This window comes from Klebsiella sp. CN_Kp106, assembly GCF_040064575.1.
Taxonomy (GTDB): domain Bacteria; phylum Pseudomonadota; class Gammaproteobacteria; order Enterobacterales; family Enterobacteriaceae; genus Klebsiella; species Klebsiella michiganensis.
In genome coordinates this window covers 1-115343 of sequence record NZ_JBEAIG010000015.1, presented here as the reverse complement: position 1 = coordinate 115343, position 115343 = coordinate 1, and the positions used below count along the sequence as shown (strand labels likewise).

103 protein-coding genes (1 of these 103 running past the window's edge) are annotated in these 115343 nt (G+C 56.8%); 49 read left to right on the top strand and 54 right to left on the bottom strand.

What is annotated here, in order from left to right:
- The 3 genes in view from ybtX to ybtP are tightly spaced (each overlapping or abutting the next) and all read right to left on the bottom strand, a layout consistent with a single transcriptional unit that may run on beyond the window.
- On the bottom strand, positions 1-1085 hold the 5' portion of the coding sequence (gene ybtX / locus ABLU96_RS09425) for a yersiniabactin-associated zinc MFS transporter YbtX (protein ID WP_064404962.1). Its footprint begins 196 nt before the window's first position; only the first 1085 of its 1281 coding nucleotides appear in the window; it begins with the start codon at positions 1083-1085; its stop codon lies beyond the left edge, outside the window.
- Positions 1078-2880 (bottom strand): yersiniabactin ABC transporter ATP-binding/permease protein YbtQ, encoded by a 1803-nt coding sequence (gene ybtQ / locus ABLU96_RS09420; protein WP_064404965.1) that lies wholly within the window; start codon positions 2878-2880, stop codon positions 1078-1080. Before ybtQ ends, ybtX begins: the two co-directional genes overlap by 8 nt.
- Positions 2867-4579 (bottom strand): yersiniabactin ABC transporter ATP-binding/permease protein YbtP, encoded by a 1713-nt coding sequence (gene ybtP / locus ABLU96_RS09415; protein WP_046877587.1) that lies wholly within the window; start codon positions 4577-4579, stop codon positions 2867-2869. The genes ybtQ and ybtP overlap by 14 nt, the downstream gene beginning before the upstream one ends.
- Before the next feature lie 256 nt (positions 4580-4835).
- On the opposite strand from ybtP, the gene ybtA reads away from it, so the two are divergent.
- The 7 genes from ybtA to fyuA all read left to right on the top strand — a co-directional run bounded on the left by ybtA (position 4836) and on the right by fyuA (position 27266).
- Positions 4836-5795, top strand: coding sequence for a yersiniabactin transcriptional regulator YbtA (gene ybtA, locus ABLU96_RS09410; protein ID WP_025106339.1), 960 nt, complete (start codon positions 4836-4838; stop codon positions 5793-5795).
- A gap of 183 nt (positions 5796-5978) precedes the next feature.
- Positions 5979-12077 carry a non-ribosomal peptide synthetase gene (locus ABLU96_RS09405; protein ID WP_064404967.1) on the top strand — a complete coding sequence of 2033 codons (6099 nt, stop codon included), beginning with the start codon at positions 5979-5981 and terminating at the stop codon, positions 12075-12077.
- Positions 12078-12163: 86 nt separating this feature from the next.
- Positions 12164-21640 carry a yersiniabactin polyketide synthase HMWP1 gene (gene irp1 / locus ABLU96_RS09400; RefSeq protein WP_064407245.1) on the top strand — a complete coding sequence of 3159 codons (9477 nt, stop codon included), beginning with the start codon at positions 12164-12166 and terminating at the stop codon, positions 21638-21640.
- Entirely contained in the window at positions 21637-22734 is a 1098-nt protein-coding gene (locus ABLU96_RS09395; RefSeq protein ID WP_049079753.1) for a Gfo/Idh/MocA family oxidoreductase, read from the top strand. The genes irp1 and ABLU96_RS09395 overlap by 4 nt, the downstream gene beginning before the upstream one ends.
- Entirely contained in the window at positions 22731-23534 is an 804-nt protein-coding gene (locus ABLU96_RS09390; RefSeq protein WP_048262810.1) for an alpha/beta fold hydrolase, read from the top strand. Before ABLU96_RS09395 ends, ABLU96_RS09390 begins: the two co-directional genes overlap by 4 nt.
- A gap of 3 nt (positions 23535-23537) precedes the next feature.
- Positions 23538-25115 (top strand): yersiniabactin biosynthesis salycil-AMP ligase YbtE, encoded by a 1578-nt coding sequence (ybtE, locus tag ABLU96_RS09385; RefSeq protein ID WP_064404972.1) that lies wholly within the window; start codon positions 23538-23540, stop codon positions 25113-25115.
- Between the two features lie 129 nt (positions 25116-25244).
- A complete protein-coding gene (fyuA, locus tag ABLU96_RS09380) occupies positions 25245-27266 on the top strand; it encodes a siderophore yersiniabactin receptor FyuA (RefSeq protein ID WP_064404974.1) in 2022 nt (673 codons plus the stop codon).
- Between the two features lie 168 nt (positions 27267-27434).
- Here fyuA and lysM read toward each other — a convergent pair whose 3' ends face one another.
- From lysM to ABLU96_RS09360, 4 genes are all read right to left on the bottom strand, one after another.
- A complete protein-coding gene (gene lysM / locus ABLU96_RS09375) occupies positions 27435-27884 on the bottom strand; it encodes a peptidoglycan-binding protein LysM (RefSeq protein WP_025106332.1) in 450 nt (149 codons plus the stop codon).
- Positions 27885-28129: 245 nt separating this feature from the next.
- Positions 28130-28690, bottom strand: coding sequence for a nucleotidyltransferase family protein (locus ABLU96_RS09370; RefSeq protein ID WP_064404977.1), 561 nt, complete (start codon positions 28688-28690; stop codon positions 28130-28132).
- 97 nt (positions 28691-28787) lie between these two features.
- Complete coding sequence (locus tag ABLU96_RS09365) at positions 28788-29432, bottom strand: TenA family protein (RefSeq protein WP_025106330.1); 645 nt, start codon at positions 29430-29432, stop codon at positions 28788-28790.
- Complete coding sequence (locus ABLU96_RS09360; protein WP_047723922.1) at positions 29432-30277, bottom strand: BtpA/SgcQ family protein; 846 nt, start codon at positions 30275-30277, stop codon at positions 29432-29434. The genes ABLU96_RS09365 and ABLU96_RS09360 overlap by 1 nt, the downstream gene beginning before the upstream one ends.
- Positions 30278-30303: 26 nt before the next feature.
- On the opposite strand from ABLU96_RS09360, the gene ABLU96_RS09355 reads away from it, so the two are divergent.
- The gene (locus ABLU96_RS09355) at positions 30304-31176 is read left to right on the top strand and encodes a ribokinase (protein WP_233932936.1); all 873 of its coding nucleotides are present in this window, start codon (positions 30304-30306) and stop codon (positions 31174-31176) included.
- Between the two features lies 1 nt (position 31177).
- Here ABLU96_RS09355 and ABLU96_RS09350 read toward each other — a convergent pair whose 3' ends face one another.
- Positions 31178-32131, bottom strand: coding sequence for a substrate-binding domain-containing protein (locus ABLU96_RS09350; protein ID WP_048262825.1), 954 nt, complete (start codon positions 32129-32131; stop codon positions 31178-31180).
- A gap of 344 nt (positions 32132-32475) precedes the next feature.
- On the opposite strand from ABLU96_RS09350, the gene ABLU96_RS09345 reads away from it, so the two are divergent.
- The 7 genes from ABLU96_RS09345 (at position 32476) to tolA (ending at position 39182) form a co-directional block, all read left to right on the top strand.
- Positions 32476-33498: a LacI family DNA-binding transcriptional regulator gene (locus tag ABLU96_RS09345; RefSeq protein ID WP_038424520.1), complete on the top strand. Its 1023-nt coding sequence runs from the start codon at positions 32476-32478 to the stop codon at positions 33496-33498.
- A 380-nt stretch (positions 33499-33878) separates the two neighbouring features.
- Complete coding sequence (locus ABLU96_RS09340; protein ID WP_162557591.1) at positions 33879-34625, top strand: ATP-binding cassette domain-containing protein; 747 nt, start codon at positions 33879-33881, stop codon at positions 34623-34625.
- A gap of 18 nt (positions 34626-34643) precedes the next feature.
- Positions 34644-35645 (top strand): ABC transporter permease, encoded by a 1002-nt coding sequence (locus ABLU96_RS09335; protein ID WP_014229399.1) that lies wholly within the window; start codon positions 34644-34646, stop codon positions 35643-35645.
- A 3-nt stretch (positions 35646-35648) separates the two neighbouring features.
- Positions 35649-36728, top strand: coding sequence for a phosphotriesterase-related protein (locus ABLU96_RS09330; RefSeq protein WP_064404982.1), 1080 nt, complete (start codon positions 35649-35651; stop codon positions 36726-36728).
- A 13-nt stretch (positions 36729-36741) separates the two neighbouring features.
- Positions 36742-37497: a glutamine amidotransferase gene (locus ABLU96_RS09325; RefSeq protein ID WP_014838512.1), complete on the top strand. Its 756-nt coding sequence runs from the start codon at positions 36742-36744 to the stop codon at positions 37495-37497.
- Complete coding sequence (locus ABLU96_RS09320) at positions 37497-38609, top strand: M20 family metallopeptidase (protein WP_048252245.1); 1113 nt, start codon at positions 37497-37499, stop codon at positions 38607-38609. The genes ABLU96_RS09325 and ABLU96_RS09320 overlap by 1 nt, the downstream gene beginning before the upstream one ends.
- 144 nt (positions 38610-38753) lie before the next feature.
- Complete coding sequence (gene tolA / locus ABLU96_RS09315; RefSeq protein ID WP_014838514.1) at positions 38754-39182, top strand: cell envelope integrity protein TolA; 429 nt, start codon at positions 38754-38756, stop codon at positions 39180-39182.
- 50 nt (positions 39183-39232) lie between these two features.
- Here tolA and ABLU96_RS09310 read toward each other — a convergent pair whose 3' ends face one another.
- The 4 genes from ABLU96_RS09310 to ttrS all read right to left on the bottom strand — a co-directional run bounded on the left by ABLU96_RS09310 (position 39233) and on the right by ttrS (position 44803).
- The gene (locus ABLU96_RS09310; RefSeq protein ID WP_086073937.1) at positions 39233-41230 is read right to left on the bottom strand and encodes a TonB-dependent receptor; all 1998 of its coding nucleotides are present in this window, start codon (positions 41228-41230) and stop codon (positions 39233-39235) included.
- Positions 41231-41239: 9 nt separating this feature from the next.
- Entirely contained in the window at positions 41240-42298 is a 1059-nt protein-coding gene (locus ABLU96_RS09305) for a YncE family protein (RefSeq protein ID WP_046877946.1), read from the bottom strand.
- Between the two features lie 170 nt (positions 42299-42468).
- Positions 42469-43056: a tetrathionate respiration response regulator TtrR gene (gene ttrR / locus ABLU96_RS09300; protein ID WP_014229406.1), complete on the bottom strand. Its 588-nt coding sequence runs from the start codon at positions 43054-43056 to the stop codon at positions 42469-42471.
- On the bottom strand, positions 43031-44803 hold the full coding sequence (ttrS, locus tag ABLU96_RS09295) for a tetrathionate respiration histidine kinase TtrS (protein ID WP_086073938.1): 1773 nt from the start codon (positions 44801-44803) through the stop codon (positions 43031-43033). The genes ttrR and ttrS overlap by 26 nt, the downstream gene beginning before the upstream one ends.
- A 177-nt stretch (positions 44804-44980) precedes the next feature.
- On the opposite strand from ttrS, the gene ttrB reads away from it, so the two are divergent.
- From ttrB to ttrA, 3 genes are read left to right on the top strand one after another with little or no spacing between them, the layout of a single operon-like run.
- Positions 44981-45709: a tetrathionate reductase subunit TtrB gene (ttrB, locus tag ABLU96_RS09290; protein ID WP_025106318.1), complete on the top strand. Its 729-nt coding sequence runs from the start codon at positions 44981-44983 to the stop codon at positions 45707-45709.
- Entirely contained in the window at positions 45710-46732 is a 1023-nt protein-coding gene (gene ttrC, locus ABLU96_RS09285) for a tetrathionate reductase subunit TtrC (protein WP_025106317.1), read from the top strand.
- Positions 46725-49790: a tetrathionate reductase subunit TtrA gene (ttrA, locus tag ABLU96_RS09280; RefSeq protein WP_064404988.1), complete on the top strand. Its 3066-nt coding sequence runs from the start codon at positions 46725-46727 to the stop codon at positions 49788-49790. The genes ttrC and ttrA overlap by 8 nt, the downstream gene beginning before the upstream one ends.
- A gap of 59 nt (positions 49791-49849) precedes the next feature.
- On the opposite strand, the gene ABLU96_RS09275 is transcribed toward ttrA, so the two are convergent.
- The 14 genes from ABLU96_RS09275 to ABLU96_RS09210 all read right to left on the bottom strand — a co-directional run bounded on the left by ABLU96_RS09275 (position 49850) and on the right by ABLU96_RS09210 (position 61952).
- The gene (locus ABLU96_RS09275) at positions 49850-50704 is read right to left on the bottom strand and encodes a hypothetical protein (protein ID WP_048262843.1); all 855 of its coding nucleotides are present in this window, start codon (positions 50702-50704) and stop codon (positions 49850-49852) included.
- Between the two features lie 27 nt (positions 50705-50731).
- Positions 50732-51232, bottom strand: a complete 501-nt coding sequence (locus tag ABLU96_RS09270; protein WP_025106314.1) for a fimbrial protein — start codon at positions 51230-51232, stop codon at positions 50732-50734.
- A gap of 18 nt (positions 51233-51250) precedes the next feature.
- The gene (locus ABLU96_RS09265; protein WP_025106313.1) at positions 51251-51736 is read right to left on the bottom strand and encodes a fimbrial protein; all 486 of its coding nucleotides are present in this window, start codon (positions 51734-51736) and stop codon (positions 51251-51253) included.
- A 20-nt stretch (positions 51737-51756) separates the two neighbouring features.
- The gene (locus tag ABLU96_RS09260; protein ID WP_348862464.1) at positions 51757-52284 is read right to left on the bottom strand and encodes a fimbrial protein; all 528 of its coding nucleotides are present in this window, start codon (positions 52282-52284) and stop codon (positions 51757-51759) included.
- A 1-nt stretch (position 52285) separates the two neighbouring features.
- Complete coding sequence (locus ABLU96_RS09255; protein ID WP_046877952.1) at positions 52286-53041, bottom strand: fimbria/pilus periplasmic chaperone; 756 nt, start codon at positions 53039-53041, stop codon at positions 52286-52288.
- Between the two features lie 209 nt (positions 53042-53250).
- Positions 53251-54225, bottom strand: a complete 975-nt coding sequence (locus tag ABLU96_RS09250) for a LuxR C-terminal-related transcriptional regulator (RefSeq protein ID WP_064404990.1) — start codon at positions 54223-54225, stop codon at positions 53251-53253.
- Between the two features lie 136 nt (positions 54226-54361).
- Positions 54362-55684 (bottom strand): FKBP-type peptidyl-prolyl cis-trans isomerase N-terminal domain-containing protein, encoded by a 1323-nt coding sequence (locus tag ABLU96_RS09245; protein ID WP_224243708.1) that lies wholly within the window; start codon positions 55682-55684, stop codon positions 54362-54364.
- A gap of 32 nt (positions 55685-55716) precedes the next feature.
- Positions 55717-56106 (bottom strand): hypothetical protein, encoded by a 390-nt coding sequence (locus ABLU96_RS09240; protein WP_025106308.1) that lies wholly within the window; start codon positions 56104-56106, stop codon positions 55717-55719.
- 184 nt (positions 56107-56290) lie between these two features.
- Positions 56291-56818: a fimbrial protein gene (locus ABLU96_RS09235; RefSeq protein WP_064404993.1), complete on the bottom strand. Its 528-nt coding sequence runs from the start codon at positions 56816-56818 to the stop codon at positions 56291-56293.
- Positions 56818-57411 (bottom strand): hypothetical protein, encoded by a 594-nt coding sequence (locus ABLU96_RS09230; RefSeq protein WP_064404995.1) that lies wholly within the window; start codon positions 57409-57411, stop codon positions 56818-56820. The genes ABLU96_RS09235 and ABLU96_RS09230 overlap by 1 nt, the downstream gene beginning before the upstream one ends.
- 32 nt (positions 57412-57443) lie before the next feature.
- Entirely contained in the window at positions 57444-58178 is a 735-nt protein-coding gene (locus ABLU96_RS09225; RefSeq protein WP_025106305.1) for a fimbria/pilus periplasmic chaperone, read from the bottom strand.
- 19 nt (positions 58179-58197) lie between these two features.
- Positions 58198-60699 carry a fimbria/pilus outer membrane usher protein gene (locus ABLU96_RS09220; RefSeq protein ID WP_348862462.1) on the bottom strand — a complete coding sequence of 834 codons (2502 nt, stop codon included), beginning with the start codon at positions 60697-60699 and terminating at the stop codon, positions 58198-58200.
- Between the two features lie 106 nt (positions 60700-60805).
- Complete coding sequence (locus tag ABLU96_RS09215; RefSeq protein ID WP_025106303.1) at positions 60806-61339, bottom strand: fimbrial protein; 534 nt, start codon at positions 61337-61339, stop codon at positions 60806-60808.
- 67 nt (positions 61340-61406) lie between these two features.
- A complete protein-coding gene (locus tag ABLU96_RS09210) occupies positions 61407-61952 on the bottom strand; it encodes a fimbrial protein (protein ID WP_025106302.1) in 546 nt (181 codons plus the stop codon).
- An 892-nt stretch (positions 61953-62844) separates the two neighbouring features.
- Between ABLU96_RS09210 and ABLU96_RS09205 the strand changes: the two genes are divergently transcribed.
- Positions 62845-64167, top strand: coding sequence for an FAD-binding oxidoreductase (locus ABLU96_RS09205; protein ID WP_047723801.1), 1323 nt, complete (start codon positions 62845-62847; stop codon positions 64165-64167).
- A 49-nt stretch (positions 64168-64216) separates the two neighbouring features.
- On the opposite strand, the gene map is transcribed toward ABLU96_RS09205, so the two are convergent.
- From map to ABLU96_RS09190, 3 genes are all read right to left on the bottom strand, one after another.
- Positions 64217-64996: a type I methionyl aminopeptidase gene (map, locus tag ABLU96_RS09200; protein WP_048262855.1), complete on the bottom strand. Its 780-nt coding sequence runs from the start codon at positions 64994-64996 to the stop codon at positions 64217-64219.
- A complete protein-coding gene (locus ABLU96_RS09195) occupies positions 64977-65195 on the bottom strand; it encodes a ParD-like family protein (protein WP_014838522.1) in 219 nt (72 codons plus the stop codon). Before ABLU96_RS09195 ends, map begins: the two co-directional genes overlap by 20 nt.
- A gap of 113 nt (positions 65196-65308) precedes the next feature.
- Positions 65309-65776 (bottom strand): helix-turn-helix domain-containing protein, encoded by a 468-nt coding sequence (locus ABLU96_RS09190; protein ID WP_014229412.1) that lies wholly within the window; start codon positions 65774-65776, stop codon positions 65309-65311.
- Between the two features lie 61 nt (positions 65777-65837).
- Between ABLU96_RS09190 and ABLU96_RS09185 the strand changes: the two genes are divergently transcribed.
- Positions 65838-66068, top strand: a complete 231-nt coding sequence (locus ABLU96_RS09185) for a tautomerase family protein (protein WP_014229413.1) — start codon at positions 65838-65840, stop codon at positions 66066-66068.
- Between the two features lie 72 nt (positions 66069-66140).
- Here the strand turns inward: ABLU96_RS09185 and ABLU96_RS09180 are convergent, their stop codons facing one another.
- Complete coding sequence (locus ABLU96_RS09180) at positions 66141-67019, bottom strand: LysR family transcriptional regulator (RefSeq protein WP_025106299.1); 879 nt, start codon at positions 67017-67019, stop codon at positions 66141-66143.
- Between the two features lie 108 nt (positions 67020-67127).
- Here ABLU96_RS09180 and ABLU96_RS09175 point away from each other — a divergent pair, with 108 nt between their 5' ends.
- Positions 67128-68435: a serine hydrolase gene (locus ABLU96_RS09175; protein WP_048252258.1), complete on the top strand. Its 1308-nt coding sequence runs from the start codon at positions 67128-67130 to the stop codon at positions 68433-68435.
- 131 nt (positions 68436-68566) lie between these two features.
- Here the strand turns inward: ABLU96_RS09175 and ABLU96_RS09170 are convergent, their stop codons facing one another.
- Positions 68567-69235: a class I SAM-dependent methyltransferase gene (locus ABLU96_RS09170; protein ID WP_014229414.1), complete on the bottom strand. Its 669-nt coding sequence runs from the start codon at positions 69233-69235 to the stop codon at positions 68567-68569.
- Between the two features lie 71 nt (positions 69236-69306).
- Positions 69307-70194 (bottom strand): LysR family transcriptional regulator, encoded by an 888-nt coding sequence (locus ABLU96_RS09165; RefSeq protein WP_064404999.1) that lies wholly within the window; start codon positions 70192-70194, stop codon positions 69307-69309.
- A 97-nt stretch (positions 70195-70291) separates the two neighbouring features.
- Between ABLU96_RS09165 and ABLU96_RS09160 the strand changes: the two genes are divergently transcribed.
- The 5 genes from ABLU96_RS09160 to ABLU96_RS09140 all read left to right on the top strand — a co-directional run bounded on the left by ABLU96_RS09160 (position 70292) and on the right by ABLU96_RS09140 (position 73955).
- Complete coding sequence (locus ABLU96_RS09160) at positions 70292-71347, top strand: SDR family oxidoreductase (RefSeq protein WP_064378194.1); 1056 nt, start codon at positions 70292-70294, stop codon at positions 71345-71347.
- Positions 71348-71740: 393 nt separating this feature from the next.
- Positions 71741-72844: a serine hydrolase domain-containing protein gene (locus ABLU96_RS09155; protein ID WP_064378193.1), complete on the top strand. Its 1104-nt coding sequence runs from the start codon at positions 71741-71743 to the stop codon at positions 72842-72844.
- On the top strand, positions 72841-73185 hold the full coding sequence (locus tag ABLU96_RS09150; RefSeq protein ID WP_025106293.1) for a hypothetical protein: 345 nt from the start codon (positions 72841-72843) through the stop codon (positions 73183-73185). Before ABLU96_RS09155 ends, ABLU96_RS09150 begins: the two co-directional genes overlap by 4 nt.
- Positions 73186-73212: 27 nt before the next feature.
- Positions 73213-73746 (top strand): DUF2975 domain-containing protein, encoded by a 534-nt coding sequence (locus tag ABLU96_RS09145; RefSeq protein ID WP_025106292.1) that lies wholly within the window; start codon positions 73213-73215, stop codon positions 73744-73746.
- Between the two features lie 2 nt (positions 73747-73748).
- Positions 73749-73955, top strand: a complete 207-nt coding sequence (locus ABLU96_RS09140; protein WP_004120193.1) for a helix-turn-helix transcriptional regulator — start codon at positions 73749-73751, stop codon at positions 73953-73955.
- On the opposite strand, the gene ABLU96_RS09135 is transcribed toward ABLU96_RS09140, so the two are convergent.
- Genes ABLU96_RS09135 through ABLU96_RS09105 form a run of 7 tightly spaced genes read right to left on the bottom strand, consistent with a single transcriptional unit; the run spans position 73952 to position 79256 of the window.
- Positions 73952-74707 carry a GntR family transcriptional regulator gene (locus ABLU96_RS09135; RefSeq protein ID WP_004851009.1) on the bottom strand — a complete coding sequence of 252 codons (756 nt, stop codon included), beginning with the start codon at positions 74705-74707 and terminating at the stop codon, positions 73952-73954. The genes ABLU96_RS09140 and ABLU96_RS09135 overlap by 4 nt on opposite strands.
- Positions 74708-74721: 14 nt before the next feature.
- Complete coding sequence (locus ABLU96_RS09130; protein WP_025106291.1) at positions 74722-75462, bottom strand: SIS domain-containing protein; 741 nt, start codon at positions 75460-75462, stop codon at positions 74722-74724.
- 16 nt (positions 75463-75478) lie between these two features.
- Positions 75479-76789 carry a PTS ascorbate transporter subunit IIC gene (locus ABLU96_RS09125; protein WP_004851013.1) on the bottom strand — a complete coding sequence of 437 codons (1311 nt, stop codon included), beginning with the start codon at positions 76787-76789 and terminating at the stop codon, positions 75479-75481.
- Positions 76786-77073: a PTS sugar transporter subunit IIB gene (locus ABLU96_RS09120; protein ID WP_004851015.1), complete on the bottom strand. Its 288-nt coding sequence runs from the start codon at positions 77071-77073 to the stop codon at positions 76786-76788. Before ABLU96_RS09120 ends, ABLU96_RS09125 begins: the two co-directional genes overlap by 4 nt.
- Before the next feature lie 25 nt (positions 77074-77098).
- Positions 77099-77542 carry a PTS sugar transporter subunit IIA gene (locus ABLU96_RS09115; protein ID WP_046877970.1) on the bottom strand — a complete coding sequence of 148 codons (444 nt, stop codon included), beginning with the start codon at positions 77540-77542 and terminating at the stop codon, positions 77099-77101.
- Positions 77535-78275: a creatininase family protein gene (locus ABLU96_RS09110; RefSeq protein ID WP_064405003.1), complete on the bottom strand. Its 741-nt coding sequence runs from the start codon at positions 78273-78275 to the stop codon at positions 77535-77537. Before ABLU96_RS09110 ends, ABLU96_RS09115 begins: the two co-directional genes overlap by 8 nt.
- 9 nt (positions 78276-78284) lie before the next feature.
- Entirely contained in the window at positions 78285-79256 is a 972-nt protein-coding gene (locus ABLU96_RS09105) for a phosphotriesterase (protein WP_004851020.1), read from the bottom strand.
- A gap of 360 nt (positions 79257-79616) precedes the next feature.
- Here ABLU96_RS09105 and ABLU96_RS09100 point away from each other — a divergent pair, with 360 nt between their 5' ends.
- A complete protein-coding gene (locus tag ABLU96_RS09100; protein ID WP_004120166.1) occupies positions 79617-79865 on the top strand; it encodes a hypothetical protein in 249 nt (82 codons plus the stop codon).
- Positions 79866-79901: 36 nt separating this feature from the next.
- Here ABLU96_RS09100 and ABLU96_RS09095 read toward each other — a convergent pair whose 3' ends face one another.
- Positions 79902-80795, bottom strand: a complete 894-nt coding sequence (locus ABLU96_RS09095) for an oxidoreductase (protein ID WP_049079772.1) — start codon at positions 80793-80795, stop codon at positions 79902-79904.
- Positions 80796-80941: 146 nt separating this feature from the next.
- Between ABLU96_RS09095 and ABLU96_RS09090 the strand changes: the two genes are divergently transcribed.
- On the top strand, positions 80942-81160 hold the full coding sequence (locus tag ABLU96_RS09090; RefSeq protein ID WP_004102179.1) for a YdcH family protein: 219 nt from the start codon (positions 80942-80944) through the stop codon (positions 81158-81160).
- Positions 81161-81201: 41 nt separating this feature from the next.
- Here ABLU96_RS09090 and ABLU96_RS09085 read toward each other — a convergent pair whose 3' ends face one another.
- The 5 genes from ABLU96_RS09085 to ABLU96_RS09065 form a co-directional block, all read right to left on the bottom strand.
- On the bottom strand, positions 81202-82038 hold the full coding sequence (locus ABLU96_RS09085; protein WP_014838530.1) for an alpha/beta hydrolase: 837 nt from the start codon (positions 82036-82038) through the stop codon (positions 81202-81204).
- Between the two features lie 234 nt (positions 82039-82272).
- Complete coding sequence (locus ABLU96_RS09080) at positions 82273-82701, bottom strand: cyclophilin-like fold protein (protein ID WP_064405005.1); 429 nt, start codon at positions 82699-82701, stop codon at positions 82273-82275.
- 4 nt (positions 82702-82705) lie between these two features.
- Positions 82706-83506 carry a carboxymuconolactone decarboxylase family protein gene (locus tag ABLU96_RS09075; protein ID WP_064405007.1) on the bottom strand — a complete coding sequence of 267 codons (801 nt, stop codon included), beginning with the start codon at positions 83504-83506 and terminating at the stop codon, positions 82706-82708.
- A 21-nt stretch (positions 83507-83527) separates the two neighbouring features.
- Entirely contained in the window at positions 83528-84124 is a 597-nt protein-coding gene (locus ABLU96_RS09070) for an NAD(P)H-dependent oxidoreductase (RefSeq protein ID WP_064405009.1), read from the bottom strand.
- 98 nt (positions 84125-84222) lie between these two features.
- Positions 84223-85131, bottom strand: a complete 909-nt coding sequence (locus tag ABLU96_RS09065) for a LysR family transcriptional regulator (protein WP_046877979.1) — start codon at positions 85129-85131, stop codon at positions 84223-84225.
- 208 nt (positions 85132-85339) lie between these two features.
- Between ABLU96_RS09065 and ABLU96_RS09060 the strand changes: the two genes are divergently transcribed.
- From ABLU96_RS09060 to ABLU96_RS09050, 3 genes are all read left to right on the top strand, one after another.
- Positions 85340-85939 carry a dienelactone hydrolase family protein gene (locus ABLU96_RS09060; RefSeq protein ID WP_064405011.1) on the top strand — a complete coding sequence of 200 codons (600 nt, stop codon included), beginning with the start codon at positions 85340-85342 and terminating at the stop codon, positions 85937-85939.
- Positions 85939-86511 (top strand): DUF1349 domain-containing protein, encoded by a 573-nt coding sequence (locus ABLU96_RS09055; RefSeq protein WP_004851043.1) that lies wholly within the window; start codon positions 85939-85941, stop codon positions 86509-86511. The genes ABLU96_RS09060 and ABLU96_RS09055 overlap by 1 nt, the downstream gene beginning before the upstream one ends.
- Before the next feature lie 137 nt (positions 86512-86648).
- Positions 86649-87041, top strand: coding sequence for a VOC family protein (locus ABLU96_RS09050; RefSeq protein ID WP_064405012.1), 393 nt, complete (start codon positions 86649-86651; stop codon positions 87039-87041).
- A gap of 145 nt (positions 87042-87186) precedes the next feature.
- Here ABLU96_RS09050 and ABLU96_RS09045 read toward each other — a convergent pair whose 3' ends face one another.
- Both ABLU96_RS09045 and ABLU96_RS09040 read right to left on the bottom strand, forming a co-directional pair.
- Positions 87187-87795, bottom strand: coding sequence for a DJ-1/PfpI family protein (locus tag ABLU96_RS09045; protein WP_014838537.1), 609 nt, complete (start codon positions 87793-87795; stop codon positions 87187-87189).
- 189 nt (positions 87796-87984) lie between these two features.
- A complete protein-coding gene (locus tag ABLU96_RS09040; RefSeq protein ID WP_014229435.1) occupies positions 87985-88611 on the bottom strand; it encodes a DUF1062 domain-containing protein in 627 nt (208 codons plus the stop codon).
- Between the two features lie 366 nt (positions 88612-88977).
- Between ABLU96_RS09040 and ABLU96_RS09035 the strand changes: the two genes are divergently transcribed.
- The 13 genes from ABLU96_RS09035 to ABLU96_RS08975 all read left to right on the top strand — a co-directional run bounded on the left by ABLU96_RS09035 (position 88978) and on the right by ABLU96_RS08975 (position 102965).
- A complete protein-coding gene (locus ABLU96_RS09035; protein WP_046877982.1) occupies positions 88978-89997 on the top strand; it encodes a LacI family DNA-binding transcriptional regulator in 1020 nt (339 codons plus the stop codon).
- Positions 89998-90294: 297 nt separating this feature from the next.
- Entirely contained in the window at positions 90295-91248 is a 954-nt protein-coding gene (locus ABLU96_RS09030) for an ABC transporter substrate-binding protein (RefSeq protein WP_064405015.1), read from the top strand.
- A gap of 65 nt (positions 91249-91313) precedes the next feature.
- The gene (locus ABLU96_RS09025; RefSeq protein WP_064407241.1) at positions 91314-92846 is read left to right on the top strand and encodes a sugar ABC transporter ATP-binding protein; all 1533 of its coding nucleotides are present in this window, start codon (positions 91314-91316) and stop codon (positions 92844-92846) included.
- Positions 92833-93852 carry a ribose ABC transporter permease gene (locus ABLU96_RS09020; RefSeq protein WP_004851056.1) on the top strand — a complete coding sequence of 340 codons (1020 nt, stop codon included), beginning with the start codon at positions 92833-92835 and terminating at the stop codon, positions 93850-93852. The genes ABLU96_RS09025 and ABLU96_RS09020 overlap by 14 nt, the downstream gene beginning before the upstream one ends.
- 77 nt (positions 93853-93929) lie before the next feature.
- Complete coding sequence (locus tag ABLU96_RS09015) at positions 93930-95300, top strand: hypothetical protein (RefSeq protein WP_048252270.1); 1371 nt, start codon at positions 93930-93932, stop codon at positions 95298-95300.
- The gene (locus ABLU96_RS09010) at positions 95297-96217 is read left to right on the top strand and encodes a carbohydrate kinase (RefSeq protein WP_048262881.1); all 921 of its coding nucleotides are present in this window, start codon (positions 95297-95299) and stop codon (positions 96215-96217) included. The genes ABLU96_RS09015 and ABLU96_RS09010 overlap by 4 nt, the downstream gene beginning before the upstream one ends.
- Positions 96218-96456: 239 nt before the next feature.
- Positions 96457-96597, top strand: a complete 141-nt coding sequence (locus tag ABLU96_RS09005) for a hypothetical protein (protein ID WP_004851064.1) — start codon at positions 96457-96459, stop codon at positions 96595-96597.
- A 314-nt stretch (positions 96598-96911) separates the two neighbouring features.
- Positions 96912-97703: a phospho-2-dehydro-3-deoxyheptonate aldolase gene (locus ABLU96_RS09000; protein WP_004851066.1), complete on the top strand. Its 792-nt coding sequence runs from the start codon at positions 96912-96914 to the stop codon at positions 97701-97703.
- A 14-nt stretch (positions 97704-97717) separates the two neighbouring features.
- Positions 97718-98269, top strand: coding sequence for a glycerol-3-phosphate responsive antiterminator (locus ABLU96_RS08995; RefSeq protein ID WP_064405019.1), 552 nt, complete (start codon positions 97718-97720; stop codon positions 98267-98269).
- A 20-nt stretch (positions 98270-98289) separates the two neighbouring features.
- On the top strand, positions 98290-99828 hold the full coding sequence (locus ABLU96_RS08990) for an FGGY-family carbohydrate kinase (RefSeq protein WP_064405022.1): 1539 nt from the start codon (positions 98290-98292) through the stop codon (positions 99826-99828).
- Between the two features lie 11 nt (positions 99829-99839).
- Positions 99840-100601 carry an SDR family oxidoreductase gene (locus ABLU96_RS08985; protein ID WP_047723785.1) on the top strand — a complete coding sequence of 254 codons (762 nt, stop codon included), beginning with the start codon at positions 99840-99842 and terminating at the stop codon, positions 100599-100601.
- A gap of 16 nt (positions 100602-100617) precedes the next feature.
- A complete protein-coding gene (locus ABLU96_RS08980) occupies positions 100618-101613 on the top strand; it encodes a 2-hydroxyacid dehydrogenase (protein ID WP_014838545.1) in 996 nt (331 codons plus the stop codon).
- An 89-nt stretch (positions 101614-101702) separates the two neighbouring features.
- A complete protein-coding gene (locus ABLU96_RS08975; RefSeq protein WP_004851075.1) occupies positions 101703-102965 on the top strand; it encodes a PTS transporter subunit IIC in 1263 nt (420 codons plus the stop codon).
- 131 nt (positions 102966-103096) lie between these two features.
- Here the strand turns inward: ABLU96_RS08975 and ompC are convergent, their stop codons facing one another.
- The 6 genes from ompC to ABLU96_RS08945 all read right to left on the bottom strand — a co-directional run bounded on the left by ompC (position 103097) and on the right by ABLU96_RS08945 (position 109410).
- On the bottom strand, positions 103097-104182 hold the full coding sequence (ompC, locus tag ABLU96_RS08970; protein ID WP_025106268.1) for a porin OmpC: 1086 nt from the start codon (positions 104180-104182) through the stop codon (positions 103097-103099).
- 698 nt (positions 104183-104880) lie between these two features.
- Positions 104881-105357, bottom strand: a complete 477-nt coding sequence (locus ABLU96_RS08965; RefSeq protein ID WP_004851079.1) for a WbuC family cupin fold metalloprotein — start codon at positions 105355-105357, stop codon at positions 104881-104883.
- Between the two features lie 330 nt (positions 105358-105687).
- Positions 105688-106194, bottom strand: a complete 507-nt coding sequence (locus tag ABLU96_RS08960; protein ID WP_014229447.1) for a hypothetical protein — start codon at positions 106192-106194, stop codon at positions 105688-105690.
- A gap of 430 nt (positions 106195-106624) precedes the next feature.
- Positions 106625-107623: an iron ABC transporter permease gene (locus ABLU96_RS08955; RefSeq protein WP_348862456.1), complete on the bottom strand. Its 999-nt coding sequence runs from the start codon at positions 107621-107623 to the stop codon at positions 106625-106627.
- Positions 107620-108576 carry an ABC transporter substrate-binding protein gene (locus ABLU96_RS08950; protein WP_064405026.1) on the bottom strand — a complete coding sequence of 319 codons (957 nt, stop codon included), beginning with the start codon at positions 108574-108576 and terminating at the stop codon, positions 107620-107622. The genes ABLU96_RS08955 and ABLU96_RS08950 overlap by 4 nt, the downstream gene beginning before the upstream one ends.
- A gap of 24 nt (positions 108577-108600) precedes the next feature.
- Positions 108601-109410 (bottom strand): ABC transporter ATP-binding protein, encoded by an 810-nt coding sequence (locus tag ABLU96_RS08945; RefSeq protein WP_064405027.1) that lies wholly within the window; start codon positions 109408-109410, stop codon positions 108601-108603.
- A gap of 289 nt (positions 109411-109699) precedes the next feature.
- On the opposite strand from ABLU96_RS08945, the gene ABLU96_RS08940 reads away from it, so the two are divergent.
- Positions 109700-110029, top strand: coding sequence for an NIPSNAP family protein (locus tag ABLU96_RS08940; protein ID WP_025106264.1), 330 nt, complete (start codon positions 109700-109702; stop codon positions 110027-110029).
- A 111-nt stretch (positions 110030-110140) separates the two neighbouring features.
- Here ABLU96_RS08940 and ABLU96_RS08935 read toward each other — a convergent pair whose 3' ends face one another.
- Entirely contained in the window at positions 110141-110962 is an 822-nt protein-coding gene (locus ABLU96_RS08935; protein ID WP_038424545.1) for a homeodomain-like domain protein, read from the bottom strand.
- Positions 110963-111115: 153 nt separating this feature from the next.
- On the opposite strand from ABLU96_RS08935, the gene celB reads away from it, so the two are divergent.
- The 4 genes from celB to ABLU96_RS08915 all read left to right on the top strand — a co-directional run.
- Positions 111116-112435 carry a PTS cellobiose transporter subunit IIC gene (gene celB, locus ABLU96_RS08930; protein ID WP_004851095.1) on the top strand — a complete coding sequence of 440 codons (1320 nt, stop codon included), beginning with the start codon at positions 111116-111118 and terminating at the stop codon, positions 112433-112435.
- Positions 112436-112439: 4 nt separating this feature from the next.
- Entirely contained in the window at positions 112440-113393 is a 954-nt protein-coding gene (locus ABLU96_RS08925) for a N(4)-(beta-N-acetylglucosaminyl)-L-asparaginase (RefSeq protein ID WP_009652191.1), read from the top strand.
- A gap of 3 nt (positions 113394-113396) precedes the next feature.
- Positions 113397-114854, top strand: a complete 1458-nt coding sequence (locus ABLU96_RS08920; protein WP_064405030.1) for a leucyl aminopeptidase family protein — start codon at positions 113397-113399, stop codon at positions 114852-114854.
- Positions 114855-115087: 233 nt separating this feature from the next.
- Positions 115088-115343, top strand: a 256-nt coding sequence (locus ABLU96_RS08915; protein ID WP_348862454.1) for a transposase, incomplete at its 3' end; no start/stop codon positions are given.

Genomic DNA, 115343 nt, shown 5'->3' with positions numbered 1-115343 from the left:
CCGGCCTGCAAAGGCGAAGAAAGCGCCATCAGCGTGGCGTAAAGACAGACCAACGCGCAGGCCAGCGAAACAGATTGAACAACGATCAACCCCTGGAGAATCGGCAGCAGTAGAGGACCCGGCGCTATCAGCAGCGTCATCACTACCGCCAGCAGCGCGATGCCCTGCACGCCATAAGCCGTAAACAGCGCTCTGCCGGGTGAGAGGTATTTCATCAGCAATCCACCCGCCAGCGTTCCGGCTATGCCCGCCGCAATATTACCGCCGCTGAACAGCGCGCCGAGCGCTGACATGCTCAGACCATGATCCAACAGCAGCGGCGCCAGAAGAGGCAGCACAAACCGCATGCCGGAATTCAGCATCAATACCAGCATTAAGCCTAGACGAGCCTGTCGCCTTCTAAGCGCATAACCCAGTGCCGGAACATGCGGAACAGATGCTGCGCGCGTTGGTTCGGCAATGCGCCACAGGGGTACGGATAAGACCAGGATCAGCGCCGCCATCATCAGCATGGCCGCAGGCCAGCCGACGGTCGCCGACAGCATCAGAAACACCCCGCCGCCGCACATCATTCCCAGATAGCTGCCGCCGACCTGCACGCTGTTTCCCCAACCGTACCCTGCGCGGGTCAGCTGATCGACGCAAAAACCGTCGCTGGCGATATCAATAGTGGAGGCGACCGTACCTGCCACCATAAACAGCGCAAATAGCGCGACGACTAGCGTTTCGGGCAATCCGCCTTCTCGCCCTGTCCCGCCAATCGCGGCGGCAATCGCCAGGATCGCCGCGAGCGCAGCCTGCCCGCGCAGGATCAGCATGCGGGAACGGCGCTGCGGGCTGCCAGGAGGTAGCCGCCAGCGCTCGACCCACGGCGCCCAAATAAACTTCAGCGCCCAGGGCAGCATGAACAGGGTTGTCGCCCCGGCAAGCGCAAGCGATCCGCCAGCAGCGCGCACCAGCGCGGGCAAGGACTGCATCGAGAGCGCCGATACCAGACTCTGTGTCACATAGATGCCGGCAATGGCGAAAATCACCCGCCCGGTGGTTAACGTCAGCGGTTTCACATTCGACGGAACGTCACTCATGCGCCACCTCCTCTGATGTGGAACCCCCTTCGGCGCGCCAGACGCGGGCGGCCATTTGCGCGTGCCACAGCGCCTGGTAGCGCCCATGAAGAGAGAGCAGCTGCGCATGGGTGCCCTGTTCAACCACTTTGCCCTCCTCCATCACCAGGATGTTTCCGGCCCCGACGATGGTAGACAGGCGATGGGCGATAATAATCACCGTCCGGTTGTGAACCAGGTTATCGATAGCTTTCTGTACCGCCAGCTCGCTATCGATATCCAGCGCGGCGGTCGGCTCATCAAGAATGACGATTGGCGCATCTTTCAATAAGGCCCTGGCAATGGAAATCCGCTGGCGTTCGCCGCCCGATAGCTGTCCGCCCATCTCGCCCATTGGCGTCAGCCAGCCTTGAGGAAGGCGGGTAATGAATTCAAGACACTGCGCCGCGCGGGCGGCCTCTTCCACTTCCTGCTGGGTCGCCTGCGGGCGCGCAATCAGGATATTCGCCAGCAATGTGTCATCAAACAGCCAGACATCCTGGAAAACGACGGAAATCAGGCTGTTGAGCTGCTCCGCCGTCAGGCGACGAATATCGACGCCGCCGATAGAAATCCGCCCTTGCTGCGGATCGGCATAGCGCATTAACAGTTTGCTGACCGTGGTTTTACCTGCGCCGGAAGCGCCCACCAGCGCGCTCATACTGGCCGCCGGAAAGGTCAAAGAGAGGTCATTGAGCGCGGGATCGCCGCTGTCGTCATAGCGGTAATGAATATTGTCAAAGCGGATATCGTAACGTTCCGGCATCTCCCCGCGTTCGGCAACGGGAAGCGGCGCGATCGCCATAAATTGCTCAATACGCTGTAAGGCGCTGGCAATCAGTTCCACCACCGAGGTGTAGCTGATAAACATGGCCATCGGTTCAGCGAAACGCATAATCATCGCGGCGGCGGCAATCAGAAAGGCGAGGTTCAATGTGCCCGTGACCACCCAGATAATTCCGCACAACACCACCACCTGTAGTCCCAGCTCCACAACGCCGGCGATCAGCATCGTCGCGCCCGCGCTCTGGCGGTGAGTGCGGGTCTGTAAGTTTTCCAGAGCATTAAAATGATCCCGCAGCGCCCGGCTTTTATCGGCATCGCTACCGCAGGCACGCAATACCATCATCCCCTGCGCAAATTCAACAATATCCCCGCTCAGCCGCTGGTGCGCTTCGCCCAGGGTCTGCATTTGTCGCCGCATCGCCGGGCGGCGCCAGTAATAAAACGGCGCCAGCAAAGGGAAGATCAGCAGCATCACCAGCCCCAGCCGCCAGTCGATCCACAATGTCGCCAGCGACGCCGTCAGCGGCGTGACGATGGTCAGCAGTAAAATATTGGCTATCGCAATCACATAATTGAGGTTTTCATCCACGGAGCCCAGCAACAAGGCGTTCGTTTCGCCCGCTCTGCCGCGCTGGAGCCTCTCCAGCGGCACGCGGCGTAATTGTTCGCCCAGGCGCAGGCGCAGCTCATGGGTGGCCTGCGCCAGATGCCCGCGGTATTCAAAGCCCAGCCCATACCAGCGGAGCGCCAGCGTCACCAACGCCGCAATGCTGAAGGCCAAAGCCCAGTGAAGAAGCCGCGATGCTTCATTCCGTAGCAGCGCATCAACGATCGGATAGAGACAGGCGAAGGCGATCCCCTGCATCAATGCCGCCAGCAGCAGAGCAACCAGACTGCGCCGCAGCGTTCCCGCCTGACTGCCCACGCTGGAGATAAGCTGGCGCCAGATCGCGCGCCAGGCCAGATTATCCACCGGGTTAGTGTCTTTCATTTTGCACCGCCTCTTCCTGCGTTCCACCCGGCGCCCACTGCTGCGCCTGCTGATAGCGTTGCCATAGCCGTTGATACAGGCCACCCTGCGCCAACAGCTGCCCGTGGCTCCCGCTTTCCCGGAGCTGACCGTCGGAAAACAGCAATATCACATCGGCCTGAGTCACCATGGAGAGACGATGCGCGACCATGATGACCGTCCGGCCGCGCATGGCCGCCGCGAGGGCTTTGATAAGCGCCGCTTCACCTTCCGGATCGGCAAACGCCGTCGCTTCATCAAGCACCAGAATGGGACGATCCTGCAAAAGCGCCCGGGCGATGGTGATGCGCTGCCGCTGCCCGCCGGAGAGAAATACCCCTCGTTCCCCGACCCGCGTGCTGTAACCCTCCGGCAACGCGCTTATAAACTCATGCGCCTGCGCCACTCTGGCCGCCGCTATCACCGATTCCAGCGGCGTATCCGGCGCGCCCAGACGGATGTTATTGGCGATCGTGTCGGCAAAAAGAAAGTTGTCCTGAAACACAAACGAGATTTGCTTCATCAGGGTCTCTATCCGCATATCGCGCAGATCCACGCCGCCAATACGAATATGGCCTTTGTCGGGATCGGCGTAACGCAGTAGCAGCCGCGCCACGGTGCTTTTCCCGGCGCCGCTTGGCCCTACCAGCGCCACAATTTGCCCGACAGGCACGTGAAAGCTCACCTCCTGCAACGCGGCGCCAGTCCGCGCTTGCGGATAATGAAAGCTTACCTGCTCAAAGGTGATACTCGCCTCTTCCGGCTGTCGATCGGCTCGCGGGCGCGAGAGTTCCGGCATCGCGAGAACCTGATAGATACGCTGAACGCTTAAACGCGTTTGCGCGACCAGGTTATTAAGCATCATCATCGGCATTACCGCTTCGGCCATTCCGCTGGCTATCAGTAAAACGGCTACCCAGGCGATAAAATCGAGACTGCCAGCGTGCAGCAGGCCGTATCCGCACCATATAAGAACGAATATGGTCGGCAGCGGGTTCAGAATTGAGAATGAAAAGCGCGCTGAAAATCCGGCCTGCCGATACCAGCTTTTGAGCACATCGACCCACTCTTCGAGGGCATGTTGATAGCGCAAAAAGCTGGTACTGCCGCTATCAAAGGTCCTCACCACCGGCATGGCCTGTACGAACTCAATCACCGCGGCGCTGACCCGTTCACGCGCCTGATGATAGCGCTGAGCCATGTTTTCCGAGCGCTGACGGGCGAGTACCAGCACCACCGAACCAAACGCCAGTACCCCCAGCGTCGCGATGGCGAGTCGCCAGTCCAGCCAGAATACGAGAACAACAGTCGCCAGCGGCATGATTATGGCGCGGGCATAGAGCGGCGTGCTGTCAGCAACAAAAATATGTAACGACTTCACATCATCCAGCATTACTTTCGCCACCGATCCGCTGCCCATTTGCTGTAACGCGCCCGGCGCAAGCTGTAGGGTCTTGCGGGCTAATCTGCTGCGCAGAATATTCTCCAGATGGAAAGCCGCATAATGAGAGGTATTGAACGCCTGCAGGCGCAGGATAAAGGTCGCTATCACGCAGCCGACTACGCCGCTCAGCGGCCAGACGGGGATGATGTCAGGCGCCCCGCGCAGATCGCGCAGGCACCATGCCAGAAAAAGCAGCGCCCCCAGGCTGGTGAAGGCCGCCAGCCCCGCCAGCGCCATAGCCAGGAGCACCTTCCGGCGAACCGGGGTAATCACCTGCCAAAGAGGAAATCGGGACAGCGATTCAGTGTTGGATGAGTGAGATGACATGGGAGTGGCTGATTTTCCTGATGAATTTTTATGGACGCCAAAAACACTATTTCAAGGTGGCGTTCCGGGAATTAATGTGAATAATAACCATTATCAATTACTCATCTACCCCATTCGGTTCTATTTATACCCGCATTGGTCTAAGCCACAGGGAGATAACCCGGTCATGACGGAGTCACCACAAACGCAATCTGCAATCTCTATTCACCAGCTAGTGGTTGGAAAACCCGCGAACGATGGCGCTATTCCTGCCCAGTGTGAGCTGCTGCGCTGCTCTTTGCAGGAAGGTATGGATATTTTGCTCTGGCGGGGCCACTTTGCTCAGCCCGAGACGTTGCAGCTGCACGACGACCTGGGCAGGATTAACTTCTCTTGCATTCTGGAAGGCACATCGCGCTTTGCGATCCAGGGGCTCAGCCGCCACACCGACTGGGAACTCGCGCGCGATCGTCATTACATTACCCATACGCCAGACTGCCGCGGCAGCGCCTCCTACTGCGGCCGGTTCGAGAGCATTACGCTCTCTTTCAGCCCTGAAGCCCTCGCGCTGTGGGTGCCGGATATTAGCTCGGTCATTAAAAATAAGATCGACTCCCACTGCTGTTGCCAGCAGCAGCGTTGTAATGCTGAAACCCACCTAACGGCTCAGGCCCTGCGTCACGCGCTGATGCGGATGCACGGCGGCTTCAGTCATGAACAAAAACCGTCGACGTTATGGCTACAGGGACAAAGTCTGGTGATGCTCAGCCTGGTGCTTGATGAACATCGCGAGGACGCCAGCTGTTCCTCCTGCCACTTCAATCCGATGGAACGCCAGAAACTGCTGCGGGCAAAGGATCTGCTGCTGGCCGATTTGACGCAGGCGCCGGGGGTCACCGAACTCGCCAGAGAGTCCGGTTTAAGCGTGCTTAAAATTAAGCGGGGATTTCGCGTTCTGTTCAACAACAGCGTCTATGGTCTTTTTCAGGCTGAACGCATGCAGGAGGCAAGAAGACGGCTGGCCAATGGCAATACTTCCGTTATGACGGTGGCGGCGGATCTAGGCTATGCCAACGCCAGCCATTTCTCCGCCGCATTTCAGAAGCAGTTTGGCGTCACCCCGTCGACCTTCAAACGTCTGATCTAACCAGGGCTTACCCCAGAAACTCCTCCGTTAACAAGGCCCGGATTCGCCATCCGGGCCTTGTTTTTTGCCGACCGTAAACCGAAACGGGCACAAATAAACCCGATTCGGGTAGCGCTCAATTGTTAATAATAATTATTCTCATATAAGCAATGCTTTTGGTATGACGTGCCATCAGGAGGAAGAATGATTTCTGGCGCCCCCTCTCAGGATCCGCTGTTATCGGACAACGGCGAAGCGGCCGATTATCAACAATTACGCGAACTGTTAATACAGGAACTGAATGTAGCGCCGCAGCAGTTACAGGAAGAGAGCAATCTGATCCAGGCGGGCCTGGACTCCATAAGATTAATGAGATGGTTACACTGGTTTCGTAAAAAGGGCTACCGCCTCACCCTTCGCGAGCTGTATGCCGCCCCCACGTTGGCAGCATGGCGCCAGCTGATGCGCAGCCGTTCGGGTGAAAAACCGGATGATGCAAGCTCCCCGGCGGACGCGGCGTGGCCAGTCATGAGCGAGGGTACCCCCTTCCCGCTGACGCCGGTACAGCATGCCTATCTGACAGGCCGAATGCCCGGACAGACGCTGGGCGGCGTCGGTTGCCATCTGTATCAGGAGTTTGCCGGCCATTATCTGACGGCGCCAAAGCTGGAGCAGGCCATCACGATCTTACTGCAACGCCACCCGATGCTGCATATCGCCTTTCGCGCCGACGGGCAGCAGGTCTGGCTACCGCAGCCATACTGGAACGGCGTCACCGTTCATGATTTACGCCAGACCGACGAGGCAAGCCGCCAGGCCTATCTGGAAACATTGCGCCAGCGCCTGAGCCACCGTCTTTTACGCGTGGAAATGGGCGAAACCTTTGATTTCCAGTTGACGCTCTTGCCGGACAATCGCCACCGCCTCCATGTCAATATCGACCTGCTGATTATGGATGCTTCCAGCTTTACGCTGTTTTTCGATGAACTTAACGCCCTGCTGGCCGGAGAGTCGCTGCCGCCCGGCGACCCCCGCTATGATTTCCGCGCTTATCTGCTGCACCAGCAGAAGATCAATCAGCCGCTGCTCGACAAAGCGCGCGCGTACTGGCTGGCGAAAGCATCGTTGCTGCCACCCGCGCCGGTTTTACCGCTAGCCTGCGAACCCGCCACGCTGCGTGAAGTCCGTAATACCCGACGCCGCATGATTGTCCCGACAACACGCTGGAACGCCTTTAGCCAACGGGCCGGTGAGAATGGCGTGACGCCGACAATGGCGCTGGCGACCTGTTTTGCTGCCGTTCTGGGGCGCTGGGGCGGCCTGACGCGGCTGCTGCTCAATATCACGTTATTTGACCGCCAGCCGCTGCACCCGGCGGTTGACGAAATGCTTGCCGACTTCACCAATATTCTTCTGCTGGATACCGCCTGCGATGGCGATACCGTCAGCAACCTGGCGCGTAAAAACCAGCTCACGTTTACTGAGGACTGGGAGCATCGCCACTGGTCCGGCGTCGAGCTCCTTCGTGAACTCAAACGCCAGCAAAGCCATCCCCACGGCGCCCCGGTGGTATTTACCAGCAATCTGGGGCGCTCCCTGTACAGCAGCCGCGCCGAGTCGCCGCTGGGCGAACCGGAATGGGGCATCTCGCAGACGCCGCAGGTCTGGATAGATCATCTGGCGTTCGAGCATCGGGGCGAGGTCTGGCTACAATGGGATAGCAATGACGCGTTGTTCCCACCGGCGCTGGTCGAGACGTTGTTCAACGCCTACTGCCAGCTGATTAACCAACTCTGCGATGATGAAAGCGCCTGGAAGAAGCCGTTCGCGGACAGGATGCCCCAAAGCCAGCGAGAGATACGTCAACGGGTTAACGCAACCGACGCACCCGTTCCTCAGGGCTTGCTGCATGAAGGCATTTTCCGCATCGCCCTCCGGCAACCGCAGGCGCTGGCGGTAACAGACGCGCATTATCAGTGGAATTATCGTGAGCTGACCGAGAACGCGCGCCGCTGCGCTGGCAGGTTAATCGCGTGCGGGGTTCAGCCCGGCGACAATGTCGCTATTACAATGTCGAAAGGCGCGGGACAGCTGGTTGCGGTCCTCGCCGTTCTGCTGTCCGGGGCGGTGTACGTTCCGGTTTCGCTCGACCAGCCCGCCGCGCGGCGCGGGAAAATCTACGCCGACGCCAACGTCCGGCTGGTGCTCACCTGCCAGCACGACGCCAGCGCCTGGTCAGACGATATTTCCCACCTGACCTGGCAGCAGGCCATCGAGGCGGAGCCGCTAGCCGACCAGACGGCGCGCGCGCCGACGCAGCCGGCCTACATTATCTATACCTCCGGGTCGACCGGCACGCCGAAAGGCGTGGTCATTTCTCACCGTGCAGCGCTGAATACCTGCTGCGATATCAATACCCGTTACCAGGTGGGTCCCGGAGACAGAGTGCTGGCCCTCTCCGCCCTGCATTTTGATTTATCGGTTTACGACATTTTTGGCGTTCTGAGCGCCGGCGGCGCGCTGGTTATCGTTATGGAAAATCAACGGCGCGATCCCCGCGCATGGTGCGAATTGATCCAGCGTCATCAGGTTACGCTCTGGAACAGCGTCCCGGCGCTGTTCGATATGCTGTTGACCTGGTGTGAAGGTTTCGCCGACGCCGCGCCGGAGAAACTGCGGGCGGTCATGCTTTCCGGCGACTGGATCGGCCTCGATCTCCCTGCCCGCTATCACGCCTTCCGCCCCCAGGGACAGTTTATCGCCATGGGCGGCGCCACCGAGGCGTCTATCTGGTCTAACGCCTGTGAAATTAACCGGGTCCCTGACCACTGGCGCGCCATCCCTTATGGCTTTCCGCTGGCCAACCAACGTTACCGGGTGGTGGATGAACTGGGCCGGGAGTGCCCGGACTGGGTACCGGGCGAATTGTGGATTGGCGGTATCGGGGTCGCGGAAGGCTACTTTAACGATCCTGTACGCAGCGAGCAGCAGTTTGTAACGCAATCGAACGCGCGCTGGTATCGCACCGGCGATCTCGGGTGCTACTGGCCAGACGGTACGTTAGAGTTCCTCGGTCGTCGCGATAAGCAGGTCAAAGTCGGGGGATATCGCATCGAGCTGGGTGAAATCGAAAGCGCGCTCAGCCAGCTGGCGGGAGTGAAACAGTCAACCGTTGTGGCGATCGGCGAAAAAGAAAAGACCCTGGCGGCCTGGGTTGTGCCTCAGGGTTCGGCTTTCTGCGTTACCCATCATCGGGACCTGGCGCTGCCCCAGGAGTGGCGCGGGCTTGCCGGAACGCTGCCCTGCTGTGTCTGCCCCCCGGAAATCTCCGCCGGCCAGGTCGCTGATTTTCTTCAGCATCGCCTGTTAAAACTGAAACCGGGTCAAACTCCTGGCGCCGATCCTCTTCCCCTGATGAATGCTCTCGCTATCCAGCCTCGCTGGCGGGCCGTGGTGGAACGCTGGTTAGCCTTTCTCGTGACCCAACAGCGACTGCAGCCCGCCGCTGAGGGTTATCAGGTTTGTGCGGGGGAAGCGCCGGAGAATGACCCTCCTTCTTTCAGCGGGCATGACCTCACCTTAACGCAGATCCTTCGCGGCGCTCGCCACGAACTGTCATTACTGAACGATGCGCGGTGGTCGCCGGAAAGTCTGGCTTTCGACCATCCGGCCAGCGCCCTGTATATCGAGGAACTGGCGACAATCTGTCAACAGCTTTCCCGGCGTTTACAGCGCCCGGTACGCCTGCTAGAGGTGGGTGTCCGCACCGCCCGCGCCGCAGAGTGCCTGCTAACCCGGCTCAGCGCTGACGAGATTGAGTATGTCGGGCTTGAGCACAGCCAGGAGCTGCTGCTGAGCGCCCGACAGCGGCTTGCACCGTGGTCTGACGCCCGTCTGGCCCTCTGGAGTGCAGACACGCTGGCGGCGCATGCTCATTCGGCGGACATTATCTGGCTGAATAACGCCCTGCATCGTCTGCTGCCGGAAGAGCCCGGGCTCCTCGCGGCATTACAGCAGCTGGCCGTTCCAGGCGCGCTGCTCTATGTGTTGGAGTTTCGTCAGTTAACGCCCTCCGCCCTGCTCAGCACGCTTCTGTTAACCGATGGTCAGCCCGAAGCCTTACTTCACAATAGCGCTGACTGGGGGGCGATATTTACCGCCGCCGCTTTCAACTGCCAGCACGGCGATGAAGTCGAGGGATTGCAGCGCTTTCTCGTACAATGCCCCGTTAGCCAGGTACGCCGCGATCCTCGTCAGCTGCAGTCCGCTCTCGCCGAACGTCTGCCGGGGTGGATGGTACCGAAACGGATCTTCTTACTTGACGCCTTACCGCTGACGGCGAACGGCAAAATTGACTATCAGACGCTAAAGCGCTGTCATACCCCGGAAGCTGAAAACCGGACTGAAGCGGATTTACCCCTGGGCGATATTGAGAAGCAGGTTGCCGTCATCTGGCAGCCGCTCTTGTCAATGGGCGCCGTCAGCAGAGAAACCGACTTCTTCCAGCATGGCGGTGATAGCCTGCTAGCCACCAGGCTGATCGGACAGCTCCACCAGGCGGGTTATGAAGCACGATTAAGCGACCTGTTTAATCACCCCCGGCTGGCTGATTTTGCCGCCACGCTGCGTAAAACCGACCTCCCTGTTGAACAACCCTTTGTCCACTCCCCTGAAGAACGCTACCGGCCTTTCGCGCTGACTGATGTGCAGCAGGCTTACCTGGTCGGGCGTCAGCCGGGCTTTGCCCTTGGCGGCGTAGGCTCACACTTCTTTGTTGAATTTGAAATTGCCGATCTGGATATTCACCGGCTGGAGAAGGTCTGGAACCGGTTAATCGCCCGCCACGATATGCTGCGCGCCGTAGTGCGGGATGGACAACAGCGGGTTCTCGAACAGACTCCCCCGTGGGTGATACCCGCGCACATCCTGCACAGCCCCGAAGAGGCGCTGCAGGTACGCGACAGACTGGCGCATCAGGTTCTCAACCCTGAAGTCTGGCCGGTATTCGATCTCCAGGTCGGGTTCGTCGACGGGATGCCCGCCCGCCTGTGGCTGTGTCTGGATAACCTGTTGCTTGACGGGTTGAGCATGCAGATCCTGTTGTCAGAGCTGGAACACGGCTATCGCTATCCGCAGCAGCTGCCGCCGCCGCTTCCCGTTACCTTCAGGGATTATCTGCAGCAACCCGCGCTGCGGACGCCCAATCCCGACTCTCTGGCATGGTGGCAAACGCAGCTTGATGATATTCCTCCGGCACCTGCGTTACCGCTACGCTGCTTGCCTCAGGACGTTGAGACGCCGCGCTTCGCACGGCTCAATGGGGCAATGGACAGCGCGAGCTGGCGTCGCCTGAAACAGCGGGCGGCTGACGCTCATCTCACCCCGTCGGCCGTACTGTTATCCGTGTGGTCAACGGTTCTTGCTGCATGGAGCGCACAGCCCGATTTCACGCTTAACCTTACGCTTTTCGACAGACGACCGCTGCACCCGCAAATCAACCAGATCCTGGGCGACTTTACTTCGCTGATGCTGCTGAGCTGGCATCCCGGCGAGAGCTGGCTGCAAAGCGCGCGGTTATTACAGCAGCGACTAAGCGAGAGCCTCAACCACCGCGATGTGTCGGCAATACGCGTGATGCGGCAACTGGCGCGGCGGCAAAACGTACCGGCTGTCCCAATGCCCGTCGTCTTTACCAGCGCGCTGGGCTTTGAGCAGGACAACTTCCTTGCCCGGCGCAATCTGCTCAAACCGGTGTGGGGTATATCCCAGACGCCGCAGGTCTGGCTCGATCACCAGGTTTATGAATCCGAAGGGGAACTGCGCTTTAACTGGGATTTTGTCGCCGCCCTGTTTCCTGACGGGCAGGTGGAGCGCCAGTTTGTACAGTATTGCGCGTTGCTTAACCGAATGGCGGAGGATGACAGCAGCTGGCAGCTGCCGCTCGCCGACCTGATTCCCCCGCTTAAGGTCACGGAGCGACGCGCCCGCCGGCTGCGCCCTGAGCGCGCTCAGCCGCGGATCGCGGCGAACGAGAGCAGCGTCAGCCTGATTTGCGACGCCTTTCGCGAGGTGGTTGGCGAGCCTGTCGCACCCGCAGAGAACTTTTTTGAGGCGGGCGCCACGTCGCTGAATCTGGTACAGCTGCACGTCTTGTTACAACGTCACGAATTCGCCGCCCTGACGCTGCTTGACCTGTTCACTCACCCTTCTCCTGTCGCGCTGGCCAATTATCTGGCTGGCGTAGCCCTGGAGGAGAAAACCAAACGCGTGCGGCCGGTTCGCCGGCGTCAGCGGCGCATTTGACGCGAAACAAACTGACTTTTCCCGGACGCCATCGCCAACGCATGGCGCGCCACTGACTTTGTCAATTTTAGGAAACGGGACCGATTATGGATAACTTGCGCTTCTCTTCTGCGCCAACAGCAGATTCCATTGATGCATCGATCGCTCAACGCTACCCGGACTGCGAACCTGTCGCAGTCATCGGCTACGCCTGCCATTTTCCTGAAGCGCCGGATGGCGAAACCTTCTGGCGAAATCTGCTGGAAGGCCGCGAATGCAGCCGACGCTTTACGCGCGAAGCGCTTCTGGCCGCCGGGCTGGATACCGCCATTATTGACGATCCTTGTTACGTCAATATTGGAACGGTTTTAGACAACGCTGACTGCTTCGATGCCACCCTGTTTGGCTATTCGCGGCAGGAAGCGGAGTCGATAGATCCCCAGCAGCGCCTGTTTTTACAGGCGGTCTGGCATGCGCTGGAGCATGCAGGTTACGCCCCGGGCGCCGTCCCCCATAAGACCGGCGTTTTCGCCTCTTCGCGGATGAGCACCTATCCCGGCCGCGAAGCCCTGAACGTGACAGAGGTCGCACAGGTCAAGGGCCTGCAGTCTCTGATGGGCAATGACAAGGACTATATAGCCACCCGCGCGGCCTACAAACTCAATCTGCACGGCCCGGCGTTATCGGTACAGACCGCCTGCTCCAGTTCGCTGGTTGCGGTCCATCTGGCCTGCGAAAGCCTGCGCGCAGGCGAATCCGATATGGCGGTAGCCGGCGGAGTGGCGCTTTCCTTCCCCCAGCAGGCGGGTTACCGTTACCAGCCCGGGATGATTTTCTCTCCCGACGGCCACTGTCGCCCTTTTGACGCCTCGGCAGAGGGCACCTGGGCCGGCAACGGTCTCGGCTGCGTGGTGCTGCGTCGCCTGAAGGACGCGCTGCTGTCAGGCGATCCGATTATCGCGGTGATCCTCTCCAGCGCGGTCAACAACGACGGAAACAGAAAAGTGGGTTATACCGCGCCGTCGGTGGCAGGACAGCAAGCGGTCATCGAAGAGGCGTTAATGCTGGCGGCCATCGACGACAGGCAGATCGGCTACATTGAAACCCACGGTACCGGCACGCCGCTGGGAGACGCGATTGAAATAGAAGCCCTGCGCAACGTCTACGCTCCCCGCCCGCCGCAACAGCGCTGCGCGCTGGGTTCCGTGAAGAGCAACGTTGGTCACCTGGATACCGCGGCGGGCATTGCCGGACTGCTGAAAACCGTTCTGGCGGTCAGTCGCGGAAAAATTCCGCCAATGCTGAATTTTCACACGCCAAACCCGGCGCTTAAGCTCGAGGAAAGCCCCTTTACCGTGCCGGTGACGGCGCAGGAGTGGCAGGACGAAGTGCGCTACGCGGGCGTCTCCTCCTTCGGTATTGGCGGCACCAACTGCCATATGATCGTCGCTTCGCTGCCCGACGAACTCAACATAAGCTACCCCGCCGCGGATGACGGCAGCAAGAGTTCCGCGCTGTTGCTCAGCGCCGCCAGCGACACCGCGTTGCGGCAGCTGGCAGCGGACTATGCCGCGGCGCTTAGGGAGAACGCGGATGCCAACAATCTGGCCTTCACGGCGTTACGCGCGCGCCGTCTCGATCTTCCCTTCCGCCTGGCGGCGCCATTAAATCATGACACCGCCGCCGCGCTCAGCGCCTGGGCTGGCGCGAAATCGACTTCGCCGGTCTATAGCGGCCACGGCGCCAGCGGCAAACAGGTGTGGCTGTTTACCGGGCAGGGTTCGCACTGGCGCACTATGGGCCAGTCTCTGTACCAGCACTCAACGGCGTTTGCCGATACGCTGGAGCGCTGTTTTGCCGCCTGTCGCGACATGCTCACGCCTTCGCTACGGGAAGCGATGTTTAATCCCGATTCAGCGCAGCTTGACAATATGGCCTGGGCCCAGCCGGCGATTGTCGCGTTCGAAATCGCGATGGCGGCCCACTGGCGCGCTGAAGGACTGAAGGCCGACTTCGCCATGGGTCACTCCGTCGGCGAATTTGCCGCTGCCGTTGTCTGCGGACACTATACCATTGAGCAGGTCATGCCGCTGGTATGTCGGCGCGGCGCGCTGATGCAGCTGTGCGCAAGCGGCGCGATGGTGGCGGTATTTGCGCAAGAAGAGGCGCTGATGCCGTTGGCCCGTCAGTTCGAGCTGGATCTCGCCGCCAACAATGGCACCCGGCATACGGTCTTTTCCGGGCCGGAAGCCCGTATCGCGGAGTTTTGCGCCGCGCTTTCGCAACACGAGATCGACTATCGTCGCCTGAGCGTAACCGGCGCGGCGCACTCCGCTTTACTTGAACCAATACTCGATCGCTTCCAGGAGGCCTGCGCGGGTCTGCTCGCCGAGCCGGGGCAAATACCGCTGATTTCCACGCTTACCGCCGAACTCATTGACGAGGCGACGCTCAACCAGGCGGATTACTGGCGCCGCCATATGCGCCAGCCGGTACGTTTTATTCAGAGTATTCAGGCGGCGCGCAAGCTCGGTGCCCGCGTTTTTGTTGAAATGGGGCCCGACGCCCAGCTGATTGCCTCCGGACAGCGCGAATACCGCGATGACGCTTACTGGATAGCCAGCGCCCGGCGTAAACAGGAGGCGAGCGCTGTCCTGAATCAGGCGCTTCTCCAGCTATACGCGGCCGGCGTCACCTTACCGTGGGCCGATCTTCTGGCAGGCGATGGGCAACGTATCTCCGCGCCATGCTATCCGTTTGCGACCGAGCGTTACTGGAAAGAACGCGCCACCTCCGCCTGCGAGCCTGCCGATGCTGTGCTTGCCGCTGGATTAGAGGTGGCCAACAGCGCCGCGACAGCGCTCGAACTCCCCCGTCTGGAGGCGCTTAAACAGTGCGCCACGCGACTGCACGCCATCTATGTCGATCGGCTGGTACAACGCTGTACGGGCGATGCGATAGATAACGGCGTGGATGCCATCACCATTATGCGCCATGGACGACTGATGCCCCGCTACCAGCAGCTGCTTCAGCGCCTGCTAAATAACTGCGTGGTCGACGGCGACTACCGCTGTGCTGAGGGGCGCTACTACCGCGCCCGCCCCATTGAACATCAGCAGCGGGAAATTCTGCTGACGGAACTCGCCGATTATTGTGAAGGTTATCAGGCTATCCCCGATACCATCGCCCGTGCCGGCGATCGGTTATACGACATGATGAGCGGCGCGGAAGAGCCGGTGGCGATTATCTTCCCGCAAGGCGCTTCCGACGGCGTAGAGGTGCTATATCAGGAATTCAGCTTTGGCCGCTATTTCAACCAGATTGCCGCCGGGGTACTACGGGGTATCGTCCAGGCGCGTCAGCCCCATCAGCCGCTGCGCATTCTTGAAGTCGGAGGCGGAACCGGCGGCACCACCGCATGGCTGCTGCCTGAACTCAAAGACGTACCGGCGCTGGAGTACCACTTCACCGATATCTCCGCACTGTTCACCCGCCGCGCGCAGCAGAAATTCGCCGACTATGACTTTGTGCATTACGACGAGCTGGATCTCGAACAAGAGGCGCAGTCTCAGGGCTTTGCGGCGCAGTCTTACGATCTTATCGTCGCGGCTAACGTGATCCATGCCACGCGCCATATCGGTCAAACCCTCGATAATCTGCGTCCCTTGCTCAAGCCGGGTGGGCGCCTGCTGATGCGCGAAATCACCCAGCCAATGCGTCTGTTTGATTTCGTTTTCGGCCCGCTGGTCCTCCCGCTACAGGATATCGACGCCCGCGAAGGCGAGCTCTTCCTCACCCCCCATCAGTGGCAGCAGCAGTGCCGCCGCGCCGGATTCTGCAAAATAGCGTGGCTACCGCAGGACGACAGCCCGACCGCCGGTATGAGCGAACATATCATTCTCGCCACCCTGCCCGGCCAGGAGATGTCCACGTCATCAGAATCCGCGCTGGAACAGACGTTGCCGGATAACCCTGATTATCTCGCCGACTGGTCCGATTGCGCAGGTCAGCCGGAACGGTTTACCGCCCGCTGGCAGGAGGCCTGGCGGCGCCTCTCCGCGCGGCACGGCGACGATTCCCCCGTGAAACCGCCCCTCGTTACCGCCCCGCAATGGCTGGGGGAGGTGCGCTTAAGCTGGCGAAACGCAGCCTTTTCCCGCGGCGAGATGCGCGTGGAAGCCCGTCATCCAGACGGCAAGTGGCTGCCGCTGGCGCCCGACGCGCCTCTTCCTGCGCCGCAGACGCATTATCATTGGCGCTGGAGGCCCCTCAGCATCGACAGTAATAGCCGCCCGCTGGTATTCCGCCTCAGCGCCGGTACCCTTGCCTACGAAGAGGCGCTGGCGCAATACGGCATTCTTCACGATCCGCAGGCCCCTTCTGTCCTGATGATTGTCGACGAGAGCGAGGAGACGCTGGCGTTAGCGACACAGGTGAAAGAGGCGCTCACCGCCAGCCCAGGCGGCTTGATTGTCGTCACCCGCCGCGCGTGGCGAATCGAGGAAAACGAGGCGCTATCAGCGGCCCATCACGCGCTGTGGGCTATGCTTCGCGTCGCGGCCAACGAACAGCCGGAACGGTTAATCGCCGCTATCGATATGGCTGAAAACGCCTCGTGGGAAACGCTGCGTCAAGGATTAAGCGCTGTTTCATTGTCACAACGCTGGCTTGCAGCCCGGGATAATGGCTTCTGGCTCCCTTCGCTGGCGCCCAATGCGGGATGCGCCGCCGAATTACCGGCGAAGGTGTTTGCCGGCGATAACCGCTGGCATCTGGTGACCGGGGCGTTTGGCGGACTGGGCCGCCTTGCCGTGAACTGGCTCAGAGAAAAAGGGGCGCGCCGCATCGCGCTACTGGCGCCGCGCGTGGATGCGTCATGGCCAGGCGACACAGCGGACGTGGAGATTCGCGTCTGCCGTTGTGATGTGGGTGATGCCGGAGAGCTGGCCCGTGTTCTTGATGAACTGGTGACCAGCGGCGGCATTGCCGGAGCGATTCATACCGCTGGCGTATTGGCTGATGGGCCCTTGCAGGAACTCGATGACCACCAGCTGGCCGCCGTTTTCGCGGTCAAAGCGCAGGCGGCAAGCCAGCTATTACAAACGCTGGGCAACCACGACGCCCGTTATCTGATTCTCTATTCGTCCGCTGCCGCCGCCCTCGGCGCGCCAGGCCAGAGCGCCCATGCGCTGGCCTGCGGTTATCTTGACGGGCTCGCCCGGCAGTTCTCCTCCCTTGATACGCCGAAAGTGCTCTCCATCGCCTGGGGCGCATGGGGAGAAAGCGGCCGGGCGGCTACGACAGAGATGCTGACGACCCTTGCCGATCGTGGCATGGGCGCGTTAAGCGATGCCGAGGGGCGCTGGCACCTTGAACAAGCGGTGATGCGCGGCGCCGCCTGGCGACTGGCCATGCGCGTTTTCACCGACAAAATGCCCCCGCTGCAGCAGGCTCTGTTTAACGCCGCAGCAACAGAACACGCCGCGATTCCGGCCGCGACTCCCGCTGATAACCATGCTTTTCACGGTAGCATCAGCGATAAAGCGGCGGTGATGACATGGCTGAAAAATCGCATTGCGGTGCAGCTAAGACTGAACGATCCTGCTTCGCTGAACGCAGATCAGGATCTGTTACAGCTGGGAATGGACTCGCTGCTCTTTCTTGAACTCAGCAGCGATATTCAACATGACCTGGGTGTACGCATCAACGCGGAACGGGCGTGGCAGGATCTCTCGCCGCACGGGCTCACACAGCTTATCTGTTCTCAGGCAGAGACGGCGCCTGCCGTATCGCCGCCGGAAGCGTTGCAGCACGATGCCGCTGAGCGTTACGCGCCCTTCCCGTTGACGCCGATTCAGCATGCCTACTGGTTGGGCAGAACCCATCTTATTGGCTATGGCGGCGTTGCCTGTCACGTGCTGTTTGAATGGGATAAACGCCACGATGAGTTCGATCTCGCCGTACTGGAGAAAGCATGGAACCAGCTCATTGCCCGCCACGATATGCTGCGGATGGTGGTGGATGCAGATGGACAACAGCGCGTTCTGGCGACAACCCCGACGTATCGTATCCCGCGCGACGATCTGCGCGCGCTTTCCCCGCAAGAGCAGTGCCAGGCGCTGGAAAAACGGCGCCATGAACTGAGCTATCGCGTTTTACCTGCCGACCAGTGGCCGCTCTTTGAGCTGGTGGTCAGCGAAATCGACGATTGCCGCTACCGCCTGCACATGAACCTCGATCTTCTGCAGTTCGATGTGCAGAGCTTTAAAGTCATGATGGACGATTTGGCCCAGGTATGGCGCGGAGAAACGCTGCCGCCGCTCGATATCACCTTCCGCGATTACGTGATGGCTGAACAGGCGCGCCGACAAACAACAGCATGGCACGATGCCTGGGATTACTGGCAGGAAAAACTGCCGCAACTGCCTTCAGCTCCGGAACTGCCGGTGGTGGAGACTCCGCCGGAAACCCCGCACTTCACCACGTTCACTTCGACGCTTGATAGACAAGAGTGGCAGGCGGCGAAACAACGCTGGCAGCAGCAGGGCGTCACCCCCTCCGCCGCGCTGCTCACGCTGTTTGCCGCCACCCTTGAGCGCTGGAGCCGTACCACGGCATTTACGCTGAACCTGACGTTCTTCAATCGCCAGCCGATCCACCCGCAAATCAATCAGTTGATCGGGGATTTTACCTCCGTCACGCTGGTTGATTTTAACTTCTCAACGCCGCTAACGCTGCAGGAGCAGATGCAACGGACCCAGCAGCGTCTCTGGCAAAACATGGCGCACAGCGAAGTGAACGGCGTTGAGGCGATCCGCGAGCTGGGGCGCCAGCGCGGATCCCAGCGTCAACCGCTGATGCCGGTGGTGTTTACCAGCATGCTGGGGATGACGCTGGAAGGAATGGCTATCGACCGGGCAATGAGTCATCTGTTCGGCGAACCCTGCTATGTCTTTACGCAAACGCCGCAGGTCTGGCTGGATCATCAGGTGATGGAGAGCGATGGCGCGTTGACGTTTAGCTGGTACTGCATGGATAACGTGCTGGAACCGGGCGCGGCTGAAGCGATGTTTAATGACTACTGCGCCATCCTGCAGGCCGCCATTGCCACCCCTGAAGTCCTGGAGACCATGGACAGCGGGATTGCCGAACACATTCCCCGCCGCCGCTGGCCGCTGAACGCGCAGACAGACTACGATCTGCGGGATATTGAGCAAGCGGCGCAGGAATACCCCTGCATCCAACAGGCCAGAGCGGAATTAAGCGAAAATGGCGCGTTAACCCTGGATATCGTTATGACCGAGGATCCACCGCCCTCAGCGCCGTTACATGATGAGCACGATCTCGCCTCACTGGCGCTGCCGTTGCCTGAACAGACGCAACTTGACGAGCTGGAAGCGACCTGGCGCTGGCTGGAGGCGCGTGCGCTGCAGGGGATTGCCGCAACGCTATATCGCCACCGTCTGTTCACCACCCCGGAGGTTGCCCACCCATTTGGCAAAATAGTACAGGCGTTGGGCGCGCAAGCGTCACACCGGCGCCTGCTACGCCAGTGGCTGCAGTGTCTGGCGGAAAGAGAATGGTTAGTGCGCGAGGGGGATAGCTGGCGCTGCCGCATTCCGCTCAGCGAAATTCCCGAACCTCACGAAGCTTGCCCGCAAACCCACTGGAGCCAGGCGCTGGCGCAGTATCTTGACGCCTGCATCGCCCGGCACGACGACCTCTTCTCCGGGCAGTGTTCGCCGCTGGAACTGCTGTTCAACGAGTCGTTGCGCGTAACCGACGCGCTGTATCGCGAAAACCCCGCCAGCGCTTGTCTGAATCGCTATACCGCGCAGATTGCCGCCCTTTGCGGCGCAGAACGGATCCTCGAGGTGGGCGCCGGAACCGCAGCCACCGCGGAACCGGTGCTGAAGGCCACGCGAAACACGCGGCTGTCATACCACTTCACGGATGTCTCCGCGCAGTTCCTCAACGACGCCCGAACCCGTTTCCACGATGAATCGCGGGTGTCTTACGCCTTATTCGATATCAACCAGCCGCTGGATTTTACCGCCCACCCCGAGGCGGGTTACGACCTGATTATTGCCGTCAACGTGCTTCACGACGCCAGCCATGTCGTACAGTCGTTGCGCCGATTAAAGCGGTTGCTGAAAGCCGGCGGACGTCTGCTGATCGTTGAAGCGACGGAACGAAACAGCGTATTCCAGCTGGCGAGCGTCGGCTTTATCGAAGGGTTAAGCGGATACCGCGATTTCCGCCGCCGGGATGAAAAACCTATGCTCACCCGTTCGGCATGGCAGGAAGTGCTTGTGCAGGCCGGTTTTGCCAACGAACTGGCCTGGCCGCCGCAGGAATCGTCGCCGCTGCGCCAGCATCTGCTGGTCGCACGTTCGCCTGGGGTGAATCGCCCGGATAAAGCAGCCATGAGCCGCTATCTGCAGCAGCGTTTTGGCGCCACCCTGCCCGCGTTGCAGATCCGGCAGCGAGAAACGTTATTTACTCCGCTATCGGCCCCGCCTGACGCACAGATTGCGCCAGCCGAATCGACACCGAGCTCCGGGGGAGATCCGGCGCTGGAAAAACAGGTCGCTGAACTCTGGCAAACGCTGCTGTCTCGCCCCGTGTCCAGACATCACGACTTTTTCGCGCTGGGCGGCGACAGCCTGATGGCGACAAGGATGGTCGCGCAGCTGAACCGCAGAGGAATTGCCAGCGCCAGCCTTCAGGATCTGTTCACCCATTCAACGCTCAGCGACTTCTGCGCCCATCTGCAGGCCTGTTCGTCGGCAGAGGAGAATCCTGTGCCCATTTGCCAGGGCGGTGGCGGCGAAACGTTGTTTGTTTTCCATGCTTCAGACGGCGATATCAGCGCCTGGCTGCCGCTCGCCAGCGCGCTGAATATGCCCGTTTTCGGCCTGCAGGCAAAATCGCCGCAGCGTTTTGCCACGCTTGATCGGATGATCGATGAGTATGTCGCGAGTATCCGCCGCCAGCAGCCGCACGGCCCTTATGTTCTGGCGGGTTGGTCGTATGGCGCTTTTCTTGCGGCGGGCGCCGCGCAGCGCCTGGATGCCAAAGGCGAGCAGGTACGGCTGGCGTTAATCGATCCCGTGTGTCGACAGGATTTTCGTTGCGCAAACCGGACGGCCCTGCTGCGGCTGTTAGCCGAAGGAGATACGCCGCTGGCGCTGCCGGAACATTTCGATCGGCTGACGCCCGACCGCCAGCTTGCCTATTTTATCGACCTTGCCAGAACGGCGGGAATGATGGCGCAAAACCTGACGCTACAGGCGGCGGAAGCGTGGATCGACAACATCGCGCATCTGCTGCGCTTACTGACCGAGCATACGCCGGACGAAACCGTTCCGCTCCCCTGTCTCATCGTGCATGCCGCGATGAGACCCGCGCGCTGGACGCCAGCGGAAACCGAATGGCAACCCTGGATAGACCGCGCCGACAGCTATGCGATTAAAGCCAGCCATTGGCAAATCATGCTGGAGCCCCCCCACGTTCAGACCTGTGCGCAGCATATAAAGCGCTGGCTCGGCGCAACCTCAACGCAACCGGAGAACACGTTATGATGCCGTCCGCCGCCCCTAAGCAACGCGTACTGATTGTGGGCGCTAAATTTGGCGAAATGTACCTCAACGCCTTTATGCAGCCCCAGGAGGGGCTGGAACTGGTTGGTCTTCTGTCCCAGGGAAGCGCGCGATCGAGAGAGCTGGCCTATGCGTTTGGAATCCCGCTGTATACCTCGCCGGAACAGATCGCCGAGATGCCGGATATCGCCTGTATCGTCGTGCGCTCAACCGTCGCCGGCGGGAGCGGAACCCAGCTTGCCCGGCACTTTTTGACCCGCGGCGTGCACGTGATTCAGGAACATCCCCTCCACCCGGATGACGTCCGTTCTTTACAAGCGCTGGCGCAGGAACGGGGCCGCTGCTATTGGGTCAACACGTTTTATCCGCACGCGCGTGCGGGTCGCGCCTGGCTCGGGGATGCGCAGCGGTTACGTCGCAGCCTGGATCAGGCGCCGTCGGTTGCTCACGCAACCACCAGCCGACAGTTGCTCTACTCCACGCTGGATTTGTTGTTGCTGGCGCTAGAGGTTGATGCCGCCAGCGTGGCGTGCGAAGTGGTCGGTAGCTTTAGCGACTTTCACTGTCTGAGACTTTTCTGGCCGGCGGGAGAAGCCTGTCTGCTACTTCAGCGCTATCTCGATCCTGACGATCCTGATATGCACAGCCTGATTATGCACCGTTTGCTGCTGGGCTGGCCGGAAGGTCATCTTTCGCTGGAGGCAAGCTACGGCCCCGTGGTCTGGTCATCCAGCCTGTTTGTCGCAGAACATCAGGCAAATGTTCGTAGTCTCTACCGCAGGCCGGAGATCCTGCGCGACCCGCCGGGCCAGACGCGCAGCGCGGCTCCCCTGAGCTGGCGTGATTGCTGTGAAACCGCCGGACCGGAGGGGGTCGGTAGGTTGCTACAGCAGCTGCGCTGCCATCTGGCGGGTGGAAATCTGCCGGCGGCCTGCCACTCCGCTCATCAGCTCGCGTTATCACAGTTATGGCAGCAGATTTTACGTAAGACCGGCCATGCGGAGATCCGACATCTGACGCCGCCGCGTCACGACCGGTTACCGGCTTTCTACCGCCACGATGAGGAGTCCCGGTGATGCAATCTGCCATGTGTATACCGTTATGGCCCGCCCGCAACGCCAGTACGGCGCATCTGGTGATGTGCCCCTTCGCGGGCGGCAGCAGTAGCGCGTTTCGCCGCTGGCGAGACCACCCCATGGCGGAGATCGCGCTTTCCCTGGTGACCTGGCCGGGGCGCGATCGCCTGCGCCATCTGGCGCCGCTCAGCAGCATTACGCAACTGGCGTCGCTGCTGGCGGACGAACTGGAAGAGAGCGTATCGCCTGACGCCCCGCTTTTACTTGCCGGGCACAGCATGGGCGCGCAGGTGGCGTTTGAAACCTGCCGGCTTCTGGAACAACGGGGGCTTCCCCCACAAGGGCTGATTATTTCCGGCTGCCATGCCCCTCATCTGCATTCCCGGCGCAGGCTCAGCGACCGCGATGATGCCGACTTTATCGCTGAACTGATCGATATCGGCGGATGTTCGCCTGAACTACAGGAAAACAAGGAGCTACTGTCGCTATTTCTTCCTCTTCTGCGCGCTGATTTTTACGCTACTGAGCACTATCACTACGACTCGCTCGACGATTTTCCGCCGCTGCGCACGCCTGCGCTGCTCGTGTGCGGCAGCCGCGATCGTGAAGCCTCCCGGCCGGAGATGGAGGCCTGGCGTCCGTGGCTGAACCATATCGCAGGCGAGGTGGTGATTGACGGCGACCATTTTTATCTGCTGCAACAATCCAGGGCCTTTTTTACGCAGATTATTCACCATTTTCCCCACGTATTTTCTGCGACGACCGCTTTGCAAAATCGGTCCTGCACTTCAGAAAGGTGACGCATGCACTCTTCCTTTGATTCTCTGATAAAACAGTATCCCTTCCCCATTGCTGAACAGCTGCGCCACTGGGCGGCTCGCTATCCCTCGCGAATTGCTGTCGTTGATGCCAAAGGCTCGCTGACCTACAGCGCGCTCGATCTTCGGGTCGATGAGCTTGCTGCAGGGTTAGACTCGCTGGGTTTGCGTCCGGGAGAACATGTGCTTATCCAGCTCCCCAACGGCAACGCATTTGTGATCCTGCTGTTCGCGCTGTTAAGACTGGGCGCTATCCCTGTTCTGGCGATGCCCTCGCAGCGGGCGCTGGATATTGACGCGCTGATGGCGCTGGCGCAACCGGCCGCTTATGTGATTCACGGAGAAAGCCACGCGGACCTGGCCCGCCAGATGGCGCGCAAACACGCCTGCCTGCGGCAAGTTCTGGTCGCAGGTGAGACCGAAGGCGACGATTTTACGCCGCTCTTCTCGCTGCGCGGCGAACGGCAGGCGTGGCCGCAGCCCGATGCTGCCGGCACCGCGCTGCTGCTGCTCTCAGGCGGCACCACCGGGACGCCAAAGCTTATCCCGCGACGGCACGCTGACTATAGCTATAACTTCAGCGCCTCCGCCGAACTGTGCGGCCTTAAGCCACAGAGCGTGTATCTCGCCGTCCTCCCCGTGGCGCATAACTTTCCGCTGGCCTGCCCCGGTATTCTGGGAACCCTTGCCTGCGGCGGAAAAGTGGTATTGACCGACAGCGCCAGCTGCGATGAGGTGATGCCTTTAATCGCTGAACAAGGCGTGACCCACGTCGCCCTGGTACCGGCGCTGGCGCAGCTCTGGGTGCAGGCCAGAGAGTGGGAAGACAGCGATCTCTCTTCGCTACGCGTCATTCAGGTGGGCGGCGCCCGGCTTGACCCAACGCTTGCTGAGCAGGTTATCTCGACGTTTGATTGTCCCCTGCAACAGGTATTCGGTATGGCGGAAGGCTTGCTCTGCTTTACCCGGCTGGACGATCCTCTGGCCACCGTTCTCCACAGCCAGGGGCGCCCTATGTCTCCCCTGGATGAAATTCACGTCGTTGACGAAGAGGAGAACGACGTTGTGCCCGGCGAAACGGGACAGTTATTAACGCGCGGTCCTTATACTATTACGGGCTATTATCGCGCTCCCGAGCACAATGCGCGGGCCTTTACCGCGCAAGGATTTTACCGTACGGGCGACAATGTCAGGCTCGATGAGGCGGGAAATCTGTACGTTGAGGGGCGTATAAAAGAGCAGATCAACCGCGCCGGAGAGAAAATAGCCGCTGCGGAAGTGGAATCGGTGCTGATGCGTCTGGAAGACGTAAAGGATTGCGCCGTGGTCGCCGCGCCGGACAAGCTGCTTGGCGAGCGGATATGCGCGTTTATCATCGCGCAACGCACTCCCTCTGACTATCAACAGCTGCGTCAAAAGCTGGTCCGAATGGGGATCAGCGCGTGGAAGATTCCCGATCAAATTGAGTTTCTGACCCACTGGCCGCTCACCGCCGTCGGCAAGGTAGATAAAAAGCGCCTGACGGCGCTCGCCATTGAGCGTTATCGCCATTCAGCCCAATAAGCGCCCCGCTACCCGAAACAGGTGGAAATAAACCCGTTTCGGGTAGCAGTGCAATTAGAAATAGTTATCATTTTCAATTCACCATTATCGGTATTTTGGCGTCTCGCCGTTTTTCAGGGATTCATAACAATGAAAATGACACGGTTTTATCCTCTGGTTCTGGGGGGATTTTTACTCCCGGCCGCTGCTCATAGCCAAACCTCACAGCAAGACGAAAGCACGTTGGTGGTCACCGCCAGCAAACAGTCTTCCCGCTCGGCATCAGCCAATAATGTCTCTTCTACCGTTATCAGCGCGACGGAGTTAAGCGACGCGGGCGTTACCGCCAGTGACAAACTCCCCAGAGTGTTGCCTGGGCTGAATATTGAAAATAGCGGCAACATGCTTTTTTCAACGATCTCCCTACGCGGCATCTCTTCGGCCCAGGACTTTTATAACCCCGCCGTTACCCTGTATGTCGATGGCGTCCCGCAGCTTTCGACCAACACCATCCAGGCGCTGACCGATGTGCAAAGCGTGGAGCTGCTGCGAGGACCGCAGGGCACCTTGTATGGCAAAAGCGCCCAGGGCGGGATCATTAACATCGTCACCCAGCAGCCGGACAGCACGCCGCGCGGCTATATTGAAGGCGGCGTCAGCAGTCGTGACAGTTATCGAAGCAAACTCAACCTGAGCGGCCCGATTCAGGATGGCCTGTTATACGGCAGCGTGACCCTTTTACGCCAGGTTGATGACGGCGAGATGATTAACCCCTCGACCGGTAGCGATGATTTAGGCGGTACCCGCGCCAGTATCGGGAATGTGAAACTGCGTCTGGCGCCGGACGACCAGCCCTGGGAAATGGGGTTTTCCGCCTCGCGCGAATGCACTCGCGCTACACAGGATGCCTACGTGGCATGGAATGATCTCAAGAGCCGTACGCTATCTCTCGGCGAGGGTTCACCGGACCCGTACCTACGGCGCTGTACTGACAGCCAGACGCTAAGCGGTAAATACACTACCGATGACTGGGTGTTCAATCTGATCGGCGCCTGGCAGCAGCAGAATTATTCCCGGACCTTCCCTTCCGGCTCGTTGATCGTCAATATGCCCCAGCGCTGGAACCAGGATGTACAGGAGCTACGCGCCGCCACCCTCGGCGATACGCGTACCGTGGATATGGTATTTGGGTTGTACCGGCAGAACACCCGCGAAAAGCTAAATTCCGCCTACGATATGCCGACGATGCCCTATTTAAGCAGCACCGGCTATACCACCGCTGAAACCCTTGCCGCCTACAGCGATCTGACCTGGCATTTAACCGAACGTTTTGACATCGGCGGCGGTGTGCGTTTCTCGCATGATAAAGCCAGCACGCAGTATCACGGCAGCATGCTGGGAAACCCATTTGGCGACCAGGGTAAAAGCAATGACGACCGGGTGCTCGGACAGCTCTCCGCAGGCTATCTGCTGACCGACGACTGGCGAGTATATACCCGCGTCGCCCAGGGATATAAACCTTCCGGATATAATATCGTGCCTACCGCAGGTCTTGATGCCAAACCGTTCAACGCGGAAAAATCCATCAACTATGAAATTGGCACCCGTTACGACACCGCCGATGTCACGCTGCAAGCCGCCACCTTTTATACCCACACCAAAGATATGCAGCTCTACTCTGGCCCGGTCGGAATGCAGACCTTAAGCAATGCGGGGAGAGCCGACGCCACCGGCGTTGAGCTGGAAGCGAAATGGCGGTTTGCCCCCGGCTGGTCATGGGATATCAATGGCAACATGATCCGTTCCGAATTCACCAACGACAGCGAGCTGTACCACGGCAACCGGGTGCCGTTCGTACCGCGTTACGGCGCGGGAAGCAGCGTGAATGGCGTGATTGATACGCGCTATGGCGCACTGATGCCGCGGCTGGCGGTTAATCTGGTGGGGCCGCACTATTTCGATGGCGACAACCAGCTGCGGCAAGGCGCCTACGCCACCCTGGACAGCAGCATTGGCTGGCAGGCGACGGAACGGATGAATATTTCCGTCTATGTCGATAACCTGTTCGACCGTCGTTACCGTACCTATGGATATATGAACGGCAGCAGCGCCGTCGCGCAGGTTAATATGGGCCGCACCGTCGGTATCAATACGCGAATTGATTTCTTCTGATCCAACGATACAGGGATGCAATAATCGCATCCCTGTCATCACCGAATTTAACTCGTTGACGTCAGGAAAACGCCTGGGACAACCCCAGCCAGCAACAAAACCTATATTGTCACTGGCCGGCCTTGAAGATAATTCCATCGGCCTGCTGCTGCCGAAGGAATTCAGCGCTTACTTCGCCGGAATAATCAGCACCTGACCCGGATAGATTTTATCGGGGTGCGTCAGCATCGGTTTGTTGGCTTCAAAAATACGTTGGTAGTCATTAGCAGAGCCATACATCGCTTTAGAGATGGCGCTCAGGGTGTCGCCGGATTTCACCGTATAATAGCGACTTTCCGCCCCGCTTTGCGTCACCTTCACGCTGTCATTAACCTGACCAACGCCGGTGACGTTACCTACCGCCACCAGAATTTTTTCCTTATCTTCTTGCGAACCGACATCGCCGGTAACCGTCGCGGTGCCGTCGTCCGCAACATCAATATTGACCTTTTCGGCACCGGGCAGATTAAGACCATCAATATGTTTTTTCAGCTTGTCGGCCTTATCTTCCTTGCTGCCGCCGGAGACGGCGTCCCATATTTTCTCGCCCGCTTCTTTGACAAAATTTAATAATCCCATCGTTCCATACCTCCATTACTGTTTCACGATCAAATATTCATCAGACCGGTTAAGCCCATTTCCAGGATGTCGGTTCTGCCACCCCAGAGCGGCAACCGCCTGAAGCAGCACAACCTGCCATCAAAGTATAATCAATAAGCGTCAACGTGCAGGATATTTGCCCGGATACGGCAGGAAAATCGGTACTCTGCCCAGTGGGCATGACATAAAATCAGGCGTTAACCCGCAGTGATGGCGAAAACGGCTCAGGTCGGGACAATCAGCTGCAGGCCTGGATAGCGCTGCAGCCAGCGTTTTTCCGCGACGCGCTGGCTGAAAATAGCCAGCTTATGCTGCGCAAATACCGGCGTGGGCCGCAGACGGAGTGCAAACAGATCGTCCAGCCCGTAGGGCGCGATAACCTCAATAAGCCCTGAACGTCCCATTCTGACCGCGATAGCCGTCGCCGTTTCAGGCCAGTACAGCAACGCATTCTCCGTGGAGTGATAAGGTTTATTACCGTTACGTTGATGCATTCTGGCCTGATTCTTCACCGACCAGTTAAAGGCGGATGATTGCTGGCTCAGCCTCTCTTCCAGTGCCCTATCGTCGGCGGCGCTGCCGCTTTTCGCGTCGAACCATACAACATCCACGTCACCCGAAACTGGCCTTTGCCCGTAGCCGTGCAGATGATCCCAGACCGCATCTCTGACAAAGCCGGCGCCAATCCAGCCATCGCTGAGTTCCAGCGCCTGAACGGCGTACAGCGCGTTCATTCTTATCGGGTCGTTTAACAATAATCTCTGCAATTCATCCTGATAGTTCATGATTTCCCTGAAACGGTGATTAACCTGAGTATGCGTCCAATCATAGTATCAACGTTCAGGGGGCGCCGCTTCGGCGCCCCCTTTGTTTAGCGCACGACTACTCCTCGTACGCAGCGTGATGGAAATCAATTTCCCACTGCAGCACATCACCGTAAAGCGCCGACAGCGCCTGCTTTTCGCTTTCACTTAGCGCCATGGCGCAGCGGTCGAGTTCGTTCTTCAGCCAGAGCGCCTGCTGATAAAATTCGTCCTCCGCGTGCATCTCCACCCAGCGGCGCACGTCAGCATCGCTCTGGCGATGTTCGCTCGCCCGTCGGCACCAGAAATAATACATCCACTCCGCACCGAACATCAGGGTAACGATCTGCTCATAGCTTCCCTGCCGGGCCGTCCGCAGCATGCCGTCGCGAAAGCGCTGCACGCCGGGCAGATCGTCCGGATAATCAGCGGGAGTTATCCGCCGTTCTGATAACACCTGTTCAAACCATGCAATCTGCGTGTCAACCAGGGCATTCAGGACGCCAATAAGCCAGCGCTGCTGATGAATACCCGGCGCCTTGCTAACCCCGAGAGCAAAAATCGCGATTGCCGTCGCGACAAAGTTGCCCTCAAACACCAGATAGCGGTTAAAGACGGCTGTCGGCAGACGATCCTGTTCGATATCAGTCACAAAACGGTGCTGCTGCATCGCCTGCCACGCCGGTTGATGTTCACGCAGCAGGCGTTCGCTAAACGCTTCCATTACGCATCCTCCAGCGCGGCCTGAGCGACCGACATAAAATGCTTCACCCGGGCCAGCTCAACATCGTTCCACCAGACGCCATCGACCTTCATCGTACTGGCCACAATGACCCCCTGGGTCCGCCCGAGGATCTGACTCACGTTGGCGGGCGTCACCCCGGAGCCCACCAGCAGCGGTAGCTCCGTCGCCGCGCGGATCTCGTCAATTTCCTCCATCGTTGCGCTATCGCCCGTGCGCTGGCCGGTCGCAATTACCGCGTCGGCCTCGAAGAAATCCACGTCGCGCGTGAGCTCCTGAATCGAACGATCGGCAACGATGGCGTGGCTACCGTGCTTGACGTGGCTATCGGCAAAGACGCGAATATGTTCAGCGCGCAGCATGCTGCGGTAGCGCAGCGCCTTAGCGGCCGCTCCTTCAATAAATCCTTCGTTGGCGATATAGGCGTTGGCCCACTGGTTTACGCGGACGAAATCGGCCCCGCCCGCCAGGGCGATCGCCATCGCCGGGATCGCCGCGTTCGCCAGGACATTAATGCCCAGCGGCACACCAAAACGCTCGCGAACTTTCTCGGTAATCACCGCCATCAGCGCAGAGGTTTCATGACCGATATCCTCAGGTTTGGAAAAAGGAATATCACCATGGTTTTCAATAATCAGGCCGTGAACGCCGCCCGAAATATAATTTTCGGCATCGCGAAGCGCACGTTCAACAATACCGGAGACTGATTTCCCTCGATATTTCGGCGTGCCGGGAAAAGGATCGCAATGAATAACACCAATAACAACTTTATTACGTGAAAAAATAGCTTGTATTGCATTCGTTTTTTCTGCTGAGATAGAAACCATCTTATCCATCCTGTTAAGGGAACACTATGCGTGTTTACGTTACTGGTAATATTACCGTAGATGAAACCTGGTCCATTCCGGATATACCGAAAAAAGGCGCGTCCATTCACGGCATTAAAGTTTCGCAGGATATCGGCGGTAAAGGCGCGAATCAGGCGATTATATTATCCCGCTGCGGAATCGACACGCGATTAATTGCCGCCACGGGAAATGACAGCAACGGCGAGTGGATCCGTCAGCAGATAAAAAATGAACCACTGACGCTACTACCCGACGGCCATTTCAATCAACATAGCGACACCTCGATTATTTTAAATAGCGCTGATGGCGACAATGCCATCATTACCACGACGGCTGCAGCCGATACGTTCAGCCTTGATGATATTATTCCGCATATGGCGGAGGCCGCCGCGGGCGATATTCTGCTACAGCAGGGCAATTTCTCCCTGGATAAAACCCGGGCGCTGTTCCAGTTCGCCAAAGCCCGCGGTATGACAACGGTATTCAACCCCTCGCCTGTCAATCCTGACTTTTGCCATCTGTGGCCGCTCATCGACATCGCGGTGGTCAATGAATCCGAGGCCGAGCAGCTTAAGCCTTACGGCGCGAAAACCTTAGTGGTAACCCAGGGCGCGGCAGGCGCCTGGCTGGTTCAGGCGGGTCAGCGCCAGTTTTGCCCCGCCGTCCCCGCCGAGACGCTTGACACCACCGGCGCTGGCGACACGTTCCTCGCGGTGATGCTGGCGTCCTCGATCCTGCGCGGCGTCGCGCCGGATAGGCTGTCGCTGGCGCACGCCAGCCGCGCTGCCGCCATTACCGTTAGCCGTCGGGGGACGCTCAGCGCGTTTCCCGACGGCCACGAACTCACCGCTCTGTTAGCCGTGAACGGCGCGCGCTGACCTACTTGAACAGCGAACGATAGGTATCGACGTTCGCTTTGGTTACCACCGTGGCCGGAACCAGAATGGTTTTCGGCACGGTTTTACCTGAGGTGATAGCGTTCAGCGCATTCAGGGCTTCGGCCCCCATCTTTTCCGGGTCCTGCTGCAGAACGGCGGTGACGTAGCCGCCGTCAATACCGGAAATCGCCTTCGCCGTCAGATCCCAGCCAAAGACTTTAATATCTTTCTGGCGCCCCTGGTTTTCCACGGCGGCGATAGCACCCAGCAGAGCGGGTTCGCCAGTGGCATAGATCGCCGTCAGATCGGGGTTGCCGGTAATCAGGTTCTCCGCTGCGGTCATTGCTTTATCCTGTACGTTCTGGCCGTCGACGACGTTAGCGATGGTAATTTTCGGATTGCTTTTCAGCGTCTCTTCAAACCCTTTCTGCCGCTGGTTCTGAATGGCCGAGTTCAGCGCGCCGACAATACCCAGCCGCGCCTGGCCGCCCATCTCTTTCTGCACGTAGTCCACGAAGTATTGACCAATAATTCTGCCACCTTCGATATTATCAACGCCAACCTGAGCCGCCTGCGGCCCGGCCGGTAATACGGCATCAATCGCAATCACTGGAATGTTAGCGGCGGCCGCTTCTTTTACCGCGGGCATAATTCCGTTAACGTCGATAGCGGCAACCAGAATGCCTTTAACGCCTTGCTGAATATAGTTTTCTATCGCGTCGTTTTGCGCCACGGGATTATCGTTAGAGTTAAAAATAACTAGATCCTTGCCGCTGGCTTTGGCCGCATCCTGCGCGCCTTTATTCATCAGATTAAAGAACAGGGCCTGCTGATTGATTTGTACCAGCGCATAAGTCGGACCGGCGGCGCCGGCGGCAGAAATAAAACTCATTGATGCCAGCATCGTGGTGGCAACAGCAAGTAAACGCAGTTTTCCGGTGTGAAATAACATCATCAGTATCCTCGTCGGGAATAGTTGATAGCCAGCAGAGTTCCGCGCCGCATGCGAACGCAGAAGGATTATTTTTTGGCGGGCAAATATCGTCTATATGGCCAGAACAATCATCGACCGTTCGGCGGATACCTGCTTAATTTCATTCCGGCAACCGGTCCGTGTCGGTGCGCGACTGGAATGAGTTAAACGGGTTTGGGAATGACTTCCCGGATGATGCGGTAAACTGCCTATACAATTCTCCGCAGATTAAATTTTGTCAAGCATTTATTTCCGGTTATTGTTAGCAGAGAAATTGCTGTATCCACCGCGCTTAACTATGTTACAGATAGCCGATTCTGGCAGAAATGGCGCAGGAAATGAGTATAAAACGCGTATTGTTATCCGATGTGGCAAAGCTGGCGGGGCTGTCGAAGGCAACCCTGTCGCGCTATATGAACAACAGTATTGTGCTACCGCAGGACACCATCGATCGCATCGAAACCGCCATTCGCGAACTGGACTATCGCGGCAATAGCCTGGCACGCCGTCTTAGCAAAGGCGGCAGCGAAACGCTCGGCCTGGTGCTCCCCGATATTACCAACCCCTTCTTTGCCGAACTGGCCGATGCCGCCGAAGAGGCCGCTTCTGCCAGCGGTTACAGCCTGGTGCTGTGTATCACCCGCAACAACCCGGAAAAAGAGTGCCAGTTTATCCGCTGGCTGGATACCTGCCAGGTCGACGGCCTGCTGTTCACCACCAACCGCCCCGATAACGGCCTGCTGCGCAAAGAAGTCCAGCGTCACGAACGCATTGTCCTGCTGGATGAAGATATTCCCGGCAGTAAGGTGCCGAAAGTGTTTGCCGATAACGTCCAGGGCGGGCGGATCGCCACCGAAAAGCTGATCGCCGCCGGGCATCGCCATATCGCTTTCGTCGGCGGCCCGGACAAGCTGATGAGCGTACGCGAGCGCTATCAGGGCTTCTGCACCGCGATGGAGCAGGCCGGCCTGAGCTGGCCGCCCGAATGGGTGATGTACGGTGACTACCAGCGCGAGTTTGGCCAGCAAGCGCTGCGGACCCTGTTCAGCCAGCCGGTTCGCCCGACCGCCGTCTTCGCCGCCAGCGACTATCTGGTGCTCGGCCTGCTCGACGGTCTGCGCGCCAGCGGGCTCCAGGCGCCGGAGGCGCTATCGTTAGTCGGCTTCGATGACGCCAACTATGCCGATTTTACCCAGCCGCGGATTTCCACTATCCGCCAGCCCGCCCGGGAACTGGGCCGCACCGCGGTGAACATCATGATGCGTCTGCTGAACGACGATCGGGACATCCCGGCGGAAACCCGCCTGCCGGTAGAGTGGATTGGCCGCGACTCGATCAAGATCTGTTAAGCACATCCCAAAATGGCGCAAATGTGCCCACTCTTGGCGCAAAAAACGATCAATTAACATTTTATTCACTATAATCAGTAAACCGGTTTACCGGAGCGTAATGAATAAACTCTATTTATTACATAAGGTTAAATCACAGGGCTGCTGTGTTGTTCCTGCCCTGGCACGGATGCTGCAATGTTCTTACTGGCGAACAAATATCTTACATAGCGTTTGTCCTGACTGTGCTGGCGAGTGCTCTATTCCGCAGGTAAACCGGTTTACTAGCATGTAAACCGTGTCGGATAGCATCTCTCCCGCAGGATGGCGAACATTTTCCCAGCAACAGCGATGGGAGTTATCAGATGCAGCAGCCACAAACTACCCCGCCAAGGGTGGAGATGATCAATATCACCAAGACCTACGGGTCGATACGTTCATTGCGCGGAGTCAACCTTGAGCTGGCTCCGGGCGAGGTGCTGGGCTTAGTGGGCGATAACGGCGCGGGGAAATCGACCCTGACCAAAGTGCTCTCTGGCGCGGTGATCCCCTCCAGCGGCACGATTCGTATCGACGGTGAACAGCAGCAGTTTACTAATCCGGCCGATTCGCGCCGCTGCCATATCGAGATGGTGTATCAGGATCTGTCGCTCTGCGACACGGTCGACGTCGCGGGCAATCTGTTTATGGGCCGCGAGCCGATGAAATCACTCCTCGGTATCCCCTTCCTCGATGAGGCAAGAATGCACGCCGATGCCAGGGAGATGCTAAAAGGGCTCGGGATCTCCATTCCCGATACCCGGCTGCTGGTGCGAAATCTCTCCGGCGGCCAGCGCCAGGCCATTGCCATCGCCCGCGCGGCGGCCTTTGACCCGAAGGTGCTGATTATGGATGAACCCACCGCCGCGCTGGCCGTCGCGGAAGTCGAAGCGGTGCTGGAGCTTATTCGCCGCGTTTCCGCTCGCGGGGTGAGCGTGATTCTGATTACCCACCGCCTGCAGGACCTGTTCCTGGTCTGTGACCGGATCATGGTGATGTATGAAGGTACCAACGTCGCCGACAGACGGGTGGCCGACACCAGCCTGAGCGATATCGTTAACCTGATTGTGGGCGAAAAATTCACCGCCCGCTCTGCGGCTGCACATTGAGGTAACAGGATGAGTATCATGAACTTAAGCAGCTCCCGCATGATCCAGCATTCGCTGCCGCGCCGCCTGCTGCATAACCACTCCGGCGTGGTCAGCATCGCGCTATTTTTCGTCTTCTGCTGCGTGGTGTTTTCGCTGATCACCAGCAACTTTCTCACCGGCACCAACTGGCTCAACATCATCCGTCAGAGCGCCCCGCTGCTGATTGTCGCGACGGCGATGACCCTGGTCATTACCACCGGCGGTATCGATCTGTCGGTGGGCTCCACCCTCGCGCTGGTCGGCGCGCTTTCCGCTATCGCCCTGAATAACTGGGGGCTGCCGTGGCCGGTGGTACTGCTCGGCGGCCTGCTGCTCGGCGGATTGGTGGGCGCCATCAACGGCTTCTTTATCGCCTATGAAGGTATTCCGGCGTTTATCGTCACGCTCGCCACCCTGGCCGTGGTTCGCGGCATCGCGCTGCTGGTCACCCAGGGCTACTCGATTCCGGTTCCGGCTGACAGCCTGTTTACCTTTATAGGACGCGCGTGGGTAGTCGGTATCCCCATGCCCGCGCTGATCGGCATTATGATTCTGGTTATCGGGCATATTGTTCTCAATCATATGCGCTTTGGCCGCTACGTGACCGCTATCGGCGCTAACGCCGAAGGCGCGCGACGCAGCGGCATTAATACCAAAGCGGTCACCATGAAGGTCTATATCATCAGCGGGATGGCCGCCGCGCTGGCGGGGATGATCATTACCGCGCGCCTCGGCAGCGGCTCCTCCAACCAGGGCGAAGGCTTTGAACTGCAGGTTATTGCTGCCGTTGTGCTTGGCAGTACCAGCCTGTTTGGCGGCTTCGGTACCATTATCGGTACGCTGCTGGGCGCGCTGTCGATTGCGGTCATTCAGAACGGGCTGATCCTGTCGCATATTTCGCCGTTTTACACCCAGATAGCCACCGGCACCATTATCCTGCTGGCGATCTGGCTGAACACCCGCATTCTCAACCCCACGCGCTCCGCGGCAAAAGGATAGCTGATGAAAGGATCAATTTTTCGCCACCCCACCCCGCTGCCGCTTGGCGTCAGCAGCGGTTACGTGATGACGGTGCTTGGCCCGCTGCCGATTAGCGAAATGGGGGTTACCCTGATGCATGAGCATATACTGCTGGATGCCTCCGGCAAATGGGTACCGCCCTGCTGCTGTAGCGATCGCCATCTTGCCGAAATGCCGGTGAAAATGGAAAACCTCGGCGAACTGTCGCTGAATCCGCTGATGAGCCGCGATAACTGCCAGCTGTTTGACGTCGACGTCGCGATTGAAGAGCTGACGAAATATCGCGCCCTTGGCGGAGAAACGGTGGTCGACCCGACCAATATCGGTATCGGCCGCGATCCCAACGCGCTGGCGCGCATCGCGCGCCTGACCGGTCTGAACGTTATTATGGGCACCGGCCTCTATCTGGAACCTTCGCACCCCGAGTGGGTAAGAACCAGCAGCATCGAACAGCTGACCGAACGGCTGATTTACGATCTGGGCGGCGCGGAGGAGAAACCGGAGGTGCTCGCCGGGCTCATCGGCGAAATCGGGATCTCGAGCCGCTTTACCCCGGATGAGGAGAAATCGCTGCGCGCTGCGGGCCGGGCCAGCGCCGCGACCGGCGTGCCGATCGAGGTCCATCTGCCCGGCTGGGAGCGGCTGGGCCATCGGGTGCTGGATATTCTCGAACAGGAAGGCGCCGATTTACGCCATACCGTCCTGTGCCATATGAATCCCAGCTTTGCCGATAAGCGCTACCAGCGGGAGCTGGCGCAGCGCGGGGCGTTTCTCGAATACGACATGATCGGCATGAGCTATTACTACGCCGACGAGTCGGCGCAGTCGCCCTCCGACGAGGAGAACGCCCGCGCGATTCGCGAGCTGATTGACGACGGCTATATCCAGCAAATACTGCTGTCGCAGGACATCTTCCTGAAAACCATGCTCACCCGCTACGGCGGCCACGGTTACGGCTACATACTCAAGCATTTTGTTCCCCGCCTGCGGCGCCACGGCGTCAGCGGCGAACAGCTTGAAACCTTGATGATTGGAAATCCCCAACGGGTCTTTGGCGGATAAAAGGAAAGTCATAATGCAGAAAAAAATCTTACTGGTCGGTGAATCCTGGACCAGCACCTCAACGCACGTTAAAGGCTTCGACCAGTTTGCCACCGCCACCTGGCACACCGGCGCAACGGATTTTCTGGCCGCGCTCGCGGACAGTGCCTACGCCATTACCTATATGCCCGCCCACGCGGCGGCGACAGACTTTCCGCTGACGCTGGAAGCGCTGCAGCAGTGGGATGCGATTATTCTTTCGGATATTGGCGCCAATACGCTGCTGCTGCATCCGGACACCTGGCTGAAAAGCCGCCGAACCGCCAACCGTCTGACGCTACTGCATGACTACGTGGCCGGCGGCGGCTCGCTGATGATGATTGGCGGCTATTACAGCTTCCAGGGGATTAACGGCGGCGCGCGCTATCGCCATACCGCGGTGGAGAAAGTTCTGCCGGTCCGCTGTCTGGCGTGGGACGATCGCATTGAAACCCCGGAGGGTTGCTATGCCGAAGTGACGGAATCCCACGCCCTGTTCAACGATATTCCGGGCGAATGGCCGTGGCTGCTGGGCTATAACGAAGTAGAAATGCATCCGGAAGGCAAACTGCTGGCGACGGTCGCCGGTACCGGTCATCCGCTGCTGGCCATTCGCGAGTATCAGCAGGGTCGCTCGCTGGTGTGGACCAGCGATATGTCGGCACACTGGCTGCCGGAAGAGTTTGCTCAATGGCCCGGCTATCGCCAGCTGTGGATTAACTGCCTTGACTGGCTGACGGAACGTCGCTGATGGCTGCCACCCTTGAGCTCGCCCGGCAGCTGCTGGGCTTTAACACCATCAACCCGCCGGGCAGCGAAGCAGACTGCATGCGGTTCTTCGCCGACTGGCTTAACGATCGCGGTTTTGCGGTTTCGCTGTCGTCGTTCGGCGAGGGACGCTGCAATCTTATCGCCAGGCTGCCCGGGGCGAAGACCGGTAAACCGCTGGCCTTTACCGGTCATCTGGATACCGTGCCGCTGGGAAATGCCCGGTGGCAGTACGATCCTTTCGGCTCGCAGATAGAAGACGGGCGTCTTTATGGCCGCGGGTCCAGCGATATGAAAGCGGCGATAGCGGCGTTTGCCGTCGCCTGCGTTCATCAGCGGGAAACGATCCTCTCCGGACGCGGCGCGGTATTGCTGATTACCGGCGGAGAAGAGACCGGCTGCGACGGCGCACGGGCGCTGATCGCCTCCGCGACGTTGCCGGACGTGGGCGCGCTGATCGTCGGTGAGCCCACCGCCAACTATCCGGCGATCGGCCATAAAGGCGCGCTCTGGCTACGCTGCGAAACGCGGGGAAAAACCGCCCACGGCGCGATGCCGGAGCTGGGGATAAATGCTATCTATCTTGCGGCGGATGCGCTGGGTAAGATTCAGCATTTTTCCCCTGGCGCGGCGCACCCGCTGATGAAGCAGCCCACCCTCAACGTCGGACGCATCGAAGGCGGACTCAATATTAATTCCGTGCCGGACCGCACGCGTTTTGATGTCGATATCCGCAGCGCGCCCAATTTACAGCACGCCACTATCCGGCAGCGCTTGACCACGCTGCTTGGCGAAAGCGTCACGGTATCCACGCTGGTCGACCTGCCCGCCGTACTGAGCCGGGAGGATCATGCGTGGATTAAGCAGGTTTATCAGCGCTGCCAGCCGCTGCACGCTAAGCCGATTGAACCGCGCGTGGTGCCCTACTTTACCGACGCCTCGCTGCTGCTGCCTGCATTGGCCGATCCACCCTGTATTATTCTCGGTCCCGGCGAGCCGTCTATGGCCCATCAGACCGACGAGTACTGCCTGCTCAGCCGGCTGGAGGAGGCTGAGCAGCTATACGGAGACATTATCCGCGACTGGATGGCGTAGCCGCCCGCGGCGAAGGCAAAGAATGAGTGACAGTGTCACTTTAAAGCGCATACCAGGCGATCGGCGTTTGAATAATATCGCGGAATAACAGAGGATAACCGTCTCGCGTCAGAAACGCATCATCACCAGCAAGGAGGCATTACCATGTCCGTGAAAATCCGCCCGGTGCTCATTTGCACTCTCTCTTTACTTCTTTCCGCCTGCTCGGGTAGTGCTTCTGCGCCGGATAGCGCCGAAGACGCGAAAGTATCGGCAGAAGTGGATAAGATGTTTCGCGATTATCAAACGGGTTCAGATCAATCACCGCAGGCCAACGTCTCACGCTATCTGACGCAGGTTCAGAGGGCTATCTTCGCGAAAATAGACCAGCCGGCGTCCTGGCAGGGGCAAAAATGCTCGGTGCGCTTAACGCTACAGCGTGACGGGACGGTGCATAATCCAGCGGTCGAGAGCGGCGATCCGGCGTTATGCGCGGCGGTAATGTCCGCGCTGAAAGAAGCCAAAATTCCGCCCGCGCCAGATGAAAAAACCTATCAGACATTCAGTCATGTGGTTCTGGACTTCAGGCCCTGAGAGCTTTTTTTGCATGTTATCGCAGGGGCTATTAGGCCCCTGCACGATTTTCAGAACTCCACGCGGCCGCCGAAATTATAGCGTCGCCCTTCCAGCATCGCCTTCTGCCGGTAAGCGGTAGTGTAAACCGGGTTCACATCAAATAGATTGTAGATACCGCTCATCAGCGTGACGTGCTTACTCAGGCGATAACGCACGCCTAGATCTACCAGCGCATAGGCATCCGTTGAGCTGGACTTGCCGATATCCGGCGATCTGCTGCGCCAGCTCGCCTTGGTCCACAGTTCAAGATCGGAAGCGGTGTTCCACGTCAGCGAAACGTTGGCCATACTGCTGGGGAAATCGCTTAGCGCATAACCCTTATACTCACCGCTTTTTTGTTCACTGTGGGTATAGGTATAGTTGGCGTTCGCTTTCAGCGCTGCGGTCACCTGCCAGTCGCCGTTCAGCTCCAGTCCGTAGATCTCCGCATCCCCGACGTTAATGTATTGCGACACGCTATCCGCGGTATAGCCGTTGTATTGGCATTGCCGGGTAGCCGAGGCGGTACAGATGGTATGGTCGCTGATTTTGTCTTTAAATTTGGTATGAAAAAGCGTGGCGTCGAGCGCCAGCGCATCCTGCTGCCAGTACACGCCCAGCTCGGTGTTGATGCTCTGCTCCGGTTTGAGATCGTCGTTGCCGATACCAATCTCAGAATAGGGATAAGCGCCGTAGACGCTGGTAAAGCCGGCGTTGTTCTGGCGCAGGTCCGGTTTTTTATAGCCGGCGGATACGCCACCTTTCAGCGCCCAGCTTTCGTCAATGGTCCAGTTGCCGTAGAGCTTAGGCGTAACGTGATAGCCAAAATAGCTGTCATGATCCAGGCGCGCAGAAGTGGTCAACGTGAAGTCCGGTACAATCATCCACGCGTCTTCAGCAAAAACCGCCCAGCCGTGACGGGTGATTTTACTCACCGGGGTGACGCCGGGCGCCTGCTTGTCCGCAATACCAAAGGTGTCATTCAGCTCATTGCGCGTGAAGTTTACGCCTAGCGTCAACTTGTGATCGGCGAGCGTAAAGGTGTTTGCGCTATTGGCCTCAAAATTATTCTGCTTGATAAACTGCGAGTCCATGCCGGGCACGCGGTACTCCGTACGGGCCTTTTCGTAGCTGATAAAGTTCTTCACCTCCACCAGGTCATCACCGTACCAGGCATGCTGTGACAGCGAGACCGCATCGCGGTCAAAGCCCCAGTACCACGCTTTATCGTTATGGGTTTTCTCCTGATTGCCTTTGGAGGCGTTCAGATCCCAGAGCTGGGTATCGGTTGGCGAAAGAGAAATTGTGGCGTCCAGATTCCCCGCCTGATGCTTAACAAAACGTTCTTGGGTCGGGCTGTCATCATCGCGACGGTCAAGATAGTCAGCCCCCACGCTGACGCCGAGTTTGCCCGGTACGACGGGCCCCATAAAGAAGGCGTTTGTCTGGTTAGTATTGCCGTATTCGCTTTTCTCCTGCAGGAAGTAATTATCCTCCAGCACCCCCGTCCATTTTTCGAGGTTATACGCCTTTTTGGTGATGACGTTGACCACACCGCCGATAGAGTCAGAGCCGTACAGCGATGACATAGGCCCGCGAATCACCTCCACCCGCTCAATGGCGGCCAGCGGCGGCATAAAAGCGGCTTCAGACCCAATGTGATGCCCATAAGGTCGCGATTCGCGGGTAGACTGCTTGATACCGTTCACCATAAACGAGGTATAGGTCGAATCCATACCGCGCATCTGTACATCGCCGGTCGCCAGGCTGCCGTGGCCGTTGCCCACCAGCACGCCCGGCATCTCGCGCAACGCTTCCGTGACGTTCTGATTGGAACGGGTATTCAGCGCCTTCTCATCGAGCACCGAGATCGTCGCCGGCGCCTCGCGCCTCTCCTGGCTGAATCCCGTGGCGGTCACTACCATCTGTTCTTCATTTATCCCTGCGCCATCAGCGGCGTAGGCTGCCGCGGGCAGATTGACGAAGGCGAGCGCCATCGCCACGTCTATGCGTGTCTTCATCGCCACAAAAAGTCCTTAGAATTGAGTGAGATCGATCTTGAGAACGTAGTCAGGCCGATCGCTTTTTTCGTCCTGTTTGACGCTGGCGTAAAGCGTTCCGCCATCCGCAGAAAGGACCAGGCTGTTGGGCATAGCCGCCGTTTTGAGGGTGTGCTTGAGACGATGGGTTCGCGCATCGATGACGCTAATCGAGCGATCGTTGCGATGGGTCACGTAGATTTCATCGCGCATGGCGTTATAAAGCACAGCGACCGAGTTTGGCGAAGCGATACGATCGACCAGCTTGCCGGAGTCCAGCCGCACCACCAGCACATCGCGGGTGTTGGTATCGGCGATATATCCGACTCCGGCGGCGCTGTTCAGGGCGATATTGAGGAAATAGTGCTCAGCGTCAGCCGGATCGACCTTCACGCGGGAAATTAACGTCGACGTTTTGCCGTCAAGGGTAGCCAACTCCCCGTTGCCGGTGACCGCATAGACTTTTTCGCCCGATGCATCAACGGCAAACCCTACGGGGTCGATGTTGTTCAGCGTGTCAATCAGCTGCTGCTTGCGGGTATCGACCACCCAGAGCAGGCCCTGGCCTTTGCGCCCGATCCCTGACACATACAAACGCTGGTTTAGCTTATCCAGCACCACTTCGCGGACGTGGGCCTGTTTCGCAGGATCTGAATCATCGCTGAGCTGAATAGTGTTAATCACCTTATTGGTCAGCGTATCCAGAAGCGTTAGCGAGCCATCCAGCGCGTTACCCAAATACAGGATGTGATTTTCTTCATCCAGGGAGAGCGCGAAGGCGCGGCGTTCGGTAACGATTTTCTCATCAATCCGCAGAGAATCCGCCGCCAGTCGAAAGACCAGTCCCGCGGTTTTATCTTTATCAAACGAGGGCGCGGAGGCAGCGTAGAGCGTCTTCTGGCCGTTATCATAGGCCAGCTCGTAAACGCCGTGGCCGAGAGCCTGAGCGCGAAAGTCCCGCTCGGTGAAATCCTTAGCCGAGGCGGAGAGAGCATGCAGGGAAAACGAAATGACCAGCGCGAGGCGCGCGGCCTGCTTCAGGGATGCGGTAGACATGTAATTTTTCTTTACAGTAGCTTACGGAATGCAAACACTAATGAAAATAAATATCATTTGCAATTGCATTCATCTCCATCTTCCCTACCAATTTTTGTGTTCTGATATTAACCGCCGTTTTTTGTTCCCGCCGGGAGCTCTCCACGCTTCATTCATCGGAATCATTAAAATCACGCGATAATCGGCTGTAAGATGCTGACTAACTCCGCCAGACTCCCCGCCTGCATCTTTTCCATCACCCTCGCCCGATGGACCTCCACCGTGCGTACGGCAATGTTCATTATCTCCGCAATCTCCCGATTCATCAGCCCTTTCACCACCAGCAGCGCAAGCTCCCGCTCTTTGGGCGTTAGCTGCTGATAGCAGTCCACGTTCTTTTGCCGCGCAAACCGCTCGCCTGAGGCCGCCAGGCCGTGTTCCAGCGCCGTTTGTAGCGGCTTCACCGACACCGGCTTTTGCAGAAAATCCACCGCGCCGCGTTTCATCTGTTCTACCGCCATAGGTACGTCGCCATGTCCGGTCAGAAAAACCACCGCCAGGGTGCTGCCGCGCTGACGCAGCGCCTCATGTACTGCCTGACCGTCCAGCGCCGGCATCCGCATATCCAGCAGGACAACGCCGGTCCGGAAGAGATCGGCCTGCGCGAGGAAGACGCCACCCTCTGCCCAGCACATCACCTCGTAGCCCAGGCTTTCCAGTAAAAAAGCACATGCCTGGGTCACCGCCAGGTCGTCATCCAGTAGATGAATTATCGCCATTGCCGCTCCGCGCTCCTTGTTGCATGAATGTCAGTACCACGGTGACACCGGGCCGTCCATCGGGCGCCGTTTGATTTGCCAGGCTTATTTCCCCCCGGACATAGCGGACCAGCCGCTGACAGATAACCAGCCCAAGCCCCATCCCCTCTTGTCGACTGGTCACAAACGGCTGGAATGCCTGAGCAAGCTGCGCCCCGGCGATACCACCGCCGTTATCCTGCAGGACGATCTTCACGCCTCCGGCATCGCGAACGGCATCAATCCACAGCATCTTCGCCCCGGCCTGCGCCGCATTGAGGATCAGATTCGCCAGCACCTGTTCAAGCAGAACCGGCGGTAAGACGAGCGTTAACGGGCGATCGACATCGCTGTTGAGCAACAGCCCGGGAAACTGCTGCGGCATTCGCAGCCACTGCCAGACATGGTCAATAGCCTGACGAACGCTGATACGTTCCCAGGTCTCCGCTCGTCCTGGCTCCCCGTGCGCCTGGCTGACCCAATGGCGCAGATTGCGCAGCGTTTCCGCCCCGCGCTGAGCCTGTTGATCGATGTGGCCCAGCGCGGGCAGTAAGGGATGCTGCGAATCCTGTTTCTGCAAACGGATCGTACAACCCTGCGCATAGTGGCGGATGGCCGACAGCGGCTGATTTAACTCGTGGGCAAAGCCTGAGGTCATCTCACCCAATACGCTCATCTGTCTTGCCGTTTGCAGCGCCAGCTCCTGCTCGCGCAGCCGGATAGCGTTGCGTTCAAGCTGCCTGCCGCGCCGCCGCACCAGCAGCATCACCCAGATATAATTCAGCGTCAGCAACAGCAGCATCAGCCCGATGCCGCCCATGATTAACCGGTGCTGGATAAGCCAGTTTTTCACCTCCAGCCACAGCCGTCGCTGCTGAGGGTGCTGTTGAACTTCGCTCAGCAACGCTTCCACCTGACGGGTCGAAGCGGGCGCGCCCCAGTGAAAGACGGCGTTATCCGGGGCATTGAGCAAGGCGCGGGTCACGCGATCCGCCAGCGCGTCGCTCACCGCCGGCAGCGCGGCAAACGACCAGTCGGGATACAGCGGTGTACTGGTTAAACAAGGTATCGCCGCCGGCCCCTCGATGACCGCGGTAAAATCGGCTTTATTTACCAGTCCCTCATCAGCCATTTTTTCCAGCAGGCACACCGGAACAATCGCCGCCTGCACTGCCCGTTCACGCAGCAGATAGATCAGCGCATCCGCGGGGAATCCGCTAAAACGCAGATGCAGATCGCGTTCCGGCCGCAGCCCGGCATCGCTCAGCGCCTTGTATCCCAATAAATAGCCGCCGAAGGCCTGAGGATCGATGGCCCCTACCGTTTTGCCGATCAGGTCGGCCGGCGACGAAATACCGCTGTCGCGACGAGTCAAAATGACGCTGCCGATAACGTTGCTTGTCCCGAGTGAAGAGCGCAAAGAGGCCAGCCAGCGCAGCGAAGAATGACTATTCAGCTGGACAAACTGCGCCGGATTGGTCACCACAAACTGCACCGAGCCGTTATTGACCGCCTCCTGCATCTGCTGCAGATCGAGCGGCTGAATATGAAACTGCTGATCCGTTAGCTGCTGATTGAGCATCACCTCCAGCGGCTGCCAGTGGCTGCGGGTTAAGACCTCGCCGCGCATGGCCAGAACGCCGATATTCCACGACGCCGCCCACCCGCTGCTGTTCAGCAGGAGCGCCGTCACCAGCAGCGCCAGACGCTGCACCTTTTTCGCTCTCACCCGATTATCCCTGTTCATTATGTTGTTTTAGATCAACAACCCGCCGGGTATGTGGTTAACCACAATAGAGCTGACCCCGCCGCGATTTTTACACTGTAAATCATCAACATTGTTTATTCATCACATGCAAAACAATGACGTGACAAATGTTTCGTTATTGCTGCGCGAGGGAAAAATATGGACAGCAGTAAACGACAGTTTCTGGCGCAGCTGGGCGTTCTCACCGCCGGCGCGTCTCTGGTGCCGCTGGCGGAGGCGAAATTTCCCTTTTCGCCGGCCCGCCGCGAAGGCGCCTCCGGTCATCGCTATGCCATGCTGGTTGACCTGCGACGCTGCATCGGCTGCCAGGCCTGCACCGTCAGTTGCGCAATCGAAAATCAGACGCCGCAGGGGGCGTTTCGTACTCACGTCAATCAGTATCAGGTGCAGTTGGGCGATCGGGTCACCAACGTCCTGCTACCGCGGCTGTGCAACCATTGTGATAACCCGCCCTGCGTGCCGGTCTGCCCGGTGCAGGCCACCTTTCAGCGCCAGGATGGCATTGTGGTGGTGGATAACACCCGCTGCGTCGGCTGCGCCTACTGCGTCCAGGCCTGCCCCTATGACGCGCGTTTTATCAACCATGAGACACAAACCGCCGATAAGTGCACCTTCTGCGTTCATCGCCTGGAAGCCGGGCTGCTCCCCGCCTGCGTCGAGTCCTGCGTCGGCGGCGCGCGGATCGTCGGCGATATCCAGGACCGTCAAAGCCGTATCTCGCAGACGCTCGCCCTGCACCATGACGCCATCAAGGTGCTGAAGCCGGAAAACGGTACCGTCCCCCACGTTTTCTATCTCGGACTGGACGAGGCGTTTGTTACTCCGCTGATGGGACATGCCCAACCCGCGCTCTGGCAGGAGGTATGAATGAGCCAAACCATGATCATTGAGGAAGTGCTGGCCCGTCCGCAGGAGGTGAGCTGGCTGCCGTGGGCGGTGCAGTATTTCTTTTTCATCGGCATTGCCGCCTGCGCGGCGCTGTTTGGCTGCCTGCTTCACTGGCGCAAAAGACACGATGCGAAACTGGAACGGCTGACGCTGCTGATTGCTCTGACCTGCGCGATTACCGCGCCGCTGGCGCTGACGGCGGACCTGCATCAAACCGCCCGCTTCTGGCACTTTTACGCCTATCCCACGCCCTGGTCGTGGATGCCCTGGGGGGCGCTGTTTCTGCCGCTATTCACCCTCTTTCTGGGCCTGTGGTTTGCGGTACGGCAGTTAGGTCTGCTGCGCAATAGAAGTGACAGCGTCACAAAATGGCTGGCGCTGGCCAGCGCGCTTACCGCGACGGGGCTGCTGCTTTACACCGGACGCGAAGTCTCCGTGGTTCAGGCCCGCCCGGTCTGGTTCAGCTACGCCTTTGTGCTGGCGATGTTCTTTAGCGCGCTGCAAACCTTTTTCGCCCTGCTGATTGTCGCGGTACGCAATGATTTTCAATGCCAAAGGCAGTTGGCGATATGGCAGCTCTCAGCGCTTATGCTGCTGGCCGTCATCGTGGCGATCTGGGTCAGCGGTGATACCCTTTCCGGCTCGGCTATTCGTCAGTGGCTGGTCATTTCGCCTTCAGCCCGTCATTACGCGATCGGCTGGCTGGCATGCTGGCTTATTTCATTGATCTTTTGCGCGCTTGCCCTGCGTTATCCACTGACGCTGCCCGTTCGCGCCCTGCTGGCCGTCAGCGCCATGGCGCTGAGCTGGCTGATGCGCTGGACGCTGCTGATTCAGGGGCAAACCATCCCCAAATTTAATGCCCAGTTTAATCCCTATACCCTGCCGGTCGGTACCGACGGCTGGCTCGCTATCCTTGGCACCTTCGGCCTGTGGATTGCGCTGCTCATTATTGTCCGTGAAACCGTAAACGGACTCGCAAGGAGAAGGCAACATGGCTAATTTAACCCGTCGTCAGTGGCTCAAAGTCGGCCTCGCCGCAGGCGGTCTGGCGTCTTTCGCCCTGAGCTATCGCGAGGTGGCAAAGCGCGCCCTTGACGGCCTGCTCAGCGGTACATCCGGTAAAGTGACCCGCGATCGTATTTTCGCTAATGCGCTGATCCCGGAAGCCAATGCAAATACCGGCTGGCAACAAAATTCTCGGCAGGTTATCTCGATGACCCAATGTTTTGGCTGCTGGACGCAGTGCGGCGTTCGGGTGCGGGTGGATAGCGAGAAAGGCCAGGTACTGCGCATTGCCGGCAACCCTTATCACCCGCTTTCTCATGAGCACCACCTCGACTCTTCCATTCCTTTTTCAACCGCCATGGCGCAGCTGGCGGGTGAAAGCGGACTTGATGCCCGCTCTACCGCCTGCGCGCGCGGCGCCACGCAGCTCGAGGGACTCTATAGCCCGCTGCGGCTCCTTGAGCCGATGAAGCGCGCGGGTAAACGCGGCGAAGGGAAATGGCAGCGCATCAGCTTTGAACAACTGGTGAAAGAGGTGGTTGAAGGCGGCGATCTGTTTGGCGAGGGGCACGTTGATGGTCTGCGCGCGATTCACGATCCGATCGCCCCCGTTGACCCGCGGCATCCGGGATTCGGCCCAAAAACCAACCAGCTACTGGTCACCAACACCAGCGACGATGGGCGCGATACCTTTTTACGCCGTTTTGCGCTGAACAGCTTCGGCAGTAAAAACTTCGGCGCACATGGTTCCTACTGCGGGCTGGCCTATCGCGCGGGCTCCGGCGCCTTAATGGGCGATCTGGATAAAAACCCGCATGTGAAGCCCGACTGGGATAACGTTGAGTTCGCCATGTTTATGGGAACGTCGCCCGCCCAGTCAGGCAACCCCTTTAAACGCCAGGCCAGGCAGCTCGCCAGCGCCCGCCTGCGCAATGACTTTCAGTATGTGGTGGTCGCGCCGGCGCTGCCGCTCACCACGGTGATGGCAGACGATCGCGGGCACTGGCTGCCGGTGATCCCCGGGAGCGATTCGGCGCTGGCAATGGCGATGATTCGCTGGATTATTGAAAACCGGCGCTACAACGCCGATTACCTGGCGCTACCGGGCGCGCAGGCGATGCGGCAGGCCGCTGAAAAGAGCTGGACCAATGCGACACACCTGGTCATCACCGATGACCAGCCGGAGCTGGCCGGACAGCATTTAACCCTTGCTCACCTGAATGCGGAGGGCGCCAGCGAACCGGTGGTGGTTAACGAAAGCGGTGACGTTGTCGCCGCCAGCGGCTGCCCGCGCGGCGCGCTCTTTGTAACGCGCCAGCTAACCCTGCCGGACGGGCGCAGCGTGACGGTCAAAAGCGGCTTCCAGCTGCTGAAAGAGTCCGCTGAAAAGCTCACCCTGACACAGTACAGCCAGCAGTGCGGCGTCGCGGAAGATAAGATCGCGGCGCTGGCGGATGCCTTTACCCGTCATGGTCGTAAAGCCGCGGTCATTACCCACGGCGGCATGATGGCCGGCAACGGATTTTACAGCGCCTGGGCGGTCATGATGCTTAATACGCTAATCGGTAATCTCAGCCTGGAAGGCGGCGTGTTTGTCGGCGGCGGCAAATTCAACGGCGCGACAGACGGCCCGCGTTACAACCTGGAGAGCTTTGCCGGTAAAGTGAAGCCGAAAGGGCTCAGCATCGCGCGCAGCAAAACCGCGTATGAATCCTCCGAAGAGTATCGCAGCAAGGCGGCGGCGGGCGTCTCCCCCTATCCGGCCAGAGCCCCGTGGTATCCGTTCGTCGCCGGACAGCTGACCGAGCTGCTGACCTCGGCGCTCGAAGGCTACCCCTATCCGCTGAAAGCGTGGATTTCCAATATGACCAACCCGCTGTACGGCGTGCCCGGGCTACGCGCGGTTGCGGAAGAGAAACTAAAGGATCCGCAGCGGCTGCCGCTGTTTATCGCCATTGACGCCTTTATGAATGAAACCACCGCTCTGGCCGACTATATCGTTCCGGATACGCATAATTTCGAAAGCTGGGGATTCAGCGCGCCGTGGGCCGGCGTCGCCAGTAAGGCCACCACCGCCCGCTGGCCGGTCGTCCCTGCCGCCACCGCAAAAACCGCTGACGGTGAGCCAGCGTCAATGGAAGCATTTTGCATTGCGGTGGCGAAGCGTCTTAATCTGCCAGGATTTGGCGAAAACGCCATTACCGATGCTCAGGGTAACCGCTATCCACTCCACCGGGCTGAGGACTATTACCTGCGCATGGCCGCGAACATTGCGTTTCTGGGTAAAGCGCCGGTTGCTGAAGCCATTAGCGAGGATCTGACGCTGACCGGCGTGCAGCGTATTCTGCCGGTTATTAGCCAGACCCTGAAAGCGGACGAAGTGAGCCGGGTAGCCTTTGTCTACTCCCGCGGCGGGCGCTTCGCGCCCGACACAAGCGGTCGCGCGGAGAATCGCGTCGGTCAATTGTGGGAAAAACCGCTGCAAATATGGAACGCGGAGGTTGCCGCCCACCGCCACGCCATCACCGGCGAGCGCTACAGCGGCTGCCCGGCATGGTATCCGGCCAGATTGTCCGACGGACGCGCTGTCGAAGCGCTTTTCCCGCGACAGCAGTGGCCGCTGAAGCTGATCTCGTTTAAATCCAATACCATGGCCAGCGCCTCGACGGTGATCCCGCGCCTGCATCACCTTAAGCCGAGCAATCTGGTGGCGCTGAATCCGCTGGACGGCCAGCGCTACGGCCTGGCGCACGGCGACCGCGTACGAATTTCCACCCCCGGCGGCCAGGTTGAAGCCGTCATTAGCCTGTTAAGTGGCGTGATGCCCGGCGTCATCGCGATTGAACACGGCTACGGGCATCGCGAAATGGGCGCGGCGCGGCACACCCTCGACGGTGAGCCCATGCCGTTCGCGGCGCAGATTAAAGCCGGCATTAACCTTAACGATTTGGGATTTGCCGACCCAACCCGCGAGGTCAGCAATACCTGGCTGGACTGGGTCTCCGGCGCGGCGGTGCGTCAGGGGCTGCCGGCAAGGATTGAGAGGGTGTAGACCGCTTCGGTACGTACAGGGTTGTGCTCCTTAGCGTACCGGTATCGAGGCGGCCATGATTAGTTATAAACCACCATCATCACGCCGGTTCCGTTGAAGGCGCCGGTCGAGGTTGGCGTCCCAGCCAGCGTTCCTCTTAACCGTAGCGAGGACTGAGAGCCGGAATAGGTGGTATTACCCGGCGCTGAGTTAGCTGCCCCAAGTCCCAGATTGGCACGCATGCCGTTGCTGAGCGGGATATAGGTATTGCCTGTTTGTAGCTTTAACACATAGCTCACCGAGGAAGACGTGCAGGAAACGCCCACCGTACTATCAGCCGTTTTGCCCGCCGCCTGGTCAAGCATTAGCGTACCGAAACTTAGCGTTACCTGAGGCACAGACATGGCGCACCACTCGTTTAGCGGTGGCGCCGTCATGCAGTTTATACCGCTACCGGCTCCCGGCGGATAAACAAGGTCGGAAAAATTAAAGTTACCATTAGCTTCACGAAGCGTGTATCCAAAGCAGACGGTGGAAGAGCCTCCCACGACACTGTAATTTCGGATGGAAATTTGATTTCTGACGCTATCGACGCTCGCGTTAAGCACTTCTCGCCAGGTTCCCTTATACGGGACGCCGGGCGGAGGATAACTCGTGGCAACATCCGATGTCCCCCAAAAGTCGCCATTCGCAGTCAGCGCGTTTGCAACCAAAAGCCCGCCATTACTGCCTAAGTTCGCTGGTGTATCCAGGCTGACGCTACCTGAACTCACGGTAATATCACCTGTGGTGATAATCCACTCAGTACCCGTACCGAAAGGGACCAACCTTACTGCGGTGACCGTTTTCCACCGATAGTTTTCACCGTACACGGGTACAGAAACCGGCACGATCATGGCTGCCGCTAAGGCTGCCTGAAATAGCTTTTTCTTCACCTGCACTCTCCTGTGCATAAAATAGCGTTACTGGTATTCGGCCCGCAGGGTTGCGGTGGCGCTAAATAATCCTTCCACCAACTCCACCCCGTTGCGCTGAACAAGGAGAGCTTCAATACTCGGCAGCGTCACGCTATTGATGTTGATGGCCTCGCCCAGCTTAAACGGCTGGCCGTTCTGGTAGATTTTCACGCCAAGATTGGCCTGCTCAGGGGTCACCACGGTGGCATTGTCGGCATCAAACCCGGCCGCGTTACCGCGTACGCTAAGCCGCAGCTGCCATGCAAGGGTGCTGTCTTCACATTTCAGGGTTAGTGGAACGGTTTCACGGTATTTTCCCTCCACGATTTTTTTTATTCGGACATCACCGAAATCCACATACACAGGGCCGCCTTCGCTTATTGAGCAAGCCGGTGGCGTCACCAGAGTGCCGATAAACTCGAGGTTTTCCGGGTCTGCCGCCTGAAGAGATGACGTCATCATCAGGCCGACCAACAGCAAGGGGGCATATCCGCTCAATTTCATCATGTTGTTTCCCTGCGCCATTTACTGATACTCCACGACAAGCGAAGCCATGACCCTGAACGGCCCACCGCTCAGAGTCACTCCGCTTTGTTTGATGGGGGCGGCGTAAAGCTTGGGGATATTGGGGTCGGTGAAATTTAGCCAGGTGCCAACGTTAAGGCGGGTATCACCATTGTACAGGGCGATGCCCAGCCCGCTTTGACCTCCCGCCAGCGCCGTGCTGTCAAAGCTTGCCGCTGTCCCCGTTATGCGCACTTTCTGTTTTGACGATACCGCCATGGAGCAATCTAAATCGAAATCAATCAGCTTCCGGTATTGCGTCCCGTCGATACGGGTGGTCATCACCTCGTTGCCAAAGTTGACGGTGATAACGTTATTGTTATGTACCACGCACGGAGGCGCTTCTATTAAGGTGCCGCTAAAGTTAACCGTTGCGTCGGCCAGCGCGCTGGTGCCAAAGCACAACGTAAGGGGAAGCACCAGGCCACGCAGATTTATGGGGGTCACTATGTCTCTCTCCTCTCGCGTCACTGGTAGTCAATGACCATGGTGCCTGTGCCGAAAAACGGACCTGCGGTAAGCGTGGCGTTATTCTGAGCCACGGGTACGGCCCACAGCCTGGGTTTATTGGCTGTGCCATTGAAGTTGACATAATTGCCGGGAGTCATGAGCGTGGTGCCGGCACTTCCGCTGTACAGCCGTATGCCCAGGCCCCCTTTACTGGTCAACAAAAGACCGCTGCCAAAACTCGCCAGAGACCCTCGAATCGTCAGTTTGAGGGCATTACTGTTCAGGCCAGTACAGGTGAGACCATATTGAATCTCTTTCTTATAATTCACTCCGTCTACCAGACGAGTAATCAGATCATCACCAAACTTCACGTCTACGGTGTTGTTACCGTCAATAACGCACTGCGGCCCATCGATCAGGGTGCCGTTGACGGTGATAGTGGTGGTATCTCCTTCAGCGGCCTTCGCCTGTCCGCCGGAAAAAAGCAGTAAGGCTCCAGCAATCATCAGATACGCTCGGGATGTTATTGAGTGTTGGCGCGTCATATCAGCCTTCCTTTGGTAGTGCCACTTTTCCCGCCCGGCATAGCGTCCCGGTGCAGGTAAACGGTAATAATCGCGCGCTGCCATAATCATTAATAAACATCAGCGTCGGATTATTTCCCAACCGCAAGGTGGGTAGCGTCAGCGCCGCTTTATCTTTTGGAGAAACCATCACGGGCTCGAAATCGTCCAGCGCTTTTCCGTTCAGGCTGTCACGCGCTTCAACAAATGAAAAATGGTACGGTGTCGGATTATTAACCTCATAGCGGTCCCCCTTACGAGCGAGGGTCAGCGTTTCTACGCCGGGCACCGCATCAAGCAGGGGATCCACCTTAATCCCCTTTGGTCGCCAGAACACTTTCATTCGCGTCTGCATAGCCAGCATCAGAACGTTAGGTTTGTCGGATTTTGGCGGGATCTCGCGTAAGTTAAGCCAGAATACGCTTTCTCTGTCGTTGGGCAGTGAAGAGGCATCCGCAACCTGCTGTACCCTGATCATCGTTCTACCGTCGGGCTCAATACGCTGTACGGGCGGTAAAATCATCAGAGGGCCGTTTATTTTTTCTTCTTTCTCGTTTTCCATCCACCCCTGGGCGAGATAGGGATCCTGCGTATTATTATTTTTCACGCTCAATCCGACAGATTTCTCCCCTTCATTGAAAATAACCCGGGAGCGTTCCACAGATAATGCAGCCTGAGCTGAATGCTGGCTTCCGGTAAACAGTAGAATACCCAGAAAAGACGTTAATTTAAGTTTCATACTTTCACCTGTCGTATCACTTACAGGACCAGAGTTATTTCATCTAGCAGATAATTTACATTTTATGTCTATCTGTACATATGCGTTTTTAAGGGGGAGATCCATTTTCAGAAATGGCATGATGAACATTCCTAAATTTGCACCCCACCCATTATTAATATTCATTTTCGTCCCTGCTTATTAGCCGAGACAGTTGTCCTGGACAAGAATTAACTTGCCAGCTTCCAGCGGAGAGTATGACTTCTCCCTTTTCCGGTTTTGATACTGATCACTTTACCGTTTGATTCCATCTGGCATAATAAATAACGCATGCTGTAGATACTGATATCCATCTCATTGGCTATTTCTCGCGTTGTCAGCCATACCTCATCATCCAGTTCGCTTTTTCGTAACCGTTTTTTGGTCAAGCGTTTTATACTTTGTAAAGCTCGCTCTTTATCATCGAGCTGTCTCTCCATATCACCGGACAACGTGGTTTTCCATATTAGCTGATCTTCATCCGCATCACGTTCGTGATTATTAACAACCTCAGCATATTTATCAGAAACCGATTTGGTACCCAGCCACGAAACGAAATCACTGTATCTGGTGATATTGACTTTCCGCATAATCGAGCGTCGATAGCCACTGAGCGCCTTAATACTACAGCCCATTTTGCGAGAAATTTCATCGTGGCCTAAGCCCTGGCTCAAATAGCCTAGCATTAGCTGTTCACGCCATGTCAACTGGTAGGGACCAGGACATTTATTACAATTTGGTTTACGTAAGTCAGGAGGCCCGCACATGAGATCGGCGAAAAACAGCATGAACAGTTTGCGCCGGATGGTCGCCACTGAGTTCCTCATCGCGAGAACTGAACTAACAACCGGGCAATGAAAGTTTTTATCATAGTGTTCACTACGTGGATAAACGCTTAACCACTTTTTCTTGAGGAGCTTAAATTTATAGTCATTGTGGGCGCGAAATCGTTGACAATCGACCCAGTCAAAGGCTTTTTCCCCAGGAGATTGCACTTGCACAATGAGATCGGCTTCCTGCGATTTTTTGACTAAGGATACGGTAATATTGCCGCTAAACTCATCCTCAAATAACTCCTCAAGGAGAAAGACCACCCCCTGAGAAAAATAATTATTCTCAGTTGCCACATAAACCGGCAAATAGGTACCTCTGGTGTCATCCATCATATTTTCTCCTCTTTCCCGAACAATTAATATCTCTACATAAATAAACACTAAAATAATTATACAATTGATGCCCCACTCACTCTCTCGGCCATGCGAGCTATATTTTAAAAGTAACGTAAATTTTGCCTGAAATTATTTACATTGCATGCGATTCAATTACCCGAATGCGCCAATGTTCAATATAATTCCCGTGTTTTCGAGGATCGCCATACTCATCAACCTTAACGGCTAACTCTGCTTCACCATGAAGACGAATATCCTTCACCACAATCTGAAGCCATCCAGGAAGATCGGACAATTTTTCCTGTAATACCAGGCCCGTCAGATCGGTGTCCGCAATCACGGTACCATCTGACAGACGGCGATTGACCGAAATGGTTAGCGCCGCTTCAGAGTGCTCATCCTCGAACAGCGGCTCTCCCGCATGGATGACTTTATACCAGGCCTGCTCACCCGCAGTTTGTATGCCCTCCTCCTGGCGAAATTTCTCCAGCCATGCGTTATCCCGCGCTTCCTTTTGCTGCTTGATCTTGTGCATCGCATCCTCGACTCGCTGATTGGCGCGGTTAAGATGGCGCTCAAATTCCTCCTGAGATAGCCGGCGTTCGCCGCGTATCGTTTCGCTAATACCGGCCAGAAAGGCCGCCTTATCAACATGAACATCTTGTTCATTCCGCTGTTCGAGTACGCCCAAAATGTCAAACCCCATCGCCATCCCGGCGGCAAAATCGGCCAGTTCATCGTCGGTTGCCGGCAGTGCGGGATGCTGTGCTTGCTTAAGGCTCGATTGCAATTTTCTGGTTACTACTTGCCACTGCGCATTTTTCTCTTCCAGCTGATTGGCACGCACGGTGAGCGCCTGGAGCTCCTGTTGTTGCTTGCCATTGTTCTCCATTGCCGCGGCGAGCTGTTCAGAAGCCGCCTGGAGGGTAACGAACTGCTGCTGTACTTCACGGTGTCGCAAAGCGAGTTGAGCCTTCAATCTCTCTACCTCATTGCGCGATAGCTGGAAATTTTCGCGTAAATCAATCTCTGCGGGACTCAGTGACGCATGTTGCCTTAACGCCTTAAACCAGCGCCCCAAAATCTGGGGATCGGGTAAAGAGGGATTCTTACTGGCCCCAGCCACTAACTTGTCCCGGTCTTCCGCTACCGTTGGCGCCTGCTTATCCGTCGGTTTAGAAGGCGTAATCGCAGGTGATGTCATTCGCTTATCGGCGGCAACAGCCGGTGGTACTCTTTTTTTTCTTGTTGCCGCCGGAGGCGGAGCTTTAGATTTCTCACCGGGCAGCGATCGCTGTACAGCAGATTTTTGACGCGGCGCAGAAGATTTGTCTTCCTCCGCTTGTGGCTGAGACGGGGATGTAATGGCTTTATTTTCATCATTGCGTGACGTCCATTCACGAGCATAGTTCAACACATCCGCCCGTGAAGATGAAATCAAAACGATACCCATCATCAGGACCAAAACGTTCCCTGCTCTACGATCCATTAAATATTCTCACCCGTTGGCTTCACGGCGAGGCTATTGAGCATTTCGGCGCGGACCTCCGAGCATAATTTTACCGCCTGAAACTTATACAAAGCGTCAATGGCATTACGCGTTTCAGGATTAACGGAACTTCGTACGTTGGTATAGCCGGAAGCGCCGAGCATCACTCGCTCAAAGCGAGACTTGAGCTCGACATGTTTAATAGGGTTAATCGACTCCAGCGCCCTGAGTTCTTTTTCGCACTGCACCATATCCAACTCCCCGTCTGAAGTCGTGGGGGGATCCACGGATTCCATGGAAGAGGTAACCTGTGACGGAATGTTTTTTGCGACGCAACCCGTTAAAAATGTACCTGCGATGATCGCTGCTATACATCCTGATTTAAACATTATTTAATGCACTCCAGTATATGACTTATTAATGTCTTCTTTCCTGAAAATAAAGCAACAGGAAGCATGCAGATTCTTATAAAGAACATTCAAATGGTTATTTGACCCATGAATAAATAGCAGCCCAGAAAAGTTAACCAACTGACATTTTGCGTAAAGCAGTAATAACTCATCAGCCCGGGTTTTAATCATATTCCAGAAGAAAAGTGGTGACGCATTCAAAATCTCCCTCTCTGACCAGATGATGTACTGGTGCGGAAATAAAGGCCTGAAAATTTAAAAAAGTATCTCCCGCCTTCAATGCTGCCGGCCGCATAGGGACATTGGGTTTTACCGGCATACCGTTCTCATCTTCCAGCGCAATGGCAATACCACTCGCCGTTCCGCTGACGGCGAATAGCCCTGGCTGAGCGCTATCCTCAGTTCCCATAAAGGTTACGGTCACCGTGTCGCCCAGCGAGAGATCGCACTCCGTCAACCAGATTGAAAAACGCTCGCGTTCGCTGCGGGGATATTTCATAAATGTCTTAGAAGGCACGTTACGAAAATCGACAATCTGATCTTCCGAATCCACGTGTAATTCACAAGGGTCGGCAATCAGATTCCCGGAGAAATGAACGTCAGTATCGGCATGAGTGACCGACACACCAGCCAGCAAAAGCAGCAGAGGAAAGCTTGCCAGGCTGAGTACGCACACGATATTTTTTTTCATTATTCGTACTCCAGGCCGATATTCACCACGCTGCGCCATTCATTAGCCATCAGCGGCGCGGGAAGACGCCATAGCTGAGCCTGCACCACCAAATCGTTGCGTCCCGGATAGAGAATCTGCGGTCGACTCTGGATCGCGGGTCGTAAGAGTTCTCCCTGTCGGTCGCTAAGGCGCAACGCGACCCCTTCTACGCCACCATGCACCCGGAAAAAGCGGTCATCCATCGGTTCTGCTTCCCCATAGATAGTCAGTCTTACCGCAGACTGTCCGTTTAACATCGTGGCGCCGCGCATCATTTGGCGATCGCGCATAAACGAGTATTCTCCCGGGCAACGATCTAATTTGATGTACACCAGTACTGATGGCGTAACGCTACCCGGCCGTTCCAGTCCCCAGGCAACGGTGCTGCCCAAATCGATCTCTTGTTCTGCCGACTCAGGCAGCAGCGCGCACGGTGACGCAACAAGCGTTCCGCTTGCGCGAATGCCGCCATTCAGGCCATCGGTATCCCAGTTAGCGGCGCTCGCCGCGGAAACGACTCCAGCCATCAAAAGCCACAACATGAGGGCGGTATGACCAAATCCTTGTTTCATCAGGCTTCTCCTGTGTTCAGCTTCGGCGTCCATCAGCTTGCCGGGGTATCCGCAGCCCGGCAGATGTTACCGCTGCAGCTAAACCGCAGGGTTGGCTTACCGCCGAAGTCGTTAATCGTGGTGACATGCGGCACGGTATAGTGCGCGCTATTGACCATCGAGGTGGACTTCGGCGGTACCATCACCGTTTGAAATCCGCTGGCCACCGCCACTTTCGGCGCAGCGGTAATCCCGATCACCGTCATGTAATAGGGCGTCGGGTTTTCTACCCGATAACCGCCGTTCACTTTATGCAGCACCAGTTGGTTATCCCAGCGGCTATACTTCTCCGGCAGAATGGCTTTGGGGCGATAGAACAATTTTATTTTGGTGTGTAACGCCAGCTGCATCACGTTGGGTCGCTCGCTTTTTGGCGGCACCTCGCGCACGTTGAAATAAAAAATGCTCTCTCTGTCCTGAGGTAACATCGCGGCATCCGGCATGGCGTTGATACGCATCATGCTCTTCCCTTTCGCTTCAAGACGCTGCAGCGGCGGAACAACCACCAGAGGACCGCTGATTTTTTTCCCGTGTTCATCCTCAATCCATCCCTGCGCCAGGTACGGCATTGACGTACTGTCGTTAGTAATACTCAGGGAAATGCTCTTTTCCGAACCGGGGAAAATCGCCCGCGTTCTGTCCAGCGCAATCGCTGCCCCGGCTTCGTTAACCAGACCTGCCGCCAGGCTTGCCAGCACTATCGTCATCGCTATCTTTTTGCTTTTCATTACATCACCATTCACTTTCTCAGCCGCGAGTGACCGGCTTGCACGGCAGCAATAGCTGCTGTGCAGGGATAACCCGTGGCAGTACGACTTCACACTGAGCGGAACCACTCCAGTGCACGGTTAAGCGTTCATCCGGATTTACGCCGGTCAACCAGGCCAGTCCGCTGTCGCTGACCATCCCCAGTTCGCGATCTTTTGCGTTATGTACCGTGGCGCCGAATGGCGGATGGCGCCCATCTTCCTGGCTGAGGATGGCCACGACCTTAGAGCCTTTCAGCACATCAAAACGACGGAACCCGATGGCCCCTTCAGTCAGGGCGAGTTCAACAACCGGCGTTCCGCCAGACTCGACATCGTCTGGCAGACGATTAACGTCAATCTCAGCGCGGGTTCGATAGTAATTTGGCACCCCAGGGATTACCGCGATGCCAAAAGCATTGGTATGGCCCTGAAACCCCACCGGAACACCGCTTACCCCATCAGTACTGACCATCAGACGAGTCCCACCCTGTACCCCACCAGGGTGCAGCGCCACGCCTTCAGCGGTCGCGGTCATACCGCCGCTGGCGGAAATACCAAACGAGGAGTACTGGCTTTGCGCCCAGTTAAAGTTGGTGGTGACATCCGCCATATTGCCCAGGTGCGAGTAGTACCCGCTCATCTGGCTGCGAGTTCCTTCCCCACCGCCGACGCTGTTGCCGGCGTTGATGCTGTAATAGTCGTTGTTATCCAGCCTTTGGCTCCAGCTGGCATTTTGTGTATAGCGGTCGCGGCTCATGCTGCCGTTATAGCCAACGGTTCCCGATCCAAACGGCATCGTCAGTGAGATATAGGCGCTGTCGTCCTTACGCCCGTTAAATTCACTGCGGGCGGCGTTGAGGGACAACGACAGATGCCGCCAGTCGCTGAGGTCAAAATATTTATTCAGCGACACGCTGTAGCGATCGGTCGCCGGGCGGTTCCAGTAAGTCTGATGCGACCAGTTGATGTGCGTCGACAGGCGCAGGTCTGCGAAATTTTTGGTCGCCTGGAGGGTATAAAGCTCTTTGCTATTCCCGACGTAGCCTTCCCGATAGCGCATATCCAGATATTCACCCATGGTGAGATAGTTGCGCTCAGAAAAACGGTAGCCGGCAAACGTCACTTCACTGTTGATTTCATCAAAACGTTTGGAGTAGCTCAGGCGCCAGGATCGCCCTTGCCTGTTTTTATCATCCGGGAAACGCGCGCTGGCATGAGTCACGTCAGCAGAAAGTGTCCCGAAGGCGTTCATATCACGACCCGCCCCCACCGCCAGGCTGTTGTAGTCCAGGGAAAAAATGCCACCTCCGTACAGCGACCACGCGTTGGTAAGCCCCCACGAGAGCTCACCTGTGGCGAAGTATGGTCCCTGAGTGCTGTGGTTATAATCGCGCGGACGACCGGTGGTCATTTTATAACGCAGTTGGCCGGGGCGCGTCAGATAAGGAACCTGAGCCGTTTCAACCGAGAATGTCTGCACGGAGCCATCCTGCTCTTCAACGCGAACATCCAGACGTCCGGTCAGGGCGCTGTTGAGTTCCTGAATACGAAACGGGCCAGCGGCAACCGTCGTTTCATAGATGACTCGACCCTGTTGGCTGACCGTCACTTTGGCGTTGGTACGGGCAATGCCGGAGACTTCAGGCGCGTAGCCTCGAAGTTTAGGCGGCAGCTGGCTTTCATCGCTCGCCAGCGACAAACCGGTATAGCGCCAGGAGTCAAAGAGATCGGAAGAGAGATAATCCTCACCAACGGTGAGTTTCGACATCATTCCAGGTAACGCGCGATAGGCGTAGAAACGACTCCAGTCAAAATTACGTGAATTTTTATCCGCGCGTCCGGTCGTATTGTAATAGCTCCCCTGATAATCCCCCCTCAGGCGCCAGGCACCCAGGTTAACGCCTGTTGTACCACTGATACTGGCACTCTGGCTCTGATTACCCTGACGAGGCCAGGTGACGTTGGTATTCAGGTTATAGTCAACCAACATCCCGGGGATGCCCTCTTCCCAGCGGGAAACAGGCAGCCACGAAGCATCCTGATATTCCAGCCAGGCCTGGGGGACCGCAATTTGCAGGGAAGATTCTGACAGATCGCCGCGCAGGACGACGCCTTCAAGAGCGGAAAAATCAGCGCAACGCCCCTCGTCGAGCCACTTAATCATGTTGAGCGCGTCATCCCGCAGACCGAGAAGTTCGACCTGCGCAGGCGTCAGACAGGTTTCTACAACCACCCCATCGTCACGGGTTCTTTCAATAAAAGAAATTTCCTGGTCAGAAATACCGTGCTCATTTAAACGCATGCTGAGCGTATAGGTTCCGGGCATAATATAGCCGGCCCGGGAAAAGCGCGATAAGTCGATATTTTCCCGGTCTTCCGAGTCCAGAATATCAATATTAAATTCTACCGCCACTACCGGTGATGTAGAACCCAAAATGGCAATAGCAATGTAAATACCCAGACGTCGCAGGTAAAAAGCTGGTGGTCTGCTTTTTTTCATTTTTTAAAATCCATTTATTGCCTGGTAGAATTCACCGGCGGGAAGTGTCAATCCCGGAAATAATTTAGATGAGAGGCTCATCTGTTTTTATCATTCATATTTCCCGCTACTGATAGGTCACCATGAAACGAATAATTCCGTACCAGTCGCCTTCTGACAACGTTTTTCCACCGCGCACTAACGATAATAAATAACGTAATTCATTATTTTCATTTTGGATCATGACGGCAGGCATCGGTATTCCATCACGCGCCACATCGCCAGCCTGATTGTGGATACGCAGTCCAAGCCCCTGCGCCTCGCCATTGACTTTAAAAATATCCGGGCGGAATATCTCCGTTTCGCCACTAAAGGTAATATTTACGCTTTGCCATAAACCGCCGCGAATCCGTTCCAGTGAGCAATTCACCAGCCGAACCGCAAAAGGTTTGATGACCGCTTTGCCTTCCTGATTAAGATCGCTATACGAGATCACGCCGAATGGAATCTCCTGCCAGATATCGTCGGTATGAATAGAACAGGCCGACTCCTGAATTTGACCATTCATTGTAACCAGGCCCCGCCCCTGGTCGGATGCCTGAGACAGCGGTGATATGCCTAATAACAAACTCAACATCAGAGAACGCGATATATTTACCATGACTGTGCTCCTGAATATCGGGCTGCAAATGCAGCCCGAATAAAGCTACATGAGAACAGGACTCACCTTATTCATAAGCCAGGGTAAAGTTGGTCACTGCTTCAAAATCACCCGGAGTGACGTTGGTTACGGTAGAGATTTTTTCGAGGTAAGCGCTGAAGTTTAGGGTATTGTCGCCAATGCCCAGGCCGCGACCGCTAGTAGGTACCAATAAAGTCACGGGTTGACCAGAACCATCTTCAATACGCACGCCGGCGCCAGCGGCCTGACCGGAAATAGCCAACATGGTCATATCTCCTGGGACATTACCGCCAGCAAAGGTCACTTTAACGGTGTTATACATCGGGTCGCCGTTTGAATCCTTCTCGAAGGAGCAGTTTTCCAGCTCGATGTCGAACGGACGAGGAGTGGAAATACCGCCGTTATCTAAATGAGTATTGGAAATCTGACCCAGTTCAATACGCTGATCGCCGTAACCATTTTTGATTGAGCATGGTGCATCAATAATGGAACCCCAGAAAGTCACCTTGCCGCTTCCCTGATCGGCCTGAGCTGCGAAAGAGGCGACACCCATAGTGAGAACAACAGCAGATGCAATTTTGCTAATTTTCATAATACATTCCGTTATATTAAAAGTTACTGGATAACCATCCTGAAAATAACATCAGAAGATAATAACGCATATTTATGCTGACAAAATACCGCTATATCCTCTTGAGTTATGTGTATTCCTGACAGCGAAATCATACTAACTTGAAAAAGCTTACAATTGAACATATGCATCTACCAAATGGGTAATTACGAGCTAATAATTTCATTAAAAAATAATTTGCAGGATAAAATCTCGCAAAAGCAGTTTAATACGACAATGTATGTAAAAATATTACCAATAATTTAAAAAAATATATGCACAACTTAAAAAAATTTCATCGACAGCATCACGCAATTAAAAAAACCATGTATTTCATACAATTGCAAAAGATCGATGTGCTTGTGAAATATTAGGACTCATCCGTAAGAAAATTCCTAATACATATTGTAGGAAGCGAAGTTTAAAAGCTGAAAAATCCTATGAAAGGGCAGGATTTCTTTATAGAGAGGAGCGCGGAGAGGCTATATTTTACCAGTTGGTCAAAATTCCCTCTGCGGAAGAAATAACCTTATAGAGATGTTGGTCATGCGATCATGATCCACAGCAATATCTTATGCGGTATCTTGCAGGGTTAGAGGAAAGGAATAACCAGGTAGCCGACTCGCTGCCGTAGTGAATCGTCAGGGTGATATCGCAGGCCAGAGAAAACCGCATACCCCTACAGCAAGAGGTGTTATTTTGCCTGTTCCTTGTTATTCTGCTGAATTGTTGTCCAGGTGATTATCATTCAGCGTGGTGATTTTTCAGACGCTGCCCTGGCGCTTGCCGACTCACACTCCAGACCAAAAACGCGGAGAGCGGCAACCCCATTCACACCTGCCCTGCAGGTGTTTTTTCCACAGGGAGATTAACCGTGAGATTTGCATCAGTGCCTTTCAATCAAAATCAGGTGGGATGGCCGCTTAATGAAGAAGATCTTTATCGACAGCCCTCGCTGAGCGGAGACATTAAAGCTGACTGGGTGATTATCGGCTCCGGCTATGCCGGCGTAAGCTTTGCCCGCAGGCTGGCCAGCCTCAATCCGCAGCTGAACATCGTGCTCATCGACGCCGAATGCGCCGCGACCAGCTCCTCGGCGCGAAATTCCGGCTTTATCATCGGCCTGCCGCACAATATCGGCAGCTCTACCGCCGAGCTGAAAAAAGCGCAGGATTACCGCGCCCTGCTCCAGGAGGGGATCCGCCTGCTCGATGAAACGGTGACCGAGCACCAGATTGCCTGCGAATGGGAAAACGTCGGGAAATACCACTGCCAGATAGATCCGTCCAGCGAAGCCATTATGCAGGAGTATGTGGATAACCTGCAGCTGATGCAGGAGCCTTACAGCCTGCTGGACGGCGAAGCGCTGTACCAGAAGCTGGGAACCCGCCTCTACAGCAAAGGTATTTACACCCCCGGCTGTATTCTGGTGAACCCGGCGAAACTGATTGCGGGCCTCGCGCGTCATCTGCCGGAAAACGTCACGGTTTACCATCAAACCCCGGCGCTGGCTATGCGTCAGGAAAACGGCGGCGTCAGGGTGACGACGCTGCAGGGCACGATCCGCGCCGACCAGGCGATGCTGGCGACCAACGCGCTCTCGCGCGAACTCTCGCCCACCGTGAGCCGCCAGGCGTCAATGGCGACCTACGCCAGCATTACCGCCCCGCTCACCCCTGAACAGCGCCAGCGTCTGCCGGCAATGGAAAGCTGGGGATTAACGCCGGTCAACGCGATCGCCGGCGCCACGCTACGCTATACCCACGATCATCGTTTTCTGGTCCGCCAGCATGTCGATCCGGCATTGCGGGGAGTGATTACCGCCGGACAGACCGCCAGCGCCGCGCGCCAGCATCTGGCGCTGTTCCACGCGGCCTATCCGCAGCTGCAGGATGTGCCGCTGGAGCGAACCTGGTCCGGGACCATCAGCGTCACCCGCAACGGCGCGCCGGTCTGGGGGCGTCTTGCGCCGCAGATCTGGACCGCCGGGGGCTGTAACGGCGCCGGCGTATCTAAACAGACTATCGCCGGGACGCTGCTTGCCGATCTGGCGATGGGCCAGGACAACCCGCTGATCGCCGCGATGCAGTCGCTCGGCCAGGCGAACGTTATGCCGCCTTCGCCATTCCTCGATATCGGGGTGGCGGGCGCATTATGGAAAGAGCGTTATGTGGGGCGCAAAGAGATGCCCGCGTAGTCGCTGTCTGACAGGTTTCACTGCCCGGGCGTGAAACCTGTTGTTTGGGCTACTCCGGGATCGCTTCATCTTTACGCAGGGTCAGGACCTCGAATCCATCCGCGGTGACGGCGATGGTGTGCTCCCACTGCGCGGACAGTTTTTTATCGCGGGTGACCACCGTCCAGCCATCTTTTTTGGTTTTAATTCGGCTATCGCCCTGGTTCACCATCGGTTCAATGGTAAACACCATCCCCTCCTTGAGCACGGCGCCGGTTCCGGGTATGCCGTAATGCAGCACCTGGGGATCTTCGTGCATCTCTCTGCCGACGCCGTGGCCGCAGTACTCCCTGACCACGCTGTAGCCGTTACCTTCGACATAAGTCTGGATCGCATGGCCGATATCGCCCAGCGTCGCACCCGGCCTGACGACCTTGATCCCTTTCCACATCGCTTCGTAGGTTTTCTGCACCAGCCGACGGGCCAGCGGTGAAACCTCGCCAATCAGATACATTTTGCTGGAATCGGCAATCAGCCCCTCTTTTTCCAGCGTAATATCCACATTCACGATCATGCCGGATTTCAGATGCTCGCTCTCCTTTGGCATACCGTGACAAACCACTTCGTTGATCGACGTATTCAGCACGTAGGGGAAATCATACTGCCCTTTGCTGGCCGGGCGCGAATGCAGATCGTTGACGATAAAATCCTCCACCCGGTTGTTGATGGCCATGGTGGAGATACCGGGCTGAATAAAGGTATCCAGCATGTCGAAAACCGAGGCCAGCAGCTCACCTGCGCGGCGCTGTCTGGCCAGCTCGTCCGCGGTCTTAATGGGAATTGATAGCATTGATCACCTCCAGCAACCGGTCAGAGCCGGACTTGAGCATCAGCAGCTTAATTTGCTGATGGTTAAGTTCGGGATAGAGCTCGCTCATCATACCCAGACGGATCCAGTACTCCGCCTGCGCGTTGACCGAACGCGACATCGCCTTGCTGGCGTCACGAATATCGTCGTGCAGCAGGTCGGAAATTTTTACAATGCCCATTTATACGTACCGTAACAATTTATATATGTTTCGTATATTACGCCTCCCCGCTCAAGCAGACAACGTTTGCCGTCAGAAAGCAGAAAATGGGGTTGCGGTTTTTGTCGCCCGCGCTACGGCTGGTTAAGGTTCAGAGCCACTATCTGGATGTTCCGAGGTTCAACAACGGTGCCTTTCGTCGTCACAAATGCATTGTGGACGACGTCCCCGCTCTCTTTATCCACCAGCGCAATATGCGGTTCATCATGCAGGATATTTTTATGCCCCCACGCCATCAGGGAAAACAGGATCGGCGCCAGGCTGCGGCTTTTTGGCGTAAGGATATACTCATAACGTTCGCGCACGCCTTCTTCCTGATAAGGCGTTTTGCTCAGTAAACCCAGTTCCGTCATTTTCTTTAACCGGTTTGCCAGCGTCTGCTTAGGCATTTTTGTATGCGAGCGGATCGTTTCAAAGCGCGTCACGCCGTAGAAAGCCTCTCTTAAAATCAACAAAACCCACCGATCTCCCAGGATTTCCGCTGCCGCAGAAAGCCCGCAAAGCTCCGGTAATAGGTAGGCAACTGAATTATTTTTTGACATGTCCGCTTTCGCTCTTTAATCTGAGTATGAATTTTAGACCTAGCTTATCAAGGAGAATACAATGCCCTTCGTCAATGTACAAACCATTAAAGGAATAATGAACCCGGAGCAAAAAAAAGAGCTTTTACGCCGCATGACCGATCTGATTGTCGAAATTGAAGGGAAAGGCGATCCCGAGTTCCGCCGTTCAGTCTGGGTTCGCATTGATGAGCATGAGCCGGAACAGTGGAGTCTGGGCGGCATACAGCCCACGGCTGAAGCGATCGCGGCAAAATTTTCGTCTGCTCAATAGCTCTGCAAGGTAGCGTATTTATCGATTTACGCCTCGCCCTGTCGCCGAAATGCCAGCAGCGAGGCCCGGCTTTCACCACAATGCCGGCAACAAGTCCAGCGTGTCAGCTACCAGCGCCCGCCTGTCGTTGCCCGGCTTCCAGATAGTGACCATCGTTTGGCCGATCCCCTGATTGCCGACTTCGGTGCGCAAGGTTGTGACGTTTTTCCAGCGCGCCGCATTCATGTGCGTCGGCAAGAATCCCCAGCCGCAGCCCTGTTCAAGCAGGCCGCGCAGCATCTCCAGGTCGTTGGTGAAGATGGTATGTCCTGAAATTTGCAGACGGCGGGCCACGGGCTCGTCAGTATCCGGGTGCATAATCACCTGCGGCGCCAGCGAAAGTTCCAGCAGGGAAAGCGGTTGTTTAGCGCCGGGAAAAAGCGCTTCGGCGGCGTAAAAATCCATCTCGATTGCCCCTAAGGCGCGCCACTCCATAGCGTCTCCCACGCTACGATGGCGCGCCTGGCAGATCCCCAGGTCGGCCTGCCCACTCGCCAGCAGCTTTTCCGCCTCGTCGCGCGACGCGTTTATCAGACTCAGACGAACGTTGCGCTGGGCCATAGCGCTAATCAGCCCCTGCAGCAGCGTTCTGGGGGTAAAGGGATCGTAGACCAGGGTCATGTCCTGCGTGGCGCTGTTCGGCACCGCCCTGGCAAACGCTTCAAACGCTTTCACCTGGCGCATCAGCAGGTGCGCCTGCCGCTGCAGCTGCTCACCTTCCGGCGTCAGGCGCAGGCTTCGCCCTTCGCGCAGGAACAGCGCATACCCCAGGCCATCTTCGAGGAACTCAATTAAATCGCGCAGCGTCGTCCGGTCCTTGCCCAGCTGGCGCGCCGCTTTCGCCAGGCTTTTGCACTCAACCACGGCGGTGAAGGCCTCCAGCTGGGCAAAAGAATATATCAGGCTCGGCATACGGCCCTCCATTCAGTTGTTGTGGGGGATTTTCCCCCATGATGCGTTTTTTATTATAGGCCGCGTTTTTTTAAGCTGAACACCTTCCTGAGCTGAACGAGTAAAAATATGAAAAGCAAAGTGTTTAACCCTGGCCTGCTGTCTGGCGTTGTTATCAGTCTCTGCAGCGTCCTGCTGGCGCCCGCCGCGCAGGCCGCCTGTACCGGCACCGAACTCAGCGTCTGTCCCGCCCCCTTTGATGCGCCGCTTCCGGATCCCCACAACATGCTCACCTGGAGCCAGACCGACCGGGTAATCGGCTTTCGTAACGACTACCGCAATTACGCTGGCGATGTGTTTCATCACGGTAATGCCGTGCCGTTGCAGGCCGCGGCGAAACGCTTAACCGACGCAAGCTATCGGGTGAACGGTCAAACCTGGAATCTGCAGGATTACCTGCGGCGCCAGAACGTCAGCGGCATGCTGGTGCTGAAAAATGGCAAAGTGGCCTGGAAATATCTGGCAGAAGGCAATACCGACACCACTCTCTGGACATCGCGCTCGGTGGGCAAATCCGTGGTTGCCACCCTGGTGGGCGTGGCGATTAAACAGGGCAAAATTCACTCGCTCGACGATCTCATCACCCAGTATGAACCCGACCTGAAAGGCACCGCCTGGGACGGTGTGACCCTGAAGCAGCTGATTAGCCACACCTCCGGGGTGGCGTGGAATGAGGACTACACTAATCCGCAATCGGACTTCGCCCGGCTTACCGAGTGTGAAGCCAGACCCGGCGCCTATGACTGCGTACGTCAGTTGGTGTCCGGCCTGCGCCGCGCGCATCCTGCCGGCGAGAACTGGTCTTACTCCTCCGGCGGCGCATGGCTGCTGGGGGATGTGCTGGAACGCGCCACCGGCATGACGCTGGCGGCATATCTGGAAAAAAGTATCTGGCAACCCTACGGTATGGCGAGCGACGGCGTGTGGCATGCCTACACAAAAGGTGAGCACGATGTGGGCGCGCACGGCTTTAACGCCACGTTAGAGGATTGGGGGCGCTTCGGTGAGTTCATTCTGCATAACGGCCTGCTGCCGAACGGCGAGCAGATCTTGCCGGAAAACTGGGTTGCCGAGTCATCACGCTGGACTCGGGCGGCAGGCTCGGTGTCCGCGGCGCATCCACACGGTATTTACGGCTACCAGTGGTGGAACAATGAAGTGCCGGCCAATGCGACCAACGTTGAACCTGCGCCGCAGGCATCCCTTCAACATTCGCTGTGGGCGCTGGGCATTTTTGGTCAGATGATAATGGTTAATCAGGCGGAAAATCTGGTCATCGTCCAGTGGTCGACCTGGCCGCAGGCTGAGCCCGCCTTCAGCGCCCAACCGCTGGAAGCCTCGCTGATGTTTAGCGCGATAGCGAAGGCACTGCATTAACGCCGGTTTGGATCCCGTCGGTGCTGAGCGCCTGAATCAGGGGCCTGGCACCGTCGCCGGCGGCAGAACGTTCACGTTTACCCATAAGCTCCCCGTCCGCTCCAGGCCATAGCGGACGGGAGGCGTGAAGGTTAATCGACTCTACATACCACGGTGGCATGATCCCACCATGCGTTCTCATTAATATTCACCTCAAGAACCGTAAATTGCTCCGCCCGAATCTCGTCCAGCAGGGCCTGGAGCGGTCGCAACGTACGCCAGGGTTTGCCCTCTTTAAGTAAATGATGGCGGATAGGATCGTACGCGAGAATATCCTCGGGATGACGCGGGGTTCCGCACATGGAGCCGATCACCAGCCGTCCTCCGGGTTTCAGTAATCTTCTGACTTCGGCAAAGCAGAGGTGGCGGGCATCGTCAATCAGGCAATGCACACAGCTGCCATCAACAATGAGCTCAAACGTCGCATCCTGACACTGATGAATATGGCAGACATCTCCGACAAAAAAATTTGCCGGGAGACCCGCTTGCTGAAAACGATTTTGTGCCCATCGGATCGCGGTTTCGGACCAATCTATCCCCCACACCGAATAGCCTCGTTCCGCAAAATACTGCGCGGCCATCGCGCCATTCCCGCACCCCAGTTCAAGGACAGGCGCGCCGGGTTGGGGGAAATAGTGCTGTAAATGAAGCCAGCTAAAAACGCGCTCCTGCTGTTCTTTGGCCCGGAAATAACCTTCGCCAGCCCAGGCGATAGCGCCATTTGCCAGCAACTGCCGATACTCTTTTTCATAGCGGTTCATAATCAAGACGCCTTTGTCAGCAGCAACGCTCGTCACTTTACGCGCGGTAGAGGCAGGAGAAAAACCAACCGTCAGACACGCTCCGTCATCTCAGGCAGCAATTGTTCAATCACGTCGATAATACTTCTTACCCGCGGTGGGATAAAGCGGGCGTCAGGATAGACCGCATAGAGAACGCGATCGGGTAATCGCCAGGCGGGTAATACCGGTACCAGCCTGCCCGATTGCAAAGCGTGGGCCGCAAGGGGTAACTGCATGCCGCCGATACCGATGCCGGACTCTAGCGCCTGCAGCAGCGCTTCGCTGGTGTTGGCACGGAAGACGGTATTCACTTTCATATCAACCGTTTTATCACCCGAGACCAGCCGCAGCGGCGCGTCCTGCGCGATGCCGCTGAACCGCACGTGCGGGTGGGCGGACAGCTCGCTGACGGCATGCACCGTTTTAAAACCGGGGGCGGCAAAGAGCGCGGTTTCAATACGCGCCAGCACGCGCGCCGCACTCCCCGGCGGCGGTTCACTGCTCAACCGCAGCGCGACATCCACTCCTTCAGCAACCAGATCGGCAATGCGGTCATCAAGGGAAAGCGTCAGTTGCAGCTCGGGGTGCATTTTCTGCAGCGCCAGCAGATGCGGCAAAAAGAGCTGCCCCAGGCCGCTCGGCAGCTGCACGTGCACCCGGCCTTGCCACTGGCGATCGGTTGGCTGTAAGCGTCTTTCCGCTTCATGCATCGCTTCCAGCAAAAGCTGCATATCGCGCCGGTAAATTTCTCCCTGCTCGGTCAGCGCCATCGCACGCGTGGTTCGGTGCAGCAACACCACCCCAAGCTCCTCCTCAAGCGCCGCGATCTGCTGACTGACGGCGGATTGTTTCATCCCGCACTGGCGGGCTGCCGCTGAAAAGGATCCCGCTTCTACCACGCGCAGGAAGGTGGCAATGGCGTTGAGCTTATTATTCATTTAATGATTCTGCTTATAAGTGCCATCAGTTTTACGGGATATGCGTGAAAAAAATAATATACCACACTGCCTCTGTCACCCACCCTGGAGAAGCAACGTGAATAAGATACCGCAACCCAAAATCGCCCTGGTCGCCGGCGCCAGCGGCATTATTGGCAGAGAACTGGTGAAAACGCTGTTACGCAATCGCTGGGAGGTTATCGGCCTCAGCCGCCATGCATCGTCCCACCCGGAAAACATTCCCTTCATTCACGTCGATTTACTGGATGCGCAGCACAGCGCGCAAAAACTGCATTCGCTCAACGGCGTCACCCACATTTTTTACAGCGCATGGGCCAACGCCGGGAACTGGGCGGAAATGGTTGAACCGAACGTCACCATGCTGCGCAACCTGGTCAGCAACATCGAGCAAACCGCACCGCTACGGACGGTAAGCCTGATGCAGGGATACAAAGTGTACGGCGCGCATCTTGGTCCGTTCAAAACCCCGGCGCGTGAAAGCGATCCCGGCGTACCCGGGGCCGAATTTAACGCCGCTCAGCTCACCTGGCTCAGCCATTTCCAGCGCGGAAAAACGTGGCGCTGGAACGCGATCAGGCCGGGCGTGGTCGGCAGTACGGTGCCCGGCAGCGCCATGAATCTCGCACTCAGCATCGCGATCTATGCTTCGCTATGTAAAGCGCAGGATCTACCGCTGCGTTTCCCCGGTTCGGAAAAAACCTGGCACAGCATTGTCGATCACACGGACGCCGGGTTGCTGGCTGATGCCACGCTCTGGGCCGCGACCTCGCCAACGGCGCAAAACCAAGCGTTCAACGTCAATAACGGCGACATCTGGCGCTGGTGCGAGCTGTGGCCGCGCATCGCGAGCTGGTTTGAACTGGCATCCGCCCCGCCGGTCAGACTGTCATTTCACCAGCTGTTTGTGGATTACCGCGCGCACTGGCGCGAACTGGCCGGGCAGAGTCTGGTGGAAGCGGACATCTTAAGGCTCAGCGACGGTAAATTTGCTGATTTCGTCTTTGGCTGGAACTACGACATGTTTGGCGATGGCAGCAAACTGCGCCGGGCGGGCTTCACTGAAATGCAGGCCACCGACGATATGTTTTTCCGCCTGTTCGCTCAGCTGAGAGCCGCGCGCATTATCCCCTGATAACGCCTCCGCCAGACAGATATTCTGCCACTTTCAAAGAGCCATTAACGCCGCGCGATCAACCCACCGCTTCTGTTTTTCGCGCGCGACTCGCGCTTCGTGCTCTGGCTCTCCCCGCTTTTTAATTAAATATAAAACGATAAAAGTTTATTGTAAAACGATAAACACCAGGATAATCTGCGCGCTCTTTCACCAACCAGATTGCCAGGAGAGGCAAGTCATGAACAGAAGTATGCTGCGCGGGGGGTTACTCTCCGGGGCGCTGCGGCGCGCGCCGGCGATGTCAGCCGAGATGTCAGGATTTGCCGGGACGGGCGCGTCAGTTGCTCCACGCTATTCAGGGTCCAGTACACCTTGTATTCATTGCGGTTGTACTCATTTTAAGGAGAAAGCATGATCGGGTATCGATACCGCAGTGACTGGCAAATCCTGTGCTCAGGCCTGGCTTTTGTCGCGGTGATGGCGGCAGGCATTTATTTGCAACCCGGCTTCAGACCCTTGACCACCCAGGTATCCGGGGACAAAGCGCTGGTTGCCTTTTTAACGCCGCTGCTCAAAGGCGCGCACGGTCACGTCGCCGCAGCGCTCATCACGCCAGGCGGCGTGCGCTATGGTATCTGGGGCAATGATTATGCCAGGCAGTTTGAGATTGGCAGCCTCAGCAAAACCCTGACCGCCAGCCTGCTGATTGATGCCATCCGGCGCGGCGAAGTCACAGCCACGACGCAGGTCGGCGATCTGGTGCCAGAGCTCGTCGGTCCGGCGCGGAATATTAGCCTTGAGGAGCTCGTCTCGCATCGTTCGGGCCTGCCTCCGTTCGCCTCATCGCTCACGCAGAAAATCGCCATGCTTACCGCCATTGTGAGACGAGAAAACCCGTGGAGCTACGATCGCCAGGAGCTGGCGGAAATGATTAGCCGGGCGCGGATACCGAAGGTCAAAATATTTGATTACTCCAATTCCGGGTTTGCCCTGCTGGGGCTAGCGCTGGAACGCGCCTCTCACCGTACATTCGCGGCGTTGCTGGAACAGCGCGTTTTTGCACCGGCCGGGATGACCCGTTCGCTTGTGGCGCAAGAGACGACGCCGCCTGACGCGGCATTTATGCCGGGCTGGTCAGCGTCAGGTTTACGCGAAGCGCCGTGGATCTTAAACGCCTTCTCGCCTGCGGCCGGCGTACGTTCCACTATTGTCGATATGACGAAATATGCCCAGGCGCTTATGGCAGGAAAACTGGCCGGAAGCCAGGGCATGGCGCCGCGGTTCGCGACCGACGATCCCGATTCACGGGTAGGCTATTCATGGTTCACCACCGCTATCAAGGGACGGGATATTATCTGGCACGATGGTCAGTCCGCGGGCTATGCCGCCGTGATGGCCTTTGACCCCGAGCGTAAAACCGCCGTCGTGATCCTCTCAGATACCGCATGGCCGGTAATTGTGCCGGCAATCAAATTGCTGCTTTCCACGCTATCCGACGTTAAGGAAGAACGATGAACTGGATTAATATGCTGTGGGCGATATTGACCCTGCTGTCAGTGGCGGTCTTTATTTCCGGAAACGGGTTTGCACGGTACAAAGTACGCCTTATTAATTATGTTCTCTTCACCTTCATTGTTATTTATATTGCCGAGTCATTACAAACCATCGATAACCTGAGTAAAACAGGCTACCTGATGCGAATGTTGACCTGGACAATACAGGCGGCGTTTATTGCCATCGGTCTGTTTAGCGTCTGGCAGCGCCCGTGGTTCCGCGGCCCGTCGCGACGGGCGGCCGGACTACACGTTGTCTTATCTCTGCTCCTTATGTCATGCTTAGGCGTGCTGGTTCTGTAATCGCACCATTATTCAGGAAGGTTAAAGGTGAAAAACGCACGAAACAAACTCAGTCTGTTCTTACTGGCTGGAATATTACCGCTGTTTTTTATTCTGGCGGTCATTACGCCAGCGTGGATCTATTTTACCGGCGAGTCGTTTTTCCTCGCAAATATGCTTGAGTTTGCCGAGGTTCCGCTCGGTAATGAAAGCGGTCTGACGGCACCGACTTTTAAACTGCTGGCGCTGCTGGCGATACTCTATTTACCCGCCGGGCTTTTCGCCTGGGCGATCTGGCAGGGGATCCGCGTCACTCAATACGTCAGAAAACGCACCATTCTGAGCCTCGACCTGGCGCTGAGGGTAAGAAAAATCGCGCTGGCGATGCTGGGGATGGGGCTCCTGCTGCCGCTGTTTCGCTTCCTGGTGCCGCTGGTTTTTTACTGGCCGCATCCTTATACCCAGATCGTTCTTTTACTTAGCGATTTTGTCCTGCTGCTGACCGGCGGCTTGTTATTTGTGACGTTTCACTCCATGCTCGAAGGGATCAGAGCGGAAAATGAGAATAAGGAGTTTATCTGACTATGGCGGTAGTGGTTAATCTGGACAAATTGCTGGTAGAGAGAAAAATGACGTCCAGAGCGCTGGCGGCCTATGTAGGGATTACCGAGCAAAACCTGTCTTTGCTCAAATCAGGAAAGGTGAAAGGTATCCGCTTCGATACGCTGGCAAAAATCTGCCAGGCGCTGGAGTGCCAGCCAGGCGATATTCTCGCCTGGGAGGCGGATTAACGCCCTTTCTCGATCGTGCAGGCCCACTGCTGGCTCATGCTGCTCTGGCTGGTGGCGATTTGCAGCGACAGGCTGGCGTCAAGGGTATGCGTGACGCTGTATTCAAGCACCACATCATCCAGATCGCGGGCGACGCGCTCAATGCGAAACAGAGCCTGGCCGGGTTCAATATTGAGCAATCCCGCCGTGCGGCTATCGCAGCACACCGGCGTATAGCGTTCCGTGGCGTTGGCCGGCGAGTAGCCGAACGTTTCCCGCAGCTGCTTATACAGCGATCGGCTGCCGTCAACGTGGCTCAGATCGTTATAGATACGGCCATTAAGCCAGGTCAGCACATGGCCAACCGGCCGATCGCCCTGCACTAACAGCCGCTCCAGACGCATCAGCTGGCAGCCTAAATCCAGCCCCATTTGCTCCGCCACCTGGCGGTCGGCCATGGTCGAAATCAGCGACAGAACTTCCACGGCTATCTCCCCCGGCGGAGCAAAGGTGGTCAGTACGTCCGGGAGGTCGGTGTAGTATTTCTGCAGCGCATCGCGGTTAATAAACGTCCCTTTACCCTGTTCGCGGTACACCATGCCAATACTGGCCAGCGAATCTATCGCCTGTTTAATGGTACCGCGCGCGACCTTAAACTCCCCGGCGAGCAGCAGTTCGCCCGGGAGTTTATCGTCATAGGTAAAAGAGAGGATCCGCTGCAGGATAACGTCTTTTATCCTTAAATAGAGAGGGAGTCCATCCGACTCAAACATACTTGTGCTCCAACTCAGAGGTAGTGTATCTGGCTCCTGTAAGCGCTAAGTATATCCTGATTTATCTCCTGATTACCGTCTATGTTTGCGCTGGCGAGAATGGGCGGCGTGCGCGCATTTTCCAGCATGATTTCGCAAATACGTAATACCAGGCTGTTGGCGATAGTCGCGCCCATGATGGTGGAGAGCGGCGCGGCTTTCTGCGCCATCCCCGGCAGGCTCACCGCCGCATCGCCATACTCGCAGTGGTTATCAATGGTGATATCGGCCACATCCACCAGCAGCTTGCCGCTGGAGTGGCGCGACGTCACGCGCGCCGCCGTCGCCAGGCTGGTAATCGCGATAACCGTTGCGCCGCACGCTTTCGCCGCCAGCGCGACATCAATGGTAATCGCGTTGCGTCCCGACACCGAATGGATCAGCAGCGTATCTTCAGCCCTTAGCGGCGACTGCTCCACCAGTACCCGACCGAGGTGCTCCACATTTTCCACCGCGCTGGTGAGGGTTAACGGCCTGACGTTAAGCATCAGCGCAGGCGTAAAAAGCGGATTGATGATGGCCAGGCCGCCCGCGCGATAGCTCATCTCCTCCGCCAGAATCCCGGCGTGGCTGGCGCCAAAGACGAAGATGTTGCGCTGCCCCATAATGCTGTGGGACATGATTTCCGCCGCCCGGGTGAGTTCATCGGGGCGCTGCTCAAGAAAAGCCAGCTTCTGGCGGATCTGACTGTAGTACTGTTTCAGGGCCTGACTCATAGACTTCCTCCCGATATCAGAACGCCAGCAGGCGGGTCAAAAGATGAATGACTGGCGCGAGGACAAACATATCGCTGTCGCCTGCCCATAGCGCGGTATCCGGGATCGTATTGTCGATAAAGCCTGTGACGCAGAAATACTGCCCCCAGGCGACCACGGTCGAGGTGATAAACCCCGCCAGCAGAGCGCCTTTATAGCCTCCGGTAATATTGCCGAAGACCCCCGCCGTACCGGCGTGAAAGAAAATCACAATCATGCTGGGAATAAAAACGTAGCCGGTATAGCGGCCGATCAGGGTCAGCCACAGCAGCGAGCCGACGAAAGCGCCGACAAACCCCAGCACCACCGCGTTTGGCGCAAAGTTAAACAGTATCGGGCAGTCCAGCGCCGGTTTTGCGCCGGGCACCAGCCGCGATCCGATGCCGTTAAACGCCGGCACCATTTCGCCAATAAACATCCGTACGCCGAGCAGCACGACGGCAATGCCGCCGGTAAACATCAGCGATTGTTTGAGGGCATAGATGTAGAAGCTCAGGTCGCCGGATTGCGCCAGAATCTCCGCCGCTTTCGGCGTACCTTTAATCTGCAGAATAAAGGTGCCAATAAAGAACAGCAGCGCCATGGTCAACGCCGTCACCACGTTGGAGTCGCGCAGGAAACCCAACTTTTTAGGGACTTTGATATCTTCGGAGCTGATTTTGTTGCGGGCGAAAATCTGGCCAAAAATCGCCCCCAGCAGCGCGACGGAGGCGGAAGTATGCCCCAGCGCCACGTTGTCGTTGCCGGTGATTTTTCGCACCCAGGGCTGAACCAGCGCGGGCTGTAGGGTCCAGTAGAGCCCCATAATCACCGTTAGCATCAGCGTCAGCTGCACCGCTGAAATAGCGGGCTCGGTGTTCACCATCACCCCGGCAAAGATCATCGTCGTCCAGAACATCATATGTCCTGTCAGGTAGATGTATTTAAAGCGCGTCAGCCGGGCCAGCAGCAAATTGATAGCGAATCCGCCGGCAATGGCGATGGTCACGCTGCTTCCGTAGCGTTCGCTGAAGCGCGCCTGGCCGATAATATTGGTCAGGTTCATGGAGCTGAGACCGAAAACTTCGGTCCAGATCGGCTGAAATATCAGCAGCGCGGAGACGATAATCCCGGCCCCCGCGCCGATGATCAGAAAGCCCAGAATGCCTTTCAGGGTGCCGGACACAATGTCCGCCAGCGATTTCTTTTGCAGCACTAGCCCCAGCAGCACAATCAGGCCAATTAAGATCGACGCTTCACCAAATATATTGATGGTGATCCAGCGCAGCACGCCAAGAAACTCGCTCATGACGGCTCTCCTGCGGGCAGAATTTTCGCCTGGGTCAGCGCCGCGGTGATTTCGGCGTTATCGATATAGTTGTTCACCACCACCACCGGACAGGACAGATGCTTAAGGTTGTCCACCAGCTCCGCGTTGGTTATCACCACATCGGCGTTGGCCGAAGCGGCGGAAGAGACATCCATATGTTCCACGGATGCCTGAATCCCGTGCTGTTTTAACACCGCCTCAACGTTCATTTTTAAAATCAGGCTGGAGCCCATACCTAAACCACAGACTGTCAGAATTTTCATCGCTATTCACTCCGTGTTCATCACGCTACAAACGCTGCGAGCCGCTGGCTAACAGCCGATAAAGTTGTTCTGGATCGTTCGAATGCAACAGGGTATGCAGGTTATTTTCATCGCTGAGTACGGTCACGATATGCTGGATAAGGTGGATATGCGCATCGCTGCTGGTTGCCGAAAGCCCCAGCACCACCTGCACCGGGTCGTTTTCCGCATGACCAAACGCCAGCGGTTCACGCAGCCTGACCGCGCTGATCTGCGCTTTCATCGCCCCCTGCTCCGGGCGGGCATGCGGCAGCGCCAGCCCGGGGGCAATGACAAAATAGGGGCCCAGCTCGCGGTAGCTATCGACCATTGCCTGGACGTATTGCGGGCTACAGGCTCCCGCGCGGCACAGCGCATTCCCCGCCTCGCGGATGGCCTCCTCAGGGGTAGCGGCCGGGCAGTCTACACGTATCGCCTGACGCTCAATCATCGGAGGCTCCTTGGGTTAAGTGATGACGGATAGAGGTAAGCGTGGTCGCCAGCGCCCGCTGGACGAACGCGCGCCCTTTCTCTTCGCTGGCGGCAGTTGGATCGCCCAGCACCGCATAGTCAGAAAACTCGGTCCAGGGTATCGGCTGATAGCGAAAATTGTTCGGGAAAGCCGGATAGTGCGCGCGGGCGTTGGTCATGGTGACGAACTCTGGCGCCAGCGCCAGCATCAGCGAGGTTTCGACCTCATCAGCATGCATATAGCCGGGGTAAGCCACCCCGGTGGTTTGCCGTCGTTTTACCTCCTCATCCATCCCCGCCCAGCTATAGCTAAGCAAGGTAATACCCTGCTCTTTTAGCTGCCGGGAGGCCGCTTTCATCGCATCAAAATTGCCGTAATGCGCGTTAATCACCGCCGTGGTGGTGATACCGTAGCTGGCCATGTTTTCCGCCAGCGACACCAGCAGCGACGTCAGCCGTTCATGACCGATATCAATCGCGCCCGCGTGGCCGCGCAGGGACCAGACCTGGCTGTAGGAAACGACCGGCAGGCTCAGGGCGCACTCGCCCAGCTGCTCGTCAAGCAGCGCACAAAACCGCTCGGCCAGCAGGTTATCGGTATCCAGCGGCAGGTGGTCGCCGTGCGGCTCGACGGCGCCGAGCGGCAATAAGGCGATCCGCGCCTTTTGTAAAGCCCGCCGGGCCTCGCTTTCGTTTAAACGATGCAGCTTCATAACATCTCCTCAGGCAAAAGCGAGGTAACGCGCCGGGTTGTCGACGAAGAAATCATGCAGCAGCGCTTCGCCGTCAAACCCGGCTTCCCGGGCCTCGTCAATGAATCTTGGCCGCCAGTCGCTAAGGATAAATTTCAGTCCCAGCCCCCCTTTACCGTAATGCGCGCTCATGGATTTACGGGCAAAATCGCCGCCGATTAAGATCTGCTTTTGATAACCGCGCTGGCAGAGCGCCAGGATGGCCTGGGTACGGATGTGCTCTGGGTGATATTTGATGCGGCTGATACCGTCGAAAGAGAGAAACGCCCCGGTGTTGGCGATCTGACGGTGCAGCCAGGGATCGGGGTTACGATCCATATGAGCAAAACATAAGCGGGAGAGATCCAGCCCCCATTTTTTAAAGAGCTGCGCCTGCTCGAGTCCCATCGTCCCCATTTCCGTATGGCTGTGCATCGGCGCCCCGGTGCGCTGCTGGGCGCGAACGATAACCTCCATGGTTTTTTGTTCCAGAGGGGAAATGGCGTTATAGCCGGTACCGCACTTCACCACGCCGGCCCGATGTTCGGTGCCCTCTATCCCCTCAGTGACCTCGCGACAGACATGTTCAACCAGTTCATCAACGTCTGAATGTGCAATCCACTCGGCGAAAGTCTGCGCGGAGCCCGGCCGCTTGCTGCTCCACAGAAAGCCTTTGTTAAAACCCGCAGTGGCGATAATGTGCAGCTGCTGGCGCTGCGCCATGGCGGCGACGGCTGCGGCCTGACGGCCATAATCCGGCGCGGTGGCGTCGTATATGGCGTTACCACCCGCCCGGCGGAAGTCGCTTAATTCACGCTCTGAAGCCTGCGGATCGTCGAGTAACAGATCGTCATCCTGACGCTCGGCCCAATAGGGCGGAATACAGTAGATATGGTCATGGCTGTAGGTGACGCCCAGCTGATTAGCGGAAATATCCCCGTTTAACGTTCGAATGATGCCCATGTTTCTTGCTCCCCGGAACGGATAAGAAGGTGCTTTCAACATAGGTGCGCCACACTTGACCAGTCAAGTGATCAAGTTCGCATCAGTCATATAAAATTTCTATCTGTGAGGTAGGTCGACATTAACATTTATGTGACGTTGTCACATAAATGAATCCGGGATAAAAAAACCGTTACTCATGGAAAAACATACGTATCCCGGGTGAGGTGATTAAATTTATGTTAATTAAATTCAATGGGATACACACTCACTAAGCCAATGCATTCCTGACTAATAATCCATAGCTTTGATTAAAATGTTTAATTGAATGAATCGATAAAGAGAGTATTGTTAAAAACAATGATGAGCGGAGATAAATAAATGTTACGTGATTTTTTGAAGGTAGAAAAAGAGGATCGTCTGGTCGAACAACAGGACGCCAGCAGCGGTAAAGCGAATTCAACGGACGTCACCGAATGGATTATTGTGAATAAAAATGGTGATAAAAAAGGCCGGGTGGCGTTATTCAATCAATTTACCACCCGCCGTTCCTATTGCGTGAATTACCGCATCACCCAGTTTGATAATAGCGGCAAAGTGGTTGTCGACCGGCTGGCGGAATCAATCTGATCCCGGGGAACGTTATCACGCCGGCGTCCCGCGCCTTTAGCCCGGCCCGTCGCTGGCGGCGGCCAGCAGCGGCACAATCACATCGCTTAACGGCGTGGGGATATGGTGAATACGGCCATATCGCTGAACGACCCCGTTGCGAATATCCCACTCCAGCGGCAGCCCGGCCTCGCGATCCGTCAGTATTGAAGTGCTTAAATCCGGAGGCGCTCGATGGAAACCGGCGAGAATTTCCTGCGGCACGCCGTCGTCCAGGCTGGCGCCTGCGGCGCGCGCCACCGTCAGCCCCTCCTGCAAATAGGTTAAAGCAAGCGCCGTAATATCGTCGCGGGCAAACATCCCTGCCCGCCTCCCCGCCAGCACCATCAGACCGGCGACCGCATTCTGCAGCAGTTTGCGCCACGCAACGGAAAGAAAATCCGCGCTGATATCCACTTCACAGCGCGTGTCCCGTAGCGCGTGCCGCACCCGCTCGGCCCCCTCAACATCCGGCAGCGTCAGGCGCGGTTTCGCCCGCAGCCAGACCGACGCTTCAGGTTCACGCTGGGCGGGGAACCAGACGACCGATGGCAGCACGGCCGCTTCCGCCACGTACGGCGCGAACAGCGTTTTTTGTTCAACGCCGTTTTGGAGCACGCAGACTACCGTTCGATCGTGACACAGCGCTTGCAGCCACGGTGCAATAGCCGCAATTTGTGTCGCTTTTACCGCCACAAATACCAGGTCGTACGGCGCGGCGACCGATGCCGGTTCCGTCAAGACCGGCCCCGGCACCACAATATTTCCACCATCAAAACGCAGCGAAAGCTGCGGGTGCGCACGGCGGCCGCATACCAGAGGCGTACGGCCAACCTCGTGCAGCGCCGCGGCGATGGTGGTACCAATTGCGCCCGGACCGATCAGCGCAACGGTAGGTTCTTCAACTGTCATCTATGCCTCCAGGCCGCTTCCGGCCCCTGAGATTTCATTAGTACGTAACATAAACGCGACTTCGTTCGCATTACCATTTTATTCATATGGGTAATCTGAATGTGTGTGTCAGCGTACACACTTTTCACCATCAACAAGGAAGGTACATGTTTCCAGAATACAGAGAGCTGATTTCTCGATTAAAAACCACGCATCCGCGCTTTCAGTCGCTATTCGAAAAACATAATGCACTCGATCACGACATTTCCCGCATAGAAGGAGTCGATGGCAAAGGATACAGTCTCGAGCTTGTACAGATGAAGAAAGAAAAACTTATGTTGAAGGACGAAATGCTCAAAATCCTCCAGCATGAAAGCCTGATGTAAACGAGAAGGCCGCCGGATGGCGGCCTTCTTATAGCACCAGGCTACGAGCGAATAAACGCCAGCAGATCGGCGTTAATCACATCGGCGTGCGAGGTATGCATACCGTGCGGAAAGCCGGGATAAATTTTTAGCTGGCTGTTCGGCAGCAGCTTATCCTGCAGTATCGCGGCGTTTTGATAAGGCACAACCTGATCATCATCGCCCTGCATCACCAGCACCGGCAGCGTAATGGCTTTTAAATCTTCGGTCTGGTCGGTTTCCGAAAACGCCTTAATCCCCTCATAGTGCGCTTTTGCGCTACCGGTCATGCCCTGCCGCCACCAGTTCTGAATCGTGCCCTGGGACACCTCCGCGCCTTCACGGTTAAAGCCGTAGAACGGCCCGGACGCCACGTCGAGATAAAACTGCGAGCGGTTGGCGGCCAGCGCTTTGCGAAAACCATCAAACACCTCGATTGGCGTACCGCCCGGATTACTCTCCGTTTTTACCATCAATGGCGGAACCGCGCTGATCAGCACCGCTTTGGCCACGCGCCCCTGCGGCTGACCATACTGCGCAACGTAGCGCGCAACCTGCCCACCGCCGGTAGAATGCCCGATATGCACGGCATTATGCAGATCCAGATGCTCCGCCACCGCTGAGGCATCGGCGGCATAATGATCCATATCGTGACCGTCACTCACCTGATCTGAACGACCATGACCGCGTCGGTCAATCGCAATAACCCGGAACCCTTCTGCCAGGAAAAACAGCATCTGGTTATCCCAATCATCGGCACTTAAAGGCCAGCCATGATGGAATACGATCGGCTGCGCCTCCTTCGGGCCCCAGTCTTTAAAGAAGATATTGACGCCGTCTTTGGTTGTCACAAATGCCATGTTACAAACTCCTCTCGTGAGAAAACAAGGCTGCGGGCCTGACGCCTGCAGTGGGTCGGGTCTTAAGGCGGGATGCTATGTCTGGACGATAGCGTCTCGTTAGGTGTGAAAATGACCTGGCTGGAAAAGTGTAGATGATTTTTGCCGATACTGAGCGTTCGCTTTGTATCCGATAAATGGGCTGTAAACAGCCCGGTTAAGCATGCAGGAAGGAAAATTTAACGCAGGACGAACTTAATAACGCCGGATGGTTACCGTTTCGGCTCCCGCCTGGTCGAGCGCGGCGAGGCCCTCCTCTATCCGCCCGAGGCTTATCAGCCCGGGGGAGTGGCGAAAATCCTCGCGAAAAATGGCCAGATTGCCCCACGGCGCGTAATAGGCGATGTCGCCGCGCCGTGGGATCATTGAGGCGCCAGAATCCGCGCGGCGCAGTTTCGTCGGCAGCCAGGCGATTTTTTCCGTGGAACCATAATCCTCGAGCTTCACCGTCATCGGCAGTTGCGCCAGGAACTCATTAGCCGCTGCGCTCTCATCCAGCGAGCCGACAACAGTGGCGCCATTGAACTCAAACTGAATCTTCACCGCGTTCTCCCGCCCGGCGGCAAATGCCGCCCCCGTCGTAGCAATAAAAATCAATAACGTGGCGCTAAGAGAGTTGAACATCCGCTCACCCTGCCAGGCCACGAGCGCGCAGGACTTCACTCACCACCGCTACCGCCGAAAAGGCATTTGGCCAGCCGGCATAGAAAGCAGCATGCGCAACGATCTCCCCCGCCTCTTGTGCGGAGAGGCCGTTATCCATCGCCCGGTTAAGGTGGTAGCCAATTTGCGCGCTTTGCCCGGCGGCAATCAACGCGCTGACCGTGACCAGGCTGCGGTCGCGCGGCTTCAGCCCCGGTCGCTGCCACAGGTCAAGAAACAGCGGTTGAGTCGTAAACTTCACCAGTCCAGGGGAAATCGCGCCGAAGTTCTGTTCTACGGTTGTTGAACGCTGGTTCTCCACCGCCTGATTAAGAGGGAGCAGCTCCGGGGAGGCAGCAGCCAGCTGCTCGCGGCCAATGCCGCGCGCGACAAAAATATCTTTCGTCACCGCAACGGCGGCCATCGCGTTGGGCCAGCCGGAATAAAAAGCCAGATGCGTGACGATCTCTGAGATTTCAGCCGCCGTGACGTCGTTATCCAGAGCAACTTCAACGTTATGTTTTAGCTCCGCCGGCTGATTACGGGCGATAAGAATCGCCACGGTCACGATGCTGCGGTCGCGACGCGAGAGTTCTGTTCTCTGCCAGAGATCCCCTATCAGCACCTCGCTGCCGAAACGGGCAAGCGCCGGCGCGACGGTTTGAATATCCTCAGCGGACAATACGGATGGACTACGTGGAGCCATTTTTTCACCTCTTTTTTCTTCTGCCAGGGCTGGCGCGCCCAGCATTAACGACATTGCAGCTACGGCAATAAAAGCTTTCATTGTGAACACCTTCCCGGCACGTTAATTCTTCAGCCTTTCCACCAGTTGACGCTGGTATTCAGGCAGTTGATCGCGGCTGGCGCGCTGAAAAACCAGCGGAGGCAGCCAGGTCATTCCCGCATGCAGCGCGCTGGCCTTCATTGGCGTAAAGACGTCGGCCAGGCTGACGCCCGTTCGCCCGGTCTCGCCGTATGTCGCGTCACCGCCTGCGGCCGTCGTGACAATCAGCATCTCTTTGCCCTGCCATACTCCCGGCCCTACGCTGCCCCAGGTATCGTTCAGCCAGGCCTTCATCATCGGAGTGATGTTGAACCAGTGGGTCGGGAAGATAAAAACGATGCGCGAGTGTTCCCGCATGAGCCGTCGCTCTTCATCGGCATTGATATTTCGGGTGTCAAAACCGTAAAGCGCCTCGAGATTGCGTACGTTCACGCCGGGTACGCTTTGCGCTGCGGCCTCAAGACCTTTGGTCATGACCGATTGCTCAGGATACGGATGAGAGACGATAACCAGCGTGTTCGCCTCTGCGGCACAGCTGGTAGAGGTAAAGCTAAACAGAAATGCGCTGACGGCCAAAAGCCAGAACAGACCGGGAATACAGCGGTGCGAATAGTTCATCAAGCTCTCCTTCTCTTTTGCCACAGGGTAAGGCGCGGAATAAGAAGGAGCCAGCCCTCGCTATCGAATGGGGCTGTGAGTTATTTTCATCAATCGGGCTACAGACCGAGCGGCTTCATTTCCCGCACAAGGGAGATTAACAGGCGCAGCCCGGTGGGAACCTGATGACGGCTGGAGTAATAGATATAGAATCCCGGTCCGTATGAGGCCCAGTCGGTCAGCACCAGACGCAGGCGCCCTGCGCTGACGTGCTCTGCTATCAGCGGTTCCGGCAGGTACATCAGGCCAAACCCCTGCAGAATGGCCACCACGCCCGTCTCGGCCAGATCGACCGTTAACAGCGGCGGTACTTTGACGGTGAGCTGCTCTTCGCCACGTTCAAATTCCCATTTATAAATGCGGTTGTTTCCCAGACGATTGCTGACGCAGCGGTGCTGTTGAAGATCGTGAGGATGCCGGGGCTCGCCAAAGCGGGCAAGATATTCCGGGGATGCGGCGACCACCCAGCGCACATCGGCGGACAGCCGCTGCGCCACCATATCTTCAGGCACGGTTCCGCCATAGCGGATCCCTGCGTCAAACCGCGCTTCCGTTACATCAACAATGCGGTTGCTGGCTACGATATCCAGCTCAATATCGGGGTAACGTTCAGCAAAAACAGGCAGGACCGGGGCCAGCAGCAGCGTGGCCGCCTCAACGGCGACGTTGAGCCGAATATGTCCCGCAGGCGAGTCGCGAAACTGGTTGAGCTGTTCAATCGCGCCATCTATGGCGGCCACCGGCTCGCTCACCGCGCTGGCCAGACTTTCGCCTGCCGCCGTCAGGGTTACGCTTTTGGTCGTACGGTTCAGCAGACGCACGCCCAGCCGCGCCTCAAATCCCTTGATCGCGTGGCTCAGCGTCGATGCGCTCACCCCAAGTTCAACGGCAGCTTTACTAAAACTCTGATGGCGGGCGATGGCGAAAAAATAGACAAGATCGGCCATGTCGGCACGGGTTACATTCATACGGTCTCGCTAACTAGATAGAAATTAAGCTGAAAAACAACGTTACCTTGATGTGATGGCGTATCGTGACGTTGATCCGACCAGGAAAATCAAAGACCTGGATGCACGAGCCATCTTCCGGGCGGTATGTTTATACTACAGGCGTCAGCCTTGATAAACTGACCTTCCGACCGGAGATAAACCCATTTTATCCGCCAGAGGCGCATTTATGTTACCTGATTGCGATAAAGCCATCGTCCTGCTGCATGAAATCTACGGCATCAACGCGCATATTCAGCGATCCGCCGCGACCTGGCGCAGCCGCGGCTTCGATGCGTACACGCCAGCGCTTTTCCCTCACTCTGCGCCGTTCGCCTATGAGCAGCAGGAGCAGGCCTGGCACCACTTTTCCGATAACGTCGGATTTGATACCGCCGCCATCGTGTCGCTGCTGGCCGAGCTAAGAGCGAAATACGGCACGCTAATCCTTATCGGCTACAGCGTAGGCGCCACCTTAGCCTGGCTGGCTGCCAGGAGCGGACTCTGCGACGGTGCGGTTTGCCACTACGGTTCACGGATCCGCCAGTACTGCGATGCGGCGCCTCCGTGCCCAACGCAGGTGATTCTCGCCCGCCATGAACCGGCGTTCAATCCCCGCGCCCTGCAAAACGAGCTGGAGAAATATCCCTCTGTGGCCTGCCGGATGTTCAATGCGCAGCACGGCTTTTGCGATGCCGACAGTCCGGCGTGGGATGCGCGCCTTGCACAGCAGGCGGACGAAGACACGCTGCGGTTTTTAACGCTTATTCAGCAAAGACAGGAGGCCTGATGCATCAGATATTTCAATGGATTAACGAACCCGCGACATGGTCGGAAGAGGACGGCGAACTGCGCGTAGTGACCGACGCGCAAACCGACTTCTGGCGCGAAACCTGGTACGGGTTTGAGCGTTTTTCCGGGCATATCTACGCCACGGAAGCCGCGGGGGATTTCACCTTTCAGGTAAGGGTGCGAGCAGATTTCAGTACGCTGTATGACCAGGCAGGGATCATGTTAATGCAGGACGCCAGGCGCTGGATTAAGGCCGGTATCGAGTACAACGACGGCGCGCCCGCTATCGGTAGCGTACTGACGCAGGGGACATCAGACTGGGCAACCGGTATTTTCCCGGGCGACCCCGGTGAATTCTGGCTGCGTCTGACCCGCCGCGGAGAAGCGCTGCGCCTGCAGTATTCAACGGATGGTCAACTGTGGCCGCTGCTGCGGCTGTGCCCTTTTCCGGGCGGCGCGGCAAAGGTCGGCATCATGTGCTGCACGCCGCAGCGCAGCGGCCTGCGGGTTACTTTCGACCAGATATCACTGCTGCCGCCGAATGATAAAGATTTGCACGATCTGAGCTGAGCAGCCGGCTCGCGCGCGGGCAAAATCGCTGAAGAATCGCGACGGAGGTATGATTTCTGGCTCCTCGGGCTGCCCGTGCTCGCGCCTTGCTGCTAGATTGGCAGCAGCAACCTTCAGGCGAAAAATGAGGAGGAGTCATGTTTTCCTACATCATGCTCGGCACTAACGATCTGCCGCGCGCGATTCGTTTTTACGACCCGTTGATGGAGATGCTGGGGCAGCCCCGGAGCGGCCGCAGCGAGCAAGGCGCATCGTGGGGGACATTCAGCGGAAACCGCACCATCGGGCTGTGCGTTGGCAAACCGTTCGACCAGCAGCAGGCAACAGCGGGCAACGGCGCTATGGTGGCCCTGAACGCACGTTCGGTTGAGCATATTCAGCAGCTGCATCAGCTGGCGCTACGCCTGGGAGGAAGTGATGAAGGCGCCCCAGGCCGCCGCCCGCAGTACGGTGAAGGTTTCCACAGCGCCTACGTCAGAGATCCGGACGGCAATAAGCTGGCGTTTGTTTATTACGCAAACGCAGATTAAGCCCCACGCCGGATAGTTGCCGGATAGTTAAGGCAGGGTTAGCGCATGGCGAAACCCTGCGCAACAACCCTGGCAACTCTCAATATAGCGACGGATGCTCTCAGCCAGATGATTCGATTTCGGCAAATGGCCATGCTTGTCTGCATCAGCCTTCCGTAAACATTCCCGACCTGAACGTCTCCCTCATGGCTTCGATCTCTTGCTGGCGGGCCGCCTTTAAGGCAGAAAGCATATTGCAGGTAAAATCCACAAAGCCAACGCCGTTGGCGGTCACCAGGTTACCGTCGCGTACCGAAGGCTCGTTTCTGTACCGCGCGGCGCCGCTGTAGGCTGACCCCGCCCGGCTCTGCAGGTAGGCCAGCCCGTTCGAGGTGTGGTCGACATCATTGAGAAAGCCATGCGCGCCAAGAAAGGCCGAAGCGTCGCATATCGCGCCTACCACGATCTGCCGGGCCTGCGCTTGTTCTACCAAAGGTACAACCCGCCGGGCCTCCTCTCCCCACCAGTTCATTCCGCCCACCAGCACCAGCGCGGCGTAATCATCGGGTATCGTCTCGAAGGTATAATCCGGCAGGCAGCGCACCCCGCCAATTGACCTCACCGGCCCCTCATCGGCAGCCACGGTTCTGACTTCGTATCGCGGTTCCCATACGCCAAACCCGCGGCGCAGCCCCGGTGCCAGCAGCGCGAACTCCCAGTCGGCGTACTCCTGGATGAGGACAAACAGCACTTCTTTACGTGTATCCATAGACATCGCACTCTCCTTTTATTAACAGAATTTGCCGTCGCAGCATCCGGGGTACCGATGGACACTATCGCCGTACTGCCGCCAAAAACTGTATAAATTCACAGTATAAAAGGCAAGGCTATTTTGCCCCTTGCGGCAACCCGAATCGATTTTTGCGAGTCAGCTCCCCGGATAGAAAACTATCCGGGGCAATGGCTATCGTCTCCCGCGCGCTGAGCCCGCGTTTAATGAAATAGGCCTGCGCGCCAGGAGAACCTCCCTCGTGATGTACAGCGTATATCCCTCCGGCCGCAGCCTGGGTGCCCGCAGTTCTTTCAGCGTAATACCGACGATATCTCCCGATTGAAGACGTTGACGGATCGCGCTACCGCTAAGCCGCAGCGCTCGTCTCAGGACCGACAGCAGGCTGGTCTGAAAGGCGCGCGTGACCCTGACATCCACCCTCACCTGAGAAGCGCGAACAAGGTTGATGCGCCAGCGTTCCTGAACCACAAAGTCAGGCGTACCCGATAGCGCCGCGCGATTACGCCGCAGAACGACCGGATCGTGAGAGTAAGCCTCGACGGCAGATTTGTCGTTAGCGATAAGTCGCGCGTAGAGCTGCGGATTGATTTTGCTGACGGGCAAACGCGAGAACAGGCTGATGTTCCAGGTATACGCGCAGCGCACGCACTTATAGATACTCCAGACATCGAGCACTTTTTTTTGCGAGTTGACCCGGAAGGCGCCGGATGGGGTGAAATCCTGCTGCCCATGACAGGCGGGGCAGCGCTTGCTAATCAGCTGATAGCCGACTGGCCTGACGTTCCATGTAATTTTCATGGTGAACCTTTTTTTAACCCATACAAAAGCGGATCCGTCGAAAACGGACCGTGATTTTTGCGATGTGAAAAATATTTAGAGAATACTTTTCAGTGGGTTAAAAAAAGATTTCCAACGCGACGACCCTGTCTGACCGTGAATGAATGCGTTCAAGAGTAGCAAAGCGGCAAGCGGGCTAAATATGCATTAAATCAATAAATACATAGAAATCATTCACAAACGACGTTGTTTACCTTCTGTTCACAAAACGAGAAGCGGCTCACTGATCAAACAAACCTAAACGTTTATGTTTAGTCTCATAAACGTTTAGGTCAAGGAAATAGCCGTCTGTATCGCGGGTAATTTCATAAATGCAGAGAGCGAAATATGCGTAAAGCAACGATGCGGGATGTAAGTGAAGCGACGGGATTTTCTATGTTTACCGTTTCACGCGCGCTAAACGGTGGCGATGGCGTTGCTGACGACAGCCGGGAGCTGATTTTAAAAGTGGCGCGAGAACTCGGCTACGTACCTAACCGCGCGGCCCAGGCGCTACGCCGCTCAAGCAGAGACTCGGTGGCGGTGATTACCGCCCATGCCTCGAACTCTTACTACCTTAATCTGATGTCCGGTATTCAGCAGATGCTGCAGCCGTCGCAGTGGACCGTAGTGCTTGGCGATATCGCGGTCAACGGTATCTACGACCGCGCGCAGGAGGATCGCATGATTAACCGCCTGATCGAGTCGCGAATGGCCGGGATCATTTCGACGGTGACGCTTCAGCCGGAAAGCCTGAGCCTGCTGGCGAAATGGGATATTCCGGTCGTCTTCGTTGACTCACCTCCCCGCGGCGAGCACAACTTTCCCAGCGTCACGACCGACAATTATCAGGCCAGCCTGCTGGTGGGGAACCATCTGGCGCAGCACGGCTATAAAAGCTGGCTGCTCCTCATCTACCCGGACCGCTGGACCACGCGTTTTGAACGCGAGCGCGGTATTCGCGAGGCCGCAGAGCGCTGCGGCGCAACGCTTGAAGTTGTCGAAACGGAGAACGACGCGCAGTCGGCTGCGGACACCCTGAGCCGATACCTGGACCGCCAGACATCGCTGCCGGACGCGCTTATTGCCGGTAACAACCCTATTCTGCTGGGTTCACTTAAACAGCTTCAGCAGCGCCAGATAGCCATCCCCGACGATATGGCGCTTATCGCCTACGATGAATTCGACTGGGCGCCGCTATTAAATCCGCCGCTAACGGTGCTCAATGAAAACAGCGAAGAGATTGGCAGGCAGTCGGCTGAAATGCTTATCCAGTTAATTAATCCGGAAGGAAAAGGAGAAATTAATACCCAGCGTAAAGTTCCCGCCGAACTGGTTATTCGCCAGTCCTGCGGCTGTAGAAAATAAATAACCATTAAAAAGAGGCAATTGAGATTGCTGACAACGTATCGCCCGGACGGCATTGCCCGGCGGCGCTTCCCCTGCACGGGCCGACAGAAATGGTGCTTGCGGTTTTCGTCGGCCGGGTAAGGCGCCACCCGACAAAAAAGCGGGCTACGGCGTGCTATACGCGCTCATCATTTTAGCGATGTAAATAACGGCTGAATTTCAGTCGCTACCGAAAAACAACATCAGGGGATTATTTCTGAGGCTTCCCCACACCTGGCCGTACCTTATACCACACGATAATGAAAGGAGCAGAATATGACCAAACTTCGCAAAGCATGGCTGGCTGTCGCGGTTAGCGCGGTAATCACCACCATGACAGGGTTTATTCCCGCAGCCAGCGCCGCGCCGCAGGATGGCAAAAAAATCTCCCGCATCGGCTTAATGGTGCAGGACATGTCCAACCCCTTCTTCTCGGCAATGGAAAGGAACGCTAAGCAGGCCGCGGCGCAAATCGGCGCAACCCTTAACGTACAGGATGCACAGGTCGATCTGGCAAACCAGAACACGCAGATTGACGCGTTTATTCAGCAGAAAGTGGATCTCATCATTATTTCCGCCGTCGATGAATCCGGGATCGAGCCGGCCATTCAGCGGGCAAAAGCCGCCGGAATTATCGTTATCGCAGTCGATACGCCCGCGAAAGGCGCAGACGCGGCGATCATGACCAACGCCATCCAGGCCGGGGAAACCTCCTGCGAATACCTGTTCAGCCAGATGGGCGGCAAAGGCAAAGTGCTGCTGGTGGATGGCACGCCGATTCAGACCATTATCGACCGCATCAAAGGCTGTAAAAACGTCGCGCAAAAATCCCCGGATATCAAAATCGTCGGCCAGCAGGCATCGCGCAACGACCGCGCTTCCGGCCTGATGGTGACCACCGACATGCTCACAGCCAATCCGGACGTCGCCGGTATTTTCGGCATGAACGATCCTTCCGCGCTCGGTGCGGTACTGGCCGTTGAACAGGCGGGCAAAGCGGGCGCGATCAAAGTTACCGGCGTCGACGGTAGCCCGGAAGCGGTTGAAGAACTTAAGCGCAGCGGCTCGCCGTTTATCGGTACCGCAACGCAAAATCCGGGCGAAATGGTGCGCCAGGCCATCACGCTTGCTCAGGATATGGTCGACGGCAAACCGATCGCCTCTCATACCGTCCTGATCCCCAGCGTACTGGTCACCCGCGATAACGTCGACAGCTATCCGGGCTGGTAATCACTTCGTCACTTTAAGAGGCAAAAACGGGATGACGCTCAGGTTCATCCCGGAGGGCAAAGACAATGGCCGATACAACATCACCTCCCTTGCTCAGGCTGGAAGGGATTTCAAAACGCTACGGCGCGACCCTGGCGCTGAACAACGTACGCTTTGATTTATTCGCCGGAGAGGTCCATGCCCTGATGGGGGAAAACGGCGCGGGCAAATCCACGCTGATGAAGATCCTCTCCGGTAACGAGCAGCGCGATAGCGGCGTTATTTTTATCGACGGGCAGGAGATTGATATTCGCACGCCCAGGGATGCCCGCAAATATGGCATCGCCATTATCCACCAGGAGCTGAATACGGTTCCCGATATGACGGTGGCGGAAAACCTGTTTCTCGGCCAGGAACCGACCGCTTTCGCCGGTATTCTCGATCGCAAACGGATGCACCGGGAGGCCCGGGAGAAGCTGGACCGGATTAACGCGGACATCGACCCGCAGGCGCCGCTCGGCTCGTTGAGTATCGGGCGTCAGCAAATGGTCGAGATCGCCCGCGCCGTCAGTGAAAACGCCAAAGTGCTGGTGCTTGATGAGCCGACCGCCGCCCTGTCGCGGGCGGAGACTCTCCAGCTATACCGGCTGATCGAGCAGATGCGTCAGGATGGCGTCGGGATGGTCTATATCTCGCACCGCATGGAAGAGGTATGGCAGCTGGCAAACCGGGTCACGGTCTTCAGGGACGGCACGTGGATCGGCACGGAAATCCTCGGCAACGTCTCAACCACCGATATCGTCCGCATGATGGTCGGCCGGCAAATTGTCGATCTCTATCAGCACGAGCCGCGTACGCCCGGCAAGGTACTGCTGGAAGTCAGGGACCTGGCAGGCAGTGCGACCGGCCCGGTCTCCTTTGAGGTCAACGCGGGCGAAGTGGTCAGCATGTCCGGTCTGGTGGGCTCCGGGCGAACCGAAGTCGCTCGCCTGCTCTTCGGCGCCGACCCGCGCACCCAGGGAAGCGTGCGCATTGACGGCCGGACGAGCAAGCCGGTAGACCCCACCGCCGCTATCGCCGACGGTATCGGGATGGTGACCGAAGACCGCAAAACTCAGGGACTGTTTCTCGGGCATTCGGTTGAGCACAACATTGATATCAGTTCGCTGGATAACTTTGTCGCCGGCGGCGTGGTGAAACGCAAGACGATTCGCGCCGCCGTCCTTGAGCAGATGCGCAGGCTGCGGCTGCGGGAAAATGCGGTTGAACTGCCCGTCAGCGCCCTGTCCGGCGGAAACCAGCAGAAAGCGGCGCTGGCGCGCTGGCTGCTGCGCGATTCGAGGCTGCTTATTCTCGATGAACCGACCCGCGGCGTGGATATCGGCGCCAAAAGGGAAATCTACGAACTGATCGACAAGCTCGCCCGCGCCGGGAAAGCCATTCTGGTGATCTCCTCCGATTTACCGGAGGCCATCGGCATTAGCGACCGCGTGCTGGTCATGCGCGGCGGGCGAATCGTTCATCAGTTACCCTCGTTTTCAGCCACGGAAGAAGAAGTGATGCTGCACGCAACAGGAACCTTTACCAGTCAATCCGGAGAATGCCATGGACAACAATAAACCTGTGACGGAACTGCCGGTCAAAGCGCCGTTTGATTTTGCGAAATGGTGGGATCGGGTGGGGATCTTAATCGTTCTGCTGGTGCTGCTGATCCTGATGTCCACCTTCGCGCCAAACTTTAACCGCGTCGATAATCTGCTGAATATCGCCCGCTCGATTTCCGTCAACGCTATTCTGGCGGCGGGCATGACCTTCGTCATTTTAACCAGCGGCATTGATTTATCCGTCGGGTCAATCGTCGCCGTTTCCGGCGTAGTCTCAGTGGTCGCGGCGATGGCCGGGCTCCCTGCGCCGCTGGCGATTCTGGCCGGCGTTGGCGTGGGCGCGCTGTGCGGTCTGCTTAACGGCGTGCTCACCGCCTATCTCGCTCTCGCGCCCTTTATCGTCACTCTCGGCACCATGACCTTCCTGCGCGGTATGGCCTACACCATTACCGAAGGGCAGCCTATTGTGTCGAGCAGCCTGAGCTTCCGCGAGCTGGGAAATGGCTATCTTGCCGGTATCCCCGTACCGGTCATTATTATGCTGATTGTTTATCTGCTGGCGTGGTTCATTCTTGAGCGCACGCGGTTCGGCCGTCATATCTATGCCGTCGGCGGCAACGCCCAGGCCGCGCGCCTGGCCGGCGTACGGGTCAAACGCGTGCTGGCGGCGGTCTACATGATTGCCGGCGTCTGCGCGGGTCTGGCGGGAATTATCTTCGCCGCCAGGGTGATTTCCGCCCAGCCCACGGCGGGTACGGGATATGAGCTGGACGCCATTGCGGCGGTGGTGCTGGGAGGCACCAGCCTCGCCGGTGGACGCGGGCGGATTATCGGCACCCTGATTGGGTCGATTATTCTTGGCGTACTCAGCACCGGCCTGATTCTGCTGAGCGTGCCCTTTTTCACCCAGCTATTGATTAAAGGCATCGTCATCATTCTTGCCGTGGCGATTGACGGGCTGAAGCAGCATCCGGAGCTGTTTACCTTCTGGCGGAAAAAAGAGATCGCCCGTACCCGCTAGCTTTCCCTGACGCTTTGTTTATCCGCCGCGCTGGCGGCGGGTCTTCGCACGCTTAAATTTTAATGGAGTATACCCTCATGACATATCACATTACGCTGACGGACCCGATGAACGGTACCCGGGATCGCGAACCGATTACGTTTACTCTCCCGGAGAAACTGCAGGAGCCCCTGTGGTGGGCAATCACCAGCGAGGACCAGCGGATCCTTTGCCAGCGCCTCACCCATGAGTCGACGCAAAACAGTACCGCCTTTATCGCGACGGTCAGCTTCAGCGGGACCCTCAAGATGCGGCTTGACCGCCCGCTCACGGCGGCTGAAGTCGGTGAAATCGCCGGTATCCACCGGCTGCCTGGCCGGGAAAAGGACTGTTTTGTCCGTCTCAATACCGGCTGTTTCGATCTGGAAATGTGTCGGGGAACCGCCCAGGGCGTCGGTGCATCCAAGTGGGGGCTGCGCCATTTTCGCGCGCTGCAGGACAACGTCGAGCTGCTTCCTTCCGGAAATAACGCCATTGGCGGGTTTTACGGCCCGTTTTTCACCCCGGAAAATGGGCTGATAAACCCGCCGGAGCATACCCTCGTTGATATTGAGATCCTCGAGGAAGGCCCGGTCTATCATCACTACCGCATGCGCGGCGCGATCCCCGACGGATTATTACCGGAGCTGCGCGGTAAACGTTTCTCCATCGACTGGAAATTTAGCTGGAACACGCCCTGGTTTCAGCGGCGCTACTGCGTAGATGATTTTTCAACGGTGATTAACGGCCGTTCGGTGACCAACAAGATCACCGTCGGCGACGAATTTGAGAGCGGCCCGGGAAAACTGCTGTTCGATCGCTTCGCGGCGTACGGCGGCACCCGCTATCGCGCGGGCGACCCTTATGCCGAAGAGCTGGTCGCCATGGTGGCCAATACCGTCACCACCTCGGAAAACCAGAGCCCGAAATTTACCGAATTCCGCGAACAGCTCGCCGATATGGCCTCCGCCCACTGGGATCTCTACTGGCGGATGTTCTGCCGCTGGGAGAACGTGCTCGATGAGGCGGAGATTCGCGAACGGCTGAGCCAGGTTCGCGCCCGGGCGCATCGCAGAGCCGATCTCACCGAGCGGGAATGGCTACTGACCGATTCGCCCGTTGACGTTTCCGCCGTCGCGGATGAAACCATCTTTCCCGGGCCGGCCAGTAAAACCGTCGAGTATGATTCAGCGAGCGGCCGGGCGATGATCTGGTGGACCTCCCGCCCCTCCGGCGCGTTTCAGATAGTCCAGCGCCGCCAGTCAGGATGGGTTAACTGGGGCAGCAACGGCGAAAACGAGTGTCCGGAGCTCCCCGTCGGCGTCGATATCAAGACCGCCTGCGGACGTTTTGCCGAAAACTGGATGCAGGTAGCCGATCGGCTGGAAACTCCGCCGGTGGTCGCGGTGAGCCAGGGAGAAAAGCCATGATCCTCTGCTGCGGAGAAGCACTTATCGACATGCTGCCCTGTCAGAGCCGCGAGAATGCCCCCGCCTTTACTCCCTGCGTTGGCGGAGCGGCGTTCAATACCGCCGTCGCCCTGGGTCGCCAGGGGATGGCGGTCGCGCTGTTTTCCGGTTTATCGGACGATTTTATGGGTGACATGCTGCGCCACACGCTTGACGCCTCCGGCGTGGATTATTCGCCCTCAACCCGCGCGCCGCTGCCCACCACCCTCGCCTTCGTCAGGCTGGTAGGCGGTCAGGCCCGCTATACCTTTTACGATGAGAATAGCGCCGGTCGAATGCTGACTGAAAACGACCTGCCGACGCTCGGGGATGACGTCTCCGCCGTTCTGTTCGGCTGCATCAGCCTGATCGCCGAACCGTGCGGCAGCGTTTATGAAGCGCTGATGGTAAGGGAAGCGCCGCGTCGGGTGATGTTCCTCGACCCTAATATTCGTGAAATTTTCATCCCGGACCGGCAGAAACACCTGGCGCGCATGAGGCGCATGATTGCGCTGGCGGATATCGTCAAGCTTTCCGATGAGGACCTCGCGTGGTTTGCCGAACCCGGCGAAGAGCATGAGGTGATAGGCCGCTGGCTGGCGCGGGGGCCGAAGCTCATCGTGGTCACCCGCGGCGCTGACGGCGCTGATGCCTGGACCGCTGATTTTCATCTGCATGTGCCCGCTATTCGCGTAGCGGTGGCCGATACCGTCGGCGCGGGCGATACGGTGAATGCCGGTATTCTCGCCAGCCTCTCGCAGGCCGGGCTCCTGGAGAAGGAGAAACTAGTGACACTGTCACGTGAGCAGGTTCGCCAGGCGGTGGATCTGGGGATGCGCGCCGCCGCGGTGACGGTTTCCAGGCCGGGCGCTAACCCGCCCTGGGATCATGAACTCTGAAGACAGCGGACGCTCTGTCAGCAAGCGACAGCCAGATGAGGGTCTGAAACAGCATTTATTGACGGACCCTTATCCTGATTTATTTTGTATATGATTTGAGTCCCAATTATTGAATGAAAGCTAAACCAGCTTCATTTATTCATGGGTTATTGCCGACTAATCCATTAATATCAGATAATTAGATCGTCATTCAGTTTCTGTCGATCCCGTTAACAGACATCAGGGACAGGACGTCAATAATGAAAAACAATCCATGGTTCGTGCGTTTGCGTAATACCTCTATTCCGCAGCATAAGCTGCGTCCGGCGAAATGGCTGGCGCTGATTGCCCTGCTGCTGCTGCTGGCGCAGTTGACGATAGAGTTTTTACTCTTAGCATAAGCACAATAAAATCGGCTGTTGGTGTTCAAATTCGCAAGCGCCGATAAGATTAAACTCAAGTTTAATTCGTGATAAGCATCTCAGTTTATCAACAACGGCTAGACAGAAAGAACGCAGGCATGCTAGTAATTAATTCAAGCAAGGGAACGGATTTAAATTAAACAGCATTTAAACCCTACCCGTCAGGCTGAAAAATTAATTGATAATGGTTTGGATTGCTGAACGATTATCAAAAGGGTAAGTGAATCGAAGGCCCTCAGAGACGAAAGTCTCTGAGGGCCTTTTTTGTTTTTTTCTATCTCAGGAGTCAAAAAATGTCTAAAGAACGTCGTCTCTCTCGCATTTTCGCAAAAGATGGTAAATCCGTCACGCTGGCGCTGGATGGCTACTATTTTTCAAGCAAAACAAATGGTATTGATAATACGATAAATCAGCTTCCGGCCCTTGTTGAAAGCGGCCTGGACTGCGCGCTGGTCACTTATGGCATGTTGAAAAATTTCCGCGAAGTTTTCAATTGCGTTCCCGTTGTATTACGCGTCGATAGCACAGTGAATATTTTTGATAATACCGTTCCCGATACGACTCCCGTCTTTTCCATTGAGGATGCGCTGAAAGTGGCTGCGGAAGGCGTAGTGTGTATGACCTTCCCCGGCGCGTTCAATGAAGAGAAAACGCACATCATGGCGATGCAGCTGGCGCAGGCCGCCGATCGCTGGAACGTGCCGCTGATCGTGGAATCCCTGCCGTACGGCTATCCCGTGACCAGCGACGACTCCAACAACCCGGCCGTTATCGCCGCCTCGGCCCGCATCGCCGTTGAGCTGGGGGCTGACGTGATCAAAACCCGCTTTACCGGTACCGAAGATGATCGGCTTATCGTCGAAGCGGCCGGCGTGCCGGTACTCGCGCTGGGCGGCCCGAAAACCGGCATCGACGGTTATTTTAAATTTGTGCAGCACTGTATGCAGGTGGGTGCAAAAGGCGTGGCGGTGGGCCGCAATATTACTCAGGACCCACAGCCGGCAAAAGTAGTAGCAGGTCTGAACGCCATCATCCATGAAAATGCCACAGCGGAAGATGCCTACAGCCTCTACATGGCTAAATAACATCGGATATTAATATGTTCTTAAATAACACCATCATTCCTTCCGTCAGAAAATATAAACATTTTGAACAGGCGCTGGCCTGCTCATCAGAATACGTACTGCTATCCGAAGCAAATATCGGCAACCTGCAATCGCTGATTGGCAAATGCCATCAGCGCGGCAAAAAAGTGCTTATTCACCTGGAGCTACTGGGCGGTTTTAAACCCGACCAGGCGGGGATCAGTCTGCTCAAAAATTACTACAAGGTTGATGGTGTTATTTCGTCGAATCTCTCGGCCCTACGCTATGCCAAAAAAGAGGGATTGTTAACTATCTTCCGGGTATTGCTCATCGACTCGCGTTCGCTGGATCACTCCATCGATATTGTTAAGCATAACCCGCCAGATGCTATTGAAATCTTACCTGCTGAATATGCCTGCCAGTGTCTGGAATTGATTAGCCGGAATTTAAAAGGCTTTGACGTGATATTCATCGCCGGAGGCTTTGTAAAGCGGAAATACCTTGTAGATAAAATCTTCCATGCCGGATTTAAAGGCATTACCACCAGCGAACCCGGTTTATGGTAACGCATAAGGAGTCCACGCCAATGAAACAACACTACGTCATGGGCATTGATAACGGCGGCACCGTCACAAAAGCGGCGATTTACGATCGCGCCGGCAACGTGGTGGCCAGCGCGTCGAAGTCAACGCAAATGCTGACCCCGAAGGAATTTCACACCGAGCGAGATATCAACGAACTCTGGGCGGCCAACGTTGAAGTCATTACAACGGCCCTCGCGCAGTCGGGGATCGACGCCAGCCAGATCAAAGGCGTGGCGGTCACCGGCCACGGCAACGGGCTGTATATGGTGGATGAAGCGGGCGCCCCGGTGCGCAACGGGATCATTTCCACCGATAGCCGGGCTAAGGGCTGGGTTGAAAAGTGGTACCGCGACCCGACGTTTGTCAGCGACATTTTGCCCAAAACCATGCAGTCCATCTGGGCAGGCCAGCCCGTCGCCCTCCTCGCCTGGCTGAAAGAGAACGAGCCTGAAGCGCTGAACAACGCGCGCTACATATTCATGGTCAAAGATCTGATTCGTTTTTATCTGACCGGCGAAGCCTTTCTCGAACTTACCGATATCTCAGGGACTAACCTGATCAACGTTCGCGACCGTGACTATGATGCCTCGCTGCTGGCCTGGTGGGGGCTCGGCGATCTGCGCGACAAGCTTCCGCCCATTAAACGCTCCACCGATTGCTGCGGCTACATTACCGACGACGTCGCGCAGCTAACCGGTTTGTGTGCCGGAACGCCGGTCTCGGGCGGCGTGTTTGATATCTCGGCGTCATCCGTCGCTTCCGGCATCAATACGCTGGATAAGCTGGCGATTATTACCGGCACCTGGAGCATCAATGAATACGTGACCGACCATCCGGTTATCGACCGGGATCTCTTTATGACCTCGATTTATCCGATTGAGGGCAAATGGTTAATTACCGAGGCCAGCCCCACATCCGCCAGTAATCTGGAGTGGTTTATCAATAACTTTATGGAAGGCGATCGCACCGCCGCGGCGGCGCAGGGATCGTCTGTCTACGATCTGTGCAATGATCTGGTCTCCACGACAACGCCCGCCGAGAGCCACCTGCTGTTCTTCCCGTTTGTCTTCGGCTCCAACACCATCCCGGACGCCTCCGCGGGGTTTATCGGCCTGAATAGCTTCCATAAAAAAGCGCATTTTCTGCGCGCTATCTACGAGGGGGTCGCCTTCAGCCACCTTTATCACACCGAACGTCTGCGCAACATCAACCCTGATCTAAGCCGCACCATTCGAATTGCGGGCGGCGTCACTAACTCTGCGGTCTGGCTGCAGATATTCGCCGATATTTTCCAGTCCACTCTGGAGATTGTCGACGTGAAAGAGCACGGCACCCTGGGCACCGCGATGACCGCCGCGGTCATGGTTGGCTGGTTTGATGATGTCTTTGCCGCCTCAAATGAGATGGTTCACGTTTCGCGAACGGTCACGCCGAACCCGGACAATAACAAGGTCTATCAGGATAAGTATCAGCTCTACAAAAATCTGCTATCGGAAATGCAGTCTCCGTGGAAAAGCTGCAGTAACTACATTACGCATTAAGCGAGGAAAGTATGGATCTGAATTTACACCACCGCACGGCTATCGTCACCGGCGGCGCAACGGGGCTGGGCAAAGAGTTTGTCCTTTCCCTCGCCAGAGAAGGGGTCAACATCTGCTTCACCTATATGCATGATGAGGAGCGCCCGGAGCAGCTGATCGATACGGTAAAAAATAGCGCCAGCGTCGAGATTATTGCGGTGAAAACCGATCTTTCCGATGAGCAAAGCCGGGAGAATCTGTTCGCGACCTGCATTGAGCGGCTGGGGAACGCCGATATTCTGGTCAACAATGCCGGGATCTGGCTAAGCGGCTACGTCACTGAAATCACCCAGCAGGAGTGGGACAGCGTGATGAACGTCAACCTGAAGGCGGTTTTCCACCTGAGCCAGCTGTTTGTCAACCACTGCCTGGCGAAAGATCGGGCCGGCAGCATTCTGAATATCACTTCTCAGGCGGCCTTCCACGGTTCGACCACCGGTCATGCGCATTACGCGGCCAGTAAAGCGGGCCTGGTGGCATTTTCTATCTCGCTGGCGCGCGAGGTGGCGAAACAGAAAATCAATGTCAACAACATCGCCGTCGGCATTATGGATACCGCGATGATCCGTAAAAACATTGAGCAGAATCCTGACTATTACGTCAGCCGTATTCCGGTGGGCCGGGTAGCCCAGCCGCACGAAATTGCCGACATCGGCGTCTTCATGGTCTCTCCGAAAACCAGCTATATGACGGGAGCGACTCTGGATGTCACCGGCGGTATGTTGATGCGTTAATTTATGGAGAATCATTATGAAATGTCTGGCAATTGCCGATCTGTTTATCAATGCAGCGATGATGGACGCGGGTCTGAAAGCGCTGAAAGATAAAGGTATTACAGTGGAAGTGCGCGAATGGTCGCACGAGTCGATTGAAAAACTGCAGGAGGATAATTTACTGGTTGAACAGCAAGGCTCCGAAGCGGTGGCGCTGCCTGCCGCCCTGCTTCAGGGCGCTGAGGAGGTTGAGATCCTGATCGTCCAGTTCGCCCCGGTTAACGCGGCGGTATTCGACAAGCTGCCAAAGCTTAAATACGTTGGCGTGCTGCGCGGCGGCATTGAAAACGTTAATCAGGCGGAGGCCAAAGCGCGCGGAGTTGAGGTAATGAACACGCCAGGACGTAATGCCCGCAGCGTGGCGGAGTTTACCGTCGGCATGATTCTGGCGGAAATGCGCAACATCGCCCGCTCGCACGATGCGCTGCGCGATAAGTTCTGGCGCAAAGAGAGTCCTAACCACCGGGCCATTCCTGAACTGGGCGGCAAAGTGGTGGGTCTGGTCGGGCTGGGGCATATCGCTCAGCTGGTGGCCGGCTTCCTGCGCGGTTTCGGCAGCGAGATTATCTTTTACGATAAGTACGTCCCCGGCCATGACAGCTATGAAAAGGTGGATTCTCTCGATGAGCTGGTTCGCCGTGCGGATGTGATTTCGCTGCATGCCCGCATGACCCCGGAAACGGAAAACCTGATTAACGCGCATCATTTTGAATTAATGAAGGAGAGCGCCATTATCGTCAATACCGCACGCTCCGGCTTAATTAATGAAGGCGATCTGATCGCCGCGCTGCGGGACGGTAAAATCATGGGCGCCGCCCTCGACACTTTTGATGATGAGCCGCTGCCGGAGGATAGCGCGTTTTATTCGCTGAATAACGTCACGATAACGCCGCATATTGCCGGCAGTACTATTGATGCCTTCAGCAATTCGCCGAAGATTTTTTCTGAGATCTTGCTGAAGCAACTCGGTTAAATATTAAAAGAGCCGCGTAAGGTTTTTGCTACGGCCCATTGGGCACGGGTTCGCTCGCGCCCAATTCGGCCGCCTTTTAAGGAAATATTATGGATATTATCAACAGCATTATTAGTCTGGGGGCATCAGTGATGATGCCAGTAATATTCTTTATTATCGCCCTGTGCTTCGGCGTTAAAATTGGCACCGCATTTAAAGCCGGGATGCTGGTCGGTATCGGTTTTGAAGGGGTGGGTCTGGTGATCGGCCTGCTGTTGACCAACCTCGGCCCGGCGTCGCAGGCCATGGTTGAACGCATCGGTCTGCACCTGACGGTGGTCGATACCGGCTGGCCGACCGCCTCCACTATCGGCTGGGGCTCGCCGCTGATGCTGCCAGTGGTCGTGGGATTTATTGTTATCAATATCGCCATGCTGCTGCTTAAATTAACCAAAACGGTAAATATCGATATATTCAACTACTGGATTTTCCTGATTATGGGGTCGGTCGTGTATGCCGGCACCGGTAACTACTGGCTCTCCGTTGGCATTACCTTCGGCATATTTATCTTAACCCTGCTGGCGGCGGATTTAACCGCACCGTATTTGCAAAAAAACTATAATCTTAAAGGGATATCATTCCCCCATCTTACCTGTATAACCTACGTGCCGTTTGGTATTGCCTGTAACTATATTATTGATAAGATCCCGCTGATTAATAAAATTAATTTCGACCCGGAAAGTATTAATAAAAAATTCGGCGTCTTCGGTGAACCGCTGACCCTGGGCTTCGTGCTGGGGCTGCTGCTGGCCTTCCTTGCCGGATACGATGTTGCAGCCGCGGTGTCGCTGGCGATTAAAGTTTCCGCCGCCATGCTGCTGCTGCCGAAAATGATCGAAATTTTAGTGCAGGGTCTGCTTATCGTGCGCGATGCCGCGGAAGCGAAGCTGAAAGCGAAATTTCCCAACCGCGACTTCTATATCGGCATGGATACCGCGCTGCTTATTGGCGAACCCTCGGTGCTGGCGACCGGGCTGCTGCTGATCCCTATGGCGGTGGTGCTGGCGATTATTTTGCCGGGCAACCGCGTGCTGCCGTTTGTCGATCTGGCCTCGCTGATGTTCCTGCTGGCGATGGTGACGCCGTTCTGCAAACGCAATATGTTCCGCATGTTTATCACCGGCACGCTGGTGGTCACCTGTATTTTATACGTCGGGACGGATATTTCGCGGGAATACACCCAGGCGGCGGTCAACTCTAACATTCCGGTGCCGGAAGGGATGGCGGAAATCACCAATATCGTGGGCGGAGCCACCACCCCGGTGGGCTGGCTGGCGGTGAAATTCGGCGAGTTTTTCAGTACCGCGCCGTAAACTCCCTCTTTTCTCACTCAGCCCGGCGCGGGAAACGGCGTCGGGCTTTTTCGTCTCGCCCTGCGTTCAAGTATAAAAAATGCCTGCCAGGAGGGTAAGCTGGCAGGCATGGTTCAATAAAAGGCGTTGTCTTAGAACTGGTAGGTTATGCCCACGGCAACGATGTTATCGGTGCTGATGCTGGCATCTTTGGTGAACCTGGTGTCATCCAGCAGGTTGATTTTGTAGTCCACATAGGTAGACATGTTTTTATTGAAGTAGTAAGTCGCGCCGACATCTACGTATTCAACCAGATCCTGGTCGCCGTAGCGGCCCAGATCTTTGCCTTTTGATTTCAGGTAGGCGATGGACGGACGCAGGCCGAAATCGAACTGATACTGGGCCACAACTTCAAAGTTCTGCGCGGTATTGGCGATATAGCCTTTACCAAACTTCGTCATGTTGCGGGTTTCCGCATAGGTGGTTGCCAGGTAGATGTTATTAGCATCGTACTTCAGACCGGCCGCCCACACTTCCGCTTTTTCGCCACGGGCGTAGAAGTCAGGATTCACGCGCCCTTCCCTGACCTGCGCATCGGTGCGATCGGATGCCGCATAGGCCGCGCCTACGCCAAATCCTTCGTACTCATAGGTCGAGGCCAGACCCCAGCCGTCGCCATGCTGTTTCGCCAGATCGCGACCGTTGCCCTCTTCTTTGCCCTGGTACTGTACGGCGACGTTCAGGCCGTCAACCAGGCCGAAGAAACCGCTATTACGGTAGGTGGCAACGCCGGTGGTACGCGCGGTGGCGAAGACATCGGTCTGGGTCCAGGTATCGCCGCCAAACTCCGGCAGCATATCGGTCCAGGCGCCGATATCATAGGCGACGCCGTAGTTACGGCCGTAGTCCAGAGAGCCAAATTCGCCAAACTTGAGGCCGGCAAACGCGAGACGCGTTTTGTCGCCGGAGTTGTCGCCTTCAACGTTATTGGCGCTGAAGTTATATTCCCACTGGCCATAGCCGATCAGCTGGTCGTTGATCTGGGTTTCACCCTTGAAGCCCAGACGGGCATAGGTCTGATCGCCATCTTCTGACTTATCGCTGGAGAAATAATGCAGGCCGGTCACTTTCCCGTAGAGGTCGAGTTTGTTTCCGTCCTTGTTATACACCTCAGCTGCCTGCACGGTTCCTGCAGCAAGAAGTGTAGAGACGGCCACTGTTAGTAATTTTAATTTCATATTATTTCGTCCCTAACTATTAATAAAATTTCAAATCTCAGATGCCTTCTGAGCGAGGCTATTATGCGATAATTCGCAAAGAGACTTGAAATTAAAAGTTCCAGTTTTTTATACCAAATACCATAACTGTGACGACAACAGCGGTTGTTAATTGATGTACATCAATCATTCACTGATTGCGTTGGCAAATATTCTGAATCACGCCTTACGCAACCCAGAGATGCAGAAGGTTTGACTAAAATAGATAAATTATCATAAGGAAATTCTAATGATTAGATAAATTAAAGATTGCAATTTGTTAAAAACAATAAAAATCAATAGCTTATAATTTACACAAGCAATCATTAATGTTTATTCATAAAGCCACTGATTCCCCTGATCGGCTATTAACAAGTATATTCCGATCCTTCCCCGCAGATAAATTATAGTGCCGAAATGACCATATTTCTTTATTGAAGATTCTTTACAAAGACCGTAAAAATTATAGCATAGTGGTTTAAGATGTGTTTAACACTTTCGTGAAAGGGATATCGCCAGCCCTATTTCAGGGGATAAATTTAACTATGAATAAATACTATGAATAAATAGAGCCAGGAGCTTGTCACCAGTTTGATAAGCCGCTGACGCGCCGGGAACGGCTTATCCGTATCGGGGGTAAAGGAAGCTGGCGCGGGGCTGCTCCCCGCGCAATACCTGGATTACAGGGTAAAACCGCCATCACCCACTTGCGCCCGGGCGTACCACTTCATTAGCTCGGCGGTTCCCGGCGCGTTTTCAGCTGGCGCCCACGGGGCCGCGTCTTGCTCAGAAACCGGCTGGTAACCACCGTATTTAACCTCAAAAATTACGCCGCCTTTATCCATCGACAGCACGGCATGCCAGGTACCCGCCGCCATCTCCAGCACCTTACACTCTTCGCCTAACACCACGCGCTCGGTCACGTTGCCAGCATCATCAAAGGTCAACACCACAAAACGTCCGCTAAGGGATGTCAGCAGTTCAAAAGTGTGCGGGTGGCGGTGAGGCCGAACATAGGTACCCGGCTCCATAGCGACGGCCAGGCGTTGCACCGGATCGCTTAAGTCAGGGTGGAAATTACGATGGGCACGCAAGCGAGGCGAAGCTGCAGCCTGTTCGCTTTGTTGCCGAAGGTCACTCAACGTCATTTGTTTCATATAAGCCTTTATTGTAGTTGGGCAGCTTACGGCAATCAGGTTGTCGTAAGGCTTAATGCTATTTTCAACAGACGATTAGCTTCGCCGCTCGCGGAACACATCGCTGTGCGGATTATAGACGCTGATGCCGCGGTCCCAAAGCGCCAGAAATGACGAGAACAGATCGTGGTGGGGTTCCTTTGTCCCCCGCTCGCCCTTTGAGGCAAGACATGGGATAGATGACATGAAAAAGAGACACTTTGTGAGTGCGCTCCTTAACAGTCGTGGCAGGCGGAAAAATAAGATGAGAGTGCGAAGATAAAGGTATAGTCACGCATGCAGGTGCAGCAATTAATCCGGCGTAAATTTATCGAGCAGCGAAAAAGCGTGTAAATAATTAGACAGCGCCAGTAGCGCATGAAATGAGTTAAAGCCGAACTTCTCAATTAATCTTCTTTTATAGCTGCTGTAGGCCTTGGGCGAAATGCCGAGCAGCTCCGGGTAATCTTTTGCCAGTACGGTAAATTTCATAATAAAAATATACTGAAATTCTCTCTCTGTTAACGTGATGTCCTCTCCCACGGGGATGCCATCAGTCACTCTGGCGATAATACTGGCGATATGTGCGGTGCGCCTTTTGTTTATCAAACAAATAATATTACCTTCAACCCGGAAACAAACAAAATTCTTTTTCATTTCAAAGCTGTTTATTAAAAAATGAAACTGCGCGCAGCTGCTGGATGCGTACTTTGTTAAGCACAAATCGACCAGATTCGCCTTTCTGACCGCTTTTATGTCGTTTATTTTCAGACGTATGGCTTTCTTAAAAAAATGATTATGGCTGAAAATAGTTAACATTCCTTTCCCTCATGAAAGTGCAATCATCCTTTATAGAAATGCGTATAATAGGCGCCATGGGGATATACCCATGAGTGAAGTGGGTGAATTATAAGTTTGTTTAATATTTATTGTCCAGACGAGTGAATTTCAGAAAAATCCCTGCGAAATGTAAACCATGGGATTTTCACTGGCCCGGAGACAGCGCTCATCCCCACGCTTACTTTAGGATTTTTCTTACGATGCATCGGTTAAAGAGAGATTAGCAGCATATCACTCTACGACAGAGATGATAATTAACGAATAACATTGAAAAAATTAATTTATCAAAAGATAAAACTACCAATGAGGGAATTGCGCATGAACCGAAGCGCATGCGCGCGCTGACTTCCGGGCATTTGTTTGCCCTTCGTTTAAGTCTGCGCCAGGCAGCGACCCGGCGCGACTCAGTTTATGAACGGTTTCTGGCCAGCAAAATAATAATGAAGAGACCACCGATGCCGGCCGTAATGATCCCGATAGGCAGCTCCTGCGGAGCCAGCAGCGTCCTGCTGACGATATCACCGCCGCACAGTAGCACCGCGCCCCACAGGCCGCATAAAGGAAGCAGCAGCAGATGTTTTACGCCAGAAAAATAGCGGCACATATGCGGCACCATCAGGCCGATAAAGCCAATCACCCCGGTCAGGGCCACCAGCAGCGACGTTGCTAACGCGCAGCAGAAAAACACCTCCATTCGCAGGCGGGTAACGTTAATGCCCAGCGACTGCGCGGTCTGCTCACCGGCCAGTAAGCCATCCAGGGAGCGCCAGCGCAGGAGTATGAATGCGCCTAGAAGCAGCAGACTGAACAGGGCGTAGGGCAAATTATCCCAGCGCGCCAGACCGAGCCCACCCAGCGACCAGAACAGCACCGAGCTGGCGGCCCGCTGGTCGCCCGAGAAAATCAGATAGCTGGTCAGCGCGCCGAATAAAAAGGAGATCGCCAACCCGCAGATCACCAGGTGCTCTGCGCCACGCTGCTTTTTAAAATGAAACAGCAGCATCACCGCCACCGCCGAGCAGATGCCGCCAACGAATGCCGACACCGGCAGCGTCAGCGCGCCAAGCCGCTCACCGAATCGGGTGATCACCAGTACCGCTCCCGCCGATGCGCCGGAGGAAAGCCCGAATAAAAAAGGATCGGCCAGATCGTTGCGCGTGGTGGTCTGTAGTAGACCGCCCACGATGGCCAGCACCGCGCCCGCCAGCAGCGTTCTTGGCACGCGCAAATCAATGACAATACGTCCGATCATCTCCGAAACCGGCACATCCAGCAGCCGAAAGGCGCCGAGAACCTGGGTAAGCGACAGCGGCACGCTGCCTTTAGCCACGCTGAGCAGCATCAAGCCGGCTAATAACGGCAGCGCCCCCCACGCGGCCCAGTAGTAGCGATAGTGAGTCCCGCTCATTGGTGGGCCGCAGGATACATCGCATGAGCCAGCTTTTCGGCCGCGTTGATATTCGCCGGGCCGGGCGTCAACTCAGCATATTGCAGCTTCAGATAACGCTGCTGCTTCACCGCCGGCGTCTGTTTCATTAACGGATGATTTTCGAGGAAACGGCGCAGCGAATCAGCGCCGCTGCCGGTCTGATAATCGAGAAGAATAATAAAATCGGGTTCCGCCGTCGCCACGCTCTCCCAGGAGGTGGTCCCCCAGCTCATCTCCAGGTCGTCCATCACGTTTTTCCCTCCCGCCGCTTCGATAATCGCGGTCGGCATGGCGTACCGTCCGCTGGTAAAGGGCTTATCTTCGCCGGAATCATAGACAAACACCTTTAATGGCTGCACGCCCTGCGGCGGCTTAGGCAGCGCATTCAGCGTTTTTTTCCAGCCGTCGACCAGCGTACGGGCCTCGTGCTGCTTGCCAAAAATCTTGCCCAGCGTCAGCTCATCGTTATACAGCAGGTCCATACTCGCTTTTTGTTTCTGAGAGGCGGTAAAGACGCAGCTCTCGCTCAGCACAAAGGTTTTGATGCCGTATGTTTCGAGCACGGAAGGCGTGACCTCCCCGCCGACCTTCATGCCGTAATTCCAGCCGGCGAAAAAGAAATCAGGATTTGCCGCCAGCAGCGTCTCCAGAGAGGGATATTTCGGCGCCAGCTCGGGAATTGATCTCATCTGATGTTTAAATTCCGGGGTCATTTTGTACCATCCGGTAATGCCGGTTAAGCCAACGATGCGGTCCTGCAACCCGAGAGCAAAAGCCATTTCAGACATATTAAGGTCGTGGATGACCGCCCTTTTCGGCGCCTGAGTGAAGGTCACCGGCGTTCCGCAGCTGTCAATCGTGACGGGAAAATCCGCCGCGTTCGCCGCTGAAATAAAAAGAAACGCCATCGTCCCTGCAAACCATTTATTCATGCTGCGTTATCCTCCGGTAATTTATCAGGCATAGCCTGGCACCTCAAAAATCCGCAGCGCCTTCCCGGTCATGGGATGCGGTACGGTAAAGCTGGTCAAGCCGAAGACCGGGTAAAGCCGTTGTGAAACAAGCACGCGCTCCGGCACATCCCAGGCCACGGCGCGCCCTTGCGATAAAAGCAAAACCCGATCGGCAAAGGCGTCAATCAGGGAAAGATCGTGCAATACCGCAACGACCGTGATTCCCTGGCTTTTCACTAATGACAGCAGCTCCACTCTGCCGTGGGGATCAAGGTGGTTGGTGGGCTCATCCAGCAGCAGCAGTTTTGGCGCCTGGGCCAGTACCCGCGCCAGCGCCGCCCGTTGTCTCTCACCACCGGATAACGCGGAGAGCGGTCGCTTACGCAGCCTCTGCAATCCCGTATCGTTAATCGCGCGGGTTACGATGATGTCGTGTTCGCGACGCGACATATCCCGGGCGTGGGGAATCCGCCCGAGGGCGACATAATCCTCAAGCGCCAGACGCAGGTCGGGGGTATCATTCTGCGCAAGCACCGCGATCTGCCGGGCTCGCTGCTGCCGGGTTAATGCGGCAATGGATCGGCCATATAACCGTACGTCGCCTTCCCGCGACGGCAGTTGGCAATCTATCGCGCGTAATAAAGTGGTTTTCCCGCTGCCGTTGGGTCCAATGACGACCAGACACTCTCCTTTACCGGCGCTGAAATGAATGCCGGAGAGCATTTCCCCGCCGCCGGGCCGCGGCAATGATGCGATATTGACGCTAAGCACGGGATCATCGGCTTTTCCACTCTTTGTCAAACTCTCCTCCATTAGCCGCCTCTCCCTCTCTCTTCAGCGTGGATGAGCGAAACACGCGCTCTTTTGAATTTTGATCGGCAGGTGGTGATGATAATCATTATCATTTAAAAAGAAAGGTAAATAGTCACATATTTTATAATGCCATAAATGTTATGATATAACATATCAAAAAAGAGGTGGAAAATGCAACCCGCGCTGCCGTCATGCCAAAGAGAAGCGACAAAACCACGGGGAGTTGTTCTAATAGCCGGACAGTGCTCTCTTGCAGCAAACTCAGTGAATGTGAACAGGAAACGTCAGGATGAAAACGGTAGAGTTTTTGCTTTACACCCTTAAACCGGGGACCGGGAACGAGTTTCACCGGATAATGAAGGAACAAAGCGCCCCCTGTCATCGCGCCGCCGGAATGGATATCGTCTCCTTCGGCAATTCAGTTGATGACAACGACGCTTATTACCTGATCCGGGCCTATGAGGACCTGACGCATTTAAACGCATCCCAGGCGCGCTTCTATAGCAGCCCCGCCTGGCGCGAAGGCCCGCGACAGGCCATTATCGACAGGATCAGCGTCAGCGTAAAAACGGTTATGCTGCTGAGCGACAGCGCGATTGATGGCCTGCGAAACGGCTGACCCTCCAGGGCCGCTGGCGTGGCCCAACAAAAAACGCGCTCTCTTTTGCTGTCGCAGAGATTCTGGGGCCCGGGCAAAACGCGGCTGCCGTGCCTGCCTCCGACGCCACCGTTAGTTCTGATTCAACGACTCAAGAAAGCCCTGGGGCGTCGTGTCGCCCAGCTTTTTTTGCGCCCGTCCCCGGTTCCACAGCGCGCACAGCCGCTGCAGCGTCGCGTCCGGTTCATCCAGCGCCGGAATAACGTCGGCTAATCGTTCGCTGAGCTGTACCGCTCCGCGCTCCGCCATCGCCACCGTCCGGCAAGAGAGATCCGCGCGCGCGGGCTGAAAGCCTTTATGAGCATAAATCTCAAGACATTGTATACGCGCCGGACAGGCGTTCAGCGCCTCGGTCAGCCAGCTATCGACCAGCGCGGGAGAGATCCCGCTATAGATGCGGCCAAAGCACCAGCCGCTGATCGGCTCCTGCGCCCAGAGCAGATGATGTTCACCGCCGTCGTCCATCGACAGCGCCAGCTGGCGATAGTGCAGCGTCAGGGTATCCGCGCGCATTCCCGCCTTTAACGCTTTTTTCCCCTGCAGCGCGGCATTTTTCCGTCCTTCATGGGCAGGACGCAGATAGCGGTTTAGCGTGGCGCGGGAAATAGCGATGCCCAGCCCCTCATTCACCATAAACAGCAGTTCGTCCAGCGGGGCGCGCAGCGCATCGCGGAGGGCGTTAATGAGAATCTCCTGCTCTTGTCTCAGTACTTTGTGTATCAAATGCGGCGTGGTGTGGTTATCGGAAATCTGGCTGCGGTTGCGCCAGCGGCGAACCGTAGTAATGGAAATCCCCAGTTCCTGCGCCAGTTCCCGGTCGCTTTTCGTCGATTCCTGAAGATATTTACGCGTTCTGGGGGTGGTGGTGGCATTAGCGTGCAGCTTAATTTCCATACGATCCTCTACAGGAAATATAACCAATCATATGAGATATATATTATTGCAGAGAATACAATGTGAACCGCTTCACCTTTCAGCCCACCGCTTTCTCTCATAATCCGCCATAGATAACACACACAGCCCTGTCGATCTTGTACGGAGTTCACAATGAACAATGTTCTGGGATTTCTTGAAGCCAAACTGATGCCTCTGGCGGCGAAAACCGCTCAGCAGCGTCACCTCGGCGCTATTCGCGGCGCCTACGTTTCATTCATGCCTTTTATTATTGTCGGTTCCATTCTGCTGGTGATCTCGTCGTTCCCCAATCAGAGCTACCAGCAGTTTATGGCCAGCACCTTCGGCGCGAGCTGGAGCGCAATTATCGAAATCCCGTTCAACGCGGTATTTTCCACAATGTCGCTGTTTATCAGCTTCCTGGTGGCCTACCGTCTGGCGGAGCACTACGGCGATGACCGCATCTCCTGCGGCATCCTCTCACTGGTGGGGTTTCTGATCCTCACGCCGTTCATTAAGGTCGCAGAAAACGGCGGCATCACGGTGATCCCCGTGGAGTGGATCGGCACCAAAGGTTTATTCGTCGCCATGATCGGTTCGCTGCTGTGGACCGAACTCTTCTGCTGGCTAAAACGCAAAAAGCTGGTGATTAAGATGCCGGACGGCGTTCCGCCCGCCGTGCAGGAGTCTTTCGCCGCGCTGATCCCGGCGCTGCTGGTGATGATTCTGATCCTGGCGATTCGCATCGGGTTTGCGCACACGCACTACGCCACCATCCACCAGTTTATTTATGAGGTCGTCGCCTCGCCGGTACGCCATTACGGTACCTCCTACTTCGGCGCGCTGATGACCGTTTTCAGCATTACCATTCTGTGGTCGGTCGGCATTAACTCCGGTTCGATGATCAACGGCATCATTCGTCCGCTGTGGATGGAAAATCAGACCGACAACATCGCCGCTATCCAGGCCGGCGTCACCCCGCCGCACATTATCACCGAGCAGTTCTTCGATATGATCTGGATGGGCGGCGCGGGCGCAACGCTATCGCTGGTGATAGCGATGCTGATTTTCGCCCGCAGCAAAAATATGCGCGAAGTTGCCCGCCTCGGCGCCGGCGCCTCCATTTTTAATATCAACGAACCCATCCTCTTCGGCCTGCCGGTGATCATGAACCCGATTATGCTGATTCCGTTTAACCTCGTGCCGCTGGTGCTGGTCACGGTGCAGTACGCGGCGATGAAGATCGGCGCGGTGGCCGTCACCACCGGCGTCTTTATCCCCTGGACGCTGCCGCCGGTGATCAGCGGTTTTATCGTCACCGGGCATCTTAGCGGCAGCGTGATGCAGATCCTCAATTTGCTGATTGGCGCCATGCTGTACCTGCCCTTCATGCGCATCGTCGATAAGCAGTATCGCGCGGCGGAAGTCACCGCCCGTGCTGAAACGGACAACACGCTTGCAAAACAGGAGTAAACCAATGTGGGGAATGATTGCCACCTGGCGAATGGCGCTGGAAGGCGTAACCGAAGCCGCGGCGGCGCTGGCATCCGGCGCTGATACCGCCAGCGCCGTGGTCAATGCGGTGGCGGCGGTAGAAGATTTTCCGCTGTACAAATCGGTGGGCTACGGCGGCCTGCCGACGGAAAACGGCGAGGTCGAACTGGATGCCGCCTTTATGCATGGCGATACCCTGGCCTTCGGCGCGGTGGGTAATCTGGTGGATATTGCCAACCCGGTGAAAGTCGCCCACGCCCTGAGCCGTCAGCGCTACAACAGTCTGCTGGTCGGCCAGGGCGCCAGAGAGTGGGCCATAAGCCAGGGATTCGCCGCCAAAGCGATGCTGACCGAACGCGCGATGCAGCATTACCGGAAGCGCTGTCGCGAAACGCTGGATAAAGGCCTCAGTCCTTACGACGGCCACGATACCGTGGGCATTATTGGCCTTGATAAACAGGGTTCCATGAGCGTTGCCACCTCCACCAGCGGCCTGTTTATGAAAAAGCGCGGACGGCTGGGCGATTCGCCGATTATCGGCTCCGGTTTCTACTGCGATAGCGAGACCGGCGCCGCCACGGCGACCGGCGTCGGTGAAGATCTGATGAAAGGCTGCACCAGCTACGAAATCGTCCGGCGAATGGCCCAGGGAATGACGCCGCAGCAGGCGGCGGACTCGGTGGTCTGCGAGCTGGAAGACAAACTGATGTCGCGCTTTGGCCGCGCGGGCGACCTTTCGGTGGTGTGCATGAACCGGCGCGGCGAATTCGGCGCCGCCACCAATATCAAAACCTTCTCCTTTGTGGTCGCCAGCGCGACGCAGCCGCTGACCGTGTTCTGCGCCGAGCGCGTTCGGGAGAAAACCCATTATCGGCCGGTGGACGACGAATGGATGCAGGCCTATGCCGCACGCATTCGCGCCCCCATCGAGGAGTAAGCCATGCTGGATTATCGTCTGATTAATCAACTGGATAGCGACTGCACCGGCGCGCATCTGGTGACCTGGCCCGGCAGCACACTGCTGGCCCAGGCCCCGCTCAATGCCGTTCCGCTGCTCGCGGAAATGGTGGAACAGGCCGCCCGCGGCGAGGTGGCGGATACCCGCTTCGGCTGCTCCCCCTTCGCCCGCATCACCCTCATTCCGCCACCGCTGTGGAGGGAGACGCTGAACGATGGCCTGGCCGAGGCGCTGCGGCCGCTATGCAAAAAGCCGGTGAGCGAAACGCTTATCCTCGACGCTTCGCTGGAAGAGAGCAGCGGCGCGTTAACCAAAGCGCTGCGCGAACTGTTTAACCTCGACTGGCAGCTTGATGATTTGGGCCTGCATCAGGTGAAAGCCGCCAGGCCACGCCTGCGCCAGCTCGCCCTCTATGCCTTACCCGAACAGCGGTCGGCGCTGGACATCCTCGCCCATCGTCAACGGGCCACGGCGCATGGCATGCTCGCCGCGCGGCGGCTGGCGGATCTGCCTGCGGAGCAGTGTACCCCGCAGTACGTGGTGGAAGAAGCCCGGCGTCTGTGCGCGGATATCCCCACGCTGCGCTGCGAAGTTCTGGATGAAAAAGCGATCGTCGAACAAGGGCTCGGCCTGCTGCATGCGGTGGGTAAAGGCGCTGAACGCCCGCCGCGCCTGCTGGCGATTCATTATGATGGCGTCCGCGAGGGCCCGGTTCGCTGCTACGTCGGTAAAGGCGTCACCTTTGATACCGGCGGACTGTGGCTCAAGGAAGGCGCCGGGATGTACACCATGAAGTACGATATGTGCGGCGCGGCCAACGTCCTTGGCCTGATGCTGAGCATCGCCGAGCTGGCGCTACCGGTGCGGGCAATGGGCGTACTGGCGCTGGCGGAAAACGCGATTGGCCCCGCCGCCATGCAGCCGGGCAGCGTCGCCCGGGCCTGTAATGGCCTGACGGTAGAGATCAATAATACCGACGCTGAAGGCCGCCTGGTGCTTTCCGATGCCATTGCCTGGGCGAGCCAGCAGCATCCGCAGGCGCACTATATTATTGATATTGCGACCCTTACCGGCGCGGTGGTTAAGGCGCTGGGTTACGATTTGAGCGGCTTGATGACGCAAAGCGACGCGCTGCGGGCGGGGTTAACCCGGGCAGGAATAAAAAGCGGGGATGAGGTCTGGTCGCTGCCGCTGGATAGCAGGCTGAAGAAGCAGACCGAAAGCACAATCGCCGACCTGTGCAATACGCCCGGCAATAATGCGGCCATCAGCGCCTCCGCCGCCTGGCTTTTGCACCATTTTTGCCCGCCGGAGATCCCCTGGGCCCATCTCGACGTCAGCGGCACGGCGCTGTGGCGCGAAGGCGGTAAAAGCGTCGCTTCCGGCCGGCCGATTCCGCTACTGATTCAGCATCTGCTCGACGATATCGACGAGAGTTAACACCCTCCCCGGAGGCGATGCTGCGCATCTGTCCGGGCTTGTATGATTACTCCGTCAGAAAGAACCGGCCAGTTCTCTCTGATGGCGGTCCGGATGCCGTGTCCGGGCTTAGGCTTTCGCGCCTGTTCCGTAGATCCTTTGCACCGGACCGCCGTTCTTTCTCATGTGATAAACCGGACAGTATCATGGACCGGCTTTCACCGGTAACCCGTATTTGCAAGGTTGGTTTCACTATGGAAAATGAACTCCACTTCATCGGTATTGATGTCGCCAAAGCTAAACTGGATGTCGATATTCTTCGCCCTGATGGCCGGCATCGCTGTAAAAAATTTGACAATACCCTCTCCGGACACGAAGCGCTGGTCCGCTGGCTTCGCGGCCATGACGTGAACCGTGCCCATGTCTGCATGGAGTCCACCAGCACCTACATGGAGGACGCGGCCGCGCATCTGAGTGATGCCGGGTATACCGTGTCCATCATCAACCCCG

What these genes read in the sequence shown, in the direction of transcription:
- ybtQ (WP_064404965.1), bottom strand. Translation starts at nt 2,880, where the DNA reads ATGAAAGACACTAACCCGGTGGATAATCTGGCCTGGCGCGCGATCTGG.
- ybtP (WP_046877587.1), bottom strand. Translation starts at nt 4,579, where the DNA reads ATGGCGCTGGCGGGGCTGGCGGCCTTCACCAGCCTGGGGGCGCTGCTT.
- ybtA (WP_025106339.1), top strand. Translation starts at nt 4,836, where the DNA reads ATGACGGAGTCACCACAAACGCAATCTGCAATCTCTATTCACCAGCTA.
- ABLU96_RS09405 (WP_064404967.1), top strand. Translation starts at nt 5,979, where the DNA reads ATGATTTCTGGCGCCCCCTCTCAGGATCCGCTGTTATCGGACAACGGC.
- irp1 (WP_064407245.1), top strand. Translation starts at nt 12,164, where the DNA reads ATGGATAACTTGCGCTTCTCTTCTGCGCCAACAGCAGATTCCATTGAT.
- ABLU96_RS09395 (WP_049079753.1), top strand. Translation starts at nt 21,637, where the DNA reads ATGATGCCGTCCGCCGCCCCTAAGCAACGCGTACTGATTGTGGGCGCT.
- ybtE (WP_064404972.1), top strand. Translation starts at nt 23,538, where the DNA reads ATGCACTCTTCCTTTGATTCTCTGATAAAACAGTATCCCTTCCCCATT.
- fyuA (WP_064404974.1), top strand. Translation starts at nt 25,245, where the DNA reads ATGAAAATGACACGGTTTTATCCTCTGGTTCTGGGGGGATTTTTACTC.
- lysM (WP_025106332.1), bottom strand. Translation starts at nt 27,884, where the DNA reads ATGGGATTATTAAATTTTGTCAAAGAAGCGGGCGAGAAAATATGGGAC.
- ABLU96_RS09370 (WP_064404977.1), bottom strand. Translation starts at nt 28,690, where the DNA reads ATGAACTATCAGGATGAATTGCAGAGATTATTGTTAAACGACCCGATA.
- ABLU96_RS09365 (WP_025106330.1), bottom strand. Translation starts at nt 29,432, where the DNA reads ATGGAAGCGTTTAGCGAACGCCTGCTGCGTGAACATCAACCGGCGTGG.
- ABLU96_RS09360 (WP_047723922.1), bottom strand. Translation starts at nt 30,277, where the DNA reads ATGGTTTCTATCTCAGCAGAAAAAACGAATGCAATACAAGCTATTTTT.
- ABLU96_RS09355 (WP_233932936.1), top strand. Translation starts at nt 30,304, where the DNA reads ATGCGTGTTTACGTTACTGGTAATATTACCGTAGATGAAACCTGGTCC.
- ABLU96_RS09350 (WP_048262825.1), bottom strand. Translation starts at nt 32,131, where the DNA reads ATGATGTTATTTCACACCGGAAAACTGCGTTTACTTGCTGTTGCCACC.
- ABLU96_RS09345 (WP_038424520.1), top strand. Translation starts at nt 32,476, where the DNA reads ATGGCGCAGGAAATGAGTATAAAACGCGTATTGTTATCCGATGTGGCA.
- ABLU96_RS09340 (WP_162557591.1), top strand. Translation starts at nt 33,879, where the DNA reads ATGATCAATATCACCAAGACCTACGGGTCGATACGTTCATTGCGCGGA.
- ABLU96_RS09335 (WP_014229399.1), top strand. Translation starts at nt 34,644, where the DNA reads ATGAACTTAAGCAGCTCCCGCATGATCCAGCATTCGCTGCCGCGCCGC.
- ABLU96_RS09330 (WP_064404982.1), top strand. Translation starts at nt 35,649, where the DNA reads ATGAAAGGATCAATTTTTCGCCACCCCACCCCGCTGCCGCTTGGCGTC.
- ABLU96_RS09325 (WP_014838512.1), top strand. Translation starts at nt 36,742, where the DNA reads ATGCAGAAAAAAATCTTACTGGTCGGTGAATCCTGGACCAGCACCTCA.
- ABLU96_RS09320 (WP_048252245.1), top strand. Translation starts at nt 37,497, where the DNA reads ATGGCTGCCACCCTTGAGCTCGCCCGGCAGCTGCTGGGCTTTAACACC.
- tolA (WP_014838514.1), top strand. Translation starts at nt 38,754, where the DNA reads ATGTCCGTGAAAATCCGCCCGGTGCTCATTTGCACTCTCTCTTTACTT.
- ABLU96_RS09305 (WP_046877946.1), bottom strand. Translation starts at nt 42,298, where the DNA reads ATGTCTACCGCATCCCTGAAGCAGGCCGCGCGCCTCGCGCTGGTCATT.
- ttrR (WP_014229406.1), bottom strand. Translation starts at nt 43,056, where the DNA reads ATGGCGATAATTCATCTACTGGATGACGACCTGGCGGTGACCCAGGCA.
- ttrB (WP_025106318.1), top strand. Translation starts at nt 44,981, where the DNA reads ATGGACAGCAGTAAACGACAGTTTCTGGCGCAGCTGGGCGTTCTCACC.
- ttrC (WP_025106317.1), top strand. Translation starts at nt 45,710, where the DNA reads ATGAGCCAAACCATGATCATTGAGGAAGTGCTGGCCCGTCCGCAGGAG.
- ttrA (WP_064404988.1), top strand. Translation starts at nt 46,725, where the DNA reads ATGGCTAATTTAACCCGTCGTCAGTGGCTCAAAGTCGGCCTCGCCGCA.
- ABLU96_RS09270 (WP_025106314.1), bottom strand. Translation starts at nt 51,232, where the DNA reads ATGATGAAATTGAGCGGATATGCCCCCTTGCTGTTGGTCGGCCTGATG.
- ABLU96_RS09260 (WP_348862464.1), bottom strand. Translation starts at nt 52,284, where the DNA reads ATGACGCGCCAACACTCAATAACATCCCGAGCGTATCTGATGATTGCT.
- ABLU96_RS09255 (WP_046877952.1), bottom strand. Translation starts at nt 53,041, where the DNA reads ATGAAACTTAAATTAACGTCTTTTCTGGGTATTCTACTGTTTACCGGA.
- ABLU96_RS09250 (WP_064404990.1), bottom strand. Translation starts at nt 54,225, where the DNA reads ATGATGGATGACACCAGAGGTACCTATTTGCCGGTTTATGTGGCAACT.
- ABLU96_RS09245 (WP_224243708.1), bottom strand. Translation starts at nt 55,684, where the DNA reads ATGATGGGTATCGTTTTGATTTCATCTTCACGGGCGGATGTGTTGAAC.
- ABLU96_RS09240 (WP_025106308.1), bottom strand. Translation starts at nt 56,106, where the DNA reads ATGTTTAAATCAGGATGTATAGCAGCGATCATCGCAGGTACATTTTTA.
- ABLU96_RS09235 (WP_064404993.1), bottom strand. Translation starts at nt 56,818, where the DNA reads ATGAAAAAAAATATCGTGTGCGTACTCAGCCTGGCAAGCTTTCCTCTG.
- ABLU96_RS09230 (WP_064404995.1), bottom strand. Translation starts at nt 57,411, where the DNA reads ATGAAACAAGGATTTGGTCATACCGCCCTCATGTTGTGGCTTTTGATG.
- ABLU96_RS09225 (WP_025106305.1), bottom strand. Translation starts at nt 58,178, where the DNA reads ATGAAAAGCAAAAAGATAGCGATGACGATAGTGCTGGCAAGCCTGGCG.
- ABLU96_RS09220 (WP_348862462.1), bottom strand. Translation starts at nt 60,699, where the DNA reads ATGAAAAAAAGCAGACCACCAGCTTTTTACCTGCGACGTCTGGGTATT.
- ABLU96_RS09215 (WP_025106303.1), bottom strand. Translation starts at nt 61,339, where the DNA reads ATGGTAAATATATCGCGTTCTCTGATGTTGAGTTTGTTATTAGGCATA.
- ABLU96_RS09210 (WP_025106302.1), bottom strand. Translation starts at nt 61,952, where the DNA reads ATGAAAATTAGCAAAATTGCATCTGCTGTTGTTCTCACTATGGGTGTC.
- map (WP_048262855.1), bottom strand. Translation starts at nt 64,996, where the DNA reads ATGCTATCAATTCCCATTAAGACCGCGGACGAGCTGGCCAGACAGCGC.
- ABLU96_RS09195 (WP_014838522.1), bottom strand. Translation starts at nt 65,195, where the DNA reads ATGGGCATTGTAAAAATTTCCGACCTGCTGCACGACGATATTCGTGAC.
- ABLU96_RS09190 (WP_014229412.1), bottom strand. Translation starts at nt 65,776, where the DNA reads ATGTCAAAAAATAATTCAGTTGCCTACCTATTACCGGAGCTTTGCGGG.
- ABLU96_RS09185 (WP_014229413.1), top strand. Translation starts at nt 65,838, where the DNA reads ATGCCCTTCGTCAATGTACAAACCATTAAAGGAATAATGAACCCGGAG.
- ABLU96_RS09180 (WP_025106299.1), bottom strand. Translation starts at nt 67,019, where the DNA reads ATGCCGAGCCTGATATATTCTTTTGCCCAGCTGGAGGCCTTCACCGCC.
- ABLU96_RS09175 (WP_048252258.1), top strand. Translation starts at nt 67,128, where the DNA reads ATGAAAAGCAAAGTGTTTAACCCTGGCCTGCTGTCTGGCGTTGTTATC.
- ABLU96_RS09170 (WP_014229414.1), bottom strand. Translation starts at nt 69,235, where the DNA reads ATGAACCGCTATGAAAAAGAGTATCGGCAGTTGCTGGCAAATGGCGCT.
- ABLU96_RS09165 (WP_064404999.1), bottom strand. Translation starts at nt 70,194, where the DNA reads ATGAATAATAAGCTCAACGCCATTGCCACCTTCCTGCGCGTGGTAGAA.
- ABLU96_RS09155 (WP_064378193.1), top strand. Translation starts at nt 71,741, where the DNA reads ATGATCGGGTATCGATACCGCAGTGACTGGCAAATCCTGTGCTCAGGC.
- ABLU96_RS09150 (WP_025106293.1), top strand. Translation starts at nt 72,841, where the DNA reads ATGAACTGGATTAATATGCTGTGGGCGATATTGACCCTGCTGTCAGTG.
- ABLU96_RS09140 (WP_004120193.1), top strand. Translation starts at nt 73,749, where the DNA reads ATGGCGGTAGTGGTTAATCTGGACAAATTGCTGGTAGAGAGAAAAATG.
- ABLU96_RS09135 (WP_004851009.1), bottom strand. Translation starts at nt 74,707, where the DNA reads ATGTTTGAGTCGGATGGACTCCCTCTCTATTTAAGGATAAAAGACGTT.
- ABLU96_RS09130 (WP_025106291.1), bottom strand. Translation starts at nt 75,462, where the DNA reads ATGAGTCAGGCCCTGAAACAGTACTACAGTCAGATCCGCCAGAAGCTG.
- ABLU96_RS09125 (WP_004851013.1), bottom strand. Translation starts at nt 76,789, where the DNA reads ATGAGCGAGTTTCTTGGCGTGCTGCGCTGGATCACCATCAATATATTT.
- ABLU96_RS09120 (WP_004851015.1), bottom strand. Translation starts at nt 77,073, where the DNA reads ATGAAAATTCTGACAGTCTGTGGTTTAGGTATGGGCTCCAGCCTGATT.
- ABLU96_RS09115 (WP_046877970.1), bottom strand. Translation starts at nt 77,542, where the DNA reads ATGATTGAGCGTCAGGCGATACGTGTAGACTGCCCGGCCGCTACCCCT.
- ABLU96_RS09110 (WP_064405003.1), bottom strand. Translation starts at nt 78,275, where the DNA reads ATGAAGCTGCATCGTTTAAACGAAAGCGAGGCCCGGCGGGCTTTACAA.
- ABLU96_RS09105 (WP_004851020.1), bottom strand. Translation starts at nt 79,256, where the DNA reads ATGGGCATCATTCGAACGTTAAACGGGGATATTTCCGCTAATCAGCTG.
- ABLU96_RS09100 (WP_004120166.1), top strand. Translation starts at nt 79,617, where the DNA reads ATGTTACGTGATTTTTTGAAGGTAGAAAAAGAGGATCGTCTGGTCGAA.
- ABLU96_RS09095 (WP_049079772.1), bottom strand. Translation starts at nt 80,795, where the DNA reads ATGACAGTTGAAGAACCTACCGTTGCGCTGATCGGTCCGGGCGCAATT.
- ABLU96_RS09090 (WP_004102179.1), top strand. Translation starts at nt 80,942, where the DNA reads ATGTTTCCAGAATACAGAGAGCTGATTTCTCGATTAAAAACCACGCAT.
- ABLU96_RS09085 (WP_014838530.1), bottom strand. Translation starts at nt 82,038, where the DNA reads ATGGCATTTGTGACAACCAAAGACGGCGTCAATATCTTCTTTAAAGAC.
- ABLU96_RS09080 (WP_064405005.1), bottom strand. Translation starts at nt 82,701, where the DNA reads ATGTTCAACTCTCTTAGCGCCACGTTATTGATTTTTATTGCTACGACG.
- ABLU96_RS09075 (WP_064405007.1), bottom strand. Translation starts at nt 83,506, where the DNA reads ATGAAAGCTTTTATTGCCGTAGCTGCAATGTCGTTAATGCTGGGCGCG.
- ABLU96_RS09070 (WP_064405009.1), bottom strand. Translation starts at nt 84,124, where the DNA reads ATGAACTATTCGCACCGCTGTATTCCCGGTCTGTTCTGGCTTTTGGCC.
- ABLU96_RS09065 (WP_046877979.1), bottom strand. Translation starts at nt 85,131, where the DNA reads ATGAATGTAACCCGTGCCGACATGGCCGATCTTGTCTATTTTTTCGCC.
- ABLU96_RS09060 (WP_064405011.1), top strand. Translation starts at nt 85,340, where the DNA reads ATGTTACCTGATTGCGATAAAGCCATCGTCCTGCTGCATGAAATCTAC.
- ABLU96_RS09055 (WP_004851043.1), top strand. Translation starts at nt 85,939, where the DNA reads ATGCATCAGATATTTCAATGGATTAACGAACCCGCGACATGGTCGGAA.
- ABLU96_RS09050 (WP_064405012.1), top strand. Translation starts at nt 86,649, where the DNA reads ATGTTTTCCTACATCATGCTCGGCACTAACGATCTGCCGCGCGCGATT.
- ABLU96_RS09045 (WP_014838537.1), bottom strand. Translation starts at nt 87,795, where the DNA reads ATGTCTATGGATACACGTAAAGAAGTGCTGTTTGTCCTCATCCAGGAG.
- ABLU96_RS09040 (WP_014229435.1), bottom strand. Translation starts at nt 88,611, where the DNA reads ATGAAAATTACATGGAACGTCAGGCCAGTCGGCTATCAGCTGATTAGC.
- ABLU96_RS09035 (WP_046877982.1), top strand. Translation starts at nt 88,978, where the DNA reads ATGCGTAAAGCAACGATGCGGGATGTAAGTGAAGCGACGGGATTTTCT.
- ABLU96_RS09030 (WP_064405015.1), top strand. Translation starts at nt 90,295, where the DNA reads ATGACCAAACTTCGCAAAGCATGGCTGGCTGTCGCGGTTAGCGCGGTA.
- ABLU96_RS09025 (WP_064407241.1), top strand. Translation starts at nt 91,314, where the DNA reads ATGGCCGATACAACATCACCTCCCTTGCTCAGGCTGGAAGGGATTTCA.
- ABLU96_RS09020 (WP_004851056.1), top strand. Translation starts at nt 92,833, where the DNA reads ATGGACAACAATAAACCTGTGACGGAACTGCCGGTCAAAGCGCCGTTT.
- ABLU96_RS09015 (WP_048252270.1), top strand. Translation starts at nt 93,930, where the DNA reads ATGACATATCACATTACGCTGACGGACCCGATGAACGGTACCCGGGAT.
- ABLU96_RS09010 (WP_048262881.1), top strand. Translation starts at nt 95,297, where the DNA reads ATGATCCTCTGCTGCGGAGAAGCACTTATCGACATGCTGCCCTGTCAG.
- ABLU96_RS09005 (WP_004851064.1), top strand. Translation starts at nt 96,457, where the DNA reads ATGAAAAACAATCCATGGTTCGTGCGTTTGCGTAATACCTCTATTCCG.
- ABLU96_RS09000 (WP_004851066.1), top strand. Translation starts at nt 96,912, where the DNA reads ATGTCTAAAGAACGTCGTCTCTCTCGCATTTTCGCAAAAGATGGTAAA.
- ABLU96_RS08995 (WP_064405019.1), top strand. Translation starts at nt 97,718, where the DNA reads ATGTTCTTAAATAACACCATCATTCCTTCCGTCAGAAAATATAAACAT.
- ABLU96_RS08990 (WP_064405022.1), top strand. Translation starts at nt 98,290, where the DNA reads ATGAAACAACACTACGTCATGGGCATTGATAACGGCGGCACCGTCACA.
- ABLU96_RS08985 (WP_047723785.1), top strand. Translation starts at nt 99,840, where the DNA reads ATGGATCTGAATTTACACCACCGCACGGCTATCGTCACCGGCGGCGCA.
- ABLU96_RS08980 (WP_014838545.1), top strand. Translation starts at nt 100,618, where the DNA reads ATGAAATGTCTGGCAATTGCCGATCTGTTTATCAATGCAGCGATGATG.
- ABLU96_RS08975 (WP_004851075.1), top strand. Translation starts at nt 101,703, where the DNA reads ATGGATATTATCAACAGCATTATTAGTCTGGGGGCATCAGTGATGATG.
- ompC (WP_025106268.1), bottom strand. Translation starts at nt 104,182, where the DNA reads ATGAAATTAAAATTACTAACAGTGGCCGTCTCTACACTTCTTGCTGCA.
- ABLU96_RS08965 (WP_004851079.1), bottom strand. Translation starts at nt 105,357, where the DNA reads ATGAAACAAATGACGTTGAGTGACCTTCGGCAACAAAGCGAACAGGCT.
- ABLU96_RS08960 (WP_014229447.1), bottom strand. Translation starts at nt 106,194, where the DNA reads ATGTTAACTATTTTCAGCCATAATCATTTTTTTAAGAAAGCCATACGT.
- ABLU96_RS08955 (WP_348862456.1), bottom strand. Translation starts at nt 107,623, where the DNA reads ATGAGCGGGACTCACTATCGCTACTACTGGGCCGCGTGGGGGGCGCTG.
- ABLU96_RS08950 (WP_064405026.1), bottom strand. Translation starts at nt 108,576, where the DNA reads ATGAATAAATGGTTTGCAGGGACGATGGCGTTTCTTTTTATTTCAGCG.
- ABLU96_RS08945 (WP_064405027.1), bottom strand. Translation starts at nt 109,410, where the DNA reads ATGGAGGAGAGTTTGACAAAGAGTGGAAAAGCCGATGATCCCGTGCTT.
- ABLU96_RS08940 (WP_025106264.1), top strand. Translation starts at nt 109,700, where the DNA reads ATGAAAACGGTAGAGTTTTTGCTTTACACCCTTAAACCGGGGACCGGG.
- ABLU96_RS08935 (WP_038424545.1), bottom strand. Translation starts at nt 110,962, where the DNA reads ATGGAAATTAAGCTGCACGCTAATGCCACCACCACCCCCAGAACGCGT.
- celB (WP_004851095.1), top strand. Translation starts at nt 111,116, where the DNA reads ATGAACAATGTTCTGGGATTTCTTGAAGCCAAACTGATGCCTCTGGCG.
- ABLU96_RS08925 (WP_009652191.1), top strand. Translation starts at nt 112,440, where the DNA reads ATGTGGGGAATGATTGCCACCTGGCGAATGGCGCTGGAAGGCGTAACC.
- ABLU96_RS08920 (WP_064405030.1), top strand. Translation starts at nt 113,397, where the DNA reads ATGCTGGATTATCGTCTGATTAATCAACTGGATAGCGACTGCACCGGC.